The 113389-nt window shown below is 61.3% G+C and carries 104 protein-coding genes and 1 rRNA gene (1 of these 105 only partly in view); 44 read left to right on the forward strand and 61 right to left on the reverse strand.

Going from position 1 to position 113389, the window contains the following annotated elements:
• The 3 genes from CKW11_RS09470 to cysB all read left to right on the forward strand — a co-directional run.
• Positions 1–229, forward strand: the end of a protein-coding gene (locus tag CKW11_RS09470; protein WP_027613454.1) for a 5'-nucleotidase. Its footprint begins 677 nt before the window's first position; the window shows 229 of its 906 coding nt (coding positions 678–906); the start codon falls outside the window, past its left edge; it ends in the stop codon at positions 227–229.
• Between the two features lie 98 nt (positions 230–327).
• On the forward strand, positions 328–831 hold the full coding sequence (locus CKW11_RS09475) for a universal stress protein (protein WP_027613453.1): 504 nt from the start codon (positions 328–330) through the stop codon (positions 829–831).
• Positions 832–944: 113 nt separating this feature from the next.
• A complete protein-coding gene (cysB, locus tag CKW11_RS09480; protein WP_007908591.1) occupies positions 945–1919 on the forward strand; it encodes an HTH-type transcriptional regulator CysB in 975 nt (324 codons plus the stop codon).
• A gap of 9 nt (positions 1920–1928) precedes the next feature.
• Here the strand turns inward: cysB and CKW11_RS09485 are convergent, their stop codons facing one another.
• Together CKW11_RS09485 and CKW11_RS09490 are read right to left on the reverse strand one after the other, a co-directional pair.
• Positions 1929–2411 carry a GreA/GreB family elongation factor gene (locus tag CKW11_RS09485; protein ID WP_003226791.1) on the reverse strand — a complete coding sequence of 161 codons (483 nt, stop codon included), beginning with the start codon at positions 2409–2411 and terminating at the stop codon, positions 1929–1931.
• Between the two features lie 2 nt (positions 2412–2413).
• Positions 2414–2824 carry a hypothetical protein gene (locus CKW11_RS09490; RefSeq protein WP_095137298.1) on the reverse strand — a complete coding sequence of 137 codons (411 nt, stop codon included), beginning with the start codon at positions 2822–2824 and terminating at the stop codon, positions 2414–2416.
• A gap of 125 nt (positions 2825–2949) precedes the next feature.
• Between CKW11_RS09490 and earP the strand changes: the two genes are divergently transcribed.
• Together earP and CKW11_RS09500 are read left to right on the forward strand one after the other, a co-directional pair.
• Positions 2950–4092, forward strand: coding sequence for an elongation factor P maturation arginine rhamnosyltransferase EarP (gene earP, locus CKW11_RS09495; protein WP_095137299.1), 1143 nt, complete (start codon positions 2950–2952; stop codon positions 4090–4092).
• Positions 4093–4140: 48 nt separating this feature from the next.
• Positions 4141–4710, forward strand: coding sequence for an elongation factor P (locus tag CKW11_RS09500; protein ID WP_047599842.1), 570 nt, complete (start codon positions 4141–4143; stop codon positions 4708–4710).
• Positions 4711–4894: 184 nt separating this feature from the next.
• On the opposite strand, the gene CKW11_RS09505 is transcribed toward CKW11_RS09500, so the two are convergent.
• From CKW11_RS09505 to CKW11_RS09520, 4 genes are all read right to left on the reverse strand, one after another.
• The gene (locus CKW11_RS09505) at positions 4895–5905 is read right to left on the reverse strand and encodes an alpha/beta hydrolase (protein ID WP_095137300.1); all 1011 of its coding nucleotides are present in this window, start codon (positions 5903–5905) and stop codon (positions 4895–4897) included.
• A gap of 34 nt (positions 5906–5939) precedes the next feature.
• Positions 5940–6359, reverse strand: a complete 420-nt coding sequence (locus CKW11_RS09510; protein WP_027613448.1) for an organic hydroperoxide resistance protein — start codon at positions 6357–6359, stop codon at positions 5940–5942.
• 320 nt (positions 6360–6679) lie between these two features.
• Positions 6680–7135 carry a MarR family winged helix-turn-helix transcriptional regulator gene (locus tag CKW11_RS09515; protein ID WP_095137301.1) on the reverse strand — a complete coding sequence of 152 codons (456 nt, stop codon included), beginning with the start codon at positions 7133–7135 and terminating at the stop codon, positions 6680–6682.
• 73 nt (positions 7136–7208) lie between these two features.
• Complete coding sequence (locus CKW11_RS09520; RefSeq protein WP_095137302.1) at positions 7209–8165, reverse strand: LysR family transcriptional regulator; 957 nt, start codon at positions 8163–8165, stop codon at positions 7209–7211.
• A gap of 110 nt (positions 8166–8275) precedes the next feature.
• Here CKW11_RS09520 and CKW11_RS09525 point away from each other — a divergent pair, with 110 nt between their 5' ends.
• Positions 8276–9025, forward strand: a complete 750-nt coding sequence (locus tag CKW11_RS09525) for a sulfite exporter TauE/SafE family protein (protein ID WP_177439994.1) — start codon at positions 8276–8278, stop codon at positions 9023–9025.
• Here CKW11_RS09525 and CKW11_RS09530 read toward each other — a convergent pair.
• A complete protein-coding gene (locus CKW11_RS09530; RefSeq protein ID WP_025113145.1) occupies positions 9015–9869 on the reverse strand; it encodes a LysR substrate-binding domain-containing protein in 855 nt (284 codons plus the stop codon). The genes CKW11_RS09525 and CKW11_RS09530 overlap by 11 nt on opposite strands.
• Before the next feature lie 96 nt (positions 9870–9965).
• Between CKW11_RS09530 and CKW11_RS09535 the strand changes: the two genes are divergently transcribed.
• Positions 9966–10187, forward strand: coding sequence for a DUF1127 domain-containing protein (locus CKW11_RS09535; RefSeq protein ID WP_095137304.1), 222 nt, complete (start codon positions 9966–9968; stop codon positions 10185–10187).
• 64 nt (positions 10188–10251) lie between these two features.
• The gene (locus CKW11_RS09540; protein ID WP_095137305.1) at positions 10252–11478 is read left to right on the forward strand and encodes a winged helix-turn-helix domain-containing protein; all 1227 of its coding nucleotides are present in this window, start codon (positions 10252–10254) and stop codon (positions 11476–11478) included.
• Between the two features lie 98 nt (positions 11479–11576).
• On the opposite strand, the gene CKW11_RS09545 is transcribed toward CKW11_RS09540, so the two are convergent.
• Positions 11577–12923 carry a class II 3-deoxy-7-phosphoheptulonate synthase gene (locus CKW11_RS09545; RefSeq protein WP_007964815.1) on the reverse strand — a complete coding sequence of 449 codons (1347 nt, stop codon included), beginning with the start codon at positions 12921–12923 and terminating at the stop codon, positions 11577–11579.
• Positions 12924–13076: 153 nt separating this feature from the next.
• On the opposite strand from CKW11_RS09545, the gene CKW11_RS09550 reads away from it, so the two are divergent.
• Complete coding sequence (locus CKW11_RS09550) at positions 13077–13832, forward strand: spermidine synthase (RefSeq protein ID WP_095137306.1); 756 nt, start codon at positions 13077–13079, stop codon at positions 13830–13832.
• Between the two features lie 109 nt (positions 13833–13941).
• Here CKW11_RS09550 and CKW11_RS09555 read toward each other — a convergent pair whose 3' ends face one another.
• Positions 13942–14733: a crotonase/enoyl-CoA hydratase family protein gene (locus CKW11_RS09555; RefSeq protein WP_095137307.1), complete on the reverse strand. Its 792-nt coding sequence runs from the start codon at positions 14731–14733 to the stop codon at positions 13942–13944.
• A gap of 423 nt (positions 14734–15156) precedes the next feature.
• Here CKW11_RS09555 and CKW11_RS09560 point away from each other — a divergent pair, with 423 nt between their 5' ends.
• Positions 15157–16830: a DEAD/DEAH box helicase gene (locus CKW11_RS09560; protein WP_095137308.1), complete on the forward strand. Its 1674-nt coding sequence runs from the start codon at positions 15157–15159 to the stop codon at positions 16828–16830.
• A gap of 105 nt (positions 16831–16935) precedes the next feature.
• Here CKW11_RS09560 and CKW11_RS09565 read toward each other — a convergent pair whose 3' ends face one another.
• The gene (locus CKW11_RS09565) at positions 16936–17703 is read right to left on the reverse strand and encodes a class III extradiol ring-cleavage dioxygenase (RefSeq protein WP_095137309.1); all 768 of its coding nucleotides are present in this window, start codon (positions 17701–17703) and stop codon (positions 16936–16938) included.
• 104 nt (positions 17704–17807) lie between these two features.
• On the opposite strand from CKW11_RS09565, the gene CKW11_RS09570 reads away from it, so the two are divergent.
• On the forward strand, positions 17808–18455 hold the full coding sequence (locus tag CKW11_RS09570; RefSeq protein ID WP_095137310.1) for a thiopurine S-methyltransferase: 648 nt from the start codon (positions 17808–17810) through the stop codon (positions 18453–18455).
• A 200-nt stretch (positions 18456–18655) separates the two neighbouring features.
• Here CKW11_RS09570 and htpX read toward each other — a convergent pair whose 3' ends face one another.
• Complete coding sequence (gene htpX / locus CKW11_RS09575; RefSeq protein ID WP_007964827.1) at positions 18656–19543, reverse strand: protease HtpX; 888 nt, start codon at positions 19541–19543, stop codon at positions 18656–18658.
• Between the two features lie 304 nt (positions 19544–19847).
• Positions 19848–21059 carry a pyridoxal phosphate-dependent aminotransferase gene (locus CKW11_RS09580; protein ID WP_003226761.1) on the reverse strand — a complete coding sequence of 404 codons (1212 nt, stop codon included), beginning with the start codon at positions 21057–21059 and terminating at the stop codon, positions 19848–19850.
• Positions 21060–21282: 223 nt separating this feature from the next.
• Between CKW11_RS09580 and msrB the strand changes: the two genes are divergently transcribed.
• From msrB to CKW11_RS09595, 3 genes are all read left to right on the forward strand, one after another.
• Positions 21283–21678 (forward strand): peptide-methionine (R)-S-oxide reductase MsrB, encoded by a 396-nt coding sequence (gene msrB, locus CKW11_RS09585; RefSeq protein ID WP_095137396.1) that lies wholly within the window; start codon positions 21283–21285, stop codon positions 21676–21678.
• 167 nt (positions 21679–21845) lie between these two features.
• The gene (locus tag CKW11_RS09590) at positions 21846–22331 is read left to right on the forward strand and encodes a glutathione peroxidase (RefSeq protein ID WP_095137311.1); all 486 of its coding nucleotides are present in this window, start codon (positions 21846–21848) and stop codon (positions 22329–22331) included.
• Positions 22328–22789, forward strand: coding sequence for a MarR family winged helix-turn-helix transcriptional regulator (locus CKW11_RS09595; RefSeq protein WP_095137312.1), 462 nt, complete (start codon positions 22328–22330; stop codon positions 22787–22789). The genes CKW11_RS09590 and CKW11_RS09595 overlap by 4 nt, the downstream gene beginning before the upstream one ends.
• Here the strand turns inward: CKW11_RS09595 and CKW11_RS09600 are convergent.
• On the reverse strand, positions 22773–25094 hold the full coding sequence (locus tag CKW11_RS09600) for a response regulator (protein WP_095137313.1): 2322 nt from the start codon (positions 25092–25094) through the stop codon (positions 22773–22775). The two genes, CKW11_RS09595 and CKW11_RS09600, sit on opposite strands and share 17 nt — an antisense overlap.
• 165 nt (positions 25095–25259) lie before the next feature.
• Between CKW11_RS09600 and CKW11_RS09605 the strand changes: the two genes are divergently transcribed.
• Both CKW11_RS09605 and CKW11_RS09610 read left to right on the forward strand, forming a co-directional pair.
• Complete coding sequence (locus tag CKW11_RS09605; protein WP_095137314.1) at positions 25260–26150, forward strand: ATP-binding protein; 891 nt, start codon at positions 25260–25262, stop codon at positions 26148–26150.
• Positions 26147–26629 (forward strand): GAF domain-containing protein, encoded by a 483-nt coding sequence (locus tag CKW11_RS09610; protein ID WP_007969095.1) that lies wholly within the window; start codon positions 26147–26149, stop codon positions 26627–26629. Before CKW11_RS09605 ends, CKW11_RS09610 begins: the two co-directional genes overlap by 4 nt.
• Here CKW11_RS09610 and CKW11_RS09615 read toward each other — a convergent pair whose 3' ends face one another.
• The 8 genes from CKW11_RS09615 to CKW11_RS09650 form a co-directional block, all read right to left on the reverse strand.
• The gene (locus CKW11_RS09615; protein ID WP_095137315.1) at positions 26630–29575 is read right to left on the reverse strand and encodes an HD domain-containing phosphohydrolase; all 2946 of its coding nucleotides are present in this window, start codon (positions 29573–29575) and stop codon (positions 26630–26632) included.
• A 48-nt stretch (positions 29576–29623) separates the two neighbouring features.
• Positions 29624–33265 carry a transporter substrate-binding domain-containing protein gene (locus CKW11_RS09620; RefSeq protein ID WP_095137316.1) on the reverse strand — a complete coding sequence of 1214 codons (3642 nt, stop codon included), beginning with the start codon at positions 33263–33265 and terminating at the stop codon, positions 29624–29626.
• An 8-nt stretch (positions 33266–33273) separates the two neighbouring features.
• Positions 33274–33900 (reverse strand): response regulator transcription factor, encoded by a 627-nt coding sequence (locus CKW11_RS09625; RefSeq protein WP_095137317.1) that lies wholly within the window; start codon positions 33898–33900, stop codon positions 33274–33276.
• A 346-nt stretch (positions 33901–34246) separates the two neighbouring features.
• Positions 34247–35575, reverse strand: coding sequence for a deoxyguanosinetriphosphate triphosphohydrolase (locus tag CKW11_RS09630; protein WP_095137318.1), 1329 nt, complete (start codon positions 35573–35575; stop codon positions 34247–34249).
• Between the two features lie 76 nt (positions 35576–35651).
• Entirely contained in the window at positions 35652–36815 is a 1164-nt protein-coding gene (locus CKW11_RS09635) for an EAL domain-containing protein (protein WP_095137319.1), read from the reverse strand.
• Between the two features lie 124 nt (positions 36816–36939).
• Entirely contained in the window at positions 36940–37278 is a 339-nt protein-coding gene (locus tag CKW11_RS09640; protein WP_047599863.1) for a hypothetical protein, read from the reverse strand.
• Positions 37275–37661 carry a phage holin family protein gene (locus CKW11_RS09645; protein WP_041069617.1) on the reverse strand — a complete coding sequence of 129 codons (387 nt, stop codon included), beginning with the start codon at positions 37659–37661 and terminating at the stop codon, positions 37275–37277. Before CKW11_RS09645 ends, CKW11_RS09640 begins: the two co-directional genes overlap by 4 nt.
• A 2-nt stretch (positions 37662–37663) precedes the next feature.
• Complete coding sequence (locus CKW11_RS09650; RefSeq protein ID WP_025113166.1) at positions 37664–37978, reverse strand: YqjD family protein; 315 nt, start codon at positions 37976–37978, stop codon at positions 37664–37666.
• Positions 37979–38283: 305 nt separating this feature from the next.
• Between CKW11_RS09650 and CKW11_RS09655 the strand changes: the two genes are divergently transcribed.
• Complete coding sequence (locus CKW11_RS09655; RefSeq protein ID WP_095137320.1) at positions 38284–39492, forward strand: ammonium transporter; 1209 nt, start codon at positions 38284–38286, stop codon at positions 39490–39492.
• Here the strand turns inward: CKW11_RS09655 and CKW11_RS09660 are convergent.
• Complete coding sequence (locus CKW11_RS09660) at positions 39489–41201, reverse strand: monovalent cation:proton antiporter-2 (CPA2) family protein (protein ID WP_095137321.1); 1713 nt, start codon at positions 41199–41201, stop codon at positions 39489–39491. The genes CKW11_RS09655 and CKW11_RS09660 overlap by 4 nt on opposite strands.
• 201 nt (positions 41202–41402) lie before the next feature.
• On the opposite strand from CKW11_RS09660, the gene CKW11_RS09665 reads away from it, so the two are divergent.
• The 3 genes from CKW11_RS09665 (at position 41403) to CKW11_RS09675 (ending at position 43093) form a co-directional block, all read left to right on the forward strand.
• A complete protein-coding gene (locus tag CKW11_RS09665) occupies positions 41403–41639 on the forward strand; it encodes a glutaredoxin family protein (protein ID WP_095137322.1) in 237 nt (78 codons plus the stop codon).
• Positions 41640–41803: 164 nt separating this feature from the next.
• Entirely contained in the window at positions 41804–42121 is a 318-nt protein-coding gene (locus CKW11_RS09670; RefSeq protein ID WP_003226726.1) for a transcriptional regulator, read from the forward strand.
• Positions 42122–42202: 81 nt separating this feature from the next.
• A complete protein-coding gene (locus tag CKW11_RS09675) occupies positions 42203–43093 on the forward strand; it encodes a pseudouridine synthase (protein ID WP_095137323.1) in 891 nt (296 codons plus the stop codon).
• 76 nt (positions 43094–43169) lie between these two features.
• On the opposite strand, the gene CKW11_RS09680 is transcribed toward CKW11_RS09675, so the two are convergent.
• Both CKW11_RS09680 and mobA read right to left on the reverse strand, forming a co-directional pair.
• Positions 43170–43391, reverse strand: coding sequence for a YgdI/YgdR family lipoprotein (locus tag CKW11_RS09680; protein ID WP_027613420.1), 222 nt, complete (start codon positions 43389–43391; stop codon positions 43170–43172).
• Between the two features lie 78 nt (positions 43392–43469).
• Complete coding sequence (gene mobA, locus CKW11_RS09685; RefSeq protein WP_095137324.1) at positions 43470–44072, reverse strand: molybdenum cofactor guanylyltransferase MobA; 603 nt, start codon at positions 44070–44072, stop codon at positions 43470–43472.
• 82 nt (positions 44073–44154) lie between these two features.
• On the opposite strand from mobA, the gene moaB reads away from it, so the two are divergent.
• Complete coding sequence (gene moaB / locus CKW11_RS09690) at positions 44155–44694, forward strand: molybdenum cofactor biosynthesis protein B (protein ID WP_003226719.1); 540 nt, start codon at positions 44155–44157, stop codon at positions 44692–44694.
• Positions 44678–45904, forward strand: coding sequence for a gephyrin-like molybdotransferase Glp (gene glp, locus CKW11_RS09695; protein WP_095137325.1), 1227 nt, complete (start codon positions 44678–44680; stop codon positions 45902–45904). Before moaB ends, glp begins: the two co-directional genes overlap by 17 nt.
• Positions 45905–45961: 57 nt before the next feature.
• Here glp and CKW11_RS28645 read toward each other — a convergent pair whose 3' ends face one another.
• Complete coding sequence (locus tag CKW11_RS28645; protein ID WP_177439995.1) at positions 45962–46270, reverse strand: hypothetical protein; 309 nt, start codon at positions 46268–46270, stop codon at positions 45962–45964.
• A gap of 319 nt (positions 46271–46589) precedes the next feature.
• On the opposite strand from CKW11_RS28645, the gene yegS reads away from it, so the two are divergent.
• Positions 46590–47507 carry a lipid kinase YegS gene (yegS, locus tag CKW11_RS09705; RefSeq protein ID WP_095137327.1) on the forward strand — a complete coding sequence of 306 codons (918 nt, stop codon included), beginning with the start codon at positions 46590–46592 and terminating at the stop codon, positions 47505–47507.
• Here yegS and CKW11_RS09710 read toward each other — a convergent pair.
• The 3 genes from CKW11_RS09710 to CKW11_RS09720 all read right to left on the reverse strand — a co-directional run bounded on the left by CKW11_RS09710 (position 47491) and on the right by CKW11_RS09720 (position 50002).
• The gene (locus CKW11_RS09710) at positions 47491–48150 is read right to left on the reverse strand and encodes a response regulator transcription factor (RefSeq protein WP_095137328.1); all 660 of its coding nucleotides are present in this window, start codon (positions 48148–48150) and stop codon (positions 47491–47493) included. The genes yegS and CKW11_RS09710 overlap by 17 nt on opposite strands.
• The gene (locus CKW11_RS09715) at positions 48147–49040 is read right to left on the reverse strand and encodes a sensor histidine kinase (protein ID WP_095137329.1); all 894 of its coding nucleotides are present in this window, start codon (positions 49038–49040) and stop codon (positions 48147–48149) included. Before CKW11_RS09715 ends, CKW11_RS09710 begins: the two co-directional genes overlap by 4 nt.
• A gap of 491 nt (positions 49041–49531) precedes the next feature.
• Positions 49532–50002, reverse strand: a complete 471-nt coding sequence (locus CKW11_RS09720; protein WP_095137330.1) for a hypothetical protein — start codon at positions 50000–50002, stop codon at positions 49532–49534.
• Positions 50003–50458: 456 nt separating this feature from the next.
• Here CKW11_RS09720 and CKW11_RS09725 point away from each other — a divergent pair, with 456 nt between their 5' ends.
• Together CKW11_RS09725 and CKW11_RS09730 are read left to right on the forward strand one after the other, a co-directional pair.
• Positions 50459–51394 carry a chemotaxis protein CheV gene (locus CKW11_RS09725; RefSeq protein ID WP_095137331.1) on the forward strand — a complete coding sequence of 312 codons (936 nt, stop codon included), beginning with the start codon at positions 50459–50461 and terminating at the stop codon, positions 51392–51394.
• A gap of 198 nt (positions 51395–51592) precedes the next feature.
• Complete coding sequence (locus CKW11_RS09730) at positions 51593–52399, forward strand: MOSC domain-containing protein (RefSeq protein WP_095137332.1); 807 nt, start codon at positions 51593–51595, stop codon at positions 52397–52399.
• Between the two features lie 70 nt (positions 52400–52469).
• Here CKW11_RS09730 and CKW11_RS09735 read toward each other — a convergent pair whose 3' ends face one another.
• From CKW11_RS09735 to CKW11_RS09770, 8 genes are all read right to left on the reverse strand, one after another.
• The gene (locus CKW11_RS09735) at positions 52470–52754 is read right to left on the reverse strand and encodes a pyrimidine/purine nucleoside phosphorylase (RefSeq protein WP_095137333.1); all 285 of its coding nucleotides are present in this window, start codon (positions 52752–52754) and stop codon (positions 52470–52472) included.
• A gap of 114 nt (positions 52755–52868) precedes the next feature.
• Entirely contained in the window at positions 52869–53411 is a 543-nt protein-coding gene (locus tag CKW11_RS09740; RefSeq protein WP_027613412.1) for an exonuclease domain-containing protein, read from the reverse strand.
• 70 nt (positions 53412–53481) lie between these two features.
• On the reverse strand, positions 53482–55443 hold the full coding sequence (locus tag CKW11_RS09745; protein WP_095137334.1) for an acetyl/propionyl/methylcrotonyl-CoA carboxylase subunit alpha: 1962 nt from the start codon (positions 55441–55443) through the stop codon (positions 53482–53484).
• 109 nt (positions 55444–55552) lie between these two features.
• Positions 55553–56350, reverse strand: a complete 798-nt coding sequence (locus tag CKW11_RS09750) for an enoyl-CoA hydratase/isomerase family protein (RefSeq protein ID WP_095137335.1) — start codon at positions 56348–56350, stop codon at positions 55553–55555.
• Entirely contained in the window at positions 56347–57504 is a 1158-nt protein-coding gene (gene atuD, locus CKW11_RS09755; protein WP_095137336.1) for a citronellyl-CoA dehydrogenase, read from the reverse strand. Before atuD ends, CKW11_RS09750 begins: the two co-directional genes overlap by 4 nt.
• Before the next feature lie 30 nt (positions 57505–57534).
• Complete coding sequence (gene atuC / locus CKW11_RS09760) at positions 57535–59151, reverse strand: geranyl-CoA carboxylase subunit beta (RefSeq protein ID WP_095137337.1); 1617 nt, start codon at positions 59149–59151, stop codon at positions 57535–57537.
• Positions 59152–59154: 3 nt separating this feature from the next.
• On the reverse strand, positions 59155–60024 hold the full coding sequence (locus CKW11_RS09765; RefSeq protein ID WP_095137338.1) for an SDR family oxidoreductase: 870 nt from the start codon (positions 60022–60024) through the stop codon (positions 59155–59157).
• 12 nt (positions 60025–60036) lie between these two features.
• Positions 60037–61827: an acyclic terpene utilization AtuA family protein gene (locus CKW11_RS09770; protein WP_095137339.1), complete on the reverse strand. Its 1791-nt coding sequence runs from the start codon at positions 61825–61827 to the stop codon at positions 60037–60039.
• Between the two features lie 183 nt (positions 61828–62010).
• Between CKW11_RS09770 and CKW11_RS09775 the strand changes: the two genes are divergently transcribed.
• The 3 genes from CKW11_RS09775 (at position 62011) to CKW11_RS09785 (ending at position 64622) form a co-directional block, all read left to right on the forward strand.
• Entirely contained in the window at positions 62011–62634 is a 624-nt protein-coding gene (locus CKW11_RS09775) for a TetR/AcrR family transcriptional regulator (RefSeq protein WP_095137340.1), read from the forward strand.
• Between the two features lie 92 nt (positions 62635–62726).
• On the forward strand, positions 62727–63524 hold the full coding sequence (locus tag CKW11_RS09780; protein ID WP_095137341.1) for an ABC transporter substrate-binding protein: 798 nt from the start codon (positions 62727–62729) through the stop codon (positions 63522–63524).
• An 84-nt stretch (positions 63525–63608) separates the two neighbouring features.
• Positions 63609–64622: a GNAT family N-acetyltransferase gene (locus tag CKW11_RS09785; RefSeq protein ID WP_095137342.1), complete on the forward strand. Its 1014-nt coding sequence runs from the start codon at positions 63609–63611 to the stop codon at positions 64620–64622.
• A gap of 134 nt (positions 64623–64756) precedes the next feature.
• On the opposite strand, the gene CKW11_RS09790 is transcribed toward CKW11_RS09785, so the two are convergent.
• Positions 64757–65308: an RNA polymerase factor sigma-70 gene (locus tag CKW11_RS09790; protein WP_095137343.1), complete on the reverse strand. Its 552-nt coding sequence runs from the start codon at positions 65306–65308 to the stop codon at positions 64757–64759.
• Between the two features lie 369 nt (positions 65309–65677).
• Here CKW11_RS09790 and CKW11_RS09795 point away from each other — a divergent pair, with 369 nt between their 5' ends.
• Positions 65678–78676, forward strand: coding sequence for a non-ribosomal peptide synthetase (locus CKW11_RS09795; RefSeq protein WP_095137344.1), 12999 nt, complete (start codon positions 65678–65680; stop codon positions 78674–78676).
• 198 nt (positions 78677–78874) lie between these two features.
• Complete coding sequence (locus CKW11_RS09800; RefSeq protein WP_095137345.1) at positions 78875–79690, forward strand: alpha/beta fold hydrolase; 816 nt, start codon at positions 78875–78877, stop codon at positions 79688–79690.
• 113 nt (positions 79691–79803) lie between these two features.
• Here CKW11_RS09800 and dsbG read toward each other — a convergent pair whose 3' ends face one another.
• Genes dsbG through dsbD form a run of 3 tightly spaced genes read right to left on the reverse strand, consistent with a single transcriptional unit; the run spans position 79804 to position 83153 of the window.
• Complete coding sequence (gene dsbG, locus CKW11_RS09805; RefSeq protein ID WP_095137346.1) at positions 79804–80574, reverse strand: thiol:disulfide interchange protein DsbG; 771 nt, start codon at positions 80572–80574, stop codon at positions 79804–79806.
• The gene (locus CKW11_RS09810; protein WP_095137347.1) at positions 80550–81419 is read right to left on the reverse strand and encodes a TlpA disulfide reductase family protein; all 870 of its coding nucleotides are present in this window, start codon (positions 81417–81419) and stop codon (positions 80550–80552) included. The genes dsbG and CKW11_RS09810 overlap by 25 nt, the downstream gene beginning before the upstream one ends.
• Positions 81420–83153, reverse strand: coding sequence for a protein-disulfide reductase DsbD (gene dsbD, locus CKW11_RS09815; protein ID WP_095137348.1), 1734 nt, complete (start codon positions 83151–83153; stop codon positions 81420–81422). It abuts the gene before it with no gap.
• A 153-nt stretch (positions 83154–83306) separates the two neighbouring features.
• On the opposite strand from dsbD, the gene CKW11_RS09820 reads away from it, so the two are divergent.
• The 5 genes from CKW11_RS09820 (at position 83307) to CKW11_RS09840 (ending at position 87872) form a co-directional block, all read left to right on the forward strand.
• Positions 83307–83987, forward strand: coding sequence for a response regulator (locus CKW11_RS09820; protein ID WP_007969056.1), 681 nt, complete (start codon positions 83307–83309; stop codon positions 83985–83987).
• A complete protein-coding gene (locus CKW11_RS09825) occupies positions 83987–85309 on the forward strand; it encodes an ATP-binding protein (protein WP_095137349.1) in 1323 nt (440 codons plus the stop codon). The genes CKW11_RS09820 and CKW11_RS09825 overlap by 1 nt, the downstream gene beginning before the upstream one ends.
• Before the next feature lie 216 nt (positions 85310–85525).
• Positions 85526–86011: a GNAT family N-acetyltransferase gene (locus tag CKW11_RS09830; RefSeq protein ID WP_095137350.1), complete on the forward strand. Its 486-nt coding sequence runs from the start codon at positions 85526–85528 to the stop codon at positions 86009–86011.
• 143 nt (positions 86012–86154) lie between these two features.
• On the forward strand, positions 86155–87564 hold the full coding sequence (locus tag CKW11_RS09835) for an aspartate aminotransferase family protein (protein WP_095137351.1): 1410 nt from the start codon (positions 86155–86157) through the stop codon (positions 87562–87564).
• Between the two features lie 83 nt (positions 87565–87647).
• Positions 87648–87872, forward strand: a complete 225-nt coding sequence (locus CKW11_RS09840) for an MbtH family protein (protein ID WP_003226665.1) — start codon at positions 87648–87650, stop codon at positions 87870–87872.
• Between the two features lie 175 nt (positions 87873–88047).
• Here the strand turns inward: CKW11_RS09840 and CKW11_RS09845 are convergent, their stop codons facing one another.
• The 8 genes from CKW11_RS09845 to CKW11_RS09880 are packed head-to-tail and all read right to left on the reverse strand — an operon-like array spanning position 88048 to position 94302.
• Positions 88048–88953 (reverse strand): metal ABC transporter solute-binding protein, Zn/Mn family, encoded by a 906-nt coding sequence (locus CKW11_RS09845; RefSeq protein WP_095137352.1) that lies wholly within the window; start codon positions 88951–88953, stop codon positions 88048–88050.
• A complete protein-coding gene (locus CKW11_RS09850) occupies positions 88954–89853 on the reverse strand; it encodes a metal ABC transporter permease (RefSeq protein WP_003226663.1) in 900 nt (299 codons plus the stop codon). It abuts the gene before it with no gap.
• A complete protein-coding gene (locus CKW11_RS09855; protein WP_095137353.1) occupies positions 89853–90701 on the reverse strand; it encodes a metal ABC transporter ATP-binding protein in 849 nt (282 codons plus the stop codon). The genes CKW11_RS09850 and CKW11_RS09855 overlap by 1 nt, the downstream gene beginning before the upstream one ends.
• Positions 90698–91627: a metal ABC transporter substrate-binding protein gene (locus CKW11_RS09860; protein WP_095137354.1), complete on the reverse strand. Its 930-nt coding sequence runs from the start codon at positions 91625–91627 to the stop codon at positions 90698–90700. Before CKW11_RS09860 ends, CKW11_RS09855 begins: the two co-directional genes overlap by 4 nt.
• Positions 91628–91662: 35 nt before the next feature.
• On the reverse strand, positions 91663–92238 hold the full coding sequence (locus CKW11_RS09865) for a DUF6162 family protein (RefSeq protein WP_095137355.1): 576 nt from the start codon (positions 92236–92238) through the stop codon (positions 91663–91665).
• The gene (locus CKW11_RS09870; protein WP_095137356.1) at positions 92235–92576 is read right to left on the reverse strand and encodes a hypothetical protein; all 342 of its coding nucleotides are present in this window, start codon (positions 92574–92576) and stop codon (positions 92235–92237) included. The genes CKW11_RS09865 and CKW11_RS09870 overlap by 4 nt, the downstream gene beginning before the upstream one ends.
• On the reverse strand, positions 92573–93115 hold the full coding sequence (locus CKW11_RS09875; protein ID WP_095137357.1) for a thiamine pyrophosphate-binding protein: 543 nt from the start codon (positions 93113–93115) through the stop codon (positions 92573–92575). Before CKW11_RS09875 ends, CKW11_RS09870 begins: the two co-directional genes overlap by 4 nt.
• On the reverse strand, positions 93112–94302 hold the full coding sequence (locus CKW11_RS09880; RefSeq protein WP_095137358.1) for a PepSY domain-containing protein: 1191 nt from the start codon (positions 94300–94302) through the stop codon (positions 93112–93114). The genes CKW11_RS09875 and CKW11_RS09880 overlap by 4 nt, the downstream gene beginning before the upstream one ends.
• A gap of 408 nt (positions 94303–94710) precedes the next feature.
• On the opposite strand from CKW11_RS09880, the gene leuC reads away from it, so the two are divergent.
• A complete protein-coding gene (gene leuC / locus CKW11_RS09885; RefSeq protein WP_095137359.1) occupies positions 94711–96129 on the forward strand; it encodes a 3-isopropylmalate dehydratase large subunit in 1419 nt (472 codons plus the stop codon).
• Entirely contained in the window at positions 96126–96740 is a 615-nt protein-coding gene (gene leuD / locus CKW11_RS09890) for a 3-isopropylmalate dehydratase small subunit (protein ID WP_095137360.1), read from the forward strand. Before leuC ends, leuD begins: the two co-directional genes overlap by 4 nt.
• A 126-nt stretch (positions 96741–96866) precedes the next feature.
• On the opposite strand, the gene CKW11_RS09895 is transcribed toward leuD, so the two are convergent.
• From CKW11_RS09895 to soxR, 5 genes are all read right to left on the reverse strand, one after another.
• Positions 96867–97817: a LysR substrate-binding domain-containing protein gene (locus CKW11_RS09895; protein ID WP_095137361.1), complete on the reverse strand. Its 951-nt coding sequence runs from the start codon at positions 97815–97817 to the stop codon at positions 96867–96869.
• Positions 97727–98527, reverse strand: a complete 801-nt coding sequence (locus tag CKW11_RS09900; protein ID WP_371917863.1) for an alpha/beta fold hydrolase — start codon at positions 98525–98527, stop codon at positions 97727–97729. Before CKW11_RS09900 ends, CKW11_RS09895 begins: the two co-directional genes overlap by 91 nt.
• Positions 98419–98658 carry a hypothetical protein gene (locus tag CKW11_RS29105; RefSeq protein WP_371917870.1) on the reverse strand — a complete coding sequence of 80 codons (240 nt, stop codon included), beginning with the start codon at positions 98656–98658 and terminating at the stop codon, positions 98419–98421. Before CKW11_RS29105 ends, CKW11_RS09900 begins: the two co-directional genes overlap by 109 nt.
• Positions 98659–98897: 239 nt before the next feature.
• Positions 98898–99356, reverse strand: a complete 459-nt coding sequence (locus tag CKW11_RS09905) for a VOC family protein (RefSeq protein ID WP_095137362.1) — start codon at positions 99354–99356, stop codon at positions 98898–98900.
• A gap of 103 nt (positions 99357–99459) precedes the next feature.
• Entirely contained in the window at positions 99460–99909 is a 450-nt protein-coding gene (gene soxR, locus CKW11_RS09910) for a redox-sensitive transcriptional activator SoxR (protein WP_095137363.1), read from the reverse strand.
• A gap of 95 nt (positions 99910–100004) precedes the next feature.
• On the opposite strand from soxR, the gene CKW11_RS09915 reads away from it, so the two are divergent.
• Positions 100005–100370, forward strand: coding sequence for an antibiotic biosynthesis monooxygenase (locus CKW11_RS09915; protein WP_095137364.1), 366 nt, complete (start codon positions 100005–100007; stop codon positions 100368–100370).
• Here CKW11_RS09915 and CKW11_RS09920 read toward each other — a convergent pair.
• The 4 genes from CKW11_RS09920 to msuE form a co-directional block, all read right to left on the reverse strand.
• Positions 100367–101470, reverse strand: a complete 1104-nt coding sequence (locus CKW11_RS09920; RefSeq protein WP_095137365.1) for a sigma-54-dependent Fis family transcriptional regulator — start codon at positions 101468–101470, stop codon at positions 100367–100369. The two genes, CKW11_RS09915 and CKW11_RS09920, sit on opposite strands and share 4 nt — an antisense overlap.
• A 25-nt stretch (positions 101471–101495) precedes the next feature.
• Positions 101496–102683 (reverse strand): acyl-CoA dehydrogenase family protein, encoded by a 1188-nt coding sequence (locus CKW11_RS09925; RefSeq protein WP_095137366.1) that lies wholly within the window; start codon positions 102681–102683, stop codon positions 101496–101498.
• A 130-nt stretch (positions 102684–102813) separates the two neighbouring features.
• Positions 102814–103959: an FMNH2-dependent alkanesulfonate monooxygenase gene (ssuD, locus tag CKW11_RS09930; RefSeq protein WP_095137367.1), complete on the reverse strand. Its 1146-nt coding sequence runs from the start codon at positions 103957–103959 to the stop codon at positions 102814–102816.
• 10 nt (positions 103960–103969) lie between these two features.
• Entirely contained in the window at positions 103970–104533 is a 564-nt protein-coding gene (msuE, locus tag CKW11_RS09935; protein WP_095137368.1) for an FMN reductase, read from the reverse strand.
• A 392-nt stretch (positions 104534–104925) separates the two neighbouring features.
• Here msuE and CKW11_RS09940 point away from each other — a divergent pair, with 392 nt between their 5' ends.
• The 4 genes from CKW11_RS09940 to CKW11_RS09955 all read left to right on the forward strand — a co-directional run bounded on the left by CKW11_RS09940 (position 104926) and on the right by CKW11_RS09955 (position 109133).
• Complete coding sequence (locus CKW11_RS09940) at positions 104926–105183, forward strand: hypothetical protein (RefSeq protein ID WP_095137369.1); 258 nt, start codon at positions 104926–104928, stop codon at positions 105181–105183.
• 99 nt (positions 105184–105282) lie between these two features.
• Positions 105283–105897, forward strand: a complete 615-nt coding sequence (locus CKW11_RS09945) for a LysE family translocator (protein ID WP_095137370.1) — start codon at positions 105283–105285, stop codon at positions 105895–105897.
• A 205-nt stretch (positions 105898–106102) separates the two neighbouring features.
• Positions 106103–107269, forward strand: coding sequence for an aminotransferase class V-fold PLP-dependent enzyme (locus CKW11_RS09950; RefSeq protein ID WP_095137371.1), 1167 nt, complete (start codon positions 106103–106105; stop codon positions 107267–107269).
• 55 nt (positions 107270–107324) lie between these two features.
• Complete coding sequence (locus CKW11_RS09955; protein ID WP_095137372.1) at positions 107325–109133, forward strand: aminopeptidase P family protein; 1809 nt, start codon at positions 107325–107327, stop codon at positions 109131–109133.
• A gap of 50 nt (positions 109134–109183) precedes the next feature.
• Here CKW11_RS09955 and CKW11_RS09960 read toward each other — a convergent pair whose 3' ends face one another.
• On the reverse strand, positions 109184–109780 hold the full coding sequence (locus tag CKW11_RS09960; RefSeq protein ID WP_095137373.1) for a 2-hydroxychromene-2-carboxylate isomerase: 597 nt from the start codon (positions 109778–109780) through the stop codon (positions 109184–109186).
• A gap of 40 nt (positions 109781–109820) precedes the next feature.
• A complete protein-coding gene (locus CKW11_RS09965) occupies positions 109821–110549 on the reverse strand; it encodes an SDR family oxidoreductase (RefSeq protein ID WP_095137374.1) in 729 nt (242 codons plus the stop codon).
• A 92-nt stretch (positions 110550–110641) separates the two neighbouring features.
• Here CKW11_RS09965 and CKW11_RS09970 point away from each other — a divergent pair, with 92 nt between their 5' ends.
• The gene (locus CKW11_RS09970; RefSeq protein WP_095137375.1) at positions 110642–111220 is read left to right on the forward strand and encodes a TetR/AcrR family transcriptional regulator; all 579 of its coding nucleotides are present in this window, start codon (positions 110642–110644) and stop codon (positions 111218–111220) included.
• 1 nt (position 111221) lies between these two features.
• Here the strand turns inward: CKW11_RS09970 and CKW11_RS09975 are convergent, their stop codons facing one another.
• Positions 111222–111503, reverse strand: a complete 282-nt coding sequence (locus CKW11_RS09975) for a hypothetical protein (RefSeq protein WP_095137376.1) — start codon at positions 111501–111503, stop codon at positions 111222–111224.
• Between the two features lie 169 nt (positions 111504–111672).
• Entirely contained in the window at positions 111673–112560 is an 888-nt protein-coding gene (gene rhtA, locus CKW11_RS09980; RefSeq protein ID WP_095137377.1) for a threonine/homoserine exporter RhtA, read from the reverse strand.
• A 613-nt stretch (positions 112561–113173) separates the two neighbouring features.
• On the opposite strand from rhtA, the gene CKW11_RS09990 reads away from it, so the two are divergent.
• Positions 113174–113389, forward strand: a 16S ribosomal RNA gene (locus tag CKW11_RS09990); the annotation flags it as partial.

A 113389-nucleotide genomic window follows, 5' to 3' on the forward strand; every position in this document is an offset into this window, starting at 1 on the left:
CACCGCGCGTTCGGCGCCGGCCCATGAGCGGGTGATCCGTACCTTGCGTGAGTGGGATATCCGTCTCGACGAGTCGCTGTTTCTCGGCGGGCTGACCAAATCGGCGTTTCTCGAAGCCTTCGCTGCCGATGTGTTCTTCGACGATCAGACCGGCCACTGCGAGGCCGCCCGCGAAGTGGTTGCCACCGGTCACGTACCGCATGGCATCAGTAACGAACCGTCGATCTAAAGCCCCAGTGCTTCAAGACGTTGCGTCGCACGTCGTACTCGCCAAGGCACTGCTAAGCTGAATCAAATCTCCGCCATGTTGGCACGCGAGGAGGTCATATGATTCGTTCGATGCTGTATGCCACTGACCTCGGTCTGTACGCACCTTTAGTGATGCAGCATGCCCTGGCGCTGGCGCGGACATTCAATGCCGACTTGTATGTGGTGCATGCAGTGGAACCCATGGGGCTGTTTGCCGAATCGGTGTTGCAGAGTTATCTCGACGAGCAGGCATTGAACGAATTTCACAGTCAGGGTCTGAAAACAGTCATCGCCAATATCGAGCAACGGGTGCTGGACAGTTTTCGCGAAGAGCTGGGCGACGAAGGCGAGCAGGATCTGCAGCGGATTTGCGCGGTTCGGGTAGTGCAGGGCGATCCGGCGCAGGTGATTCTCGACCAGGTGCAGAAACTCTCTGTGGATTTGCTGATCGTAGGCACTCACAGCCACGGCGTAGGGGCGGAAACACCGTTGGGGCGCACGGCGACCCGGGTCCTGCAATTGGCCAAGGTGCCGGTTTATCTGGTGCCATTGGTGGAGCGTCGGCGCCGGGGGGATCGCTGAAGCGGGAATAATGGCCTTTTGATAAAAAAGTTCTAGATTTATTCATCAAACCATTAATATAGTTATATACCGTCGCTGATGCCCGTGGCGTCTACCTGCTTTGAGGGATACATATGAAGCTTCAACAACTGCGCTACATCTGGGAAGTGGCGCACCACGACCTCAACGTTTCCGCTACCGCCCAAAGCCTTTACACCTCGCAACCGGGTATCAGTAAACAGATCCGCCTGCTGGAAGACGAACTTGGCGTTGAAGTGTTTGCCCGCAGCGGCAAGCACCTGACCCGCGTCACCCCGGCCGGCGAGCGCATCATCACCACCGCAGGCGAAATCCTGCGCAAGGTCGAAAGCATCAAGCAGATTGCCCAGGAATTCTCCAACGAGAAAAAAGGCACCCTGTCGATCGCCACCACCCACACCCAGGCGCGTTATGCATTGCCGCCGGTGATCAGCAATTTCATCAAACAATACCCGGACGTGGCGCTGCACATGCACCAGGGTTCGCCGATGCAGATCGCCGAAATGGCCGCTGACGGCACCGTCGATTTCGCCATCGCCACCGAAGCGCTGGAGCTGTTCGGCGATCTGGTGATGATGCCGTGCTATCGCTGGAACCGCTGCGTGGTCGTGCCCCAGGGCCACCCGCTGACCAAGCTGCCGAAGCTGACCCTCGAAGCGCTGGCCGAATACCCGATCGTGACTTACGTGTTCGGTTTCACCGGCCGCTCGAAACTCGACGAAGCCTTCAGCCATCGTGGTCTGACGCCGAAAGTGGTGTTCACCGCGGCCGACGCCGACGTGATCAAAACCTATGTGCGTCTGGGCCTGGGTGTGGGCATCGTCGCCAAGATGGCGGTCGACACCAAACTCGATAACGACCTGGTGGTGCTGGATGCCAGCGAGCTGTTCGAGTCGAGCATCACCAAGATCGGTTTCCGTCGCGGCACTTTCCTGCGTGGTTTCATGTGCGACTTCATCGAAAAGTTCGCCCCGCACCTGACCCGCGAAGTGATGGCCAAAGCCATCCAGTGCCACAACAAGCAGGAACTGGAAGAGCTGTTCGACGGCGTCGAACTGCCGGTCCACTAAAACCCTGCCTCAAAGCACCTCGGTGACAGCAAACTGTTGCCGGGTGCCCGCCACCAGAATCTCTACCTCATCGCCTTCGAACTTGCCCAGCAGGCTTTTGCCCAGCGGCGAGCGCGGGGTGATGACGGTAATCGGCTGACCCACCACATCGACTTTCAGGCCCGCCGCATCCGGCGCCAGAAACAGCCATTGCTCGCGACCCTTTTCGTCTTCCAGACCGAGCAGGGCGCCGATCTCGATGCCGCGATTTTCGTCGTAGGCGCGCAGCGTCAGGTTCTGGCACAGCGCCAGTGACTGACGGATTTCCTCGACCCGTTTCGCCTGACCCGCTGCCAGATAAGACGCCTCAAGCCCGAGCGTGTCGTACTTGTTCTCGGCGATGTTCTCTTCGTGGGTCGCGGTTTCATAAGCGGTCTGCGCGGCGCGCTCGGCGATGTCGAGGTCGACGCGCAGTTTGTCGAGGATCAGTTGGTGGACGGTGTGCTTGTTCATGATCAATCGCAGAATTGCAAAACGTTGGCGCGGCTCTTTTCGCTCGGCGCGGTCTGGTCCTGTTGCAGCCAGAACTGGCACTTGGGATTCGACTGGTTGCGACTGCTGCCGCGAGCCTGATCCAGACGTGCCTGCTGCTCGTTCTTGCGCAGGTTTTCTTCGTACTGCTCGAACAGCGGGCTCTGTGGCGGAGTGTCCGGTTGTACCTGGACGGCCGCTGGCGGCTTGGCCAGTTGCTGCACCGCCTGAGCGACAGGCGCCAGTTGTTCGGTGAACACCAGGCGCGAGAGCAGCCAGCAGGTCAGGGCGATGGCCAGAAAGCCCAGCCACATGCCCAGGGCAATGCTGCCGGTCAGTTGCAGCGCGCTAAGCTGAACGGGCAACGGGCGACGCGGATTGGGACGATAGGGCATGGCTGCCTCCTGGCGGATGATTGCGGGCAAGTGGCGATTGTCGCACGAAGATTAATCGCCGTCGGCTCTTCTGCGCGAGGTCATTTATGCGGACAATCAGCGCTTTTGCCAACGGGAGTCTTTGCATGCCGGTATCGAAAACCCGCTGGGATATTTTTTGCACCGTGGTCGACAATTATGGCGACATCGGCGTGACCTGGCGTCTGGCCCGGCAACTGGTGGCCGAACACGGGCTGGCGGTGCGCCTGTGGGTCGATGACCTGCGCGCCTTCGAACGTATCTGCCCCGAGATCGACATCAACCTTGCGCAACAATCGCAGCAGGGTGTCGAGGTGCGGCACTGGCCGAGCGACTGGCCGCAGACGGAGGCGGCGGACGTGGTGATCGCCGCATTTGCCTGCCAACTGCCAACGGCGTACATGGATGCCATGACCGAGCGGCAACAGCCGCCGCTGTGGATGAACCTCGATTACCTCAGCGCCGAAGACTGGGTCACCGGCTGTCACGGTTTGCCGTCGGTGAAGTACAAGTCGGTACAGAAATTCTTTTTCTTTCCTGGATTTCAGCCGGGGACGGGCGGCTTGCTGCGTGAAAGCGGTCTGCTTGAGCGGCGTCGGCAATTTCAGCAGGATGCAGTTGCGCAGCGACAATTCCTGCAAGGCCTGGGCGTCGATCGCGCAGCGGACGCACAGCTGATCTCGTTGTTTGCCTACGAAAATGCCGGGCTGGCCAGTTGGCTGGATGTGTTGGCGGCCGATAGCACGCCGACTCATCTGCTGGTGCCGGAGGGACGGATTCTCGGTGATGTTGCGCGCTGGCTCGGGGTCGATGCATTGGCTGTCGGCGATCTGGACGTGCGTCAGGCGCTGACGGTGCAGGTGCTGCCGTTCGTCCGTCAGGATCAATACGATCAGTTGCTGTGGTGCTGCGATTTCAACGCGGTGCGCGGTGAAGACTCGTTCGTCCGGGCGCAGTGGGCCGGGCGACCGATGCTCTGGCACATCTATCAACAGGACGAAGACATCCACCTCGACAAGCTCGATGCCTTTCTTGCGTTGTATACGAAAGGGCTTTCATCGGCCGCTGCCGAGGCGATGAACGGTCTGTGGCGGGCCTGGAGTGCCGGGCAACCGATCGGCGAGCACTGGCTGGAGGCTCGTAAACACTGGCCAGAACTGCAGGACAACGCCGAGCAATGGTGTCTGGAACAAGGCTTGCAGGCGGATCTTGCCACGGCGCTGGTACAGTTTTACCTAAATTGGATATGATACGCGGCCTAGATTTTTGTAAATCCCATCCAAATTCGGATATTCGCAATGAAAACTGGTAAAGAACTCAAACCCGGTACCGTGATCCGTATCGACAACGATCCTTGGCTGGTTCAGAAAGCTGAATTCACCAAGTCGGGCCGTAACAGCGCGATCATGAAGACCAAGCTGAAGAACCTGCTGACCGGTTACAAGACCGAAACCGTTTACGGTGCGGACGACAAACTGGACGACGTAATCCTCGACCGCAAAGAAGCGACCCTGTCCTTCATCAGCGGCGACACCTACACGTTCATGGACACTACTGACTACACCATGTACGAGCTGAACGCCGAAGACATCGAAAGCGTTCTGCCTTTCGTTGAAGAAGGCATGACCGACGTTTGCGAAGCCGTGTTCTTCGAAGAGCGTCTGGTTTCCGTAGAGCTGCCGACCACTATCGTGCGCGTAGTTGACTACACCGAAGGTTCGGCTCGCGGCGACACTTCCGGCAAAGTAATGAAGCCAGCCAAGCTGGCTAACGGTACCGAGCTGCAAGTTGCTGACTTCATCGAAATCGGTGACAAGATCGAAATCGACACCCGCGAAGGCGGTTCCTACAAAGGCCGTGCCAAATAAGCACTGCTTTTTACGGAAAGAAAAAGCCCGACCATCGAGTCGGGCTTTTTTGTGCCTGCGTTTTGCGCTTCACGCCTGTCCCCTGTGGGAGCGAGCCTGCTCGCGAATGCGTTCTGTCAGTCAGCACATAACCGGATGACACACCGCTTTCGCGAGCAGGCTCGCTCCCACAATGGGATGGTGGTTACTTCAAGTGTTGCTTGAGTTCCTCAGACGCCTGCAACATCGCCGAACGCACCGCCGGCACCTGGCTGACTACGTTGAGCAAGCCGTAATCGTGAATCATGCCGTTGTACCGTACCGACGTTACCGCTACACCCGCCTCGTCGAGTTTGCGTGCGTACGCTTCACCTTCATCACGCAATACATCGGCGCTGGCGGTCTGCACCAGTGCTGGCGGCAGGCCCTTCAATTGCGCGGTGGTTGCTCGCAACGGCGAGGCATAGATCTCGTTACGCTGTTTGGCATCGGTGGTGTAGTTGTCCCAGAACCACTTCATCATGTTGCGTGTGAGGAAGTGCCCTTCGGCGTACTGGTTATACGAGCCCGTGTCGAAACTGGCGTCCGTCACAGGCCACAGCAGTACCTGGAATCTGATCGCCGGGGTGCCTTGGTCTTTGGCCATCAGCGCCACCACGGCCGCCATGTTACCGCCGACACTGTTGCCCGCCACGGCCAGACGCTGGCCGTCGACATTGATCTCTTTACCGTGCTCGGCGACCCACTTTGTCGCGGCGTAGGCCTGGTTGATCGCCACCGGGTAATGCGCTTCCGGAGACGGCGTGTAATTGACGAAGACTGCCGCCGCGCCCGAACCGACCACCAGATCGCGCACCAGCCGTTCGTGGGTCGGGAAATCGCCCAACACCCAGCCGCCACCATGGAAGAACATGAACACCGGCAGTTCGCCCTTGACCCCGGCCGGCCGGACGATGGTCAGCTGCAACGGTTGGCCATTGACCTGAATGGTCTTCTCGCTGACGTCTGCTTTGGGCAGCGTCAGCTTGACCCCCGACTGCGCGCCGACCAGCACGGCGCGGGCGTCTTTGGGTGTCAGCTGTTCTATCGGCTTGCCGGTGCCGGCATTCAACACATCGAGAAAGGCCTGAGTGTTGTGTTCGACATCACCGGCGAACGCACTGTGGATGGACAGGGCGAGAAGGGTACCGGTCAAGACTTTGCTGAAAGTGTTCATGTTCATTTCCTGTTCGGGCCTGGGGCGTCAGTGCTTAAACGGTGACGTGCAGACGTACGTCAACGTTGCCACGGGTGGCGTTGGAGTACGGGCAGACCTGGTGCGCCGCGTCGACCAGTGTCTGCGCGTCGGCTTGTTCCAGACCCGGGAGACTGATGTGCAGGTCAATGTCCAGACCGAAGCCGCCAGGGATCTGGCCGATACCGACATGAGCGGTGATCGAGGCGTCGTCGGGGATTTTGCGTTTGGTCTGGCTGGCGACGAATTTCAGTGCGCCGATGAAGCAGGCCGAGTAACCGGCAGCGAACAGTTGCTCAGGGTTGGTCGCTGCGCCGCCGGCACCGCCGAGTTCTTTCGGGGTGGCGAGTTTGACGTCGAGGATGTTGTCGCTGGAGATCGCACGACCGTCACGGCCGCCAGTGGAGGTTGCGATTGCGGTGTAGAGAGTTTGCATGGTGTGAGCCTCGTTGAGTGTCTGTTTTTGCGCTAATTGTTTGCGCGCTAAGTAAGTGCGAGGTGAATGTAGCTCGCTAATGTTTAGTGCGCAAGATAATTTTCTGAAAAATATGCGCTTCGACGAAGGACTGGTTCGTTTGGTTAGCCTGGAAGGCGCGGTTTAGAGAGGATGGCGGGAAGGTCAGGCGTGGAAAAATATTTTTCAGACAACGAGATTACCTGTAGGAGTGAGCCTGCTCGCGATAGCGGTGCAGCAGTCAACACGATGGCGGCGCGTTCACCGCTATCGCGAGCGGGCTCACTCCTACAGTGGCGGGCTCAGGCCAAACTGTTTTGCAGATGGTTGCGCAGGGCTTGCAACTCAGATTGAAGATTCTGCAGGCGTTCGAGGGTGAAACCACTGGCGCCGAGGATGCATTGTGGAATGGTTTGCGCCTTGTCGCGCAGTGCTCGACCTTGCTCGGTCAACTCGACAATCACCACACGCTCATCTTCACAACTGCGCGTGCGGCTGAGCAAGCCTTCACCTTCCAGCCTTTTGAGCAGCGGGGTCAGCGAGCCAGGATCGGTCAACAACCGCGTGCTGATTTCGCCGACGGTCAAACCATCCTTTTCCCACAGCACCATCATCGCCAGATACTGTGGATAGGTCAGGCCCAGCGCTTGTAACAGTGGCTTGTAGACCTTGGTCATCATCAGCGAAGTGGAATGCAGGGCGAAGCACGCCTGATTGTCGAGCAGCAGGTCGTCGCAGGTATCGCGTTCGGTAGTCATGGCAAAGCCTTGTTCGGTGATGGGCTTGAATCTAGCGCCCGAATGTTTAATGCGCCAGATAATTATCCAGAATCTAGTGCCGGCCCAGCTCGCGCTGTAGCGCCAGATCCCACGGCGGAACCGGGCTGAAGCGGGTTTTGAGGTATTCCAGGAGCAAGCGGCTGCGCGAATTGGTTTGCTGTTCCATGCGCAATGCATAAATGCCGGTGCTCTCCGGTTGTGGCAGACCGCTCTCGCAGAACAGCGGCAACAGCTCGCCGCGCAGCAGGTACTCACTGGCCAGCCAGGTCGGCAAATGCGCGATGCCCAGCCCGGCGAGTGCACCGCACACCAGCGCTTCGGCATTGTTGGCGCTCATGCGGATGCGCGCGGGGCGATGCAGTTGCATCTGCCCGTCCTGTTCGAAACGCCAGGCGAAGGGCGGGGCAAGACCTTCCCAATCCAGCCCGTCATGTTCACTCAACTGCGCAGGATGGCTCGGTGCGCCACGGCGCTTGAGATAGTCGGGGCTGGCACAGGCAATGCGCACCATGCTCGCCAGCGGCGTGGCGACCAGCCGCGTATCGGCCATTTGCCCGGCGCGCAGCACCAGATCGACTTTGCCCAGATTCGAGCCGTGCATATCGATGAAGCTGTCGATCAGGTGCAACTGCACGTCGAGGCCCGGGTACAGCACCAGAAAGTCAGCGATGACCGGCGCGAGATGGCGGCGACCAAAAGCGGCCGGGGCATCGATGCGGATCAAGCCTTCCGGCGCACTGCTCAACGACACCGCTTCGGCACGGGCCAATTGCAACTCGTTGACGATGCGCCGTGCCCGCTCGGCAAACGCCAGACCCGCCGGGGTGGCCCGCACCGCGTGGGTGCTGCGAATAAACAACTGGCTGCCGACCGCACTTTCCAGGCTGTCAATGCGCCGCGCCACGGCAGAGGGCGTCAGCGGATGACGACGGGACGCCGCAGAAAAACTGCCGCTTTCCAGCACATCGAGAAACAGCCCGAGCTGATCGGTCAATTGATTTGGATTCATAAGTGCTTCGGTGTTTGTGCGAAATTGGCATAGCCATTGTGCGTTGCTGTGCGTTTCCCCGCCAGCCTCGACTGCGTAGGATGAGTTGCCTGACGGATGAGGACATCGCTGTGATCGAGTTTTTGTTGTACCTGCTGTTTGGCGCCGCCCTTGGAACCCTGGGCGGGATCTTCGGCATTGGCGGTGGTTTGATCGCCATTCCGCTGCTGGGCGTGTGGTTCGGCCTCGATCAGCAGATCGCCCAAGGCACGGCGCTGGTGATGGTGGTGCCCAACGTGATGCTGGCGCTGTGGCGCTATCATCAGCGTAATCGCATCGAGCTGCGTCATGCGCTGCCGTTGGCTGTGATGGGTTTTTGCTTTGCGTGGATCGGTTCGATCTGGGCGGTGGGCATCGATGCGCAAACCATGCGTATCGGCTTTGTCGCCTTCCTCGTGGTGCTCTCGGCGTACAACCTGCTGAAGATGTTCGGCAAGAAAACCGCCGTGACCTCCGAGATGCGTTACTCATGGCCATGGCTCGGTGTGCTGGGCGCAGCGTCCGGAACCATGGGTGGTCTGTTCGGTGTCGGCGGGGCCGTGGTGGCAACGCCGGTGCTGACCAGCCTGTTCGGCACCAGCCAAGTGGTTGCCCAGGGCCTGTCGCTGGCGCTGGCGTTGCCCAGCACTGGCGTGACCCTGGTGACCTACGCCGTACATCACGAAGTGGACTGGATGATCGGCCTGCCGTTGGCCATTGGCGGTCTGGCCAGCATCAGTTGGGGTGTGAAAGTCGCCCACGCCATGCCGGAAAAGCTCTTGCGCGGGCTGTTTTGCGGCTTTCTGGTGCTGTGCGCGGTGATGCTCGCCTTTAAAGTTTGAAGCCTTCGACGATGTGCTCGGCCAGGCATTCGGTGATCGGCGACGGATTGTTCAGGTTGCGGATCAGCATGATGCTGGCCTCGGGCAACAGCGGCAGATCCTCGGCAGCGCCGAGAATGCGCATGTCCGGGGTGATCAGGCTCTCCAGTTGCGCGGTGATCGCCAGACCCGCGCTCACCACCGCCATCAGCGCCGACAGACTGGTGCTGTTGTAGGCGATGCGGTAGTCGCGGCCCATCGCGTCCAGCGCATTGCACGCCCACAAACGGCAGAAGCAATCACTGTTGAACATCGCCAGCGGCAACGGCGTCTGCTCGTGGGCGCTGAAGTTCTGCGCTTCGGCCCAGACGAAACGTTCCTTGCGCAGCAACTGGCCGATCTCGTTGCCCGGCTCGCGGGTGACGATCGACAAGTCCAGATCGGTGCGCTGCAACAACTGTTTGCTGGACTCGCAATGCACTTCGATCTGGATCAGCGGGTAGAACTGAGCGAACCGCGACAGGATCCCCGGCAGAAACCGCATCACGTAATCGTCCGGCGTACCGATGCGCACGGTGCCGACCATGTGCGGCTCGCGCAGGGTGTTGAACACTTCGCTGTGCAATTTCAGGATGCGCCGCGCATAACCCAGCAGCACTTGGCCCTCGGCGGTCAGGCGTACCTGGCGGCCGTCACGTTCGAACAGTTGGCGTTGCAGCACATCTTCTTCCAGCCGCTTCATCTGCATGCTTACGGCCGATTGCGTGCGATTGACCATCTCGCCGGCGCGAGTGAACCCGCCCTGATCGGCAATCGCGACGAAGGTGCGCAGGACATCGGTATCGATACTGGGGTAGGCCGACAATTGATGAATCTCCGTGATGAATGCCATCAGAAACATTCGTTGGATTGATCTTAGCGCCAGCGCGAGACTTGAGCCATCCACAAGGAGGGCAACACGATGAAAGGTCAAAGAGAGTATGTAGACGACACAAGATTTTCCGGCCACGGCCATATCGTTTCCGATCTGCTGCACAAGTTTAGCCGCTGGTATGAACTGCACCGTGAACGCGAGATGCTCGCCAGTCTGAGCGACGAAGCGTTGAAGGACATCGGGGTCAGCCGTGCCGATGTCGAACACGAGGCCATCCGGCCGTTCTGGGACGATCCGATGCATAAATGATCAGGGCCTTACTACACAAACCACTTTCAGGTGAGGTAGGTTGCGAGCAGACAAGGAGATGCTCATGCCCGCGACTCTGGCCTTTTCCCTCAAACAGGCGCGACGACTGGCGCTGGCTGCCCAAGGGTTCAACGGGCGCCAGCCGCCAACCGTCCGTGCGCCGCAGCTCAACCGTCTGATCGAACGGCTGGGCCTGTTGCAGATCGATTCTGTCAATGCCGTGGTGCGCTCGCACTACCTGCCGCTGTTTTCCCGTCTGGGTTCCTATTCTTCTGATCTGCTCGACCAGGCTGCCTGGAGTTCGGGGCGTCGGCGCACGCTGTTCGAATACTGGGGCCATGAAGCGTCGTTGCTGCCGCTGGCGATGTATCCGCTGATGGGCTGGCGGATGCAGCGCGCCAGAAATGGCAGAGACATTTATCAGCAACTGGCGAAGTTTGGTCTTGAGCAGCAGGACGTTGTACGCCGGGTTTTAAGCGCGGTTGAGGAGCGGGGCGCATTGGGTGCTGGCAGCCTGTCGACCCGCGTGGACAAGGCCGGGCAATGGTGGGATTGGAGCGCGGAAAAGCATGCGCTGGAGTGGTTGTTCGCCGCCGGTGAAGTGACCGTCGCCGGACGCCGCGGTTTTGAGCGTTTGTATGATTTGCCGGAGCGGGTGATCCCGACGTCGATTCTGCAGCAGCCGCTGCCGGATGAGGCCGAAGCGCAACGCGGTTTGCTGCTGCACGCGGCTCAGGCGCTCGGCATCGGCACGGAAAAGGATCTGCGCGATTATTTCCGCTTGAGCCCGGCCGATGCGCGACCGCGTCTGGCGGAGCTGGTCGAGGACGGGCAATTGCAGACCTGCGAAGTCGCTGGCTGGCGACAGATCGCCTACTGCCTGCCGCAGCCGAAAGTCCCACGTAAAGTCATCGCCAGTGCGCTGTTGTCACCGTTCGATTCGCTGATCTGGGAGCGCAGTCGCACCGAGCGCTTGTTCGATTTTCGCTATCGACTGGAGATCTATACGCCGCAGGACAAGCGGGTCTACGGCTATTACGTGTTGCCGTTTCTGCACAACGAGCGGATTGCCGCGCGGGTCGATCTGCGCGCCGAGCGAGCGTCGGGGCGGTTGGCGGTGCATGCAGTGCACGAGGAAGAGCCGGGGCTGGATGACGAGGGGATGCTGGCGCTGGCGTTGAATTTGCGGCAGATGGCGGATTGGCTGGGGCTTGGGCGGGTGCAACTGAATTGTCAGCGTGAGAGTGCGGGGCGGTTGCGGGTGGCATTGGCTGAAATCTGTAGTGACTGAGCGGGCCTCTTCGCGAGCAAGCCCGCTCCCACATGGGTTTTGTGTCGTTCACAAATCCAGTGTGGGAGCGAGCTTGCTCGCGAAAGCAGCGATGCGGTCTAGCGGCGAACTTGTTTCAGCGTTTCGGCTATGAGGAACGCCAGTTCCAGCGACTGATCGGCATTCATCCGCGGGTCACAGTGGGTGTGATAACGATCCGACAGCCCATCTTCAGTGATCGGCCGCGCGCCACCGATGCACTCGGTGACGTTCTGCCCGGTCATCTCGATGTGAATCCCGCCGGCATAAGTGCCTTCGGCTTCGTGCACCTGGAAAAACTGCTTCACTTCTCCAAGGATCTGCGCGAAGTCGCGAGTCTTGTAGCCGCTGCTGGCTTTTATGGTGTTGCCATGCATCGGGTCGGAGCTCCACAGCACCTGCTTGCCTTCACGCTGGACCGCGCGGATCAGCGCCGGCAGGTGATCGCCGACCTTGTTCGCGCCCATCCGCGCAATCAGGTTCAGGCGGCCCGGATCGTTGTCCGGGTTGAGCACGTCGATCAGGCGGATCAGGTCGTCCGGGTTCATGCTCGGGCCGACTTTCACCCCGATCGGGTTGTTCACCCCACGCAGGAATTCGACGTGAGCGCCGTCGAGCTGACGGGTGCGGTCGCCGATCCACAGCATGTGCGCCGAGCAATCGTAGTAATCGTTGGTCAGGCTGTCGCGGCGCACGAAGGCTTCTTCGTAGTTCAGCAGCAGCGCTTCGTGGGCGGTGAAGAAACTGGTTTCGCGCAGTTGCGGCGAACTGTCCATGCCACAGGCGCGCATGAACGCCAGGGTTTCATCGATGCGGTCGGCGAGGTGGCTGTATTTTTCGGCCAGTGCCGAGTTGGCGATGAAGTCCAGGTTCCATTTGTGCACCTGATGCAAGTCGGCAAAACCGCCCTGGGCGAAGGCGCGCAACAGGTTCAGGGTGGCGGTGGACTGGTGATAGGACTGCAGCAGGCGCTCCGGATCCGGCACGCGGCTCTTTTCGTCGAAACCGATGCCGTTGACGATGTCGCCCCGGTAGGCCGGCAGGGTCACGCCGTCGATGGTTTCATCGTTGGCCGAGCGCGGTTTGGCGAACTGGCCGGCCATGCGCCCGACCTTGACCACCGGGCAACCGGCGGCGAAAGTCATGACGATCGCCATTTGCAGCAGCACTTTAAAAGTGTCGCGAATCTTTGCGGCGGAGAATTCGGCGAAGCTTTCCGCGCAATCGCCGCCCTGCAGCAGGAACGCCCGGCCCTGAGTCACTTCGGCAAACTGCCGGCGCAGCTCGCGCGCTTCGCCGGCAAACACCAGCGGCGGATAGCTGGCCAGGGTCTGCTCGACCTGGCGCAGATGCGCCGCGTCAGGGTATTGGGGTTGTTGCTGGATCGGCAGGGCGCGCCAGCTGTCAGGGCTCCACGGTTGGCTCATCACGGTCTCTAATTGGTTCTACGCACGGGAAGCCCATGGTAGCAGCAATTAGTGCGTGACCTGCTCCCGCCCCATCACCGACAATCGCCGCTTTGCCACGGCGCCGGAGCGGTGCCATCGCGTCACCGCGCCCGGTGACCATCAGGAGACGAAATGACTGAGGAGCGCGTCGAGCTGTTGCTCGCCGAGGTACAGGATGAGTTCGGCGTGATTCGCGTGCTGGAAGTGGCCGATTACCGCTTTCTGGAATTCGGCGATGCCATCGAGCAGAGCTGTGTGTTCACCGCCGATCCGAGCTGGCTGGAATACGACTACACCCGGGCGATGCTGATTGGCGCGTTGTGCCACGAACACCCGGAAAGTGCGCTGTTTCTCGGCCTCGGTGCCGGCACACTGACCCAGGCCTGCCTCAAGTTCCTGCCGCTGGAAGACGTCGAAGCCATCGAGCTGCGCCCGGACGTGCCGCGCCTGGCGATTGAGTATCTCGGCCTGGATGACGACCCGCGCCTTTACATTCGGGTCGGCGATGCGCTGGAACTGCTACCAACGGCCGAGCCTGCGGATCTGATCTTTGTCGACCTGTACACCGATGTCGGCCCGGGTGTCGGGCACCTGGCCTGGAGTTTTCTCGGCGACTGTCAGAAGCGTCTGAACCCGGGCGGCTGGCTGGTGATCAACCAGTGGGCCACCGATGACGGCAAACCGTTGGGCGCGGCGTTGTTGCGCGGGCTCTATCACCGGCATTACTGGGAGCTGCCGGTGAAGGAGGGCAATGTGATTCTGATTGTGCCGGCGGATCTCGATCAGGAGCTGGACATGCAGGCGCTGACCGCCCGCGCCGAAGTGCTGGCTCCACGGCTGGGTTATTCGCTGCAGTCGTTGATCAAGGCGATTCGCCCGGCGACTTGAGTGGTCGGTGATGGCCCCTTCGCGAGCAAGCCAGCTCCCACACTTGAAATGCATTCCAAATGTGGGAGCGAGCTTGCTCGCGAATAGGGCCTGAAGAACACCCGTTTTCTCAGATCCCTTTGAAGACTCCAGGGCGCCGCTCCACCAGCGACCGCACCCCCTCCTTGGCATCCTCACTCCCCAGTAACTTTTTCACCAGCGCCGGCAACCCCTGAGCCGCCGCCGTCTCACCTTCATAGCGCGCCTGGCGCGCCGACATCAGTGTCGCCTGCACCCCCAACGGTGCCTGCCGGGCGATCCGTTCGGCCAACTCAATAGCCCGCGGCAGCAGGTCCTCACTGGCCATCACTTCCTGGACCAAACCCAGACGCAACGCATCGTGGGCATCAAACTCATCGCCGGTCAGCAACCAGCGCATCGCGTTGCCCCAACCGGCCACCTGGTGAAAGCGCAATGTCGCGCCACCAAACGGAAAGATGCCCCGCTGCACTTCCATTTGCGCGAAGCGGGTATTGCTCGCGCACAGGTTGATGTCTGCGGCCAGCATCAACTCGATACCGATGGTCAGGCAGTAGCCCTGCGCGGCAACAATCACCGGTTTGCTCACTCGCGGCCCGACAAAAACACCCCATGGGTCGCAACCGCCGGTCGGAACCTGCCAGCCTTCGGCGAGGGCGGCGCTGGCGTTGAGCAGATCCAGACCGGCGGTAAAGTGCTCGCCATGCCCGAACACCACCGCCACCCGCGCCTCGCTGTCGGTCTCGAACTCGCCGTAGGCCAGGCTCAAATCGTTGAGCAGATCGAGGTCGAAGGCGTTGCGTTTGGCGGCCCGGTCAAGGCCGATCAGGTGGACATGGCCACGACGTTCACGGCTGACGCGGCCGGGGCAGGGCTGATTCATGGAGGGATCCTCGGGCGGGAAGGGCAGGTGCAGCGACGGTATGCCGCACATCGGTGAATCGTTTAAGCGTCATCGCCCGCAAGGCCGGGCCTTTGAAAAATAGACCTTCACACGATTATCCGCAAAACCCCGTTGAACAGCGCTGACACACGGATTCAGGCGATAAAAAAAGCTCCCTTTTTGGGCAAAATCCGGTATAGTGCGCGCCGGCCTTTAACCGGGCCGCGTTTAGGTAGCGCAATTTCCCGAAGTCAGCTTCGGCTGCACGTCCGCATTGCGGGCTCTTCCTGGACGATTCTTTTTTTCATTCATTCGTTTTCGCAAATCCCCGCCGACAAAGCTGCCAGGGCGACTCTTGAGTCTCAACACGGCATGCGCAGCTTTGGAGCATGGGTCTTTGCGGATGCACTTAGAGGCAGACCCATGACCCAGGAAACCGGCGGATTCGCCGCTTTTAATCTTAACCCGAATATTCTTGCAGCCGTCGCAGCGACCGGCTACGAAGAGCCTTCGGCGATTCAGCAGCAATCGATCCCGATCATCATGGCCGGCCAGGATATGATTGGCCAGGCGCAAACCGGTACCGGTAAAACCGCCGCGTTCGCACTGCCTATTCTGCACCGCATCGATCCTGCCAAGCGCGAACCGCAAGCCCTGATCCTGGCGCCAACCCGAGAGTTGGCGCTGCAAGTAGCAACCGCTTTTGAAACCTACGCCAAGCAAATGCCAGGCGTCACCGTTGTTGCCGTTTACGGCGGCGCACCGATGGGCCCGCAACTCAAGGCTATCCGTAATGGCGCACAGATTGTTGTCGCTACCCCGGGCCGTCTGTGTGACCACCTGCGTCGCGACGAGAAAGTGCTGTCGACCGTGAACCATCTGGTTCTCGACGAAGCTGACGAAATGTTGAAGCTGGGCTTCATGGATGACCTGGAAGTCATCTTCAAGGCTCTGCCAGCGACCCGTCAGACCGTTCTGTTCTCGGCGACCCTGCCGCAGTCGATCCGCGCCATTGCCGAACGCCATCTGCGCGATCCGCAACACGTGAAGATCCAGACCAAGACCCAGACCGTTACCGCGATCGAACAGGCTCACCTGTTGGTTCACGCTGACCAGAAGACCTCCGCCGTCCTCAGCTTGCTGGAAGTGGAAGACTTCGACGCGCTGATCATGTTCGTGCGCACCAAACAAGCGACCCTGGATCTGGCCAGTGCCCTCGACGCCAAAGGCTACAAGGCCGCTGCGCTGAACGGTGACATCGCCCAGAACCAGCGTGAGCGCGTCATCGACTCGCTGAAAGATGGCCGCCTGGACATCGTTGTCGCAACCGACGTGGCTGCCCGTGGTCTGGACGTTCCGCGCATCACCCACGTATTCAACGTGGACATGCCGTACGACCCGGAATCCTACGTGCACCGTATCGGCCGTACTGGCCGTGCCGGTCGCGAAGGTCGTGCGCTGCTGCTGGTGACTCCACGTGAGCGCCGCATGCTGCAAGTGATCGAGCGTGTCACCGGTCAGAAGGTTGCCGAAGTGCGTCTGCCGGACGCTCAGGCTGTTCTCGATGCACGCATCAAGAAACTGACCAACAGCCTGTCGCCGCTGGTTGCTGATGCCGAGTCGACTCACGGCGATCTGCTGGATCGTCTGACTGCCGACATCGGTTGCACGCCGCGTGCTCTGGCTGCAGCTCTGCTGCGCAAGGCGACCAACGGTCAAGCGCTGAACCTGGCTGCGATCGAGAAGGAACGCCCGCTGGTGCCGAACAACGCACCGCGTGGCGACCGTCCTGAGCGTTCCGGTGATCGTCCTGAGCGTGGTGACCGCGAGCGTCGCGCGCCAATGCCTCTGGGCGAAGGTCGTGCCCGTTGCCGTACCGCGCTGGGTGCGCGTGACGGTATCGCCGCCAAGAACCTGCTGGGCGCCATCCTCAACGAAGGTGGTCTGGCCCGCGAAGCGATCGGTCGCATCCAGGTGCGTGACAGCTTCAGCCTCGTCGAGCTGCCGGAAGATGGTCTGGACAAACTCCTGACCAAGCTGAAGGACACTCGCGTCGCTGGCAAGCAGCTGAAACTGCGTCGCTATCGCGAAGATTGATCCGCCCTTGGGCTGATTGATCGAACATGAAAAATCCCCGACTGGTTCGGGGATTTTTTTTGCCTGCTTTTTGCCTTTGTGGGAGCGAGCTTGCTCGCGAAGACGTCACCCGAAACGATAGATATCCATACCCAGTGCACCCATCGTGAAGCCTTTATGCGCTACGCGAAACTCACCTCCCGCACCCCGCGCAAAATACAACGGCAACAAATGCTCATCACTCGGATGGCTGCGCACCGCATTGGGCGCCTGCTGACGATAATCATGCAGTGCCGCCTCATCGTCGGCCGCCAGCTTGTCGATCATCCAGTCGCGGAAGTCCTGTGCCCACGGCTCGACGCTTTCCGGGCCGGCACGCCAGTCCAGTTCGCGCAGGTTGTGGGTGATGCTGCCGGAGCCGATCAGCAAAATACCCTGCTCGCGCAGACTCGCCAGCGCCTGCCCGACACGAGTTTGCAGCACCGGGCCATCGCGACTTGGCAGTGACACCTGCACCACCGCAATATCCGCCTGTGGATACATCAGCGACAGCGGCACCCACACGCCGTGATCGAACGGACGCTGCGAATCAAGACGTGCCGGCAGATGCGCGGCGTCAAGCAATTCAGCCACCTCGGCTGCCAGTTGCGGATCGCCCGGTGCCGGGTACTGCACTTCGAAAAGGGCACGCGGGAAGCCGCCGAAATCGTGCCAGGTTTCCGGACGAGGATTGCTGCTGACCAGCAGCTCCTGGCTTTCCCAGTGGGCAGAGACGATCACGATGGCTTTCGGCCGCGGCAGTTCGGCCGCCAGACGCGCCAGCGCCGGGCCACTGGCACCGGGCTCCAGGGCCAGCATCGGTGAGCCGTGGGAGATAAACAGGCTGGGAAACATGGAAAGGTTCCTGAGCGGTAAGATGGCCTCATCTTCAGTCAGATCATTGATCTAAATCTAATATAAGTTTTAACGCCTTTTGATCGAATTTATTGGGGGGATGCATGCAGCCTGAGTTTTGGCACAAGAAGTGGGAATCCAATCAGATCGGCTTTCACCTAGCTGAGGTGAACCCGTATCTGCAGCGTCACTGGGCGGTACCGGCAACGGCGCGAGTGCTCGTGCCGTTGTGTGGGAAAAGTCTGGATTTGGCGTGGCTGGCCGGGCGCGGTCATCAGGTGCTCGGGATCGAACTGTCGGAAAAGGCCATCGAGGACTTTTTCAGTGAGCATCAGGTAACGCCGCACGTCAGCGCCAAGGGGCCGTTCAAGGTCTATCGCGCCGATTCCATCGAGTTGTGGTGCGGTGATTTCTTTGCGCTGACAGCCGACGATGTAGCGGATTGCGCGGCGTTGTACGACCGGGCAGCGCTGATTGCCTTGCCGGCTCAGATGCGTGAGCGCTATGCGGCGCATTTGCAGCAGATCCTGCCGCACAGTGTGCAAGGGTTGTTGATTACCCTGGATTACGATCAGGCGCAGATGTCCGGGCCACCGTTTGCGGTGAGCGATGATGAGGTGCAGCGCTTGCTGGGCGAAGTCTGGCAGGTGCAGGTGCTTGAGGAGCAGGATGTGCTGGCGGAGAGTGTCAGGTTCCTGCAGGCGGGGGTAACGCGGTTGGAGGAGCGGGTGTATCGGGTTTCTGGCCGATAGTTTTGTATCGGCATTAACGGCCTCTTCGCGAGCAAGCCCGCTCCCACAGGGAGCGTCGGTGTTATAGCAATCTCGAATACACCAGAAAACACTGTGGGAGGGGGCTTGCTCCCGAAGAGGCCAGAACAGCCGACCCATAATCCCGCACACAAAAAAAGGCCCGCATCGCTGCGGGCCTTTTCGTTACTGCGCCAAACCGATCAACCGCGACGACGCAGCGCGTCGATACGCTCTTCCAGCGGCGGGTGGCTCATGAACATGCGGGCAAAGCCCTGCTTGATGCCACCGTTGATGCCGAAGGCGTTCAGGGTGTCCGGCATGTGCACCGGCAGGCCCTGTTCCGCGCGCAGGCGTTGCAGGGCGCCGATCATCGCGTTGGTACCTGCCAGACGTGCGCCGGCTTCGTCGGCACGGAATTCGCGTTTGCGCGAGAACCACATGACGATGGCGCTGGCGAGGATGCCCAGTACCAGTTCGGCGAAGATCGTTGCCACGTAGTAGGCGATGCCCTGGCCTTCTTCGTTCTTGAAGATCACCTTGTCGACGAAGTTGCCGATGATCCGCGCGAAGAACATCACGAAGGTGTTCACCACGCCCTGGATCAGCGCCAGGGTGACCATGTCACCGTTGGCCACGTGACCGATTTCGTGGGCCAGAACGGCTTTCACTTCATCTGGCGAAAAGCGTTCGAGCAGGCCCTGACTGACCGCGACCAGCGCGTCGTTCTTGTTCCAGCCGGTGGCGAAGGCGTTTGCTTCGTAGGCCGGGAAAATACCGACTTCGGGCATCTTGATCCCGGCTTCGCGGGACAGTTGCTCGACGGTTTGCAGCAGCCATTGCTCATGCCGGGTACGTGGCTGGCTGATGATCTGGGTGCTGGTGCTCATCTTCGCCATCCACTTGGAGATGAACAGCGAGAACAGCGAACCGGCGAAACCAAAGACCGCACAGAAAACCAGCAGCTGACTGAGGTTGAGATCAACCCCGTTGGCCGCCATGAACCCGTTGAAGCCGAACAGGCTCAGGGTGATGCTGGCTATCAGCACGACCGCCAGGTTAGTGGCCAAAAACAGCAGGATGCGCATCATGGTTGTAGAAATCTCCTCAAGCTAAAGATGTAGCGTACTGCGGGGTATATAAGGTGCGGCACCGGGTGATTCAACCGAGTGACTATTTCAAACTGTGTCCTACAGCGAATTCCCGAGTCTGCAGGTCATTGCCCACGGCCTGAACCGAAAGGGATTACAGCCAGCCGCTACCCGCCGCCACTGCGCCAGAGGCGGGTGGGCCATATGAATCGCAAGTGTAGAAGGCGCAGCGAGGCGGGGAGAGCAGAAGTGTTGCTGAATCAGACAGTGCGCAACGTTCGGGCCGTTGCGCACCGTCGACCGGTTACTGGCGGTAGGACTTGAGGAAGTTGCCGATGCGTCCGATGGCCATCTCGAGATCGTCGACGCGGGGCAGGGTCACCACGCGGAAGTGATCCGGCCACGGCCAGTTGAAGGCCGTACCTTGCACCACCAGCAGCTTCTCGGAGAGCAGCAGGTCGAGAACGAATTTCTCGTCGTTGTGGATCGGGCAGACTTTCGGGTCGATCCGCGGGAACGCATACAGCGCGCCCATCGGCTTGACGCAACTGACGCCCGGAATGTCGTTGAGTAATTCCCAGGTACGGTTGCGCTGCTCCAGCAGGCGACCTTGCGGCAGCACCAGGTCATTGATGCTCTGATAGCCGCCGAGGGCGGTCTGGATCGCATGCTGACTCGGCACGTTGGCACACAGGCGCATGTTGGCCAGCATGTCGATGCCTTCGATGTAGCTCTGGGCATTGTGTTTCGGCCCGGAGATGGCGATCCAGCCGGAGCGGAAACCTGCCACGCGGTAGGACTTCGACAGACCGTTGAAGGTCAGGCACAGCAGGTCCGGGGCCAGCGAAGCGGTGCAGATGTGTACGGCGTCGTCGTAGAGGATCTTGTCGTAGATCTCGTCGGAGAACACCACCAGATTGTGCGCGCGGGCGATTTCCAGCATGCCCAGCAACACTTCTTTCGAATACACCGCGCCAGTCGGGTTGTTCGGATTGATGATCACCATGGCCTTGGTGTTCGGGGTGATCTTGGCCTTGATGTCGGCCAGATCAGGGAACCAGTCGGCGCCCTCGTCGCACAGATAATGCACGGCGTTACCGCCGGCCAGGCTCACGGCGGCGGTCCACAGCGGGTAGTCTGGGGCCGGCACCAGCACTTCGTCACCGTTGTTAAGCAGCGCCTGCAACGACATCACGATCAGCTCGGACACGCCGTTGCCCAGGTAGATGTCTTCGATGCCGACACCTTCGACATTCTTCTGCTGGTAGTACTGCATCACCGCCTTACGGGCACTGAACAGGCCTTTGGAGTCGCTGTAGCCTTGGGCGGTCGGCAGGTTGCGGATCACATCCTGAAGAATTTCGTCCGGCGCTTCGAAACCAAATGGCGCCGGGTTGCCGATGTTCAGCTTGAGGATGCGCTGGCCTTCCTCCTCCAGACGTTTGGCGTGCTTGAGCACCGGGCCGCGAATGTCGTAGCAGACGTTGGCGAGCTTGTTCGATTTGCTGAACTGCATGGCGATGTGATCCCGAAAATGAACGATCCAGACGGCGGATGGCCAACCGTACTGGGATTCCTGCGTCTTCGCACAGGCGGAGTCTTGCGCCGTGGCGCCGAGAATCCGTTTGAATGCGCCCGGTCTGGCTGCCAGACTGGCGTGTGACGAGGCGCAATCATACGTGCCACCCGATCCGTGGAAAAGGTACAGATCGGGCTTTTTCAGCCGCTGAGGTGTGATGATGGAAAAGTTGGAAAAAACCCTGGAAGAATGGCGGGCGATGCTCGACCCCGAGCAGTACAACGTGTGCCGTCTCAGTGCGACCGAACGGCCGTTTTCCGGCAAATACAACGACACCAAAACCGACGGTGTCTATCACTGCGTCTGCTGCAATGAGCCGCTGTTCGACTCCAAGACCAAATTCGATTCCGGCTGCGGCTGGCCAAGCTTCTATGCGCCGATCGGCGAAAGCGCCATGACCGAGATCCGCGATACCAGCCACGGCATGATCCGCACCGAGGTCAAATGCGCCCGCTGTGATGCGCATCTGGGCCACGTGTTCCCCGATGGCCCGGCACCGACCGGCCTGCGTTATTGCATCAACTCGGTGTGCCTGGACCTGGTGCCGCGCGAGTGATGCGAGCCTCTGTAGGAGCTGCCGAAGGCTGCGATCTTTTGATTTTTGAAGATCAACAGATCACAGCCTTCGGCAGCTCCTACACGGGTATGTGCAATTAATTAAATTGCACACAATTTAATTGCTCGCTATGTTTGGTCTTTCCCGATAACCCGCGGAGCCGACCCATGAGCGACAACCTGCTGAATATCCCTGTCACCACCATCAAGGGTGAGCAAAAGACCCTGGCCGATTTCGCCGGCAAAGCGGTGTTGGTGGTCAACACCGCCAGCAAATGTGGCTTCACCCCGCAATACAAAGGCCTGGAAGAGCTGTGGCAGACCTACAAGGATCAGGGCCTGGTGGTATTGGGATTCCCGTGCAATCAGTTCGGCAAGCAGGAGCCGGGCAACGAGGGGGCGATCAGCGAGTTCTGTGAGCTGAACTACGGCGTGAGTTTCCCGCTGTTCAAGAAGATCGACGTCAACGGCAGCGACGCGCATCCGCTGTTCGTGCAGTTGAAAAAGCGCGCTCCGGGTTTGCTCGGTTCCCAAGGCATCAAGTGGAACTTCACCAAGTTCCTGATCGGCAAGGATGGTCAGTTGGTCAAGCGTTTCGCCCCGACCACCAAACCGCAGGAGCTGAGCGGCGAGATCGAAGCCCTGCTCAAATGAACAGCCTGCCCGTCGATTCGCTGAAGCTCGACAGTCAGTTGTGCTTCAAGTTGTACGCCGCGTCCCGGGCGGTGATTCGCGCTTACAAGCCGATGCTCGATCAGCTCGGCCTGACCTACCCGCAGTACCTGGCGATGCTGGTGCTCTGGGAATGGCAGGACAGCGCGCCGGAGCAACCGACGGTCAAGGCGTTGGGCGAGCGCCTGGCGCTGGATTCCGGCACCCTGACGCCGTTGCTCAAGCGTCTTGAACAATTGCAGTTGGTGCAACGCCAGCGTTCGGCGCGCGACGAGCGTGAAGTGCATCTGAGCCTGACCGCACAGGGGCAGACGCTGCGCGAGCAGGTCGGGCCGCTCAAGGCCCGCTTGTTGTGCGACAGCGGGGTGGATCTTGATCGGCTCAACGATTTGCGTAATGGCCTCGATCACTTGCTGGGACAGATCAAAGCGCTGACGTAGCCGGCATCCACTGGTCGAGCAGGGCCGCCAGCTCTTCGCGGCGGAACGGCTTGGCCAGGTAATCGCTCATGCCGGCGGCGCGACAGCGCTCGCGTTCCTCGGACATGGCGTTGGCGGTGAGCGCGACGATTGGCAAATTCGGCCAGCGCCCGCTCTGGCGGATCTGCCGGCTCGCTTCGTAGCCGTCCATCACCGGCATGTTGCAGTCCATCAGCACCAGATCGAACTCATCGTGCTCCAGTTGATCCAGCGCCTCGGCACCGTGGGCGGCGACCACCACGTCGCAACCGAGCTTGCCGAGCATGCCTTTGGCCACCAGTTGGTTGACCGGATTGTCCTCCACCAGCAGCACCCGTCCACGGCGCTGGACGGGCAGGCTCTCGAGGCGCGCATCGTTGATTGTGGCGATGTCGGGCAGCAGGATGCGCCGCAGGATCTGATACAGCGCGTTGCGTGCCAGCGGTCGGGCTTGTTGCTGCAATGGCGCCAGCGCGGCGGCTTCTTCGCCGGGCATGAAACTGCCGTAAGCAGTTACGACGAGGATCGGTGCGCTGATGGTCGGGCGCAGACTGAACAGACATTCCGGGCAATCGGTGATCAGCAGATCGGGTGACAGGCCCAGCAACGGGTCATCCATGGTGCGCTGCTCATAGCTCACGCCCCACACCGGCAATAATGTCTTGAGCAGTTCCGCCAGCCCGCTGCTGGCGGCCGTGATCGCCAGTACCTTGCCGTGCAGAGGCGGCGGCATGACCGCCCGGGTGTGACACGGCAGTGGCAGATCGGCACAGAACTGACTGCCGAAACCGGCCTCGGAACTGATGGTCAGCCGGCCTTGCATGGCCTCGCACAGGTTGTAGGTCAACGCCAGACCGAGACCGGTGCCGCCGTACTGCCGGGTGATGCCGGCACCGGCCTGGGTGAACGGCTGGAAAATTTTCACCTGGGCATCCTGAGCGATGCCGATGCCGGTATCGCAGACTTCGATGCGCACCCCGTCCTTGTGGGCGGACAGGCGCACATCGACCCGGCCGAAGCGGGTGAACTTCAGGGCATTGGACAGCAGGTTGCTGACGATCTGCCGTACCCGGGTCGGATCCCCCAGCACCAGCGCGGGGAAGTGCGGGTCGATCAGGCAGGTCAGCTCGACGCTCGGCGCGGCGTTCTGCGACAGCAGGTTGGCGGTGTCTTCGATCAGTGAGCCGAGATCGAACGGGATGTGTTCCAGCTCCAGTTGCCCCGCATCGAATTTGGACAGGTCGAGAATGTCGTTGAGCAGCTCCACCAGCACCTTGCCCGAGTCATGGGCAATCGAGAGCTGTTGCTGCTGCTCGGCATTCAGCGGCCCGTCGAGGGACAGGGCGATCATCCCCAGCAGGCCGTTGAGCGGGGTGCGGATCTCGTGGCTCATGTTGGCGAGAAATGCCGAGCGCGCTTCGGCCATGTCCAGTGCGGTGCTGCGGGCGACTTCCAGTTCTTCGTTGGACTGGCTGAGCCGGGTATTGATGGCCTTGAGCTCGGCGGTGCGGGCCGAGACGATGTGCTCCAGTTGCCCGAGGTAATCGGTGAGGCGGTTTTCCGCGTTGCGGCGTTGCTGGATTTCCGTGGCGATATTGTCGAACTGCTGGTTGGCGACTTTGACCAGTACGCCGATCTCGTCGTTGGCGTGGCCGGCCGGACATTCCAGGGTCGTCGGCTCTGCACTGCGTGCGTCACGCGCGCTGAGTTCCCGGATCAGGCGCACCAGTGGCTTGGTCAGCATCACGTAGAACAGCGCCAACAGGATCCCGGTGAGAATCAGGCTGCGGGCAAAGCCGTTGAGCAGGGTGACTTCGGCGCGGCGCAGAAACCGGCTGCCGAACGCATAGGTATCGACCTCCAGGCTCAGCGTGCCCAGTGATTCTTCGGGCAGGTGGTCGAGGTACAGACGGTCTTCGAACTGGCGCTTGGCACCGAACAGGAAGTCGCTGATCACCCGATAACCGCTTTTCAGCTCCGGGCGCCTGACGTTGGCCAGGACGTTGCCGTTGTTGTCGGTCAATTGCGCCGAGATGATCGCCGGCGAGCGCAACAGGCCCAGGGTCAGCTCCTGCGCCAGTTCCGCATCGATGTTGTAGGCGATTCGTGACGCCGGATTGTGGCTGATTTCCAGCAAAGACAGGATTTCACGGTTGATGGAGGCGTCTTCGCTGGCATAATCGATGCCGATTTGCAGCAGGCTGAGCAGCGTGCCCAGAACGAACCCGACCAGCACCGTGAATCTGGCTTGCTTGTATGACAGCCGGTGGGTGAATTTGATATCCATGGGGTGTTGAACCACTTCCGTTTCCCTTCGCTGCTCAAGCATAGTCGATCATGTATGGATACCGAGGTTCCCGAAGCGCCTTGTAACAAGGCTTGAACGGGGATTGCGATCTGTCTGTCGTCGCTGGATCGACATCATCACTGTGAACGTGCCCGAGGAGAAGACGTGGATTCCCGATTGAATGCTTTTCTTGAACGCTCCGAGTCGGTTCTGGCGCGGATCGAACCCTTGCTGCCGGCGCCGCGTCCGCTGATTGACTGGGAAACCTGCCTGGCCGCGCGCTGGCAGCGTGACGGGCGCAGCGGCTATTTGCTGCCGCTGGAAGTCAGCCTCGACATGCGCCTGTCCGATCTGATCGGTGTCGACCGTCAGTTGGAGCAGCTGGGCCGCAACACGCAACAGTTTCTCGACGGCATGCCGGCCAACCATGCGCTGCTCTGGGGCTCGCGCGGCACCGGCAAATCCTCGCTGGTGCGCGCGTTGCTGGCCGAACACGCCAAGGCCGGCCTGCGTTTGATCGAGATCGAACGCGACCATCTGGCCGACCTGCCACGCGTGGTCGAGCAGATCGGCAAACTGCCGCAACGCTTCGTGCTGTTCTGCGATGACCTGTCGTTCGAATCCGGCGAAGGCGATTACCGCGTGCTGAAAAGTGTGCTCGACGGTTCGCTCGAACAGGCTCCGGACAACGTTTTGCTGTACGCCACGTCCAACCGCCGCCATCTGGTGCCGGAAAAGGAAAGCGACAACGAAAACTGGAAGCGCGTCGATGGCGAGCTGCATCCAAGTGAAGCGGTGGAAGACAAGATCGCCTTGTCCGACCGTTTCGGCCTGTGGCTGTCGTTTTATCCGTTTACCCAGGAACACTTCCTCAACGTCGTCGAACACTGGATCGGCCAGTTGGCGGCCAAGGCCGGCTTGAGCTGGCAACGCGATGAAGAGCTGGAGATCCTCGCCGTGCGCTGGGCAACCGGGCGCGGCAATCGCAACGGACGTTGCGCGTACCAATTCGCCCGTTACTGGGTGGGACTGAAATTGCTGGAGCACAAGGCATGATTGATTTGCAACAAAGCGGCCAGGGCCTCGAAGGCTATGGCATGTTGGCCGCACAACTGGAATCGCTGCTGGCGGACGAGCGCGATTTCATCGCCAACGCCGCGCAGTTTTCGGCGTTCCTGTTCAACCAGCTCGACGATTTGAACTGGGCCGGTTTCTACCTCAATCGCAACGAAGAACTGGTGCTTGGCCCGTTCCAGGGCCAGATCGCCTGCGTGCGCATTCCGTTCGGCCGCGGTGTGTGCGGTGCGGCAGCGGCCAGTCGGCAGACCCAGCGGGTTGAAGACGTGCATGCCTTTCCCGGGCACATCGCTTGCGACAGCGCCTCGAACAGCGAGCTGGTGGTGCCACTGGTCAAGGACGGTCGGTTGATCGGCGTGCTCGATCTCGACAGCCCGAAACTCGCGCGTTTCGGCACCGACGATCAGGCCGGCATTGAACAACTGGCGGCGATCTTCCTGCGTCTGACCGACTGCTGATCAGGCACTCAGGCCAGCCTTGCGCAACAGGCTGGCCGGATCCACCGCATCGATCTGGCGCGGATCGAGAAACCGCGCGGCGTACTGCATGTACACGCCGTCGTTGATGAATAGCGCAAACAGCTCGGGGTCGATGTGCGCCTCGCGGGACATGGTGGCCATGATTCCCAGGGCTTCGCTCAAGGATTTGGCCTTCTTGTACGGCCGATCCGCCGCTGTCAGCGCCTCGAAAATATCGGCAATCGCCATCATCCTCGCCGGCAGGCTCATGTCTTCGCGCTTCAGGCGTTTGGGATAGCCGCTGCCGTCCATTTTTTCGTGATGCCCACCGGCGATTTCCGCGACGCTGTCCAGGTGCCCGGGGAAGGGCAGGTGGCTGAGCATCAGGATCGTCTGCACCATGTGGTGATTGATGATGTAACGCTCCTCGCGGGTCAGCGTGCCCCGGGCAATGCTCAGGTTGTACAGTTCGCCGCGATTGTATTTGTAACGCGGCACATCCAGTTTGAACCCCCACGGATTGTCTTCCGGAATCAATTCGCTGTCGGCGCGTTCGATCAGATGTTCGGGCTTGTCCGCCAGCAGTGGCTCGCTGACCGGCAGATTCGCCGCCGGCGTTTGCGCCTGACGGCGGTTTTCCTCCCATGACACCCCCAGGCGATCATCGAGGGTGCGCGTCCAGCGACGCTCGGCAATGCGCTCAAGGCGCTGCAGATCGGCGGGCGCCATGGCCTCTCCGCCCAGATTGCAGCGGGCGACAAAGGCAAAGTCGTCATCCAGTTGCGTCAGTGTGGCGTCACGCAGTTCGCTCAATTGCGCCGCATTGCCGCCCAGCGCCAGTGCCTGCCAGTAACTGATCCAGGCATCGCGCTTGAGCACTTCGAAACGGGTGCGGATTTCGTGGATGCGATCATTGAGGGTTTCCAGTTTGGTTGCCTTGTCGACGACATATTCCGGCGTCGTGACCTTGCCGCAATCGTGCAGCCAGGCCGCAATGTGCAGGGCTTCCCATTCGTCTTCGCTGGGCTGGTAGCTCTGGAACGCCGGCGCCTGACTGGCGGCCGCGGCCTGCGCGAGCATCAGGGTCAGTTCCGGCACGCGCTGGCAGTGGCCACCGGTGTAGGGGCTCTTGGCGTCGATGGCGCCGGCCAGCAACTGGATGAACGCGTCGAGCAATTGCTTCTGCTTTGCTTGCAGGCGCTGACTTTCGATACTCACCGCCGCCGCACCGGACACGGCTTGCAGGAAGGCGATGCGGTCCGGGCGCAGCTTTTCCAGATCCTGAGCGCTGCCGCTGTCGTTGATCAGCAGAATCAACAGGCCGATGGTTTCGTTGTGCCGATTGCGCAAGCGGATGCCGATCAGGTGGATGCGCGGTGACTGCATGGCCAACAGGACTTTCTGCAAGTCACCGGCCTGCTCGAAGCCAAGGCTGCTGACCACATTGTCAGCGTTGATCAGTTGCTGAAACCACGCTGGCCCTTGATCGGCCAGAAGATCCCGGCCCAGCACAGCGAACTCGCCCGGCTCGTGCGAGGCGCCATCAATGACCAGTCCGTAAGGCTCCATCCGGTTGCCATCGCTTTCGCGCAGATAGATCAAGCCAGCCTGGGCCTGGGCGATCTGCACCGTTTCGAACAGCACTCGTTGCAGCAGCGGGGCGAAGCGGGTTTCGGCGCAGAGGCTGTCGGTGATGCGGAAGAAACTGGCGAGCGTGTCCTTCATGCGCGCCATCGACAGGCTCAACTGGTCAACCTCCAGCACCGGCGAGCGACGGGTGACCGGAAAGTTGAAATCGAAACTGCGGATCGCGTCGGCTTCCTTGACCAGCGCATGCAGTGGTTTGACCAGAATCCGCGAGATCAGCCAGCCCAGCGGCAGGCACAGCAACAGCGTCGCCAGGGTGATCAACGCGCCTTGCCAGCGCATGCGGTAGGCATCGGCGAGCAATTCGTCCTCCGGCACCAGCAGGGCCATCTGCAAACCTTTCGGCCCGCCTTCCTGCAGGGTGCTGCGGGCGACGATCCAGTGGCGCCCATCAACATCGAGCCGTTTGTCCTTGTGCTGCGTGGTCAGCAACGCGTGCAGATTCGGGCTGAGGTCGGCCGCTTTGGCCAGGCGCGCGCTGCTGCCGTCGACGATCAGCCGGCTGCTGTCCGGATAGGCCACCGCATTGCCATCGGCATCGAACAGCACGATTTCGGTCGAGGGGGTGACCACATGCTTGGTCAAGGTGGCCGAGAGTGCCTCCAAAGTCAGATCGGCACCGATCACGCTGGTTGCGCTGCTGCGTCGGGCCAGGGTGGTGCCCACATTGTGCGTGGAGAAAAATACATAGGGTTCGGTGGTGATCTGGTCGCCCTGTTGCAGGGCGTTGGTGTACCAGGCGCGAGTGCGCGGGTCGTAGCGGTCGTCGGGGTTGTCCTGACGCCCGATGGGGCTCAGCGCCTGGTCGAAAAACAGTGACTGCGACGAAGCAGCGCCGCTGGCATCGTGTTCGATGCTCCAGACCTGATAGGCCGCTGTTGGTGGCGCCTTGAGCAAGGTTTTCAGCGCGCTGGTGCGCAAGGGCCGAACCATGAAGAAGTCGCCGTTGCCGTAGCCCAGATACAGCGAGGCGAGATCGGTGTTGTCCTTGAGCGCTTGACTGAACGGCTTGAGCAGCGCCAGACGCTGTTGCAGGTTCGGCGCCCCGGCCGCCTGATTGTGGGCCAGCAGGCTCAGCAGATGCCGGATCGGTTCGTAAGTCGAATGCAGATCCAGGCGCACGTCCTGTTCGATGCGATTGAACAGGTTTTCGCTGCTCGACAGAATGATCCGGGTAGTCTGGCGATAGTTGAACAACCCCAGCACAACGCCCGTCAGCAACAGCAGAAAGGTGAACATGACGCTGATGTGCACGTGCAACGGGAACCGGCGTTGATCCGGGCGCAGTGGGCTGGGCATTGCTGACTCTCCATTGAAGTAAACACACTGCTCAGCGTCCAAGCATAGTTAAGGCTCGGTCATTGTGCTTTCTTCGAACGGTTCCAGTTGTTGCCGCAACGCCTGTTCCAGTTCGATCATGGCTGCGTCGGTGGCCTCGACGCAGCGCACGATGGTCGCTGCGGGCGTTGTCTGCATGCAGGCCTGTTCGAGCGCATCGCAACAGGCGATCAGGCGCGAGGCTTGGGCGATCCGGGCCGCGCCCTTGATCTTGTGGGCGACCAGCGCCACTGCCTGCCGATCATTGCAGGGGGCCAGGGCTAACAATTCCTCGCGATCGAGACGGCTGCTCTTGAGCAATTGCGTGAGCAGACGCCGGACTTGCAGCGGGTTGCCGCCAGTCAACTGACTCAACCCGTCAAGATTGAACGCCGGCTCAAGCACTGCGGGCTGCAAACCATTGATCCAGTGGCTCAGTGCGCTGAGGCTCAACGGTTTGAACAGACAGTCATTCATGCCGGCCTGTTTGCAGCGCTGTACTTCTTCAGGCTGCGCGTTGGCCGTGAAACCCAGCACGGTACACGGAGGGCGGCCAGTGCGTTGTTCCTGCTGGCGGATTGCCTCGGTCAGTTCGTAGCCGTTCATCAACGGCATGTTGCAGTCAGCGATAACCAGGTCGAATGCACCGGTCTGCCATTTCTCGAATCCACTCCGACCCTCTTCGGCGAGGGTAAAACGGTGCCCGAGGAACTCCAGTTGCTGGCACATCAGCAGGCGATTGGCCGGATGATCGTCGACCACCAGAATGTTCAGTGGTGCAGAGGTTTGCAGCACAGGCTGGGTTTTTGCCGTGGTCACCAGGCACGGCAGCGTTTGCAGCGGCAGCGACAGGCAGACCTGGGTGCCGATCCCCGGCTGGCTGCTCAACTGCAGCTGCCCACCCATCATTTCACACAGGTTGCGGCAGATCACCAGGCCCAGGCCTGCGCCGCTGCGAGCTTGCTGCCGGCCACTGTCGGTCTGGGCGAACGGCTCGAACAGGCGTTGCTGATCTTCGATGCTGATGCCGACCCCGGTGTCCTGGATCGTCAACTGAACGAGCGAGCGTTGGCCCGGCCCGTTGGGCAGCACATCCAGATTGATCCGCACCTGCCCGGACTCAGTGAATTTGATGGCATTGCTGATCAGGTTCGACAGGATCTGCTTGAAGCGCAACGGATCCAGTTCCACGTCGACCTGCAGCCCGGGCGGATTGATGATCAGCGGCAGGAGGAGGTTTTTCTGGCGGGCGAGGCCGTCGAAAATCCTGACCACCGATGCCACTGTTTCGACCAGATTGACCCGTTCGGGGCTCAGGCTCAGGTGCCCGGACTCGATCCGCGCGATATCGAGAATGTCGCCGATCAGGCCCAGCAGGTCCTTGGCCGAGCAGTACGCGGTTTCGATGGAGGAGCGATCCGGAGCCTGATCGGTCATGCGTTCGAGCGTCAGTTCGAGCATGCCGATGATGGCATTCATCGGCGTGCGGATTTCGTGGCTCATGGTGGCCAGAAAGGTACTTTTGGCGCGGTTGGCGTTGTCCGCCTGCTCCTTGGCCCTGCGCAGTTCATCGAACAACTGGCGACGTTCACTGATGTCGATCCAGCCGCCGATGATCCCTTGCACATCGCCGCTGGAGTCGCGGTACGGCAGGATCCAGTGGTAGATCGTCAAACGCCGGCCACCGATGTGCAGCGGTCGATCGAGCAGCAGAGGCGTGCCTTCGGCCACCACCCGCTGGTAATCCGCCTGGTATGCCTGGGCTTCGAAGGCGTTGCTCAGGGTGCCCTGCATGACACTTTTGCCGATCACGTCTTCGCGTTTGGCGTTGAAGGCCTCGAGGTAGCTGTCATTGCAGCTTTGCAGCAGACCCTGGCGGTCGCGCACGTAGATCGGGTGGGGGGTGCCGTTGACCAGTGAGCGCATGAATTCGAACTGATCGTTGAGTGCCCGTTCGGCGGCCTGGCGTTGCTTGATCTGGCGACGCATGTAGGCGTTCCACAACAGCGACAGCAACAGCAGCAGGCAGGCCGCGCCGATCAATTGGTAAAACAGGCGTTTGTAGTGATGCCAGTTGCTTTGTGCCGCATTGGAGAAACCGCGCCAGCGGCTGTTGATGACTCCCAGTTCCTCCGGTGTGATGCTCAGCAGCGCCTTGTCGATGATCGACCCCAACTCGGCATTGTCACGGGCGCTGGCCAGCGAAAAGGCCGCCTGACGTGTGCCCAGGGTGGTGGTGATCTGCAGCTGATGTTCGAAGATCCGCGACGAAATCAGATAATTGGCAATCACCAGCGAGGCGACGGCGCCATCGGCCTTGCCTTCGGCGAGCAAGGTTGCGGCACCGAAAGTGTCGGAGGTTTCGATCAGGTGGATGTTGGGGAATTCGCGGCGCAGGTAATCGGCCATCGGACTGCCTTGGGCAATCGCCAGGTATCGGTCCTTGAGCTGGGTGGGATGTGTCGGGCTGTCAGCGGATTTGCGCGTCAGCAGGACGAAGGAGTTTTCCAGATAGGGACGGCTGAATTGCAGGGTCTTTTCCCGTTGGGGACTGGGTAGCAACGCGGCGATCAGATCCGCCCGATGCTGATTGATCTGCTCGATCATTTCACCGTCACTGCGGCTGCGGACCAGTTCGAAGCGCAGGCCGGTGCGCAGGCGCAGCAGTTCGAGCAGGTCGGCGGTGATGCCTCGCAGGTTGCCGTCGCTGTCGAAGAATGTCAGCGGCGCGAACGCCTCGTTGACGACGACGCGCAGCACCGGGTGCTGTTTGAGCCACTGTTCTTCATGGTGGGTCAATTGCAGCTTCTGGTCGGTCAGCAGAATGTCGCTGCCGGCGCTCCAGCGCTTGGCGATGTTGTCCCGTTCGCTGGCCGGTATGGCTTGCAGCACGGTGTTGATGATCGCCAACAACTGTCGGTTGTCGGCGTGAACGGCAAAGCTGAAACCGTGGGCTTCCTGTTTGCCGAAATTGGCCATGCGAATGTTGTTCAGATAGCCCTTGTTGATCATGTAGTGGGTGGAAATGGTGTCGCCCAGAAACACGTCAGCCTGATCGAAAGCTACCGCGTTGATTGCGTTTTGATAGGAGGGATAGGACGTCAGGATGGCTTTGGGATACTGCGCCTTGACCTCATCCTGGGGCAGATAGTGATAGACCATACTCAGCCGCAGACCGGCCAGGCCTTCAGTCAGTGAGCGGGTCTCGCCTTCGCGGGTAACCAGGACCGGCTGATCGATGGCGTAAGGCGTTGAAAGCAGGATGTTCGCGTTACTGGCCTCGAAACCGTTGGCCGTCCCGAGCATGTCGACCTGACCTGCAATCAACGCGTGCAAGGCGGCTTCCCGCGAGGCAAAGCGCTTGACCCGGATTGGCAACCCGACAGCCTGTTCGAGCAGACCGGCGTAGTCGGCAGTGAACCCTTCGTAATCACGACCGCTGGCGGTCATGTCAAACGGCGGATAGTCCGGTGCGGAAGTGCCCAGTACCAGTTCGCCGCGAGCCTCAAGCCATTGCCGTTGTGCGGGTTCAAGGGACACGGACGGCGCTTCGTGGCCCGAGCGGCTGCGCAGCACATAATCTTGCTCGGTGACGGAGCTGGCATACACCTGAGTCGTCAGGCACAGGCTGACGCAACATATGGCGAGATAGATCTTTAAACGACTGGGCATTCAGGCTCTCACACTAGCGCGTTGCGTTTGGCCATCTCGATCAGTTCCACCAGAGATCTGGCCTTGAGTTTTTGCATCAGGCGTTTCTTGTAGGTACTGACTGTCTTGTTACTGAGAAACATGCCCTTGGCTATTTCCTTGTTGGTGCGTCCCTGGGCGAATAATTGCAAGACCATCAGCTCGCGGTCATTGACGGATTTGAATAACTCCAGCTCGGCAAAACGTACGTCATCGATGCGTACCGGATTCAATGCCTGGCTTGGGAAATAGTTGTAACCGGAAAGTACCGCCTTGATCGCACTGACCAGTTCACTCAAGTCTTCCTCTTTGCAGACATAACCGGATGCGCCGGACTGCATGCAGCGAATGCCGAACAGCGTCGGGCATTGCGCCGTCAATACCAGGGTCTTGAGCGGAGTACCCATGGCGTTGAAACGGGCGAGAACTTCCAGGCCGTCGAGTTTGGGTATGCTGATATCGAGGATGATCAGGTCGGGCATGCATTCGCGGACCATCTGCATGGCATCGACCCCGTTATCGGTTTCGCCGACGACCTTGTAACCTTCATGCTCGAGCAGCATTCGAACGGCAAGCCGGATGACGGGGTGATCATCGACAATAAAAACGGAGTTCATAATCAAATCCCATACGTGCGCGAATAAAGGGCGCACCTTAGCTCAGATAAATGAGCTGCCGCATGAACTCCCGTGGCTGTTGCGGCAATATAGGATTAGTCCTACGCACTAAAAGGAAACTGACTACGATCAAACTCTGTGTCGCGTAAGGAAGTGTTGAGCTGTTTTGTTTATCTGAATGTTTTAAGTTGCTTGTAGAGCCTTGAATAAACAAGCTCTTGTTTGCGCAGTTGGTTGTTAAACGGATTTACCTTTCAGTCGATCCATTCGCCTTAGACCAAAGAACCGGTTCAATCGGGCATCGCTCAACCGGGCAGTTGCCGACCCGGTTGAGCAACGTTTGCTGTCAGTGGCTGGAACGTCCGGTCATTTCCAGCGCCATGTCACTGGCGTAGCTGTCGGTCATCCCGGCGATAAAGTCGATCATGCGCAGAAACGAGGTGTGCAACGGGCCATGGGGATCCGGCGCGTTGTTGCCCAGCAGGTCGAGGATACGGCGGCTCTTGAACGATGGCGTGCGACCGCCATGTTGCTCCAGCGCTGCGCCGCAGAATGCGTTGAGGAGGATTTCCAGCGTGGTATAGGCGCCGATTTCATGCAGCGTCTTGCGCTTGTCCTGGAAGATCTTCTTGCGGGCGATGTCCTTGGCGTTCAGTACGCAGCGTTTGGCCGGGCCGTGCATGTGTTCCACCAGGTCGCCGTGCAGGGTGCCGGCCAGCAGCGCATCCTGTTGCTCGACGAATGCCCGGGCAGCGGCATTGGTCAGGTGCTCGATAGCCTTGCCGCGCAGGATCGCCAGTTTGCGTCGACGCGAATCCTGCGGGCCGAGCTGGCGATAGGTTTCCGGGAGATCGTCTCCCACCAGACCGAGCAGCAGCGATTCGACTTCCGCGTACTCCAGCAACTCCATTTCCAGGCCGTCTTCGAGGTCGATCAGCGCATAGCAGATGTCGTCGGCGGCCTCCATCAGGTACACCAATGGGTGGCGCGCCCAGCGCTGGTCTTCCAGTTGCGGCAGGCCGAGCTTGTGGGCGATCTGCTCCAGCAGCGGCAGTTCACTCTGATAGCAGCCGAACTTGTGTTTCTTGTAGCCCAGCGAGTCGGCGTGGCGCGCGGTCCACGGATACTTCAGATAGGTGCCGAGGGTCGCGTAAGTGAGGCGGGTGCCGCCGTCGAACTGGTGATACTCAAGCTGAGTCAGCACGCGGAAACCTTGCGCATTGCCCTCGAAATTGAGGAAGTCAGCGCGCTCGGCTTCGCTCATTGCGTCGAGCCAGCCACGCCCGGCTGCTTGCTGGAACCAGTGACGAATCGCGTCTTCACCGGAATGCCCGAACGGTGGGTTGCCGATGTCATGGGCCAGGCAGGCCGACTGCACGACCATGCCCAGATCGCTCGGGTCGCACCAGTCGGGCAGGGCGCTGCGCAAGGTTTCCCCGACGCGCATGCCCAGCGAGCGCCCGACGCAGCTGACTTCCAGCGAGTGGGTCAGACGGGTGTGGATGTGGTCGTTACTCGATACCGGATGCACCTGGGTCTTGCGCCCCAGACGGCGGAAGGCGCCGGAGAAGATGATGCGGTCATGGTCTTTGTGGAACGGGCTGCGGCCCAGCTCTTGCGGGCTGTGCAGCGGTTTTCCAAGGCGTTCGCGGTTGAGCAGGGTCTGCCAATCCAAGGCTGGTTCTCTCCGTCGGTGACTGGGATGACTGTTGCCCTAGCTTCCCGGTTCAGGCCCGCACCTGCAAGCGGAACTACAGGCCTGCGGCATCGATATCGATCAACAGCAGGCGCTCGCCGTTATCGAAGAACTGCCCGGCGGTCAGGCAATACTGGTTGCTGGTGGCATCGCGATAGGTGCTGGACAGGGTCAGGCGCCGCTCCTCCCAGCCTTCGGCGAGCAAATGATAGAAGTACGGACGCCATGACCAGTTGTGGCCCAGATAGCGGTTATCGGCGACCCAGCCGTTGTTGCGCCATTCGAGGTTGGGCGTGAGTTGGGTGCCGTGACGGTCGCATTGGTAGAACCGCAGCAACCACGGAAAGGCTTCGAGTTGCGGCAGCGCACTCAGCGGCGCGTGGGCCTGAGCCCAACTCTGGAGGATCGCCATCAGTTCGCCGAGTTGCTGGCGCATCTGCATCAGGCGCCCGCGTTCGGCCAGTTTCTGCCGCACGTAACGCTGGCGCAATTCGGCGAAGCGCTGCACGAAGGCGTCGGTCGGATAAAACGCCTCCTGCGCCCGGGCGAACAGGAAACCCTGAACGTAGCGCGAACCGCATTCCAGGGCGAAATTGAGCTGGGCCTCGGTTTCCACGCCTTCGGCGATGATCCAGCAGCCGGTCTTCTCGGCCATTTGCGCCAGTGCCTTGACCACGTCACTGCTCGGCCCGCCCAGTGCGGCAGCCTGAAACAGGCGCATGTCGAGTTTGAGAATGTCCGGCTGCAACGCCAGCACCCGATCGAGCTGCGAGTAACCGGCGCCGAAGTCATCGATAGCGATGCGTGCACCGGCCTCGCGATAGCGCGCGACCACTTCGGCCAGGCGCTGACCATTGCCGCCCAGTTCAGTGATCTCGAATACTATGCGTTGCGGATCGACGCCGTGGCGCAGCATCTGCTTGAGGCTGGGCAGCGGTTGATCGGCGCGCAGGCGACTGATCCAGCGCGGCGACATGTTCAGGCTGAGAAACCACTCGGCGGGTGCTTCATGCAGTCGACTCAGGGCGTTCTCTCGAATCTGTCGGTCGAGGCGGCGCAGGGCGATGGCGAGTGTGCGTGGGTCGGCGAACAACGGCCCGACCGAGGCCAGTTGGCCGTCAGGCTGGCGCAGGCGACCCAGTGCTTCGACGCCTGCAATACGCCCGGTGGCGGTATCGATGAAAGGTTGAAAGCAGGCGAGCGGTTGCCCGTCGATCACGGGGCCTCCTTAGTCGTTCTTGTTCTGGATGAACCCGCCGACCGGGTAGGCACGCGGGATTGAACCTCGTGTTGCAGAGGTTCAATCCCGCGGATGTTGCAAGAATGCAGCCAGATGCGCCGGCTTAGCGTTTGCCCGAACTCTGCATGACCAGTTTGATCAGTGGCCCGAGGCTGGTCCCCAGACGTATCAGCCGGGTCAGCCCGCCGACGCCACCGCTTTTCGCGCCTTTGCCGGTGATGAAGCCCAGCAGGGTGACGGCGGCCACGCCCCAAAGCGGCGCGTGCTTGATGCCGAAGCCGCCTTGCAGGCTTTGCGTCATGCCGCGCATGCGCTGCAAGGGTTGCAGCACTTGCCCGGCTTCGTGGCGGATTTCCTGGCGATGCATTTCCATGCGCAGGCGGATCAACGCCTTGCGCATTTCCCGGCGCGAGCTGTTGTGTGGCAGTTCAGGCAGGCTCATGGCAGCAGGCGCTCCCGATCATTGGCCAATTCTTCCAGCGTACCGTGGAAGGGCGAGGATTCATCGAAGACTGCTGCCTTGAGACGTAAACCGCAAAAAGCGGCGGCCAGGGTGTAGAACACGCAAAGGCCGATGATCGCTGCCAGACGATAGGTATCCCAGAACACGATCAGCACCAGCGTCGACAGACCAACCAGCAACAGCAGGGCAAACACCAGTGCCAGGCCTGCGAACAGCAACAGGCTGACGGTGCGTGCTTTCTGCTCCTGCAATTCGATGCCGAACAGTTCGACATGGCTGTGCAGCAAGCCGAGAACAGCGGCGCCCAGACGCCGCGTGGAAGAGGAGGTGCCCGACCCCAGGCCGGATTCGCCGATCGACATGATCAGCGCCGAGTGGCCAGCAGGCCAATCAGAAAGCCCACGCCGGCGGCGATGCCCACCGACTGCCAAGGGTTGGCCGATACGTAATCTTCGGTGGCGGTGACCGCCGCCTGGCCACGATCACGCAGCGTGTCTTCGGTCAGTTTCAGGGTTTCCCGAGCGCGCAGCAGGCTGTCATGGATCTGTTCGCGCAGCTCATCGGCCTGATCGCCCGCCAGAGTCGCGGTGTGCTCGAGCAACCGTTCGGTGTCGGCGACCAGAGTCTGGAAGTCGTTCATCAGGATTTCTTGAGCAGTCTTTGCCTTGATGCTGGCCATGGGTGGATCTCCGTAAGTGACGTCTGAAGCGTTCGAGTATGAGCCTTGCGCGAAGGTTCAGTACAAATGACTGGTACAGCTTTTGCTATGTCGTGGTGCGTCCTGCTGCCCTCGTGCGCTGTTGGCGGGCGTACATGCAGCAAAACCTTACCTCAAATAATCCTGGTTCGTGTCAGGACATCGACCTTGTGCGCCAAAGCGGTTCATCGCAGCTTCACTGCGCAGGCCGTCAGGTCGCAACTTGGTGCATGAATTGTTCGCGCGAACCGCTTTGGTGCCTTTTTAGCCTTCAGGTCTGCCTCTTTATGGAAAATCTGCAAAGCGCTGTGGACACGCTGGTTCACAGCTCCAACACGTTGTTCATTCTGATCGGTGCGGTGATGGTGCTGGCGATGCACGCCGGTTTCGCTTTCCTCGAAGTCGGCACGGTGCGCCAGAAAAACCAGGTCAACGCACTGTCGAAGATCCTCAGCGACTTTGCCGTTTCGACGCTGGCCTATTTCTTTATAGGCTATTGGATCTCCTATGGGGTGACCTTCATGCAACCGGCTGCGGTGCTGAGTGCCGATCACGGTTACGGTCTGGTGAAGTTTTTCTTCCTGCTGACGTTTGCTGCGGCGATTCCGGCGATCATCTCCGGCGGCATTGCCGAGCGCGCGCGCTTCGTTCCGCAGTTGTGTGCGACGGCGCTGATCGTGGCGTTCATCTACCCGTTTTTCGAGGGCATGATCTGGAACGGCAACTTCGGTCTGCAGGCCTGGCTGACGGCACGTTTTGGTGCGGCATTCCATGATTTCGCCGGTTCCGTGGTGGTGCACGCCATGGGCGGCTGGCTGGCACTGGCGGCGGTTTTGCTGCTCGGCCCGCGTAACGGCCGTTATCGCGAAGGGCGGCTGGTGGCGTTCGCGCCGTCGAGCATTCCGTTTCTGGCGCTGGGCTCGTGGATTCTGATTGTCGGCTGGTTCGGCTTCAACGTGATGAGCGCGCAAACCTTGCAGGGCGTCAGCGGTCTGGTGGCGGTCAACTCGCTGATGGCCATGGTCGGCGGCACGGTGGCGGCATTGATTGTCGGACGTAACGACCCGGGCTTCCTGCACAACGGCCCGCTGGCCGGGCTGGTGGCGATCTGCGCCGGTTCCGACCTGATGCACCCGGTGGGTGCTCTGGTGACTGGCGCGATTGCCGGTGCACTGTTTGTCTGGTGCTTTACCGCCGCGCAGGTCAAGTGGCGCATCGATGATGTGCTCGGTGTGTGGCCGTTGCACGGTTTGTGCGGGGTGTGGGGCGGGATCGCTTGCGGCATCTTCGGCCAGACTGCGCTCGGCGGTCTTGGGGGTGTCAGCGTGATCAGTCAGTTGATCGGCACTGCGCTGGGTGTAGTGGTCGCGCTGATCGGCGGATTCATCGTCTACGGCGTGATCAAGGCCTTGCACGGCCTGCGCCTGAGTCAGGAACAAGAGTATTACGGCGCCGATCTGTCGCTGCACAAGATCGGCGCGGTGAGTCAGGATTAGGTTTCCTCATCGTCGGCGCCGCGGTACAAACCGTGCAGCAGACGATAACGGTCACTGCGCACCTGATCGACTCGCTCTTGTACCTGACGTGCTGGCAGACCGAGCATGATCAAGGCGTGAGAGCCGAGCATCAGGCTTGATTCCAATAGCTCCGGCACCACTTCGGTGGCGCCGGCGGCCTTGAGTTCCGTCAGTTGGCTATCGTCGCGGGTGCGCACCAGAATCGGCACCTGATCATTGTGGCGGCGTGCCTCCTCAAGGATTCGCAGGGTAACCTCGCTTTGATCCACTGCGATCACCACCAGCCGCGCGCGCAGCAATCCGACGGCAATCAGCAGGTCGGCGCGAGACGAGTCGCCGTAATGCACATTGCTTTCGCTGACGGAGGCTTCCTGGATTCGCACCGGGTCGTTGTCCAGTGCGATGTAAGGTTGATTGGCATTGCGCATGAAACGGCCGATGGACTGGCCAACCCGCCCGTAGCCGCAAATCACCACATGCTGGTCGAGGTCGGCGTTGAGTGCACTGATCTCCTCGAGCTGCGCCTCCTGATTCGGCTTGCGATGCAGGCGCAGGGCAATTTTCGGTGCCCCGCGCAGCAACAGCGGGGTCAGCAACATCGAGCAGAACGTCGCCGCCAGCAGCAGACCGCCCAGCTCGTCAGGCAGCATGCGGTTTTGCTGCATCTGCGCCATCAACGCAAAGCAGAATTCCCCGCCTTGCGCCAGGGCCAGGCCGCTGCGCCAGGCAGTTTCGTGATCGCTGCCGCGCCACTTCACCAAAAGCGCGACGATTGTGCCTTTGATCAGCATCAGGCCGAGGGTCAGGCCGAGAATCAACAGGCTGTGGCTGACGAACAATTGCAGATCGATCAGCATGCCGATGCTGACGAAAAACACCCCGAGCAGGATGTCGCGAAACGGCCGGATATCGGCTTCGATCTGATGGCGATAGTGGCTCTCGCCCAGCAGCATGCCGGCCAGAAAAGCGCCGAGGGCAGGGGACAGGCCCAGCAGGTGCGTCAGCCAGGCGGTCAGCAGCACAATCACCAGCGCCAGCAGGACGAACAATTCCGCCGAGCGCGAGGCCGCCACTTCATGAAACAACCGTGGCAACAACCAGCGGCTGGCCAGCAGCAGACCGAAAAACAGCACCACGGTCTTCACCAGCGTCAGCGGCAGCGCCCAGTACCAGGCCTGTTCGCTGCTGCCGGCGAACACCGGCACCAGGGTCAGCAACAACACCGCGACCACATCCTGAAACAGCAGAACCCCGACAGCGTTCTGCCCGTGACTGCTGAACACTTCGCCCAGGCTGCTCAACTCCTTGGTGACAATCGCCGTCGATGACAATGACAGCCCTGCGCCAAGCAGCAGGGCCGGGGTCACCGGCATGCCCAGCAGGATCAGCACCAATCCCAGTAACGCCGTACTGAGCAACACCTGCTGACTGCCCAGGCGAAACACCACCTGGCGCAGCGCGATCATTTTCGACAGGGAAAACTCCAGGCCCAGCGAAAACAGCAGAAACACTACGCCCAGTTCGGCCACGTCCGGCAGGTGCTCGCTCTCGTTGATCCAGTCGAATGCAGTTGGTCCTACCAACAAGCCTACGCACAGGTAGCCCAGCACCGGCGGCAAGCGCAGACGGCGAAACAGGGCAATCATCACCAGGGATGAGGCGAGGATGATCAGCAGGTTGGCAAACACAAGACGCTCCGATATCAGGTTCAGGCCTCTCAAGCGTAGAGGCAAAAAGCGCGGGAGCATGGCCTGATTGGCTTTTCTGTGGACTGATTTGCGTCAGGGTTTTGCGTACGGGTTGTCGTGTTCGGACCTTTGGGCGACAGCGGCTCGACGGGTTTTCGAGGCAGGCCTAGAATGAACGCTCATTTTTCCGGTTGAGCGATCATGCTTCCTGAATGTCAGTTGTTCGGCACCTTGGGATGCCATTTGTGTGAGGTGGCAGAGGCCGAGTTGATGCCGTTTGTCGAGCATGGTCTGCTGGTCGAACTGGTGGATATTGCTGACGATGAATCCTGGTTCGAGGCTTACAGCCTGCGGATTCCGGTACTGCGCCGAACTGACACCGGCGCGGAGCTGAGCTGGCCTTTCAGTGCCGATCAGGTGGTGGCCTTCCTGCGCTGAGCTATTTCCCGGTGGCATGCCCCTGTCTTCCGCCGGTCGCGACCGTTATCCATCCCTTGGCACTTTGCGGATTATTCGGTTACTGTATGTGCATACAGTAATTGGGTGGGCCTGCTGCTTTTCATCACTTGAGCAGGTGAATCCGGCAGTCAGAGGGACGAACCGTGGTCAATGTCGAACAGTTGAAGAACAGCGTGAACCGGATGTCGGTTGACGTGGTGCGCGAGGCGGTCCTCGAGCTGCGCCTGGACGGGCTGGTCACGGAGGGCAAGACGCCTTTCAACAAATTGCATTTCAACACCTGTTTTGCCGAGATCGAGGCGCTGTTCCAGCGTGCCGGTTATCACAAGCAACTGGATGTGGTCGGTTATCAGGGCCTGCTCTATGCGTTGTATGACCCGGGACGCTGGGAGGCGGTCGATGTGCTGCGCTGGCTCAAGGAATTCACCGAAGCCGCCGCGCTCAAGTCGATTCCGGCCTGAGGCGGGTGGTGGAATCGGCGCTAGGTTCGTATCGCTCAGTGTTGGATAATACCGACCTGCATTGAGGGTTCGAATTTCCGTATGTCCACACCAACGTTTTGCGCTGCGCAGAATCAGGCCAGCACCCTTTACCTTCCTCCGGGGAGTTGGCCTACCGTCCTTGATTGCCTGTGTGAGCATTTCAGTGCGATCAGTCGCGAGCAATGGCTGGACCGGATCGCCCGGGGCCGGGTGCTGGATGGGCAGGGACAGCCGATTGCGCTGGATCTGCCGTACAAGGAAGGTCTGCGCATTCACTACTTCCGTGAAGTGCCGGATGAAAAGCCGATCCCGTTGCTCGAATCGATCCTGTATGCGGACGAGCATCTGGTGGTGGCGGACAAGCCGCACTTCCTGCCGGTGACGCCGGCCGGCGAGTACGTCGAGCAGACGTTGCTGCGTCGTCTGATCCGCCGCCTCGACAACCCGCATCTGGTTCCACTGCACCGCATTGACCGGCATACGGCGGGGCTGGTGATCTTCTCGGCCAATCCGCAGACCCGTTCGGCCTATCAGTCGTTGTTCCCGACCCGGCAGATCGACAAGCGCTATGAGGCGATTGCCCGTGCGCTGCCGGAGCTGGAATTTCCCCTCGTGCACAAAAGTCGCCTGATCGATGGCGAACCGTTTTTCCGCATGCAGGAAGGGCCAGGCGTCGCCAATACGGAAACTGCGGTGGAAGTCCGGGAAAAGAACGGCGATCTGTGGCGCTACGGCCTGTACCCGGTGACCGGCAAGAAGCATCAGTTGCGGGTACACATGACCGCGCTGGGAGCGAGTATCTGCAATGATCCGTTTTACCCGGATGTGCTGAAAGACGTTGAGGATGATTACGCCAATCCGCTCAAGCTGCTGGCGCAGGGGCTGCGGTTTGTCGACCCGGTGACCGGTGAGGATCGTGAATTCGAGAGCCGGATCACCCTGCAGTGGTGACGCCATCTACTTTCCAGCGCCCATGAAAAAGCCCGCATTGATGCGGGCTTTTCTGTATCCGGTATCGACGTAAAGCTTACAGCTCTTTAACGGTGCGAACCTGATCCTTGTTGATGCGGGTCTCTTTGCCGTCCAGTTGCTTGAACTCGTAGAAGCCCGAATCTTCATCGTATTTCGGGGTGTCGACGGCCTGGATTTCGCGACCGTCATTCAAGGTGAGCACTGTTGGCGAGGAGCAACCAGCGAGGGTAGCCAGGCCCAGTGCGAGCATGAAAGTGGCGAGGGTCCGTTGAGTCATGGGTGTGTCTCCGAATGGGAATACTTTTGGTTACTGAGCTTGAGACGTATACAAGGCGTGAGAGTTCCTTGAATGCTGTCAGTCTGACACAGTGTTATGCGTATTTAACAGTTCGGGGGTGTTCAGGTTGGCCAGTCGCGGGTCATTGTCCGGGCATTGCAGGGCAGTCGCGCCGAGATTGCGCATGACCCGGCCGGGGCTGCGTTCACCGGCGTTCCACGCGGTTTCGAAGGCGGGCAACAGGGTGACGGGAATCACACACAGCAGGGGTTCCCAATGGTCGTCGTGCCGCAACATTAAAGGTTTTTCAGGAAACTGGCCGGCGGTCTCACGCATGTCCTGCAAGAGCGCGGCGTCGATTCGCGGCACATCGCAGGGCAAGACCAGCAGGTGTGGGCGGCGGGCGACCCTGAGTCCGGCGAGGATGCCGGCCAGCGGACCAGGAAAATCGCCTACCTCATCGCTGACCAACTGATCGGCGTAGGCGGCATAACGCTCGTGATTGCGATTGCAGGAGATGATCAGATCGTCGGTCTGCGCTCGCACCTTGCGCTGCAGATGCGCAATCAGCGGCTCACCCTGCCATTCGACCAGCCCTTTGTCCTGGCCGCCCATGCGCTGGCCGCGTCCGCCTGCCAGGAGCAGAATGGAGCAGGGTGGCAATGGCGTATTCGAGGTCATGGCAGCTCTCCAGCGGGGCGGCGAAAAATTCAGGCGCTGTGATATAACACCGGGCTGTTTCTCCTACAACTGGACGAGCCTAATGAAAGCCAAGGCCGATGTACCTTTTGCGCCGCTGAACATTGCGGTGCTGACTGTCAGCGATACCCGAACCCTGGAAACCGACACCTCAGGCCAGGTCTTCGTCGACCGCCTGACCGCTGCCGGTCACCGCTTGGCCGAGCGGGTCTTGCTCAAAGATGACCTGTACAAGATCCGTGCGCAAGTTGCCCACTGGATTGCCGAGGACGTGGTGCAGGTGGTGTTGATTACCGGCGGCACCGGTTTCACCGGGCGCGACAGCACGCCTGAAGCCGTAGCTTGTCTGCTCGACAAGCAGGTTGACGGGTTTGGTGAGTTGTTCCGGCAGATTTCGGTGGCTGATATCGGTACCTCGACCGTGCAGTCGCGGGCATTGGCCGGTCTGGCCAATGGCACGCTGGTGTGCTGCCTGCCAGGTTCGACCAATGCGGTGCGCACCGGTTGGGACGGCATTCTCGCCGAACAGCTGGATTCGCGGCATCGCCCATGCAACTTCGTCCCTCACCTGAAGCAGGCGGCGCCTTGTGAATCCCGTGGGTAAGCCGGGCAAGACCGGCAGCCTGATGCCTGTCGAGCAAGCGTTGGCTCGCCTGCTGCAAATGGCTGAAGCCTCGCCGATTGTCGAGCGCGAGTTTCTGCCATTGGCCGAGGTCGAGGGGCAGGTGCTGGCCGAAGACCTGATTTCGACCCTGGATCTGCCGCCCTGGCCAAACAGCGCCATGGATGGTTATGCCCTGAATCTGGCGGACTGGACTGGTGCACCACTGCCGGTCAGCCAGAAAGTCTTTGCCGGGCAAGCGCCAGAGCCCTTGAAACCTGGTACCTGTGCGCGGATTTTCACTGGTGCGCCAGTACCAGCCGGGGCCGATTGCGTGGAAATGCAGGAGAACGCCGAGGTTCAGGACGACGGCAGCGTGCGCTTCATCGAAACCATCAGCGTCGGCCAGAACATTCGTCCGAAGGGGCAAGAAACCACCATTGGTGAGTTGATCCTGGCGGCAGGTACCCGACTGGGACCGATCGAACAAGGTCTGGCGGCTTCGCTGGGATGTGCCGGGCTGAATGTGGTACGCAAGGTTCGAGTGGCGGTGCTGTCCACCGGCGATGAACTGGTCGAGCCGGGTCAGCCGTTGGGAGCGGGGCAGATTTACAACAGCAATCGGGTGGTGTTGTGCAGTTGGTTGCAGCGCCTGGGTTGTGAAGTGATCGATGCCGGTATTCTTCCGGATGATCTGGCGACCACGCGGGCGCGCCTTGGCGACTTGCAGGATGTCGACCTGATTCTCTCGACTGGAGGCGTGTCGGTCGGCGAGGCGGATTTTCTTGGCATCGCATTGCGGGAAGAGGGCGAGCTGGCGCTGTGGAAACTGGCCATCAAACCGGGCAAACCGCTGACAGTTGGCCATTTTCGCAAGGTGCCGGTGATCGGCCTGCCGGGCAACCCCGCTTCGACGCTGGTGACCTTTGCTCTGCTCACGCGGCCCTACTTGTTGCGGCGTCAGGGCGTCCAAGATGTCGAACCTCTGAAGTTTACGGTTCCGGCAGGTTTTGTCTGGCCTGTGGCCGGCAATCGTCGCGAATATCTGCGCGGTCGCCTCGAGCTAGGGCGGGCGATCATCTACCGCAATCAAAGCTCCGGTGTGCTGCGCAGCGCGGCCTGGGCGGATGGTTTGGTAGAAGTGCTGGAAGGCCGCACGCTGGTGGAGGGCGATGAGGTCGGGTTCATCCCCCTGAGCGACCTGCTCGGCTGATTCGCGCCTGGTCATTGCAGGCTCGACCGATACTGCGTCGATGCCTGCATGTCCCTGTCAATGGCTCATCAGTGTGACCAACTGATCGAACCGGCTGTTGGCAACCCATCCCAGCAGTCCCAGGACCACCGCCGTTGCACCCGCCGAATAGGCGAGACGGTGCTTGATGGTCTTAACATCCGCGCGGACTTCGTCCATATCCCGACGAATGTATTTGAGGTGGGTTTCCAGCTCGGTCACGCGCGGTTCCATATCTACCTCTCCAGCGGTTCTGGCATTCTTTCTGAAATCGGATTTGTGACTGGCGCGACTTTCGTCCAGAGGGGCAACCGGGCTATTTGCAATTCTGGCTTCATGGCTTGGCATGGAAATGTCCATCGGCTGTTCCAATCGCAAGCACACTGGCCTTGCCGTCATCCAGACTGTCATCAGTTCCGAGGGTGTATCCAATCATTACCTGCACATCCTTGTGTTGTTAAATTCGAAAATTGATACCACCTGCACAAGGTGAATCAAGGAGCGTGTCCGGTCAATTGAGCCGATTCCTCACATGTTGTAAGAAAAAATACCGTCGCGTAGGACGCGACAGGTCATTCGCTTGAATTAAATGGTGCTGCCATGGCTTTTTTGCCTGCGCCAGTGGTCAAGATGTTTCACACCGATTCAATCGTGGGGAGTGACCGATATGAGTGAACGCAGGGCGCTGTTGATTCTGCATGGCAAGCAGGCACTCAATGAGGCGGTGCGCGCCGCCGTCGAAAGCAAACGCAAGCAGGGCTGGGAGTTGGCTGTACGGCTGACCTGGGAGGCCGGTGACGCTCAGCGTCTGGTGGAAGAAGCTCTGGCGGGCGGCTATCGGAAGATCATCGCCGGAGGCGGAGATGGCACGTTGCGCGATATCGCCGAAGCGCTTGCCGCGCATCCGGATGAGGCCAGTCTGGTGCTGTTGCCGCTAGGAACGGCCAACGATTTTTCCCGCGCGGCGGGGATCCCGCTGGAACCGGCCGAGGCGCTGGAAATGCTCGACGTGCCACCGCGCAAGATTGACCTGGGCGAAGTCGGGGGGCAGATTTTCCTGAACATGGCGACGGGTGGTTTCGGCAGTCAGGTCACGGCCAATACCTCTGAAGATCTGAAAAAAGTGCTCGGCGGGGCCGCTTATCTGTTCACTGGTTTGTCGCGCTTCAGTGAGCTGCACGCGGCCTACGGCGAACTGCAAGGGCCGGACTTTCACTGGAGTGGCGAGCTGCTCGCATTGGGTATCGGTAACGGTCGTCAGGCGGGCGGCGGACACGTCTTGTGCCCGCAGGCACTGGCGGACGATGGTCTATTGGACATCAGTATTCTGCCGGCGCCACAGGAGTTGGTGGGCACGCTGAAGAATCTGCTCAGCGACGGCTTCGGCCTCGACAGTATGTTTGTCCGGGCCCGTTTGCCCTGGGTTGAAATCAAGGTCGCGGAGGGGCTGAGCATCAACCTTGACGGCGAGCCGCTGGAGGGCGACAGCCTGCGTTTCGAGGCGCGCCCCGCCGCCTTGCAGGTGCATTTGCCGGAGCATTCGCCGCTGTTGGGCGGCGCGTGCTTGATCAGTCGTCCAGACTGATGATCTGTTCGCGCACCGCGAACAGCACCAGACCCGCCACGTCGTAGATCTGCAGGCGTTTCATGATCTGCGAGCGGTGGGTTTCGACGGTTTTGATGCTCAGGCCCAGGCCGTTGGCGATTTCCCGGGTGGATTTACCGCGCACGATCAACCGCAGGATTTCCAGCTGACGTGCCGTCAGGTTGTGCGAGTCGGCCACCTCGGGCTGGTTTTTCTGGGTGCGGGTCAGCGCCTGATTGATTACGGTATGGGCGATCGCCGGGCTCAGATAGCGTTCGTTGTTGCGCAGGGCTTCCAGGGCATGTTCAAGCTCGGTGGCCGTGGTGTCCTTGAGCAGATAGCCGTGCGCGCCGCATTCCAGCGCCTGCATGATCAGCGCCGGATCGGTATGCATCGACAGAATCAGCACCTTGCTATGTGGCCTTACGCGCTTGAGCCTTTGCAGGGCTTCCAGGCCACCGGTTTCCCTCATCGAGATATCCAGCAATACGATATCGGGTGCCAGTTGCTCGACCATTTCGAGCAGTTGCGAGCCATCGCTGGCTTCGCCAACGACTGCGTAACCGGGAATGTCGAGCACCAGAGCGCGCACGCCGGCCCTGATCAGCGAGTGGTCATCCACCAGAAGTAAGTTACAAGTCAACGCATAACCTTATTCGTACTGGCCCGTTCGAGTGCACGGGGCGCCCAGGGGAACAGTGCTTCGATTTGAGTGCCTTTGCCCGGTTCGCTGATGACGTTCAGCGTACCGCCCAACTGTTCGATCCTTTCGGCCATCCCGGCCATGCCGCGTTGTCCTTCCCGACCTGGATCCGCGGCAGGCGCAAAGCCTTGGCCATCGTCGCTGATCAGCAGCGTCAGCCCTTGTGGCAGGCGTTGCACGCGGATCAACAGGTTGCTGGCCTGCGCGTGACGCAGAATGTTGGTCACCGCTTCCTGAGTAATGCGGAAAGCGGCGACCGCCATTTCTTCCGGAATGCCGTTGAGCCGCTGCTGGCAATCGAGGCTCCAGTGCACCGACGTGTTGGCCAGCGTCTTGAGCAAATGCGCACGCAGGCTGGCTTCCAGGCCGAGGCTGGTCAGTTGGCGCGGGTTGAGAATGGCGGAGACATCGCGCACCTTGTTGAGCGTTTCTTCAAGGGTGTCGCAGAGTGTCGAGCATTGCTCTTGCGAGTCGGGTGGCAGGCGTCTTTTCAGCCATTCACTTTGCAGCTTGGCCGCTGTCAGTAACTGACCGATGTCGTCGTGCAGTTCACGGCTGAGACGGTGGCGTTCGTTTTCCTGGACTTCCAGCAAACGGTCGGCGAGTTCCTGAGGCTGAAACTTGATCGATTTGCGTGACAGCCGGTATTGCACCCAGACACAAGCAGTGGCGGCAATATTCAACAGCAGCAGGCCCAGTGAGAGCGGAGCAGACAATCCGTAGGTCAGCAGACTGCCAATGGCGGCGACCACACTCAAAATGAGTGTGAACCGGCGTGCATTTTCCCGGGACGGTGGCCATTTGATGATTGACTTGAGGCTGGCGTACATAACGGATGGAGCCAATGGATGTTCGCTACGGGCAGACCGGCCGGTGGCTGGCGGATCTCTGTCTGAAAATGCTGTCAATTATGTTATTGATTTTAACGAAGTACAGTGAACGATATTCGACCATCAAGTTCGATGGATGACAGTCGCTGAATCACTGTGCCATTAGTTGAAAGCAACTAACGGTCGGCATAATACCACTTAAGATACCGTTGGTCGCGTTTGCCATATATGTCCAACGAGTCAGGAAATACGCCATGTTGGACGTGAGTTCCATTATGGAAAATGTCGCTTTATTGTGCTTGATAGAGATCCGTGCGGTGCGAAGTTGATCGTTACGCAGACACAGGCAAACCCTGAGGTCGCGGCAAAATATCCGCTGGGGTCAGGTGTGATTATTTAATTCGAATTGTCGCTGGCAGGTATGAACTATTCAATTGCGACATTCAGCGATTCCGATGTTCAGCCTGGATTTACGCGTTGAATGCTGCGAATCAGGCCTGACGCTCAGAGTAAGACAAAAGCGGAAGCGGCCGGGTTGGGTGTGGTGGCTTGAACTGGCTTTGACCGACCTGAAACGCGAAGGCTTCGATCAGTGAAGTTTGTTCGCTGCCATCCAGGCTCAACTGGCCGGTGTTGTGATCGACCAGTTCGATCTGCCAGGCCATCAAGGTGAAACAGTCCTGCAGCGCATTCAGCGCCTGTGCGTGCAGATCGATGTGATCCGGCGCAGCGTCGAGCAGGCTGTGAATATGCAGGGAAAACTCGGAGATTGCTTCCAGTGCCAGCGCTTCAGCCCGGCTCGCGAGCTTGAGCAGGGTATTGCGCATGCAGTCGATGGCGTCCTTGTCGTTGCTGATCAATTGCAGGTGGCTCAGGCACTCTTCGGACTTGGCCAGGAGTGTTTCAGCTTCGACGAGAAATTCGGGAAAGCGTTGCGCCCAGTCTTTACGGTCGATTGGCATGCTTATCTCCACAGCGTCTTGTCTGATGAGGGAATGCCGTGTGTGTCGACGTTCGTGGATCGTCGGGAGATCGCGCCCCACCGTGCAAGTGCACTGGCTGAGGTTTTCCAGAGGGTGGGGTTCCACTGACCTGCGATCGCACACAATAGCCTGACTCCGTTCATGCAATGAGAATGGCGTCACATTAATGGCTATTGGATATTGCGAACATCAGGTTGGGCCTGATTGTTCCTAGGGGATTCCCTTACACACGGGAACCTGTGGCGCAAACTGTGGTCGCGCCAGAAGAGAATGCAGCAGATGAAAACACCGGGTCAGTAAACCATGATGTTAATGTGACATCAATGCCCGTGTGTGGCATTTTGATGGTGAATTTTGTGGGGATCAAGAATCGCCATAAACAGCCGATAACCCCACTTAGTAATGAATTCATCAGAACAAGCCCAGGAGTCATTGATGGCCGGCATTCTCGACACGGTAGACCAACGCACGCAACTGGTGGGTGAGAATCGCCTGGAAATTCTCATGTTTCGACTGGCCGGACGCCAATTGTTCGCGATCAACGTGTTCAAGGTTCAGGAAGTTCTGCAACTGCCGAAGCTGACCCTGATGCCACAGCGTCACCCGTTTGTCTGCGGCGTGGTCAACCTGCGCGGCCAGACGCTGCCGGTGATCGACCTGTCTCAGGCGATCGGCATGCGCCCGCTGGTGCCGGGCCCGAACAGCACCATTATCGTCACCGAGTACAACCGTTCGGTGCAGGCTTTCCTCGTCGGTGGTGTGGATCGCATCGTCAACATGAACTGGGAAGCGATTCTGCCGCCGCCGACCAGTGCTGGCCGCCAGCACTACCTGACCGCGATCAGCAAGGTTGACGATCAACTGGTGGAAATCATCGACGTCGAGAAAGTGCTCGCTGAAATCGTCCCGTACAACGCCAAGGTTTCGCGCGACAAGCTCGACGATCCGGTACTGGAGCGTGCCCGTGGTCGCGAAGTGCTGCTGGTGGACGACTCCAACGTCGCGCTCTCGCAATTGCGTGACACCCTTGGCCAGCTCGGGGTGAAGATGCACATCGCCAGTGATGGTCTGAAGGCGCTGAACATGCTCAAGGGCTGGGCCGATACCGGCGTGAACATGACCGACAAGCTGCTGATGGTGTTCACCGACGCGGAAATGCCGGAAATGGACGGCTATCGTCTGACCACCGAGATCCGCAACGATCCGCGTCTGCGCGGTCTTTACGTGGTGTTGCACACCTCGCTGTCCGGCAGCTTCAACGACTCGATGGTGAAGAAGGTCGGTTGCGACAACTTCCTCTCCAAGTTCCAGCCGGACAAACTGGTCGACGTGGTGCGTCAGCGTCTGATGCTCGATGAAGTGCCAGCCTGACGAAAACCTGTAGCGAGGGGATTTATCCCCGATGGACTGTGCAGCAGTCCCGCTTTCTTGATTCAAGTGGGGCCGCTTCGCGCCCCATCGGGGATAAATCCCCTCGCCACAAACTATCTTTGCGGGTGCGTGCATCAGGCTTTGATTCGCCGATAAAGCTCGTATAGGGTGGCATTTTTGCCCACCAGGGAGCTGGCCATGCTGCGTCTGAGCGCGCTTTATCGTTACCCGTTGAAATCCGGCAAACCCGAGATTCTGCAATCGATTGGCCTGGACAAACTGGGCCTTGCAGGGGACCGACGCTGGATGCTCGTGGACGAGGCCAGCGGGCGCTTTCTGACCCAGCGGGCCGAAGCGAAAATGAGTCAGCTGTCGGCGTTGTGGAACGCGCAGGGCGGTCTGACCCTCAGCGCGCCCGGGCTTGCCGCGCTGGACGTGCCATTGCCCGAGGCCGATTCCGACCTGCGCGGTGTGACCATCTGGCGTGACACCCTGCGGGTTCCGGATGCGGGTGATGATGCCGCCCGTTGGGTCAGCGATTTCATCGGCAAGCCGACGCGTCTGGTGCAGGTGCCCCTTGATCGCGCGCGCATGACGCAGGCCGGTTATGGCCGCGAGGACGATCAGGTCGCGTTCGCCGACGGTTTCCCGCTATTGCTGATTGGCGAAGCGTCACTTGAGGATCTGGTGCAAAAGGTCGGACGGCCGCTGGAGATGCTGCGCTTTCGGCCGAATCTGGTGATCGAAGGCAGCGCGGCGTTCGCCGAGGATGGCTGGAAGCGCATTCGCATCGGTGATGTCGAGTTCCGCGTGGTGAAACCTTGCTCGCGCTGCATTCTGACCACCATCGATCCGCAGACCGGCGAACGCAGTGCTGATCGCGAACCACTGGCAACCCTGCAGAAATACCGTGCGCAGGCCGATGGGGCGATGTTCGGGCAGAACCTGGTCAATGACAGCAATGGTCAGTTGGAAGTCGGAATGCCGGTGGAAATCCTCGAGTAACCGATGCCGGAAATGAAAAATGCCCGTGTCCATGGACACGGGCATTTTTTTACCGGGAAAAACCGTGGACTTAGCCGCGGTATTCGCACAGGTAAGCGCTATCAACGGCGACTTTCAGCTGGAACTTGCTGTTGGCCGGAACGTTGAACTGGCTTCCGGCGGCGAAGGTTTCCCACTCGCTGCTGTCCGGCAGTTTGACGGTCAGCGCGCCGGAGACCACGTGCATGATTTCACGCTGAGCGGTGCCGAATTCGTATTCGCCCGGGGCCATGACGCCGATGGTCGCCGGACCTTCAGCGGTGCCAAAAGCGATCGACTTGACGGTGCCGTCGAAGTACTCGTTGACTTTGAACATGGGCGATTCCTCTCGAAAAGGGCAAACAGGGGTTAAAAAGGGCCGGTCAGTATGCACAAGGCTCCTGGCGCCGTCACCTGCCCGGGGCGTGTCCGGCGAGTTCTCGCCATGACTTCAGAGTGGCAAGACCAACGGCAACAACCGCGCGGTATTGCGCGCATCTTCCAGCGCCCGGTGCTGTTGCCCGCTGAACTGCATGCCGGCCAGTTGCAGCGCGCCGTTCAACCCCAATGGTCGCTCCAGGCGCCGGGCCTTGGCGAAGCGCTGCTTGAGGTTCATGTGCGGCACCCGGCTCAGCAGGCTGTCGAGTTGCAGGCGCTGCCATTCCTGGAGCAACTGTTTGCGGTCGTAATCGCCCCAACTGGCCCAGCCTTCGAGGCGCGTCTGGTGTTGGCCGAGCCAGCGTTCGAAGGCCGGCCAGACCTCGTTCAACGGCTGCGCGGCGTCGATGTTGGCCTGGGTGATGTGCGTGAGCTCACGGCAGAACGGCGTCAGCAACGGCCGCCGGGTTGGTTTGACGAAGCGCTGAAAGTGATCCTGCTCGCGACCGGCACGGTCGACCAGCGTCGCGCCGATTTCGATGATTTCCATTTCCGTAACCGGCCAGCCACCTTCATCTGTGGTGGCTTCCAGATCAATGACCAGCCAATGGGGCATCGCAGGTTTCCTGATTTACGCGTCCTGATAGATCAGAGCGTAGTCAAACCTTGCGTTTGCGCCTGGCGACTCACTCGACCTGCAACAGAACCTGACGATTTTTTACCTGATCGCCGACCTTGACCTGCACCCGCTTGAGCACGCCGTCGATGCCGGCCTTGAGCGGATGCTCCATTTTCATTGCCTCCAGCACCACCAGCAACTGACCCTTGCTGACCGGGCTGCCTTCGCTGACCAGCACGTCGACGATGGCACCGTCCATCGGCGCTTTCAGTGTGCCGGAGCTGACGCTGCTCTGACTGCTGATCAGCGCATGAGTTCGATCCTCCAGGCGCAGGTTGCCGGGGTGGGTGAACAGCCAGAGTTCTTCGCCATCGATCCGGTAGGCGTGACGTTGGCGCAGGCCGTCGACTTCCAGTGTCACCGCGCGCTCGTCGCAATCGATGACGGTCAGCGCCAGTGCGCGCTGCATCACGTTCACGGTGAAGCGATCATCGCTGCCAGCGAGCATTTGCACGGTCCAGTCCTGCTGTTCAAGCCCGAGGCGGTAATCGAGCGGTGCGCCGACATTGTTGCGCCAGCCCTTGAGCGGCGCTCGATGCGCCTGCGCGCCAGCCTGATAAAACAGCACGGCGGCGATGGCCAGTTCCTCGGCGGTGGGGGCGTAAGCATGCAGAGACGGGTGGTCAGTGAAGTGCTGAGCAATGAACGCGGTGCTGAACTCGCCGCTGATGAACTGCGGATGTTGCAGCAGGCTGACCAGCAAACGCTGATTACTCTGGACGCCGAGCAGCACACTGTCCTGCACCGCGCGCAGCAGCTTGCGGCGTGCCTCCTCGCGGGTGGCGCCGTGGGCAATAAGTTTGCCGAGCATCGGGTCGTAGAACGGGCTTATCGACTGACCTTCGCGCAAGCCGTGATCGATCCGCGCGCCCGGACTCACTGCCGGTTCCCAGGCCTGCACACGACCGGTCTGCGGCAGGAAATTCTGTGTCGGATCCTCGGCATACAAACGCACTTCCATGGCGTGGCCGTTCAGCGTGATCTGTTCCTGAGTCAGCGGCAGCGGCTGGCCTTCGGCGACGGCCAATTGCCAGGCGACCAGATCCTGCCCGGTGATCAACTCGGTCACCGGATGCTCGACTTGCAGACGGGTGTTCATTTCCAGAAAGTAGAACTGCCCACCGGCATCGAGCAGAAACTCGACCGTGCCGGCACCGACGTAATTCACCGCGCGACCAGCCTTCAATGCCGCTTCGCCCATGGCCTGACGCAACTCGCGGGTCATCACCGGGCAGGGTGCTTCCTCGATGACTTTCTGATGGCGGCGCTGCACCGAGCAATCGCGCTCGCCGAGGTAGATCAGGTTGCCATGGCGGTCGCCGAACAGTTGCACCTCGACGTGTCGTGGTTCGATCAGCGCCTGTTCGAGGATCAGTTCATCACTGCCGAAACCGTTCAGCGCCTCCGAGCGGGCGGTGCGCAGTTGCGCTGGCAACTCTTCACTGTTGTGCACCAGACGCATGCCGCGCCCACCACCGCCAGCGCTGGCCTTGATCATCAGCGGGTAGCCGATGCGCTCGGCTTCGCGCAGCAAGGTGGCGTCGTCTTGCGCTGCGCCTTGATAGCCGGCGATGCAGGGAACGCCGGCGTCGAGCATGGCGATTTTCGACAGGCGCTTGCTGCCCATCAGCTCGATGGCCTCGGCGCTGGGGCCGATAAAGGTCAGACCTGCCTCTGCGCAGGCGCGGGCGAAGCCGGCGTTTTCCGAGAGAAAACCGTAGCCGGGATGGATCGCATCGGCACCGCTGCGGCGTGCGGCGTCGAGGATCGCCGGGATGTTCAGGTAGGACTGTTGCACCGCTGCCGGGCCGATGTTTACCGCTTGGTCGGCCATCTGCACGTGCAGGGCATCGGCGTCGGCATCGCTGAATACGGCGACGGTGCGATAGCCGAGGGCCTGGGCGGTGCGCTGGATGCGGCAGGCGATTTCACCGCGGTTGGCGATCAGGATTTTGTGGATGGTGGGCATGGCTGTTCCCTCGGAATTTGCGGTGTCGGTGCTGGCCTCTTCGCGAGCAAGCCCGCTCCCACATTTGGAATGCGTTTCGTCTGTGGGAGCGGGCTTGCTCGCGAAGCTTTTAAGGGGCCCACCCAGGTTTACGTTTTTGCACGAAAGCCATGGTGCCCTCGATCCCTTCGGCCCCGGTCACCGCTTCGCTGAACCACCGCGCTGCTTCATCCAGCAATTCACTCGACGGTTGTCCGGCACTGGCCAGCAGCAGTTTTTTCGTCGCCGCATTCGCCTCGGGCGCGCAGCACAAAACATGATCGAGCACTTCGTCGAGTCGTTCTGCCAGCGCCTGCGGATCCTGCTCGACGAAATGCACCAGCCCTAACCGCCGGGCCTGATGGCCATCGAAGCGCGCAGCGGTCAGTGCCAGGCGGCGGGTTTCGGTCAGGCCGATGCGCTGCACCACGAACGGCGCAATCTGCGCCGGCAGCAGACCGAGGCTGGTTTCCGGCAGACCGAACTGCGCTTGATGGTCGGCCATAGCGATATCGCTGACACATGCCAGCCCGAATCCGCCACCCAGCACCGCGCCTTGCAGCACGGTAATCAGCACTTGCGGTGCGTGCTGCGCTTCTTGCAGCAGGGCACCGAAGGCGCGGTTCAACTCGCGGTAAGCGTCGGCCCCTTGGGCACGGGCATTGGCCATGTCCTTGATATCGCCACCCGCACAGAAATGCCCACCGGCACCGCTGAGGACCAGAGCGCGAACACTGCGGTCATCACGCACTGCCGCCAGCACCGCGCGCAGTTCGCTGACCATCTGCAGGCTCATCGCATTGCGGCTGTCCGGGCGATTAAGGGTGATGTGCAGCACGCCGCCGTGCTGTTCCAGCAGCAGAGTCTGGCAGTCGGGCAGGGGGCTCATTTCTTTTTCCCCGGCAGGATGCCCATCAGTTTGCAGATGATCCCCAGCATGATTTCATCGGCGCCACCGCCAATCGACACCAGGCGCACATCGCGATAGGCGCGAGCCACCGGGTTGTCCCACATGAAGCCCATGCCGCCCCAATATTGCAGGCAACTGTCGCTAACTTCTCGACCGAGGCGCCCGGCCTTGAGTTTGGCCATCGACGCCAGGCGCGTGACGTCCTGACCTTTCACATATTGCTCGGTGGCCTGATAGACCAGCGCTCGCAGGCATTCGATTTCGGTCTGCAGTTCGGCGAGGCGGAAATGGATCACCTGATTGTCGATCAGCGCATTACCGAAGGTCTTGCGCTCCTTGCAGTACTCGATGGTGCTGTCGACGCAATATTCCAGACCCTTGATCATGTTTGCCGCGCCGAACAGGCGTTCTTCCTGGAACTGCAGCATCTGCATCATGAACCCGGCGCCTTCGTGGCCGATGCGGTTGCGCTGCGGCACACGCACGTTGTCGAAAAACACCTGGGCGGTTTCCGAGCTGCGCATGCCGAGCTTGTCCAGGTGCGAGCTGAGGCTGATCCGTGGGGTGTTCATCGGCACCATGATCAGCGACTTGTTGATGTGCGGCTTGTCGTCCGAGGTGTTGGCCAGCAGGCAGATGAAGTCGGCGCTGGGCGAGTTGGTGATCCACATCTTGCTGCCGTTGATCACGTAGTCGTCGCCGTCCTTGCGCGCGGTGGTCTTGAGCCCGGCGACGTCGGAGCCGGCACCGACTTCGGAGACGCCGATGCAACCGACCTGCTCGCCGGTGATCGCCGGGCGCAGGAATTCGTCGCGCAATTCATCGGAGCCGAAGCGGGCCAGCGCCGGGGTGCACATGTCGGTCTGCACGCCAATCGACATCGGAATGCCGCCGCAATGGATGGTGCCGAACTCTTCGGCGGCGACGATCGAGTAGCTGTAGTCGAGGCCCATGCCGCCGAATTTTTCCGGTTTGGAAATCCCCAGCAGACCGAGGTCGCCGGCCTTGCGAAAAATCTCGTGGATCGGAAAGCGCCCGGCCTTTTCCCATTCATCGACGTGCGGATTGATCTCGTGTTCGACGAATTGGCGGACGGTGCGGCGCAGTGCTTCGTGTTCCGGGGTGAAGATCATTTTTATTGTTCTCCTTGTGATCCGAGGCAGTCAGAAGCGGCTGACGCCGAAGCTGTTGGGTTGCAGCGTGCGGATGTCGGCTTCGTGGCAGATATCCAGCAGGTAACCGAGCAGGGTGCGCGTATCGCGCGGGTCGATCAGGCCGTCGTCCCACAGGTTGGCGCTGCCGTAGAGCGCGGTGGACTGGCTGTCGAGTTTCTGCGCGGTGACCTGTTCGAGCATGTCGAGCATTTTCGGATCCGGCACCAGTCCCTCCTTGAGCTGTTTGGCCTCTGTGACGATGCGCAGCACCTTGCCGGCCTGCGCGCCGCCCATCACCGCGGTGCGGCTGTTGGGCCAGGCGAAGATGAAACGTGGATCGAGACCGCGTCCGCACATCGCATAGTTGCCGGCACCGTAGGAGCCACCGACGACAATCGTCAGTTTAGGCACTCGGGCATTGGCCACCGCTTGAATCAGTTTCGAGCCGTGTTTGATCACGCCTTGCTGCTCGGACTCGGTGCCGACCATGAACCCGGTGGTGTTGTGGAAAAACAGCAGTGGCGTCTGGCTCTGATCGCACAGTTGAATGAACTGCGCGGCCTTGCTCGCCCCGGCCGGCGTGATCGGGCCGTTGTTGCCGATCAAGCCGCAGGCGCGGCCCTGGATTTTCAACTGGCCGCAGATGGTTTGCTGATCAAACTCGCCCTTGAATTCGAGAAACTCCGATTCATCGGCAATCCGCGCAATGATTTCGCGCACGTCGTAGGGCTTCTTCGGGTCGTCGGGAATCAGCCCGAGCAACTCGTCGATCGGGTACAGCGGTGCCTTGTATTGCGGCTCCGGCAGCCACGGCAGTTGCTCGTTCCACGGCAGCATGCGCAGGATTTCGCGCACCAGCCGCACGCCATCCGCATCGTTCTCGGCCAGATACTCGGCGGTGCCGGCGACCTGTGCGTGCATCTCGGCGCCACCCAGTTGTTCATCGGTGGCGACTTCGCCGGTTGCGGCTTTGAGTAGCGGCGGCCCGGCAAGAAACAACTTGGCCTTGCCGCGCACCACCACCACGTAATCCGACAGCCCCGGCTGATAGGCACCACCGGCCGTGGCCGAGCCGTGCACCACGGTGATCTGCGGCAGGCCCATTGCCGACATCCGCGCCTGATTGGCAAAACTGCGTGCGCCTTCGACGAATATCTCCGCCGCATAATTCAGGTTGGCGCCGCCGCTTTCGGCCAGAGTGATCACCGGCAGTTTGTTTTCCAGGGCGATCTGTTGCAGGCGCAGGGATTTTTTCAGGCCGGTGGGGGAGATCGTGCCGCCCTTGATCGCGCTGTTGTTGGCCACCACCATCGCCCGTATGCCGGACACGTAACCGATGCCGGCGATCAGACCGCCACCGGCAGCGCTGCCGTCCTTGTCGTCGTGCAGCTTGTAGCCGGCCAGGCTGGCCAGTTCGAGGAACGGCGCACCGGGGTCGAGTAGCAGATTCAGGCGTTCGCGGGGCAGCAGTTGCCCGCGTTTGTCGAATTTGCCCTTGGCTTCGGCAGCCTTGTTCAGCAGGTTCTGTTCCAGTTGCTGGACTTGCTCGATGGCCGTGAGCATCGCCGCGCAGTTGCGCGCGAAAGCTTCACTGTGCGGATCGAGTTGGGACTGGATCTGCGGCATGGCTTACTCCTTGTCCTTGAGCACGTCGGGCAGGTACGCCCGATGGAAACCGTTGAACGACTCGCTGTGGCTTGCCTTGTGCAACGGCCATGCGCGGCTGCCGAGACTGGCCGCGCCATCGATTTTCAAGGTGCTGCCGCTGATGAACGCCGCCGCCGGACTGAGCAGGAAAACGATCGCTGCACTGACCTCCGATTCGGTACCGATGCGTTTGAGTGGCACGTGTTCGCGCAGCGTCGGAATCACCGCTTTGAACGCGCCTTCATAAGTGTCCATGCCGCTGGACGCAATCCAGCCCGGCGCCACCGCGTTGACCCGCACCCCGGCGTAGCCCCACTCGAACGCGGCGGTCTTGGTGAAGTTGTCCATCCCCGAACGTGCCGCGCCCGAGTGGCCCATGCCGGGCATGCCGCCCCACATGTCGGCAAGCATGTTGACTATATTGCCGCCGTGCTTGCTCATCGACTGGTTGAACACTTCCCGGGCCATCAGGAAGCCGCCGACCAGATTGGTGCGCAGTACGGTTTCGAAACCTTTCTGATTGATCGAGGCCAGTGGCGACGGGTACTGGCCGCCGGCATTGTTGACCAGACCGTGGATCGGCCCGTGTTCGGCGATCAGCCCGGCGATCAGTTGCTTCACCGCGTCTTCGTCACGGATGTCGCAGGCCTGCCAATGGGCGCGGCCGCCGTCTTCGGCGATTTCGGCGGCGACCTTTTGCAGTTTTTCCGGCTTGCGTCCGACCAGCAGCACATTGGCCCCGAGCGCCGCCAGTTCATGCGCGGTGCAGCGCCCGATGCCACTACCGCCACCGGTGACGATGATGGTCTGGCCGCTGAACAGATCGGCTTTGAAAATCGATGCGTAAGCCATGAAGCCCAACCTCTAGTCGAGTTGTTCGGCGATGCTCTGCGGCACCGGGATCTGGATTTCCAGCAACTGCTGGGCGAAGGCCTTGCCCTGTGGGTCGATGCGCAGACTCGCCACGCCACCGCCGCCAAGCGCGTTCTCCAGCAGAAAATTCAGGCTGTGGGTGCCGGGCAGGTACCAGCGTTCGACCCGGCCGTGAATCGGGTCGAGCACGTGGCGCATCCAGTCGACGATCACCGCCGGCGTCAGCGCTTCGGCGATCCATGGCAGGTATTCCGGCCGGCGCGGCAGGACGCCGATGTTGCTGTGATTGCCTTTGTCGCCGGAGCGCGCCACCGCCAGTTTCACCAACGGCACACTGGCGTCGGCGCGGCCCTGGGGTTTGGGTGGCTGGTCGGGAATTGGCAGATCGTGGCTGTCGAGCGGTGTCTGCGCGGGGAGGGCGCAGGGATGCTGTTCACCGGCCATGTCGATGTGCAGGGTGCAGGCGGTTTTATCGATCAGGAACGAGAACAGACGGATCAGCGGGTATACCGTCGGCCGTCCGCCGACGATTCCCGTCAGTCCCGGTGCCATGCCGGTGGCGGCCTGGGCGATTTCCCGTGAGAACAGCACCAGCGCCTGTTTGAGCGGATGGCGCACGGCGAGTTTGATCACCACCTCGCGGCTGTCCCGACGCTGGCCGTGCGGGCCGTAGGTGGCTTCGTTGCCGAGCAGTTCGATGTCGACTTCGCTGTAGGGTGGCCAGCCGCGTTGGCTGAACATTTCCGCGGTCTTGTCGATGATTGCCTGACTGACGCGGCGCGCCTTGTCCACGGCATCGATGCCGGCGATCAGGCAACTGGCGGTGCAGCGGAAACCGTCCAGGTAAGTTGCGCTGACCTTGTATTTGTCACTCGCAGGCAAGCCTCTGGCACCGTGGACATGTACGGCGTTTTTGCCCTGTTGCTGCAGTTTGACCTGAGTGAAATCGCACACCACATCCGGCAACAGATAGGCCTGTGGATCACCGATTTCATAAAGCATCTGCTCGCCAACCGTCAGCGGTGTCACCAGGCCGCCGGAACCTTCGGGTTTGCTGACGATGAACTGGCCGTCGGCGCTGACTTCAACGATGGGAAAACCGATGTGTTCGTAGTCCGGCACGTCGCGCCAGTCGGTGAAATTGCCCCCGGTGCATTGCGCGCCGCATTCGATGATATGCCCGGCCAGCGCGGCCTGGGCCAGTTTGTCGTAGTCGTGCCAGGCCCAGCCGAACTCATGCACCAGCGCCGCGCTGACCACCGCGCTGTCGACCACGCGTCCGGTGATGACGATGTCGGCGCCCAGACGCAGAGCCTCGACGATGCCTGGCGCACCGAGGTAGGCGTTGGTGGAGACGCACATTGGCGGCAGCGGCGCGCCGTTGAACATTTCGTGGATGCCTTGGGCGGCGAGTTGCTTGAATTGCGGTTGCAGATCGTCGCCGAGCAGCACGGCGATTTTCAGGCTGACCCCGGCCTTGTCGCAGGCGGTTTGCAGGGCCGCGGCACAGGCCTGTGGATTGACTCCGCCGGCATTACTGATGACACGGATCTTCTGTTCGGCCAGTTGCGGCAACAGTGGGGCGAGCACCTCGACGAAGTCCCCGGCGAACCCGGCCTGCGGGTCCTTCATGCGCGCGCCGGCCATGATCGACATGGTGATTTCGGCGAGGTAATCGAACACCAGATAATCCAGCTGTCCGCCGGCCACAAGTTGTGCGGCGGCGGTACTGGTGTCACCCCAGAATGCGCTGGCGCATCCGATCCGAACGGTAGTTGGCATTATTATCTCCGACTCAGGAACCTGCGACAGAAGTGTCTGGAGGCTACCAAGCAAGCGCTTGGTTTGTAAACCACTCAAATATCTTCTGCCCAAGCGCTTGCTTGGTTGCCGCCTGCGGCTTAAATTGCGCGCAACCCTGCATGTTCAGGGGGCAACAGACTGATCGACTGTAGGAGAGAACGGGTGGACGAGCAAAAAGCCCTGAGGGTCATGCGCGAACTGGTCGACCAGGGCCAGTTGACTGACCCCGACAGCGCCCGCGGCAAACTGCTGCAAGTGGCCGCTCACCTGTTCCGCAACAAGGGTTATGAACGTACCACCGTGCGCGATCTGGCCGGGGCGGTGGGGATCCAGTCCGGGAGCATTTTTCATCACTTCAAAAGCAAGGATGAAATCCTCCGGGCGGTGATGGAAGAAACCATCCGTTACAACACCGCGTTGATGCGCGCCGCTCTGGCCGAAGCCAGTAACGTGCGCGAGCGGGTGCTGGCGCTGATCCGCTGCGAGTTGCAGTCGATCATGGGCGGCAGCGGCGAAGCCATGGCGGTGCTGGTCTATGAGTGGCGCTCGCTGTCCGAGGATGGTCAGGCCAGAGTGCTGGCCTTGCGCGATGTCTATGAAGACATCTGGTTGCAGGTGCTGGGCGAAGCCAAGGAGGCGGGGTTTATCCGTGGCGATGTGTTTGTTACCCGACGTTTTCTCACTGGCGCGCTGTCCTGGACCACCACCTGGTTTCGTGCCGGCGGCAGCCTGAGTCTCGATCAGTTGGCTGATGAAGCGCTGATTCTGGTGCTCGAAGAGCGCTAGTCCACTTTCTGACAGGTCGGGAAACTGGCTAACTGGGCGAAACCGCCTAGCTTGAATGCATTGATCGTTATTTTTTCGGGGAGTGGGGTGTTTTGAAGTCTTCGCCAATTCGGACGACCGCAGGGCTTTTGCTCGTAGCGCTGGCGGTATCTTGGGTGTTGCCCGCGCAGGCAGCGCAACTGGTTCGGGTCGGCGCGGCGCATTTTCCGCCTTACACCGTGCGTCCGGAAAGTGGTGCCGACACTGGCCTGCTGCCGCAATTGGTCGAGGCGCTCAATACGCTGCAAAAGGACTATCAGTTCGTGCTGGTGCCCACCTCGATTCCCCGGCGCTTCGGCGACTTGAAGGAAGGGCGCACCGACATGGCGATTTTCGAGAACCCGGAGTGGGGCTGGAAGGACACTCCCCACACCACGGTCGATATGGGCCTGGAAGATGCGGAAATTTTCGTCGCGCAACGCAAAGACGGTCGCCAGGAGAGTTATTTCACCGACCTCAAGGGCAAGCGCCTGGCGTTGTACAGCGGTTATCACTATGAGTTCGCCAACTTCAACGCCGATCCCAAATTCCTTGCGGATACGTTCAATGCCTCGCTGACCTATTCCCATGACAGCAACCTGTTGATGGTCCTGCGCGGACGAGCCGACATCGCGCTGGTGACCCGTTCCTACCTGTCCGATTACCTGCTGCGCAACGAGAAAGTGGGTGACGATTTGCTGGTGTCGCAGCGCATCGATCAGATCTACCACCACTACGCCATTTTGCGTGCGGCTGCACCGATCACCGGCGAGGCGTTCGGCAAGTTGCTGCAGGGTTTGCGCGACAACGGCCAGATGCAGAAGATCTTCGATCCGTACAAAATAGCCGTGGTGCCAGTGCCGCCTGACTGAGCGATTTTCACCCGGGCGGCTAAATTTCTCCTCTCGGCTCACGTCCCATCGTTGAACTGTCGACGATTATCGTGAGCCCGACCCATGTCCAATCTGAATGACCTGACTGCCCTGGCCTTGCCTTCGGGCAGTCAATTGGTAGCCGATGCCACCGAAAGCCGTCTGTGCCTGAGCCTGGATGGGCAACCGCTGATTCGCCTGCGCCTGGATCGCCAGGCGAAAGGCCCGATCCAGCTCGACGAGCGTTATGCGCTGCCTGTGGGCCAGGCGCTGTGGGCGGCCTGTTACTGGCTGTTCGCCCGTGATCCGGACTGCCAGCAATTGATCTGGCAACTCGATCAGCCACCCACCGAAGCGTTGCTCAGCGGCCTGCTGGTCAACACCGAGGTGGCTGGCGAGTACCGCTGCGAACGCACCCTGTTCTGGCAGTTGCCACAACCCTGGCTGGGCACCTCGCTGACGGGCAGCTACCCGCAACAAATGGTGATCAGCCAGGGCAAGCGCCATCCGCTGCGTCCGGTCAAGCCGCGCGGTGAAGTCTATCGACGCTTCGATGCGCGTCTCGGTGCGTGGATTTCTCTGCGCACGGTGGAGATCGAGCAGGATCTGGCACGTTTCAATCGCTGGCAGAACAGTCCGCGAGTCGCCAGTTTCTGGCAGGAGGAGGGCAGTCTTGAACAGCATCGCGAATACCTGAGCAAGCTCGATGCCGATCCGCACACCCTGACGCTGATCGGCTGTTTCGACGATCAGCCGTTCGCTTATTTCGAAGCCTACTGGGCCAAGGAAGATCGCATCGCGCCGTTCTACGACGCCGACAATTACGACCGTGGCATTCACATGCTGGTGGGGGAAGAGAATCACCGTGGCCCGCACAAGGTCGCGAGCTGGTTGTCGGCGTTGGTGCACTACCTGTTTCTGGATGATCCGCGGACCCAGCGTGTGGTCGCCGAACCGCGTGCCGACAACGCGAAGATGATCGGCCACATGCAGAATCAGTGCTTCCACTGCGAGAAGGAGTTCGACTTTCCGCACAAGCGTGCGGCGTTGATGATTCTGGGGCGTGAGCGGTTTTTTGATCGGTGCAAGTTGGCGTGAGGTGACAAGGCCTGGGATCTATTGCGGTCTCAAGTCTGCCTTTGCGAGCAAGCCCGCTCCCACATCGACCGATGTACGCCGGTCAAATGTGGGAGCGGGCTTGCTCGCGAATGGCTTGACGCCGAATTCAGGGCTTAGCGGCGACCCAAAGCCGCGTCTCCACGACTGCCCGACACCTTGCGGCAGTGCACCAGCGCATCGCGAATCATGAAGTTGACCAGGGTCGGCGAGACGCCGAGTTCCTTGGCGATGTCCTTTTGTGGCACGCCGTGCAGACGATACATCTCGAAGGCGTAGCGGGTGCGGCTGGGCAGTTCGGTCAGCGCGTCGGCGATGTGTTCTAGCGTCGAGAAGTTGATATGCGAGGTTTCCGGCGAAGCGCCTTGAATGACCACATTCAACCCTTCCTCTTCGGGACCCGAGTACTTCTGTTCCAGCGCCTGTTTACGGTAGTGATCGATGGCGAGGTTGCGCACGATCTGGAACAGGTAACTCAATTGCGCCTTGATCGACGACGTGATCGGCGGGGCCGACTGCAAGCGGAAGAACGCATCCTGCACCACGTCTTCGGCGCGTGAACGGCAGCCGGTAATGCGTGCTGCAATCTTCACCAGAATCAGTCGATTGTCGACGAAGGCCTGAAGTAGCGGTGAATCGCACCTGCTTGTGGATACTTGTTCCGTCATGGAAATCACCTTGCTGCCAATAGGTTAGTGGGACGCCTGGGGGACGGGGCCGTCCTACACATCGAGCGACAAATTATGTTGAATGATAATGATTGTCAATTGAGAAAGAGAACTAATGCTCCGTAAAGGTGCGAATCGAGAACTGCGACACACCGCCACACCCCAGCCCCATTGGCGATCCAGCCTGCCGACTAATTATTTCAAGACGTCATCCGTTCTCATTGGTGAATGGTTCCGGGTACCGAGCCCCGGCCAGACAGCATTCCGATGCCTTGCGCGGTCGGCACAGACCGCGCCCTGCACGCCCTCGACCGGCGTGACGCAGCAACCCGATTCCACTTAGCAAGCCGAATTCAGGCAGGAAACCTCATGACCGACGCGTTCGAACTCCCCAGCACTCTGGTCCAAGCCCTCCAGCGCCGTGCGGCACAGACGCCGGATCGCCTGGCCCTGCGCTTTCTCGCCGAAACCGAGGAGCAGGGCGTGGTGCTCAGTTACCGCGAACTGGATCAACGTGCGCGCACCATTGCCGCCGCGTTGCAGAGTCAGACTGAATTCGGCGATCGTGCGGTGCTGCTGTTTCCCAGCGGCGCGGATTACGTCGCGGCGTTTTTCGGCTGCCTGTACGCTGGGGTGATCGCGGTGCCGGCCTATCCGCCGGAGTCCGCCCGTCGGCATCACCAGGAACGCCTGCTGTCGATCATCGCCGACGCCGAACCGCGTCTGCTGCTGACCAGCGCCGACCTGCGCGATGCCTTGCAGCAAATCGACGGCGCGCCGCCGTTGCTGTGCGTCGATACCCTCGACAACACTCTGGCCGAGCGTTGGGTCGAACCGGCTCTGCCGCAAGACCACATCGCCTTCCTGCAATACACCTCCGGTTCTACTGCGCTGCCCAAAGGCGTGCAGGTCAGCCACGGCAATCTGGTGGCCAACGAGCTGCTGATTCGCCACGGTTTCGGCATCGACGTGAACCCCGACGACGTGATCGTCAGCTGGCTGCCGCTGTACCACGACATGGGCCTGATCGGCGGATTGTTGCAGCCGATTTTCAGCGGCGTGCCGTGCATCCTGATGTCGCCCGCGTACTTCCTCGGTCGCCCGTTGCGCTGGCTTGAAGCGATCAGCCAATACGGCGGCACCATCAGCGGCGGGCCGGATTTCGCCTACCGTCTGTGCAGCGAGCGGGTCAGCGAATCAGCACTGGAACGCCTCGACCTGAGCCGCTGGCGCGTGGCCTATTCCGGCTCCGAACCGATCCGTCTTGACACCCTTGAGCGCTTCGTCGAGAAGTTCACCCCGTGCGGCTTCAGCGAAGACAGCTTCATGGCGTCCTATGGTCTGGCCGAGGCGACCTTGTTCGTCGCCGGCACACCGCGTGGCACCGGTATTCCTGCTCTGCGTGTCGATGATCAGGCGCTGGCGCAAAACCGTGCCGAGCCGGGCAACGGCAGCCCGATCATGAGTTGCGGCATCAGCCAGCCGGAACATGCGGTGCTGATCGTCGAGCCGGTCACGCTGAACGAACTGGCTGACAATCTCGTCGGCGAAGTCTGGGCCGCCGGCCCGAGCATCGCCCACGGCTACTGGCGCAACCCCGAGGCCAGCGCCAAGACTTTCGTTCAGCACGCCGGTCGCACCTGGCTGCGTACCGGTGATCTGGGCTTCATTCGCGACGGTGAACTGTTCATCACCGGTCGCTTGAAAGACATGCTGATCGTGCGTGGCCACAACCTCTATCCGCAGGACATCGAGAAGACCGTCGAGAACGAAGTGGAGGTGGTGCGCAAAGGTCGCGTCGCGGCATTCGCGGTTTCTCAGGACGGCGAAGAGGGCATCGGCATCGCCGCAGAAATCAGCCGCAGCGTGCAAAAAATCCTGCCGCCAGAAGCACTGATCAAAGCCATTCGCCAGGCAGTGGCCGAGGCCTATCAGGAAGCACCGAGCGTGGTGGTGCTGCTCAACCCGGGCGCGCTGCCGAAGACGTCCAGCGGCAAGTTGCAACGCTCGGCGTGCCGCAATCGTCTGGTCGACGGCAGCCTCGACAGCTACGCGGTGTTCCCGTCCACCGAGCTGCAAGGTACCGAATCGACCCTGGCGGCTTCCGAGCTGGAAGCCCTGATCGGCAAGATTTGGGCCGAGCAACTCAATGTCAAACAGGTCAACGCCGACGACCACTTCTTCCTGCTCGGCGGCAACTCGATTGCCGCCACGCAAGTGATCGCCCGGGTCCGCGAAGAACTGGCGCTGGAGTTGAACCTGCGCCTGCTGTTCGAAGCGCCGACCCTGTCCGCGTTCGCCGCTGCCGTGGCGCAGCAGCAACAGGACGGCGGCAACGCCCAAGGCGCAATCAACGCCTTGTCGCGCAGCGAAGCACTACCGCAATCGCTGGCGCAGAACCGACTGTGGATCACCTGGCAACTCGACCCGCACAGCAGCGCCTACAACATCCCCGGCGCCCTGCGTCTGCGTGGCGAGCTGGACGAAGAGGCGTTGCGCGCCAGCTTCCAGCAACTGATCGAACGCCACGAATCGCTGCGCACACGCTTCTTCGAACGCGACGGCGTAGCGCTGCAACAAGTCGACGCCGCACCTGAATTCAACCTGCAACTGATCGACATCAGCGACCTGCCGGCGCACGAGCGTGAAGCCCGCGCGCAACAGATCCGCGAGGACGAGGCGCGCACTCAGTTCGATCTGGAAAAAGGCCCGCTGCTGTGGGTGACGCTGGTACGCCTCGATGACGAAGATCATCAGCTTCTGGTTACCCTGCATCACATCATCGCCGACGGCTGGTCGCTGAACGTGCTGATCGACGAATTCTCGCGCCTGTACGCTGCGGCATCCCAAGGCCAGCGCGCCGAACTCGCGCCGCTGCCCACTCAATATGCCGACTACGGCAGCTGGCAGCGTCAATGGCTGGCGCAAGGCGAGGGGGAGCGGCAACTGGCGTACTGGAAAGCGCAACTGGGCGCTGAACATCCGGTGCTGGAACTGGCCACCGACCATCCGCGTTCGGCCAGACAATTGCACAGCGCCGCGCGCCACAGCGTGCGCCTCGGTGTCAGCCTGAGCGACGCGATCAAGCAGACCGCGCAAGCGCATCAATCGACGCCGTTCATGCTGTTGCTCTCGGCGTTCCAGAGCCTGCTGCACCGCTACAGCGGTCAGCGCGATATCCGCATCGGCATTCCCAACGCCAACCGTCCGCGTCTGGAAACCCAGGGCTTGATCGGCTTCTTCATCAACACCCAGGTGCTGCGTGCCGAGGTTGATTCGCGGCTGTCGTTTATCGAGTTGCTGGCGCAGACCCGCGAGGCTGCACTGGGTGCGCAGGCACATCAGGATCTGCCGTTCGAACAACTGCTCGAAGCGTTCCCGCAGGCTCGCGAACAAGGTCTGTTCCAGGTCATGTTCAACCACCAGCAACGTGACTCGAGTGCGCTCAAGCGCCTGCCGGGGCTGCTCGCCGAAGAGCTGCCGTGGCACAGCCGCGAAGCCAAGTTCGATCTGCAACTGCACAGCGAAGAAGATCGCAACGGGCGCCTGACCCTGTCCTTCGACTACGCCGATGAACTGTTCGAAGCAGCGACCATCGAACGTCTGGCCGAACATTTCAGCAACCTGCTGCGCGCGGTCTGCGAGCAGCCGCAACAGGCAATCGGCGACCTGCCATTGCTGACTCCGTGCGAGCAGGAACAGCAACAAGCGTGGAGCGTCGCCCCGTGCACCCCGGCGCAGCAATGGCTGCCAGAACTGCTTAACGAACAGGCGCGGCAAACTCCGGATTGCACCGCACTGGTGTGGGACGGCGGCAGTCTCGATTTCGCCGAGTTGCACGCCCAGGCCAACCGCCTCGCGCACTATCTGCGCGACAAAGGCGTCGGCCCGGATGTGTGCGTGGCAATTGCAGCCGAGCGTTCGCCACAACTGCTGATCGGCCTGCTGGCGATCATCAAGGCCGGTGGCGCCTATGTGCCGCTGGATCCGGATTATCCGGCCGAACGTCTGGCCTACATGCTCAGCGACAGCGGTGTCGAATTGCTGCTGACTCAGACTGCATTGCTCGACCGTCTGCCGGCCAGTGACGGCGTCAGCGTGATCGCCATGGACGCGTTGCACCTGGAAAACTGGCCAAGTCAGGCACCGGGTCTGCACCTGCACGGTGACAACCTTGCCTATGTGATTTACACCTCCGGCTCCACCGGCCAACCGAAAGGCGTCGGCAACACCCACGCTGCGTTGGCCGAACGTCTGCAATGGATGCAGAACAGCTATCGCCTGAACGACAGCGACGTGCTGATGCAAAAGGCGCCGATCAGTTTCGACGTGTCGGTGTGGGAGTGCTTCTGGCCGCTGATCACTGGCGCGCGTCTGTTGATCGCCGGCCCCGGTGAACACCGCGATCCGCATCGCATCGCGCAACTGGTGCAGGAATACGGCGTGACCACGCTGCACTTTGTGCCGCCGCTGCTCGCGCTGTTCATCGACGAGCCGCTGAGCGCCGAATGCACCAGTTTGCGCCGGGTGTTCTCCGGCGGTGAAGCGTTGCCGGCGGAACTGCGCAACCGCGTGCTGGCGCAGCTGCCGGCGGTGCAACTGCACAACCGTTACGGCCCGACCGAAACCGCGATCAACGTCACCCATTGGCACTGCACCACGGCCGATGGCGAGCGCTCGCCGATTGGCCGGCCGCTGGGCAACGTGATCTGCCGCATTCTCGATGCTGATCTCAACCCCGTGCCGGTCGGCGTGCCGGGTGAACTGTGCATCAGCGGCATCGGTCTGGCCCGGGGTTACCTTGGTCGTCCGGCACTGACTGCCGAACGTTTCGTGGTCGATCCACTGGGCGAGCAGGGCGCACGGCTGTATCGCACCGGTGACCGTGCACGCTGGACCGCCGACGGTGTGATCGAATACCTCGGGCGCCTCGATCAGCAGGTCAAGCTGCGGGGTTTCCGCGTTGAGCCGGAAGAAATCGAAGCGCGGCTGCTGGCCCAAGACGGCGTCGCCCAGGCCGTGGTGCTGGTGCGTGAAACCGCAGCCGGCGCGCAACTGATCGGCTACTTCACCGCTGTCGATGCCAGCGAAGATCAGCACGCGCAGATCGCCCATCTGAAAACTGCGCTGGCCGCCGAGCTGCCGGAATACATGGTCCCGGCGCAACTGATGCGCCTGGACGTAATGCCCCTGAGCCCGAGCGGCAAACTCGACCGTCGCGCCTTGCCCGAGCCGCAGTGGCAAGTGCGTGAGCACGTCGAACCGGCCACCGAGCTGGAACAACAAATCGCCGCGATCTGGCGTGAAGTGCTGGGTCTGCCACGGATCGGTCTGCGTGACGACTTCTTCGCCCTCGGCGGGCACTCGTTGCTGGCCACGCAAATCATCTCCCGCAGCCGTCAGGCCTGTGACGTCGAGTTGCCGTTGCGTGCCTTGTTCGAGCACAGCGAACTCGGCGATTTCGCCGAACAGATCCGCCTGATCCAGGCCAGCGGCCAGACCAACCAACAGCCGCCGATTGCCAAAGTCGATCGCCGCCAAGCCGTACCGTTGTCGTACTCGCAACAGCGCATGTGGTTCCTCTGGCAGATGGAACCGGACAGCCCGGCGTACAACGTCGGCGGCATGGCGCGCCTGCGCGGCGTGTTGCACGTCGAGCATTTCGAGGCAGCCTTGCAGGCGTTGATCCTGCGCCACGAAACCTTGCGCACCACGTTCCCGAGCGTCGATGGCGTGGCCCGTCAGCAGGTGCATGCCGAGACCGGCGTGCGCATGGGCTGGAAAGATTTCTCGAAACTGCCGGCTGACCAGCGTGAACAGCAGGTCCAGCAACTGGCCGATGACGAAGCGCATCTGCCGTTCGATCTGGAAAGCGGCCCGCTGCTGCGTGCCTGTCTGGTGAAGACCGCCGAGCACGAGCATTACTTCGTGCTGACATTGCACCACATCGTCACTGAAGGCTGGGCGATGGATATTTTTGCCCGCGAACTCAGCGCGCTGTATGAGGCGTTCGTCGATGAGCGCGATTCGCCGCTGGAACCGCTGCCGGTGCAGTACCTCGATTACAGCGTCTGGCAACGACAGTGGCTGGAGTCCGGTGAGCGTCAGCGCCAGCTCGACTACTGGACTGCGCAACTGGGTCGCGAACATCCGTTGCTGGAACTGCCCGGCGACCGTCCGCGTCCGCCGGTGCAAAGCCACCAGGGTGAGCTGTTCCGTTTCGACCTCAGTGATGATCTCGCCGCCCGCGTCCGGGCGTTCAATGCGCAGAACGGTCTGACCCTGTTCATGACCATGACCGCTGCGCTCGCCACCTTGCTCTACCGCTACAGCGGCCAGACCGACCTGCGCATCGGCGCGCCGGTGGCCAACCGGATCCGCCCGGAAAGCGAAGGGTTGATCGGTGCATTCCTCAATACTCAGGTACTGCGTTGCCAGCTCGACGGGCAGATGTCGGTGGGTGAGTTGTTCGAGCAAGTGCGCCACACGGTGATCGAGGGCCAGTCGCATCAGGATCTGCCGTTCGATCATTTGGTCGAAGCGCTGCAACCGCCACGCAGTGCGGCGTACAACCCGCTGTTCCAGGTGATGTGCAACGTGCAGCGCTGGGAATTCCAGCAGAGCCGCATGCTCGCCGGGATGACCGTCGAGTACCTGGCCAACGATGCGCGAGCGACCAAGTTCGACCTCAATCTGGAAGTCACCGACCTCGATCATCGCCTCGGTTGCTGCCTGACCTACAGCACCGATCTGTTCGATGAACCGACCATTGCGCGCATGGCCAAACATTGGCGCAACTTGCTGGAAGCGTTGATCGCCGATCCGCAGCAGCGTCTGAGCCAATTGCCGCTGCTCGATCCGACTGAACAACAGCAGTTGCTCGACAGCCTCGGCGTTGAACCGGGCGAGCGTCGTCTCGATCAGTGCATTCATCATCTGTTCGCCGAGCAGGCGCTGGCGCGCAAAGACGCGCCGGCTCTGACCTTCGCCGGACAGACCCTGAGCTACGCCGAACTCGACGCTCGCGCCAATCGCCTGGCCTGGGCCTTGCGCGAGCGTGGGGTCGGTCCGCAAGTGCGGGTCGGTCTGGCGCTGGAGCGTTCGCTGGAAATGGTCGTCGGTCTGCTGGCGATCCTTAAGGCGGGTGGCGCTTATGTGCCGCTGGATCCGGAATATCCGCTCGACCGTCTGCACTACATGATTGAAGACAGCCGCATCGGTCTGCTGCTCAGCGACCGGGCGATGTTCAACGCCCTCGGCGAATTGCCGTCGAGCGTGGCGCGCTGGTGCCTGGAAGATGACAGCGCGGCGCTGGCGGATTACCCGGTCAGCGAATTGCCATTTATCAGCCTGCCGCAGCATCAGGCCTATCTGATTTACACCTCGGGCTCGACCGGCAAGCCGAAAGGCGTGGTGGTGTCCCACGGTGAAATCGCCATGCATTGCCAGGCGGTGATCGAACGCTTCGGCATGCGTCCGGACGACTGCGAACTGCACTTCTATTCAATCAACTTCGACGCCGCCACCGAGCGTCTGCTGGTGCCGCTGCTCAGCGGCGCGCAAGTGGTGCTGCGGGCGCAAGGGCAGTGGGACGCGGAAGAAATCTGCGCGTTGATCCGTACGCATAAAATCAACGTGCTCGGTTTCACCCCGAGCTACGGCAGTCAGTTGGCGCAGTTCCTGGCCACGCAAAACCAGGTTCTGCCGGTGCGGATGATCATCACCGGCGGCGAAGCGCTGACCGGCGAACACCTGCAACGGATTCGCGCCGCGTTCAAACCGAGTCTGTTCTTCAACGCCTATGGCCCGACTGAAACCGTGGTCATGCCGCTCGCCAGTCTTGCGCCGGAGGTTTTGGAAGAGGGCGCCGGCAGCGTGCCGATCGGCAGCGTGATCGGTGACCGTGTGGCGTACATTCTTGATGCCGAGCTGGCGTTGGTACCGCAAGGCGCGACCGGTGAATTGTTCGTCGGCGGCGCCGGTCTGGCCCAGGGTTATCACGACCGTCCGGGCATCAGCGCCGAGCGTTTCGTGGCCGACCCTTTTGCCGCCGATGGCGGACGCATGTACCGCACCGGCGATCTGGTGCGCCAGCGTGCCGATGGGCTGGTGGAGTACCTGGGGCGGATCGACCATCAGGTGAAAATCCGTGGTTTCCGCATCGAGCTGGGTGAGATCGAAACCCGTCTGCTCGATCACGCTTCGATCCGCGAAGCGGTGGTGCTGGCGCTGGATGCGCCGAGCGGCAAGCAACTGGTGGGCTACCTGGTCAGCGACGTTGCCGAGCTGGGCGAAGCGCAACAGGCCGAACTGCGTGAAGCACTGAAGTCGCACCTCAAGGCGCAATTGCCGGACTACATGGTGCCGACGCATCTGATCCTGCTGGCGAGCATGCCGCTGACCGCCAACGGCAAACTCGACCGTCGCGCCTTGCCGGCGCCGGATCCTGAGTTGAATCGTCAGGACTACGTCGCCCCGAGCAATGAGCTGGAGCAGATCCTGGCGCAGATCTGGTGCGAAGTGCTTAACGTCGAGCAGGTCGGTCTCAACGACAACTTCTTTGAACTGGGCGGCGACTCGATTCTGTCGATTCAAGTGGTCAGCCGGGCGCGGCAGCAGGGCATTCATTTCAGTCCACGGGATCTGTTCCAGCATCAGACGGTGCAGACCCTGGCCGCTGTCGCCAGCCGCAGCGAGCAAGTCACTGCCGAGCAGGGACTGGTGCTCGGTGCGTCGGCCATGACGCCGATCCAGCACTGGTTCTTCGACACGGAAATCCCGGAGCGTCAGCACTGGAACCAGGCGCTGCTGCTGGAGCCGAGCGTGGCGCTGGAACCGCATCGTCTGGAGCAGGCGCTGCTGGCAGTGATCGAACAGCACGACGCCTTGCGTCTGCGCTTCACCCAGGCCGGCGATCAATGGCAGGCCACGCATCAATCCGTGTCCGATGGCGAGGTGTTGTGGCAAGTGCGTGTAACGTCGATGGACAAGTGCGCAGCGCTGTTCGCCGATGCTCAGCGCAGTCTCGACCTGCAAAACGGCCCGCTGCTGCGCGCCTTGCTGGTGGATGGTCCCGAAGGGCAGCAACGGCTGTTCATTGCGATCCATCACCTGGTGGTCGACGGTGTGTCGTGGCGCGTTTTGCTCGACGATCTGCAAACCGTGTATCGCCAGCTCGAGGCCGAGCAGTCGGTGAAACTGCCGGCGAAAACCAGCGCCTTCAAGGATTGGGCGGCACGTTTGCAGGCCTATGCCGGCAGCGAATCGTTGCGTGAAGAACTGAACTGGTGGCAGACGCAACTGGCCGGGCAGAACGCCGAACTGCCGTGCGAAAACCCGCAGGGCGGACAGCAGAATCGTCACGCGCAAACCGTCAGCGTGCGCCTGGATTCCGAGCGTACCCAACAACTGCTGCAACAGGCACCGCGCGCCTACCGCACGCAGGTCAACGATCTGCTGCTGACTGCGCTGGCACGCGTGCTGTGCCGCTGGAGCGGGCAGCCGTCGGCGCTGATTCAACTGGAAGGCCACGGCCGCGAAACCCTGTTCGACGAGATCGACCTGACTCGCACCGTCGGCTGGTTCACCAGCGCCTATCCATTACGCCTGACCCCGCACAACATCGAAGAAGCCGCCGGGCAGGGCGCTTCGATCAAGGCGATCAAGGAGCAACTGCGCGCGGTACCGCACAAAGGCCTCGGCTATGGCGTGCTGCGTTATCTGGCCGATGACCTCAGCCAGCGCAGCATGGCGGCGTTGCCGAACGCCCCGGTGACCTTCAACTACCTCGGCCAGTTCGACCAGAGTTTCGCCAGCGATGCGCTGTTCCGTCCGCTGGATGAATCGGTCGGTGCGGCCCACGATCCGCAGGCGCCGTTGCCCAACGAGTTGAGCATCGACAGTCAGGTGTACGGCGGCGAATTGCTGCTGCGCTGGACCTTCAGTGCCGAGCGCTACGAGGCGCAAACCATCAACGATCTGGCCGACGCCTACCTCGGCGAGCTGCAAAGCCTGATCGAACATTGCCTGCAAGACACAGCCGGAGGCCTCACACCGTCGGACTTCCCGCTGGCGAAACTGACCCAGGCGCAACTTGATGCACTGCCGGTGCCGGCGGCGCAGATCGAAGACGTCTATCCGCTGACGCCGATGCAGGAAGGCATGTTGCTGCACACCTTGCTCGAACCGGGCACCGGTCTGTACTACATGCAGGATCGCTACCGCATCAACAGCGAGCTGGATCCCGAGCGTTTCGCCCAGGCTTGGCAAGCGGTGGTCGCCCGTCATGAAGCGTTGCGTGCATCGTTCTGCTGGAACGTCGGCGAAGACATGCTGCAAGTGATTCACGCCCCGGGGCGCACGCCGATCGAGTATCTGGATTGGAGCGCCATCGCCGAGGACGAGCAAGAACCGAAGCTGCAGGCGCTGCTGAAGAGCGAGCGCGAGGCCGGGTTCGATCTGCTCAATCAGGCACCGTTCCACCTGCGCCTGATCAAGGTCGGCGCGGCGCGCTACTGGTTCATGATGAGCAACCACCACATCCTGATCGATGCCTGGTGCCGTTCGCTGCTGATGAACGATTTCTTCGAGATCTACACTGCTCTTGGTGAAGGTCGCGAAGCACAGTTGTCGCTGCCGCCGCGTTACCGCGACTACATCGGCTGGCTGCAACGCCAGAGCCTGGCCGAGGCGCGCCAGTGGTGGCAGCAGAACCTGCAAGGGTTCGAACGCACCACACCAATCCCGAGCGACCGACCGTTCCTGCGCGAACACGCCGGCGAAAGCGGTGGCATGATCGTCGGTGACCGCTACACCCGTCTCAACGTTGAAGATGGCGTCCGGTTGCGCGAGCTGGCCCAGGCTCATCAACTGACCATCAACACCTTCGCTCAAGCGGCATGGGCCTTGGTGCTGCGCCGCCTGAGCGGTGATCGCGACGTGCTGTTCGGCGTCACCGTGGCCGGGCGCCCGGTGGAAATGCCGGAGATGCAACGCACCGTCGGCCTGTTCATCAACAGCATTGCGCTGCGGGTGCAGATCCCGGCGGACGATCAGCGTGCCAGTGTGCGCCAGTGGTTGAGCGCTCTACTCGACAGCAACATGCAGTTGCGCGAGTACGAATACCTGCCGCTGGTGAACATCCAGGAGCAGAGCGAACTGCCGAAAGGCCAACCGCTGTTCGACAGTCTGTTCGTGTTCGAGAACGCGCCAGTGGAAGTCTCGGTGCTGGACCGAGCGCAGAGTCTCAACGCGACTTCGGACTCCGGCCGTACCCACACCAACTTCCCGCTGACGGCGGTGTGCTACCCGGGCGATGACCTCGGCCTGCATCTGTCCTATGACCAGCGCTACTTCGACGAATCGACGATCGAGCGCATGCTCGGTGAGTTCAAGCGCCTGCTGCTGGCACTGGTCGATGGCTTCCATGGCGACATGGCTGATCTGCCGCTGCTGGGCTTTGATGAGCAGGACTTCCTGCTGCACGGCTGCAACCAGAGCGCCCACGATTATCCGCTGGAGCAGAGTTACGTGGCGCTGTTCGAAGCGCAGGTCGCGGCGCATCCGCAGCGCATCGCCGCCACTTGCCTTGATCAGCAACTGAGCTATGCCGCGCTCAACCACAACGCGAACCGTCTCGGCCATGCACTGATTGCGGCCGGGGTGCAGATGGATCAACCGGTGGCGCTGCTGGGCGAGCGTAATCTCGATCTGCTGGGGATGATCATCGGCAGCTTCAAGGCCGGTGCCGGTTACCTGCCGCTGGATCCGGGCCTGCCGAGCCAGCGTCTGCAACGGATCATCGAGCTGAGCCGCACGCCAGTGCTGGTGTGCAGCGAAGCCTGCCGCGACCAGGCGCAGACCTTGCTCGATGAGTTCAGCTGCGCCAACCGCCCACGGCTGTTGGTCTGGGAAGAAGTGCAGGCGCTGGCGACATCGCTGCAGAACCCGGGAATCTACAGTGCCCCGGACAACCTGGCCTACGTGATCTACACCTCGGGTTCGACCGGTCTGCCGAAAGGCGTAATGGTCGAGCAGCGCGGCATGCTCAACAACCAGTTGAGCAAGGTGCCGTACCTGCAACTGACGGACGCCGACGTGATCGCGCAGACCGCTTCGCAAAGCTTCGATATTTCGGTATGGCAGTTCCTCGCCGCGCCGCTGTTCGGGGCGCGGGTGGACATTGTGCCGAACACTATCGCTCACGATCCGCAGGGGTTGCTGGTACATGTGCAGGCGCAGGGCATCACCGTGCTGGAGAGCGTGCCGTCGCTGATTCAGGGCATGCTCGCCTCGGAGCGCCTGAGCCTCGACGGCCTGCGCTGGATGCTGCCGACCGGTGAAGCAATGCCGCCGGAACTGGCGCACCAGTGGCTGCTGCGTTATCCGCAGATCGGTCTGGTCAACGCTTACGGCCCGGCGGAATGCTCCGATGACGTGGCGTTCTTCCGTGTGGATATGGCTTCGACTCGCGGCAGCTATTTGCCGATCGGTACGCCGACCGACAACAACTTGCTGTATCTGGTCGATGGCGCGCTGGAACTGGTGCCGTTGGGCGCGGTGGGTGAGTTGTGCGTGGCCGGGACCGGTGTCGGTCGCGGTTACGTCAGCGATCCGCTGCGCACTGCGCCAGTGTTTGTGCCGAACCCGTTCGGCGCGCCGGGCGAGCGTCTGTATCGCACCGGTGACCTCGCGCGGCGGCGCAGCGACGGGGTGCTGGAGTACGTCGGCCGGGTCGACCATCAGGTGAAGATTCGCGGTTACCGGATCGAACTGGGTGAAATCGAGGCGCGTCTGCATGAACAGCCGGAAGTCCGCGATGCGGCGGTCGGCGTGCAGGAAGGCGTGAATGGCAAACATCTGGTCGGCTATCTGGTCGCGGCGGATTCGGCACTCAACCCGAGCGAACGTCTGGAGCGGATCAAGCAGCGCCTGCGCAGCGAGTTGCCGGAATACATGGTGCCGCTGCACTGGTTGTGGCTCGATCATCTGCCGCACAACGCCAACGGCAAACTCGACCGCAAGGCCTTGCCGGCGCTGGAGATCGGCCAGTTGCAGAGCGAGGATTACCTGGCCCCGCGCAACGAGCTGGAGCAGACCCTGGCCGATATCTGGGCCGAGGTGCTCAAGGTCGACAAGGTCGGGGTGCGCGACAACTTCTTCGAGCTGGGCGGACATTCATTGCTGGCCACGCAGATCGCCTCGCGGGTGCAGAAAACCCTGCAACGCGATGTGCCGCTGCGGGCGATGTTCGAGTGCAGCACGGTGCAGGAACTGGCCGAGTACATCGAAGGCCTGGCGGCCGGTGACATGACCGAGGACAAGGTGGATCGCTTGAATGATCTGATGGCGGAGCTGGAGGGGCTTTGATTCTCTAGTGCCTGCACTGGCCCTTTCGCGAGCAAGCTCGCTCCCACATTTAGTACTGTGTACGCAGAACCAATGTGGGAGCGGGCTTGCTCGCGAAGGCGTCAGTAGCATCAACACACACCGCATCATTTCCTAGGTTGACGATCATGAACCGGCAGCTCAGTCTGCCGGTTCTCTTTTTTCTCTCGGGGGTGGTCGATGCCTTTCTTCACGGTTGACGGACAAGCGCTGCACTACATTGATCAAGGCACCGGTCCGGCCGTGTTGCTGGCGGGCAGTTATCTGTGGGACACGGCCATGTGGGCGCCGCAGATCGCTGCGCTGTCGCCGCACTATCGGGTGATTGCGCTGGACCTGTGGGGCCATGGCGAATCCGGGCGCTTGCCGCCAGGCACCACCTCGCTGGATGACATCGCACGACAGGTCGCGGCCTTGCTCGATCACCTGCAGATCGAGCAGATAACGCTGGCGGGGCTGTCGGTTGGCGGCATGTGGGGCGTGCGTCTGGCGTTGTCGGCACCGCAGCGGATCAACGGGCTGGTGCTGCTCGACACCTACGTCGGCGTGGAGCCTGAGCCAACCCGTCAGTACTACTTCTCGCTGTTCAAGCAGATCGAGGAAAGCGGCGAGATCTCCGAACAATTGCTCGACATCGTGGTACCGATCTTCTTCCGCCCGGGCATCGATCCGCAGTCGGCGCTGTATCAGGACTTCCGCGCAAAACTCGCGGCGTACACCGCGGATCGCCTGCGCGAAAGCATCGTGCCGATGGGGCGGATTACGTTCAGCCGTGATGACCTGTTGCCGCGTCTGGGCGAATTGAATGCGGCGACCACGCTGGTGCTGTGCGGCGATCAGGACAAACCGCGACCGCCGTCGGAGGCACAGGAAATGGCTGAATTGATCGGGTGTCCGTGGGTGCTGGTGCCGGAGGCGGGGCATATCTCCAGTCTGGAGAACCCGGCGTTTGTCACCGGGGCGTTGCTGACTTTCCTGAACGAGCGCAATCGTTAAAGCGTGTCATCGTTCTTTTCGCGAGCAAGCCCGCTCCCACAGTGACCGCGGTGATCCCTGTGGGAGCGGGCTTGCCCGCGAAGAGGCCAGATCAGGCAATAACGAATCCGGACTTATTTCGGCCCGAGAATTTTCGCCAACTTGTCCGGCGAAGGCGCCCCTTGCTGCTGTTGCAGCTCACCCTTGTCATCCATGTAGAAAATCGCCGGCGTCGCCTGCAGCTCCAGGTCTTCCATCAACTGCATGTTGGCGGCCAGTTTGGTCTGCACCGCTTTTGGAATGTCTTTTAATGGCTTGAGGGTGCTGGCCTTGCCGGCCTTCTCGTGATCTTCCAGGGCCTTGGTCGGATCTTTTGCCGCCAGTAGCGCGGCGGATTTCGCCGGGCTGTCTTCGCGGATGATCCCGACCATGATGTGCCGCAGTTGCACTTTGCCGGCCTTGACCCATGGTCGCGCCTGTTCCCAGAACATGTTGCAGTACGGGCAGTTCGGATCGCTGAACAGGTACACGGTGCGCGGCGCATCCTTGTTGCCGTCCTGAATCCAGTTGCTGGCTTCGAACTTGCCCCAGATTTCCTTGGCCATCGGCGCATAGACCAGTTTCTGCAACGGCTCGCTGCTCAGATCCTTGCCGTCGGCGTCGTACAGATTGCCGAGCAACACGTGTTTCCCGTCCGGCGTCAGGTACAGCGCCATGCCACGGTTCTGGTACTGCGCCGCATAACCGCGCAAGCCGTCCGGGGCGTCGAACTGGCCGACGATTTTTGCGCCCTTGGCCTCGATCTGCTTGATCGCGGCGGGCAATTCTTCGGCGGCCTGCACCGACGGCAGGTGCAGCAGGGCAGTGCCCAGAGTCAGCGTCAGCAGGTGGCGGAGGCGGGGCATGGCAGTTTCCTTGCAGAGGTCGCCGGGGCGGCGGTTGGATTCGGGATATCGAAGTTTTCCAGGGCGCGGGCCAGACTGGCGTTCGACAGTTCGCCCAGGTGGCTGCTCAGCAAGCGACCGTCAGGGCTATAGAACAGCGTAGTCGGCAGCGCCATGGAACCCACGGCCTGACCGAGTCGGCCGCTGCGGTCGAACAGCACGTTGTTCAGGCTCAGGCCCTGGGTTTCCAGGAAGGTGGCAACGCTTTGCATGCTTTCGGCCTGATTGACGAACAGAAAGGTCAGGTCCGGGCGTTGTTGTTGAGCATTTTCCAGCACCGGCATCTCACGCCGGCACGGCGGGCACCAGGTTGCCCACAGGTTGATCACCAGTGGACCGCCCTGATAATCGCTGAGCTGGATGGTCTCGCCTGCGGCGTTGCGCAGGGTGATTTCCGGCAGGCGCGTGCCTTGTTCGTAGATGTTCAGTGACAGGGTCGCCAACAACCAGAACAGCACACCGCTGGCCACGCCAAAGCCCAGTGGCCGACGCAGACCCGGGCGGCGCCAGCCGCGATAGAGAGCGGCGAGCAACAGCACGACCACTCCCGGCCAGGCGAGGAAGCCGCCGTCGCGCAGGTCGATGATCTGCCACGGATCGTTGCGATAGTGGCCCCAGTACAGGGCGACAAACGCCACGCGTGCCGCGAGCATGCCCAGCAGGAACAGGCTGAACAGCGCCGACTCGGGGTTATCGCCGCCGCGCTTGGCCACCCGCCAGCCGACAAAGGTCGCCAGCGCCAGGGCACTGATCAGCAGCAGGTGGTTAAGCGCGATGGCAAAGGTGCCGAGGGTGAACGTCAGCATTTAATTGGCGTCTCGGGTAGTGGCCCAGCGTTGCAGGAACGTCTCGGCATCCACCTCACCGGTGATGCGCTGGCTACGTCGTTCTTCGCCGTCGGTGCCGATCCAGACAAAACTCGGTGGCCCCGGGACTTTGTAGCGGCCGAGCAGCTCGCGGCTGGCGGCATTGTCGGCGGTGACGTCGAGGCGCAGCAGGCGCACATCGCTGAGTGCCTGCATCACCTTGTCCTTGCCGAACACTTGTTTCTCCATGACTTTGCACGACACGCACCAGTCGGCGTAGTAATCGAGCAGCACCCACTGGCCCTGAGCCTTGGCGCTATCCAGTTCGCGCTGCAGGGCGGCCGGATCCTTGATCGTGGTGAACGCGTCATGCCCGCTCGGCGTGGTGCTGGCGACCCGCCCGGCGCTGTACACCTGCAAGGGCTGATACGGGTCGTCACTGCCACCGGCAGCACCGATCAGAAGCAGGCTGCCCCACAGCCCGAGCAGCAACGAACTGGCGCCGAACACCTGGGCAACCCGACCGAAACCTTCCGATTGCTTCCAGGCGCAGAACGCCGCGATCAGCAGCAGCGCGCCACACAGGCCCAGCCACAGCGACGAGTCCAGCACCGGGCGCAACATCAGCAGTGCGGTCGCGAGGAACAGGAAACCGAAGATGCCCTTGAGCAGGTTCATCCACGCGCCAGGCTTTGGCAGGAAGCGATTGCCGACGGTCACCAGCAGCAACAGCGGCACCCCGATACCGATGCCCAACGCGAACAGAATCAAGCCACCGTGCAGCGCATTGCCGCTCTGCGCGATGTACAGCAAAGCGCCGGCCAGTGGCGCGGTCATGCACGGGCCGACCAACAGACCGGACAACGCGCCGAGCACCCCGGCACCGATCAGGCTGCCGCCGCTGCGACTGCGCGAAGCGTGTTCGAGGCGGTCACGCAGGGCCACCGGCAATTGCAATTCAAAGAAACCGAACATCGGCAGCGCCAGCACCACGAACACTGCTGCAAATGCACCGAGCAGCCATGGATTTTGCAGCCACGCCTGCAGGTTGGCGCCGAGCAGCGCGGCGATCACCCCCATCGCCGCATACACCAGCGCCATGCAGATCACATAGCTGCTGGCCAGGGCGAAACCACGACGCGGTGTCGCACCGCTGCCGACAATCATGCCCGCCAGAATCGGCAGCATCGGCAACGAACACGGGGTAAACGCCAGCAACAGGCCGAGGCCGAAGAACACCAGCAGGCTCCAGCCCAGCGCCCGTTGTTGCAGGCTGCTGGCCAGGGCCTGATCCGGTGCTTCAGCGCTGGTTGTTGGCGTGGCTTTGCCGCCCAGATCGATGACCCGGGTCTGCGGCGGATAACACAGGCCGGCATCGGCGCAGCCCTGGTAACTGACCTTGATCTGACCGCTGGCCGAGGCCGGAATTTTTACCTCCAAGCCCTGGCGATACACCGGTTGTTCACCGAAGAACTCGTCGCTGTGTGACTCACCCTCGGGCAACGCCGGCTGTTGGTCGGCCGTCAAACCGTCGAATTTCAGGCGTTTCTGGTACAGGTAATAGCCGTCGGTGATTTGCCAGAACAGCTGGGTTTCCCCCGATTCAAGGCGTTCGGAAGTCAGCACGAAGGCTTTGTCGACCGGCAGAAACTCCGGTTTGGTCTCGAATGGATTGTTTCCCGCCTGGGCCAGGCCGGAGATCAGCAGTGCAAACAAAAGAAAAAAATGACGCATGGAGGAGCCTTGTCCCTGTGCAAGTGTGGGCACAATGGTGGATGGCGATTAACCGATGATTAACCGTCACGCCCTTGTCGCTGTGGCGTTGGGCGCCATAATGTCAGCTTAATCGGCCAACGGCCTAATCGGCTTTTTTCTACGGGACTGATCATGCACGTACTGGTTTGCGAAGACGATGAACTGATCGCCAGCGGTATCGTTGCCGGTCTCACGGCGCAGGGCCTGACGGTCGAGCACGTCAACACCGCCTCGAAAGCACGGGCGATGCTCAAGGTCGCCGAATTCGACGTGATGGTGCTCGATCTCGGCCTGCCCGACGAAGATGGCCTCAAGTTGCTGCAACAACTGCGTCAGCAGGGCCTGGAAATTCCGGTGTTGATCCTGACCGCACGCGACTCGGTCACTGACCGGGTCGATGGCTTGCAGGCCGGGGCTGACGATTACCTGCTCAAACCCTTCGATCTGCGTGAACTGTTCGCGCGTCTGCAAACCTTGCTGCGCCGGGTCGCCGGGCGCAGCGTCAACCTGATCGAACACGGTGCACTGACCTACGATCCAAGCAGCCGCGAAACCACGTTGGCCGGGCAACCGGTGGACTTGTCGCGCCGCGAGCAATCGCTGTTGCAGGCGCTGTTGCACAACCGTGGCCGGGTGCTGTCCACCGAGCAGTTGAAGGACAGCGTCTACGGTTTCAATGACGAGTTGGAGAGCAACGCGCTGAACGTGCATATCCATCACCTGCGCAGCAAACTCGGCAAGGGCATCGTCGAAACCGTGCGCGGTCTGGGTTATCGCCTCGGGCCGGCCGATGGTGGAGAGCAACAGAAGTGATGAGTCTGCGTCTGCGCCTGAGTCTGACCCTCGGCGCCGCGTTCGCCCTGATCTGGGCGCTGGCCGCGGCCTGGATGCTCAGCGACTTGCGCAATCAGATGATGTTTTCCCTTGACCAGCGGCTGGTGGCCTCGGCGCGCATGGTCGCCGGGCTGCTGGAACAACTGCCGGCGCTGCCGAGCAAGGGCGAGGGCACCCATTTCAGTGCCGAACAATTGAACATTCCCGGTGGCATGGCCTGTCAGGTCAGTTCGTTGCGCGGGGAAATTCTGGCCCGCAGCCACAGCAGCCCCGAGCAAACCCTCGAAGCGGAAAAAATGGGCTTCCACGATCAGATGATCGATGGCGCGCCGTGGCGCAGTTTCACTCTCGCGCGGGGCGACGTGCGGATCACCACGGCCGATCGGCAGATCGAACGCGAAGCGCTGAACATGTCGATCCTGCTGGCGGCCTCGGTGCCGGTCGGCGTAGCGTTGCTCGGTTGTCTGTGCCTGTTGTGGTTGGGCATCGGTCAGGGCCTGGCGCCGCTCAATCGACTGCGCGAGGCGCTGATGCGACGCAATGCCGACTCGCTGGAACCGTTGCAATTGCAATCTTTTCCCAGCGAACTGAAACCGTTGCTCGATACGCAGAACCAGCTGTTCCAGCGCATCGGCAAGACCATCGAACGCGAACGCCGCCTGACCGGCGACGCCGCCCACGAACTGCGCAGCCCGTTGACGGCGATCAAGACCCACCTGCAAGTGGCACGCATGACCGAAGGCAGTGCCCGCGATCAGTCGCTGGCACGGGCCGAAGAGGGCGCCGACCGCATGCATCGCACGCTGGAGCAACTGCTGTTGCTGGCGCGGGTCGAGGGCAGTCTGTCGTTCGATGACGGCGTGCAATGCAGCGCCGAACAGGTGGCGAAACTGGCGATGCAGGATGCGGCCGGCGGCGAGCGTCAGCGCATCAAACTGCAATTGCCCAAGCAGCTCTCCAGCGCACCGGTGCAAATGCCGGCGGTGCTGTCGATTGCCGCGTTGCGCAATCTGCTCGACAACGCCCTTCGCCATACCCCGGCGGACGCTGAGGTGGAGCTGAGTCTGGAAACCGTCGGTCAGCGCGCCCGTTTTGTGGTGCGCGACCACGGGCCGGGGATTGCGGCGGAAGATCTGCAGCACCTGACCCAACGCTTCTGGCGCAACGGCCAGAGTACCGGCTGCGGTCTCGGCCTGGCCATTGTGCAAGCCATCGTCCAGCGCTGCGCCTGCACCCTGCATTTCGACAGCCGTCCGGATGGCTTGCGCGTCGAGCTGACCATGCCGCTGCAACCTGCCTGAACCGGCAAAAATCCTCTGTGGGAGCGGGCTTGCTCGCGAAGACGGCGTGCCAGTCAGCGACGTATCGACTGACCGGACGCCTTCGCGAGCAAGCCCGCTCCCACAATTGGGATTTGTGGTGTGGCACATCAAATGTAACGTCTGTGCGTTGGTGATTTGGCAATGGCGGCGTTAAGGTCTGGGCTGCTCTGACTCAATGGATTGAGGGAACGCGCCATGGAAGCAACGATCTGCATTCGTCCGGCGAAACCTGCCGACGCCGGCCTCATCAGTCGCATCATCGAGCGTTCGATTCGCGTCGGTTGTGTGCTTGATCACCGCAACGATCCGCAACTGGTCAGCCACTGGATTGACCGGCAATCCGCCGACATCATCAGCGCGCGCCTTGCCGACCCGCATTGCTACCTGAACATCGCCTTGTTGCAGGACAAACCGGTGGGTGTCGGCATGGTGACCAGTAGCGGCGACATCGGCTTTTGTCATGTGCAGCCGGAATGGTTTCGCCGTGGTGCAGGCCGCGCCCTGATGAGCGAACTGGAAGGCTGGCTGCGGATTCGCGGTGTGGCGCGGGCGTGCATCGCCAGCACACGCACCGGCGCAGCTTTTTATCGACATCTGGGCTACTGCGACTCGGCGCTACCCGCCAGCGATCAGGGCCTGCACCGCGTTACGCTGCACAAGTTGTTGCCATTGCCTGGCTGACATCTCGATCAAGGGTCTAAATCCTCGCCCCGCTTAAGCGTTTCCAGAACAGGAAAACCTGCATGTGCGCCCCGCGACCGGAACGCGCACCTGTGCGGTGTGCTGTTTTGGTCACTATCCATAGCGTATTGAGGGGTCGAGAGATGTCAGTCGCCACCAGCCTTATCGAAGAGTCGTCGGCCCGGATCACTGCCGCGCCGGCCGAAGTTCTGTATCAGTTCAACGAGTCACCGCTGCTGGCCCGGCAGAGTCAGCAGGAGTCCAACGCCCGCAGCTACCCGCGACGCATTCCGCTGGCACTCAAGCGTGCCAAAGGCCTGTATGTCGAAGACGTTGAAGGTCGTACGTTTATCGACTGCCTGGCTGGCGCCGGCACTCTTGCGCTGGGACACAATCACCCGGTGGTAATCGAGGCGATCCAGCAAGTGCTGGCCGATGAGCTGCCGCTGCACACCCTCGACCTGACCACGCCAGTGAAGGATCAGTTCGTCCAGGACCTGTTCGGTTTACTCCCGCCAGCACTGGCGGCCGAGGCGAAAATCCAGTTCTGCGGCCCGACCGGTACCGATGCGGTGGAAGCCGCGCTGAAACTGGTGCGCACCGCCACCGGGCGCAGCACCGTGCTGTCGTTCTCCGGCGGTTATCACGGCATGAGCCAGGGCGCCTTGAGCCTGATGGGCAGCCTGGGGCCGAAAAAGCCGCTGGGCGCCTTGCTCAGCAACGGTGTGCAATTCATGCCGTTCCCTTACGACTACCGTTGCCCGTTCGGTCTCGGCGGCGCGGCCGGGGTCAAAGCCAACCTGAGTTACCTGGAAAACCTGCTCAACGATCCTGAGGCCGGCGTGCAGTTACCGGCGGCGGTGATCGTCGAAGCGGTGCAGGGCGAGGGCGGGGTGATCCCGGCCGATATCGAGTGGCTGCGCGGCTTGCGTCGGATCACCGAGAAGGCCGGTGTGGCGCTGATCGTCGACGAGATCCAGAGCGGTTTCGCCCGCACCGGCAAAATGTTTGCCTTCGAACACGCCGGCATTGTCCCTGACGTGGTGGTGTTGTCCAAAGCCATCGGCGGCAGCCTGCCATTGGCGGTGGTGGTTTATCGCGACTGGCTCGACACCTGGCAACCGGGCGCCCATGCGGGCACGTTCCGTGGCAATCAGATGGCGATGGCCGCCGGTTCCGCGGTGATGCGTTATCTGCTTGAGCACAAGGTCTGCGAACACGCCGCCGCCATGGGCGAACGCCTGAGCGAACACCTGCGCATCCTGCAACGCGACTTCCCGCAACTGGGCGACATCCGCGGTCGTGGTTTGATGCTCGGTGTCGAACTGGTTGACCCGAACGGCGCGCCGGACGCCCTCGGTCATCCACCCGCGTTCGCGCGTCTGGCACCGCTGGTGCAGCGTGAATGCCTCAAGCGCGGGCTGATTCTCGAGCTGGGCGGCCGGCATGGCGCGGTGGTGCGCTTCCTGCCGCCGCTGGTGATCACCGCCGCCGAAATCGACCGCGTCGCCGAGATCTTCGGCCGGGCCTTGGCCGCCGCCACCGCCGAGTAAATTTTTCGCAGCGCCGAACGTTCTTTCTACATACCCGGCTGCACCCCAGGTGCAGCCCACCCTTACAACGATGGAGAACCAGCATGACGTCAGTATTCGACCGCGAGGACATCCTCTTTCAGGTCGTGGTCAACCACGAAGAGCAATACTCGATCTGGCCGGATTACAAAGCCGTGCCGGAGGGCTGGCGCACCGTGGGCAAGAGCGGCCTGAAAAAGGAATGCCTGGCCTACATCGAAGAAGTCTGGACCGACATGCGTCCGCTGAGCCTGCGCCAGAAGATGGAAGGGCAGGCGGCTGCTCAGTAATCCGACAGACAAAACAAACCCGCTGGACTGGTGACAGGCAGCGGGTTTTTTCATGGCTGGCATTTGTGTTGCATGGCAGTGCCTCATCGCGAGCAGGCTCACTCCTACATTTGAAATGCATTCACCTGTAGGAGTGAGCCTGCTCGCGAAGAACGATAACGCGGTGTAACTGAAACTACGCCCCACTCAAGCCCTTGAGCAGCAAATCGACATTCCCCTCCAGCTCCGCCACCGGATCTTCGGCATCGGTGCTCAATACCAGCAAATGACTCCCCGACTCGGCAATCGCCGCTTTCACCGCTTCCGACGGCTGACGATGATGCAGCACCAGCGCCACGTCGTTGTCCTTGAGCGTCGCCGTGAGTTGCTTCAGCTCTTGCACCGTCCACTCGCTATCAGGCCGTGGATCCTGACCGATCAGCTCCAGATTCAGGCTGCCGATCAGATAACCGAAGTGATCGCTGAGGCTCAGCACACTGAGGTTGTCGGCCTCGGCCAGACGCGCTTCGCTGTCGGCGCTGAGCTTGAGCAGGCGCTGTTTCAGCGCCGCCAGATTGGCCTCGATCTTCGGTTTGGCCGACGGCGCCAGGCGCACCAGATCCGCGGCGATCACATCAGCCATGCGCCCCATGTTGTTGCTCGCCAGCCATGGATGACTGTTCAAGCCATCGACCTTCAGCCCCGGTTGTACGGCGATCCCTGGCAGGGCGCCGTCCACCGGGCGCGCCGCGTCGACCTCGACAATGCGAATGTTGCTGCGCCGTGCGATCGGGTACAGCGGATCATCCGCCCACAGCGAACGTATGCCGATCACCGCGTCGGCATCGGTTGCCAGTTTGCCCAGCGCCGGCGCACCGCGACCGGTGAAATACGCGGTCTGACGGCTGCCCGGCAGATTCGCCGGGGCCGCGCGTTCGAGGCTGACGTCGGTGCCTTTGAGCAGTACTTCGCCCAGGCCATAGGTGATGGGCAACGAGGCCAGTACGCGCAGCGGTTGAGGGTTTTCAGCCGCCAGCAACGGGCTGCCGACCACGCCGCACAGGGCCATGGCCAAGGTCAGTTTTCGCAGTGAGAAAGTCATTTATCCAAGATTCCCTTTCAGACTCGGGACAACCCCGCGCGCAATGGCGGCGAGGGCGAAGGCAATGCCGGCGACCAGGATGATCGCGGCGCCGGACGGAATCGGCAGATCGAAGACGATCGGCGCGAGAATCCCGCACAGCGTGCTGACGGTAGCAATCAGCACCGAGCACCAGAAGAAGCCCTTGAGCGACTGGCTGAGCAAACGCGCGGCCGCCGCCGGAATCACCAGCAACGCGCCGACCAGAATCGCGCCGATGACCTTTACCGCCGCGACGGTGATCAGCGTCACCAGAATCACGAACAGGTAATCCAGGGTCTTCACCGCCACGCCGCGCACCGCCGCCAGTTGCGGGTTGAAACTGGCCAGCATGATCCGGTTGTACAGCGGCAACGCCAGGGCCATGACCAGCGAACCGACGATAGCCAGCACCAGCAGGTCATTGCCATTGACGGTGAGCACCGAACCGAACAGCACGTTCTCCAGAATGTGCACGTTGATCTTGCCGGCCAGAATCAACAGCAGGCTCGCGCCGAGCGCCAGCGACACCGAGAGAAACACGCCGATCAGGGTATCCGGCGCCAGGCCGGTACGGTTGCGCAGGTAATTGAGCAGGATGCCGAACAGCAGGCAGTAACCGAACAGGCTGCCGTACGGCCCGGTGTAGGGCTCGCCGAGCAGAATGCCGATGGCCACGCCGGTCAGTGCTGCGTGCCCGACCGCTTCGGAGAAAAACGCAAAACGCTTGACCACCACCAGCGTGCCGAGGCCGCCGAGCACCGGGCCGATCAACAGGCCGGCGAGCAGCGCGTTGACCACAAAGCCGTAGGCCAGCGCTTCCGGCAGGTAACCGGACGACGCCCAGCCCTGAACCATCAGACGAAAGGCTTCGTAACTCATCAGACCGCGCTCCGTGGATGGGTGGAAAACAGACTCAGCAGCCGTTCCGGAGTCAGTGCCTGTTGCGGCGTGGCGTAGAACAGCACGCGGCGGTTGAGACCGGTGACCCGGTCGGCCAGACGCTTAACCGCTTCCAGATCGTGTTCGATCCACAGCACGGTGATGCCAGCGGCGCGCCAATCGCCGAGCAGGCGTTCGAACACCTGGATCCCGGCTTCGTCGAGGGCTGACATCGGCTCATCCAGCACCAGCAATTGCGGGGCCGGGATCAGGCCTTGAGCGAGCAATACGCGCTGCCGTTCGCCACCGGATAACGCGCCCATGCGCCGCTTGCGTTTGTCCTGCATACCGACCCGTTCCAGCGCCTCGCCGATGGCCTTGGCGTAGTGCTTGCTCAGGCCGAGAAACGCCGGGCGGCGCTGGCACATGGCGGCCATGAAATCGTCGACGGTCATCGGCAGGCCGCGATCGAACTCCAGCGCCTGCGGCACGTAGCCGATGGTGCCGGGCTCGGCGGGCCAGTGCAGGCTCAACTGGCCTTGATGCGGCATCTGCCCGAGCAGGGTCTTGATCAGCGAACTCTTGCCGCCGCCGTTGGGGCCGACCAGGGCGTGCACGTGGCCGGGTTGCACCTGGAAGGTGACGTTGTCGAGAATCGTGGTGCGCCCGAGCGTCAGGCTGACCTCCGCAAAATCCAGAGTCGGCCCATTTCCCCCTTGTGGGAGCGGGCTTGCTCGCGAATGCGGTGGTTCATTCAATAATGATGCTGACTGACCGGACGCCTTCGCGAGCAAGCCCGCTCCCACAGGGGATGGCGGGTTGTCAGAGAGGGTTTCTTTTGCTGTCATGCCCCGGACTCCTGAATCGCCCGCACCACGGTGTCGAGGTTGCCGGTCATTTCCTTCTCATATTTGTCGGCGCTGTATTCGCCATAGGAAATGTGCGACAGCGGGTACAGCTTCACGCCCGACTCACGCTGGATGGTTTCGACGTAGGTCGAGGGGAAATCCATCTCCGAGAAAATCACCTTCACGTCGAGTTCGCGCAGTTGGTCGATGGTCTTTTTCAACTGGCTCGGGCTCGGTTCGATGCCGTGGGCCGGCTCGACCACGGCCGTCACTTCCAGACCGAATTCGCGCAGCAGATAGTCATAAGCCGCATGCACCGTGGCCACGCGCAGTTCGGCGTTCGGTGCCTGGGTCAGTTTGGCCAGCGCATCGGCGCGCATCTGCCGCAGGCGTTTGCCGTAGGCGCGGGCGTTCTGGGTATAGGTCTTGGCGTTGTCCGGGTCGAGTTTGCCCAGCTCGCGGGCGATGTTGTTGACCTGGGCAATTGAAGCGCTGATCGACAGGAAGGTGTGCGGGTTGACCACTTTGCCGGCGCCGCGCGCGGCGGTGCCGGTGGCGGCCAGCAGCGGCACGTTTTCGTTGGCTTCGATGGTCTTGATGTTCGGCGTTTCGCTAGCGGCGATCATCCGGTCGGCGAAGTCGTCATGACCGACCCCGTTGAGCACGATCACATCCAGCCCGCTGATGCGCTTGATGTCTTCGGCGCGTGGCTCGTAGGCGTGCGGGTTGAAACCGGCGGGAATCAGCGGCACTACCTCGGCCTTGTCGCCGACGATGTTCGCCACATAGCTGTAATACGGGTGCAGGGTGATGCCGATGCGCAGGCGTTTGCCCGGTTCGGCGCTGGCCAGCGGGCTCAGCAGGCACGCGCACAAACCAAACAGCAGGGTGCGCAGGAGGGGACGGCGAGTCAGTGAAATAAGCATGGGCAAGCGGTCTTCTCTCGGGTGAAGGCGAAGGTTCAGTGGCGATGCTCGCGGGTCACGCCGGCATCGAACTGCGCGACGATCTGTTTCCAGCCAGCGGCGGAAAGCGCGGCGTCGGTCAGTTCGGCGGGCGTCCGCAGATCGGCGGCGCGGTTGAGCCAGATATCCGGTGCGGCAGTGGCGTCGGCGCTCAGCCGCATCACGAACGAACCGGCAACGGCGGGCGCCTGGCTGTGACCGAAATAGGCCGTGTCCGCCAGCAATTGCCAGGCATGCCCGCCACGGCTGACCGAACTGGCGTCCTGCGCGAACGGGGCGAAACCTTCTTCAGCCAGGGTCTGTGGTGTCGGCAGGCTTTGCTGTTCCTCACGCAGCAAGCGGATTTCATCGAGGGTCACCCGCAGGTCGGCATAGATGCCTTGCTCGGCAGCGCTGAGATCGCGCCGCGCATCGAGCTGATGACTGGCGATCGGCTCCGGTTCATGGGACACCCCGCGCCATGCCACCACCGAGCCGGCGACCGCGAGGATCAGCAAGCACAACAGCAGAACGTTAAGGGTTTCATGCCCGGCACCGGCCGGGCGGACAACTTGGGTGGTGGGCGTGCTCATGGTGCCTCGATGTCGGCTTGGTCGATTTCCACGACGTGGCCGGGGCCGGCGTCGAACAGCACATAAAACTCGGCCGCCGGTTTCTTGAAGGTCAGGCTTGAGTCGGCGCCGAGCTTACCCGGCAGCAGGATGGTTTCGTCGTAACCGATCACATCGAGGGTCACCCCCGGTGCGCCGCTGCCGTCGGAGAAGCCGCCGGTGCATTTGATCTGCTCGGCATCGACGGCCTGGCATTCGCACATCGGGTTATGGGCCAGGGCGCCGGCGCTGAAACCTGCGCAGAGCATCAGCAACGCGGCGCGCAACCGCAGGCGGGAAGGGCGTTGAACGCGGTTCATGGTTTGGCTCCTTGTTGGTTCAGCCAGGCGAGGGTCGCGGGGGAGGCCTGGCTCAGGGGAATCGACGCCTGGTGCATGCTGCCGTCCCAGCCTTCCATGGTGATCCACAGTTCGGCATCGGCTTTGGTCTTTTCCGCCACCGGCAATTGCGCGCCCATGCGATACGGGGTGCCGAAGAAAATCACCCCGGCGGCGCGCAGGCTGCGCGGTTTACCGATGCGCAGGTAGGTGGCTTTGACCTGTTCGACACAGGCGTCGCACAGGGCGGCATTGAAGTCCTTCATGTAGCCGGCGGGGCCACTCAGGCGCGGCGCTTCGTTGCGCAGTTCGGCCAGGCGCAGGCTCCACGGGCCGACCTGGATTTCGCCGACCTCATGCTCACCGAGGCCGACGTCACCGCGAAACAGCGCGGCGTCGGCGAAGTACTTGGGCATGAAGCCCAACGGAATCAGCAGCAACAGGGCGTTCAGATGAAAGCGCCATTTGTGCCAGAAGCGGCGCAGGGCGGACGGTTGGGCGGTGCGATTGGACTGGCTCACAGGCTGACCTCCGCCGGTTCCCGGCTGACGCGGGGGCTGCGGGCCTTTTTATTCTCGCGCTTGAGGGCGTTGGCGGTGGCCAGCGCGGTGCGCTTGGTCCAGATCAACAGGCCGCTGAGCACCATCATGCTCAGCAGCAGGCCGAAGAAGAACCAGATCAGTTTGATCCACAGACCACCGAAATCACCGGTGTGCAGTGGGCGCATCGACTCGGTGACAAACTCCAGCGAGGAACGGTCGGTCAGCAGTCGCGTGGCGGCCATGTCGCCGTTATACGGGTTGAGCGTGGCGGTCTGGAACATCAGTGGATACCAGCCGCGCCCGCCAACGCTCAAGTGGCTGTAGGCATTGCCCGGCAGGCTGACGAAACTGACTTCGAGCCCGGGGATGTGCTGTTCGGCGATCTGCACCGCGCGATCGAGGCTGATCCGTGGGGGAGGGCTCGCGTCGCTCGACATCGGTACGCTTTCCCGGGACATGGCAGGAATGATCGGTTCGCTGCTGATCGAGACCTGGTTGTCGGCCAGAATAGCCTGGATCAGAAACCAGGTGCCAGTGATCGAGATCACCGCAATGAACCAGATCGACCAGATGCCGCTCAGTCGATGGAAGTCGCCCCAGAAGATCCGCGCGCCGTGGCGAAAACGCAGGGTGGGCTTGAAGAAGCCTTTCCAGAAGCGCTTGTACACCACCAGCCCGGTCACCAGCGAAGCGAGCATTGGCAGACCGAGGAACGACACCAGGTACCAGCCCCAGCTGAAACCGTTGGTGAACGGCACCAGCCACCAGCCGTGCAGGGCGCGGGTGAACGCCTTGAAGTTGAAGTCCGGCGCCGGGCCCTGGATCACCCCGGTGTACGGGTTGACGTAGACCGTCTGCGAGCGGCCGTCGGGGTAGCTGACTTCGACATCGAGGGCGAAGTGCGACTCGTCGGGACGGCTGATGCTTTCCACCAGCGTCTGCGGTTCGGCCTGTTTGATCGCGGCCAGCACCTGATCGTAGCTGAGCCGTGGTGCGTCATCCGATGGCTGGCTGGCGCGCATCTGCGGGTTGGCCAGCCAGACGATTTCCTGGCTGACCACCGCCAGCGTGCCGGTGACACACACGATCAGGACAAAAAACCAGATCGGCAGCGCGAGCCAGCTATGCACCAGGAACCACAGTTTGGAACGGGATTTCTTCGACATGATTGCGCGTCTTGATTTCGATGAAAGGACACGTGGCTACGGGCTTCGCAGCGCGGGTGTCCGTGAAAGGCGCGGTCGTGGCTGTTGCCTGTGCGAACGGCCTGCATCTATATAGGACGGATGAGCCGGGCAAATCCCGAAAGACGATATGAAAGCAAATGTTTCGCAATTCCCCCCAGTCGCCACCCCCCCCCTGTGGGAGCGGGCTTGCTCGCGAATGCGGTAGATCATTCAACATTGATGTCGACTAACACGACGCCTTCGCGAGCAAGCCCGCTCCCACCGGGGCAATCATTGATCAGCCGATCAAACACGATTCATGAACGCCGCTCTCACTGCCTGCCAATTGATGCCATCAAAGCGCTCCCTATGATGGAAAGCACCGCATTCCCTTGAGCGAGCGCCCTGATGAGCCCCAGAACCCTCTACGACAAACACATCGATTCGCACACCGTGTGCCGCCTCGACGATCAGGGCCATGTGCTGTTGTATATCGATCGCCAGGTGATCAACGAATACACCAGCCCGCAGGCGTTCAGCGGTCTGCGTGCTGCCGGGCGCAAGGTCTGGCGGCCGGGTACGGCGTTGGCGGTGGTCGATCACGTCAACTCGACCACCCCCAAACGGGTGGCGGCGATGCCTGATGCCGGCGGTGCGCGGCAGGTGTCGTATCTGGCGGAGAACTGCCGGGACTTCGGCATCGAACTGCTGGACATTCTCGATAAACGTCAGGGCATCGAGCATGTGATCGCCCCGGAGCAGGGCTTCATTCTGCCGGGCATGGTCATCGCTGCCGGTGACAGCCACACCACCACGTACGGTGCGCTGGGGGCGTTCGGATTTGGCATTGGCACCTCGGAAATCGAGCACTTGCTGGCCTCGCAGACGCTGGTCTACAAACGCCTGAAAAGCCTGCGCGTGACGGTGGATGGCGAGTTGGCGCCGGGGCTGACGTCGAAGGACGTGATCATGGCGCTGATCGGCCGCATCGGTGCATCGGGCGCCACTGGCTATGCGATCGAGTTCTGCGGTTCGACCATTGATGCGCTGAGCGTCGAGGCGCGGATGACCATTTGCAACATGGCGGTAGAAGCCGGTGCACGCGGTGCGTTCATGGCGCCGGACGAAAAAGTCTTTGCTTATCTCAACGGCAAACCCCGCGCACCACAAGGCGTACTGTGGGCGCGGGGCGTGGGAAAGTGGCGTGAACTGCGCAGCGATCCCGGCGCGGTGTTTGACCGCGAAATCCACCTCGACGCCAGCAAGCTGGAACCGATGGTTACCTGGGGCACCAGCCCGGATCAGGCGGCGCCGATCGGTGCGCAAGTGCCGGATCCGCAAAGTATCGACGATCCGATCCTGCGTCAGGACATGCGCCGCGCTCTTCAATACATGGGCCTGGAGGCGGGAATGGCGCTGCGCGATATCGTCATCAGTCACGCTTTTATCGGCTCCTGCACTAACGCGCGGATCGAGGATTTGCGTGACGCTGCCGGCGTCGTGCGTGGGCGGCGGGTGGCCGGGCATGTGCGGGCGATGATCGTGCCCGGCTCCAGCGAGGTCCGCGCGCAGGCCGAGGCTGAAGGGCTGGCGCAGATCTTCATCGACGCCGGTTTCGAATGGCGCCAGTCCGGCTGCTCGATGTGCCTGGCGATGAACGATGACGTGCTCGCGCCCGGCGACCGTTGCGCCTCCAGCACCAACCGTAATTTCGAAGGCCGCCAGGGCGCCGGGGCGCGCACCCACCTGATGAGCCCGGCGATGGTTGCCGCCGCCGCGATCAGCGGCCACCTCACCGACATCCGCCACTTTGGAGAACGCCCATGAGTCTGCAACCGTTCACGCAAGTCAGCGGCCAGGCCGCGCCGCTGCTTGCGGCCAACGTCGACACCGACGTAATCATGCCCAAGCAGTTTCTCAAGGGTATCGACCGTCAGGGGCTGGATCGTGGACTGTTTTTCGATCTGCGCTTTCTTGCCGACGGTACGCCCAACCCTGAATTCGTGCTGAACCAGCCAGCCTGGCAGGGCGCGAGTTTTCTGGTGGTCGGGGCGAATTTCGGTTGCGGTTCCAGCCGCGAACACGCGGTGTGGGGGTTGCAGCAAATGGGCATTCGCGCGCTGATTGGCAGCAGTTTCGCCGGGATCTTCTACGACAACTGCCAGCGCAACGGGGTGTTGCTGATCGCGCTGGATGAAGCGCAGGTGCAGCGCATTGGCCGGTTGGTGAGTCAGCCTGAAACGGCCCGGATCCATGTGGATCTAGAGACGCAGCAGATCCATCTGGCGGACGGTGAAATAGTGGATTTCCAGATTGATGACTTGCGCAAGACCGCGCTGTTGCTGGGGCTGGATGCGATTGGCAGTACCTTGCAGCGGCGTGAGCAGATCAAGGCGTTCGAGCGCGAACACCTGGTCGCCAATCCGTGGCTGACCTGACACCTCCACTAACCCTTGTAGGAGTGAGCCTGCTCGCGATAGCTGTCATTCAGCCGATGATGATGTCGACTGACACGACGCCATCGCGAGCAGGCTCACTCCTACAAGGGTTTTGTGTTGAACCCGCTAAAGTGAAAGATCCTTGAAATGCCCCTGCAAAAACTCCACACACGCCCGCAGCTTGCCGGAATTGGCCAGCCGCGTCGGGTACACCGCCCAGACATTGGCGCTCTGGCTGTAATCGGCCAGCACCGGCAGCAGTCGGCCCTGTTCCAGCAACGGTTTCACATCCCACAATGAACGCAGCAACACGCCACGTCCGTCGAGCGCCCATTGCAGGACGATCTCGCCGTTGTTGGAAGACAGCGGCCCACTGACCCGCACGCTTTCCTGCGTGCCGTCGCGATCCAGATGCCAGATGCCGAAAGCGTTGTCGCGCTCCTTGATCACCAGGCAGTCATGTTGTTGCAGATCGTCCAGAGTCTGCGGTGTACCTCGGCGTTCAAGGTATCCGGGCGCAGCGCAGAGCACTCGGCGGTTGCTCACCAGTTGCCGGCCGATGTGCTGACCGGGCAGGTCGTCGCCGACGCGGATTTCCAGATCGAAACCCTCGTTGACGATGTCCACCGCGCGGTCGAACAGGTCCAGGCGAATCTGCAATTGCGGGTGCCGTTCGGCCAGCAGTGAAACCGCAGGCGCCACATGGTTGCGGCCGAAACCGGAGCTGCTGCAGATGTGCAAGCGCCCGCGTGGGCTGTCGTGAGCGTCGGCGAGATCGTCGTGCAGTTGCTGGAAATCATCGAGGATGCGCAAGGCCCAGCGCTGCACCCGCTCGCCGTCCTCGGTCAACGACACGCGGCGACTGGTGCGGTGCAGCAGGCGGGTGCCGAGGGTCGATTCGAGAATCTGGATGCGTTTGCTGACGTAGGCCGGGGACAGGCCCAGTTCATCCGCGGCGGCGGCAAAACCGTTCTTGCGGATCACGGTCAGCAGCACGCGCAGGTCTTCGGGCAGGGGCACGGGGTCTTGGTTCTGGGGCATGTGGGAACGAGCACTGGCGGCACAAGCCGCCAGCATAGCATCGGCGGTACAGGGCTCGATTCAGCGCAGGAAATCCAGTGCTTCGGCGAGCAACAGTTCGGGCACTTCTTCGGCCAGATAATGCCCGGCCGGCAGCGCATTGCCACTGACGTTGGTCGCCACTTGCTGCCACTCCTTGAGTGGGTCGAAGCAGCGCCCGACCGTGCCTTGCGCGCCCCACAACACCCGCACCGGCAGATCAAGATGATGGCCGGCAGCGATGTCGGCCCGGTCATGTTCCAGATCGATGCTGGCGCTGGCGCGGTAGTCCTCGCAAATGCCCCGAGCGCTGCCGGGACGTTGCAGGCAACGCAGGTATTCGCTGAATGCTGGCTCGGTGAACGGTGTAAGTCCGGCGCTGCGGGATCGGCTTCGATCAGGGTTTCCGGCAACGGCGCCGGGCGGATCAGGAAGAACCAGTGCCAATAGGCGCGGGCAAAGGCTTCGTTGGTCTGTGTGTACATCGCCAGGGTCGGGGCGATGTCCAGCAGCATCATCCGTTGCACCGCAGCGCGGTGGTCGAGGGCCAGGCGATGGCCGACCCGGGCGCCACGGTCGTGGGCCAGAATCGAAAACTGTGCGAAGCCCAGCGCCTGCATCAACTCGAGGTTGTCCCTGGCCATTTCGCGTTTTGAATAATGACGGTGTTGTTCATCGGCAGCCGGTCGGGCGCTGTCGCCGTAGCCGCGCAGGTCGGCGGCGACCACGGTGAAATGCTCCGCCAACTGTTCGGCAATCTTGTGCGCAACAGCAACAACCCCGGGCCGCTGCCGCCGAGACGGTAGGCGATGTCGACACCGTTGACGTGGCGCTGGTCTTTGACGAATCCGGCAAACATCGGGCTGATCCTTGTTCAGGTGCGGGTGGGATGCATCCTGAAAGTGTTCGGCATTCAGGGCAAGGGTTGGAGCGTGGTGTGGTGGTTCATGAAGTGTGATGTGTGTCGTCAGGGCTGGCCCCTTCGCGAGCAAGCCCGCTCCCACAGGGATCTCTGGTGTTTATACGATTTGTGTCACACAGAAAAACACTGTGGGAGCGGGCTTGCCCGCGAAGAGGCCAGCCCGGCCCCTGAAAATCTCAACCCTGACTGAACATCTCCATCGCCCGCTGCTTGATCTGCTCTTCCGTCAGATCCTCCTTGCGCGTCGCCAGAAACCACAGGTGTCCATAGGGATCCTTCAGCGTCCCGCTGCGATCGCCATAAAACTGATCCTTGACCTCCGACACCGCACTCGCCCCGGCATCCAGCGCCCGCTGAAAAGACTTGTCGACATCGGTGACATACAGATGCAGACCGACCGACACTGCGTTGTCCGGATCGCTCAACGGCCCTTGATCGCACGGTGTGCCGAGCATGATCGCGCTGTCGCCAATGCGCAGTTCGGCGTGGCCGACGCGCCCGTCGGGCATGTCCAGGCGCATGACCTGGGTCGCGCCGAAGGCTTTCTTGTAGAACTCGATGGCTTCGGCAGCCTTTAGGATGCCGAGGTACGGGGTAATGCTGTGATACCCCTCAGGAATGGGTTTGACGCTCATGACGTTCTCCCTGTTCTTTGTTTTCGGGGTGTGGCTCCACCGGATTTGTGGAAGATTCACTATAGAACTGTCTGCGCGGCCAGCATTTTTCCCCGACGAGCAGTCAGCCGAGGAAATGCGCCCCCGGTCCCTGATCACCGAGCACATCACCTTGGTTGCGCAACGGGCAGGCCTCCATCGACAGACACCCGCAACCGATGCAACCGGTGAGCCGGTCGCGCAACACGGTCAATTGATTGATTCGCTCGTCCAGTTCGCGGCGCCATTGTTCGGACAGGACTTTCCAGTCCGCCGCTGTCGGAGCGCGATCGTCCGGGAGCATTTTCAGCGCCTCACCGATTTCCGCCAGCGGAATGCCCAGGCGTTGCGCGACCTTGATCAACGCCACCCGGCGCAAGACCGCTCGCGGGTAACGGCGCTGATTGCCGGCATTGCGCTGGCTGCTGATCAGGCCTTTCGATTCATAGAAGTGCAGGGCAGTCACCGCCACACCGCTGCGCGCGGCGACTTCGCCGACGGTGAGCTGTTTGTGCAGATTTTCCTGGGTGATCATTTTGCAAAAGGGCTCTTGACCTTGACTTAACTAGAGGTTTTACCCTGCAGGCCTTCGAGTCGCAAGACTCGGCTTACGATGAGTGGGGACTTCTCATGCAAACCTCAGCGAAAAATCGCAGTTTTACCCAATTGATCGAATTCGAGATCGAGCCGCGCCAGCAACCGGCATTGGTCTGTGCGCTGGCGCAGCAGAGCGAACATCTGGCGCAGCGCTACGCAGGCTTTGTCAGCGCCAGCGTTCAGGTCAGCGACGACGGCCGGCGGGTGCTGAGCCTGCTGCAGTGGCAGAGCCGCGAGGCCGGGGAGGCGGCGTTCTGTAGCTTTGAAAGCGGCGAGCAGGATTTCTGGCAGCTGATCCGCGCCCATCAGGCGAAGACCGTGACCTTCAATTCATTTCAGGTGTTGAGCAGCATCGCCCGCAGTCATGACGATGCGCTGCATTGCAACCTGGTCGGCTAGATCGATAACTGGATCAGGCGCTCGCCGCGCAGGTTTTCCGTGAGTCGCCGCTTGTTCACCGCCAGTTCGCCGATCTTGATCAGCCGCGTGCGCGTGACGTTGCGGCTCAGACCGAGCAGCGCGGCGGTGTGCACCTGGTTGTAATGGCAGAAGCGATAGGCGGCGCGCAGCAGGGCGTCTTCGACCTTTTCGTGGAGGGCGCCGGCCTGTTGTTCGAAGAGTTTTTGAAAGGCCCGCTCCAGCAACGCTTCCGGTGAATCGTCGGCGCTCGACTGCTGATCGTCCGGGCGCTCGATGCGCAGGTTCGACAGGCGCAGATCGTCGCGCTCGATCACGCCGTTGCGGCAGATCAACAGGGTGTGATGGATGACGTTTTCCAGTTCGCGGATGTTCCCCGGCCAACTGTAGCTGCGCAGTTTCTGTTCGGCCCCGGGGCTGATGCTGACCCGTCCGTAACCGAGGCGCTGGCTGTAGGCCTCGATGAAATGCCGGGTCAGCGGAAGGATGTCGCCGGGCCGTTCGCGCAGGGGGCTGAGTTCCAGATTGACCACGTTCAACCGGTAGAACAGGTCTTCGCGGAAGTTGCCGGCATTGATCGCTTTCTCCAGTTGCACGTTGGTTGCGGCCAGCACGCGCACATCGATCGGAATGCTCTTGCGCGAGCCGAGGCGCACCACTTCGCGTTCCTGCAACACGCGCAGCAACTTGACCTGAATCGCCATTGGCAAATCGCCGATTTCGTCAAGGAACAAGGTGCCGCCATCCGCCTCTTCGAACCAGCCGGCCTTGGCGCTGAGCGCGCCGGTGAAGGCGCCTTTTTCATGGCCGAACAGCTCGGCTTCCACCAGCGATTCGGAGAACGCACCGCAGTTGACCGCAACAAACGGCCGATGCCGGCGGTGGCTCAGATTGTGGATGTGCCGCGCCACCAGTTCCTTGCCGGTGCCGGTCTCGCCGATGATCAGCACGCTGGCTTCGCTCGGCGCGACCTGCTGCAGATGCGCCAGCAGGGCCTGGGACTTGGGATCTTCGAAGACCTGCGCGGTGGCGCGGATCGACGTCGCCAGAGCGGGTGAGTGCGGTAGGGTCAGCAGTTGCATGGGGCTCGCTCCATTAAAGGCAAGATCAGGAATAGAACGTCGGCACCGGCAGCGCCTGGTTCAGCGCCCAGTCGCCCAGCTCGTGGAGTTTGTAATCGAGCGGGTCGTGCAGGGTCTGCGTGCGCAGGTTGCGCCAGTGCCGGTCGAGGCGCAGCGAGGCGTGGGTCGAGCGCGCGCCGGTGACTTCGAACAAACGGCTGCAAATTTCCAGTCCCTGACGACTGGCGGCGACCTTGGCGGTGGCAATCGCCGCGGCCAGATGTCCACGTTCTTCTGCCGTCAGATTCGGGCCTTGGGCCCAGGCGTCGTCGAGCAGCGCGGCAGCCCGTTCGACCAGCAGACGGATGCCTTCCAGCGCCACCCAGAACTCGCCGTAATGCGCTAGCACGTACGGGTCTTCACGCACATTGCGGGCGGCGGATTTGTGCCAGAGCCGGGTTTCGCTCAGCGTGTACTGGCGCGCTTCCTCAAACGCACCTTCGGTGATCCCGAGGAACATGTGAGTGAAGGTCAGTTGCGCGATCAGCGGGCGCAGGCAGGCGAACGGTGTGCTCAACGGACCGGGGTCAATCAGCAGCTCGGATTCTTCGACTCGCACCCGTTCGAACGTGGCGCTGCCGCTGTCAGTCTGGCGCTGGCCGATGTTGTTCCAGTCGTCGTGCAGGGTGATGCCGCTGCGACCGCTGGGGATCGCCGCGATCAGCAACTTGCCGCCGGCACTTTCGTCGACGGCCGAGGCGATCAGCATCTGTGAATCGCTGGCGCCGGAGCAGAAGCTTTTCTTCCCGGAAAACTCGCGCCAACCGCCGAAGTCCTTGACCACTGTGCGGGTGTCGAGCGGGTTGAGGGCGTTGCCCCAGAACCAGTTCTGCCGCGCGGTCTGTTCGAACCACGGCTGCCATTGTTCGGGACGCGAGAACAGGCGCACGGTGGCGAGCATCAGGTGATGAAAACCGAAAACGTGGGCGATGGAACTGTCGACCTTGGCGAACTCGCGCACGATCTGCAGGGTTTCGCTCCATGTAGCGCCGAGGCCGCCGTAACGGGTGGGAATGCTCAGGGCCAGCAGGCCGCTGTCGCGCAGGGCATCGCGCTCGGCCTTCGGCGTACCGCCGCGCTCGTCACGCTCGACGGCGGTGAGAGCGAATTCGGCGGCCAGTTGGCGCGCGGTCTGCAGCGGGGAGAGCAGGGTGCTTTGTGGTTTGGCGGTCACGCGGTGTTCCTCATCAAATCGACGCGATTCTCTGTAGGAGTGAGCCTGCTCGCGATGTGGTCAGCACAGTCGACATCACCGTCGCAGACACACCGCTTTCGCGAGCAGGCTCACTCCTACAGGGGGCGTTTTAGGCCTTGGCTTGGGTGGGCAACACATCGTTGGCAATCATTTCGCCAAACGGCCCGGTCAAGTTGGTCACGCCGCGTCCGGCCAAGCTCGCGTACGGCTCGGGCAGCAGCGGGAACACCAGTTCGGCAAAGCGATAAGCCTCTTCCAGATGCGGATAACCGGAAAAAATGAAGCTCTCGATGCCGAGGTCGGCGTACTCCTTGATCCGCGCGGCCACTTGCTGCGGATCGCCCACCAGCGCGGTACCGGCACCGCCGCGTACCAGGCCGACGCCGGCCCACAGGTTGGGGGCGATTTCCAGGTTGTCGCGACGCCCGTCGTGCAGCGCCGCCATGCGCCGCTGGCCTTCGGAATCGAAGCGCGAGAAGGATTTCTGCGCGGCTTCGATGGTCTCGTCGCTGATGTGCTCGATCAGTTTGTCCGCAGCCTTCCACGCCTCTTCGGCGGTCTCGCGAACGATGACGTGCAGGCGAATACCGAACTTCACCTTGCGCCCATGCCGAGCGGCACGTTCACGCACATCGGCGAGTTTTTCGGCGACGGCGGCGGGTGGTTCGCCCCAAGTCAGGTACACGTCGACTTGCTCGGCAGCGAGGTCATGCGCGGCATCGGACGAGCCACCGAAATACAGCGGCGGATACGGTTTCTGCACTGGCGGATAAAGGGCCTTGGCGTTCTGTACTTTCAGGTGTTTGCCTTCGAAATCCACCGATTCGCCTTGCAACACCCGGCGCCAGATCTTGAGGAATTCGTCGGTCACTTCGTAGCGTTCACTGTGGCTGAGAAAGCTGCCGTCGCCACGGTTTTCGTCAGGGTCGCCGCCGGTCACCACGTTGATCAGCAGACGGCCGTTGGACAGTCGATCAAGCGTCGCCGCCATGCGCGCCGAAACGGTTGGCGAAATGATCCCCGGACGGATCGCTACCAGATAACGCAGGCGTTCGGTCAGCGGCACCAGCGCCGAAGCGATCACCCACGAGTCTTCGCAGGAGCGCCCGGTGGGAATCAGCACGCCGTGGTAGCCGAGGCTGTCGGCGGCTTGCGCCACTTGTTTCAGATAATTCAGGGTGACCGGGCGCGCGCCTTGGGTGGTGCCCAGGTAATGGCCGTCACCGTGGGTCGGCAGGAACCAGAAAACATCCATGCACAGCTCCTTAAGCGATTTTCAGCAACGGTTTGATTTGTGTGCCGAACAGTGGCGCGGCGCGTTCGGCGGCCAGACGGATCCGCGCTTTTAACGGTTCGCTGGTGATCTGGTAGTCGGCGAAATCGGCTTCGGTGGCGTACACCCCGATCGGCAGGGTCACGGCCTGGAAGAAACTGAACAGCGGCCGCAACTGGTGATCGAGCACCAGCGCATGGCGCTCGCTGCCACCGGTGGCGGCGAGCAGCACCGGGGTGTCGATCAGCGCGTTGAGGTCGATCAGGTCGAACAGATGCTTGAGCAGTCCCGGGTAGGAACCGCGATACACCGGCGCGGCGACGATCAGCAGATCGGCCTGTTCGATGGCTTGCAGTTCGGCTTCGACCTCGGCGCTCAGCTCCTGACGCGACAGGGCAGCACCCAACGGCCGGGCGATATCACCGAGTTCGATCAGATGACTCTCGACCGGCAAGTGTCCGGCCAGTTCGGCCAACAGCGCTTGGGTCAGCACCAGCGTGCGCGATGGACGCCAGGTGCCACCGGAGAGGGCGACGACTTTCAGGGGACGCGACATGATGAGTTCCTTTTTATCAACAGTTGCTCAGCGAGCAGTGAGTAAGTGCCAAGGCTTGAGCAAGTGCTGTACCAATTCCTGAGAGGCCCGGTTTACCTGGGCTTGAGCGTTCTGGCGTGAGTCGGTTGTGCGGATATCAGGCGGGTTTGTTGATCTGCTGTTGCCTGGGCAACAGTTGCTGGAGCAACAGTTGTTCGCCGCGTGCAGGGATTTATAGCGGCTGCTGGTTATTCCGTAAAAGAACGTTCATCGATATTTATAGATCGTTAGGAGATATAGCGCCGATCAAGCTGAATTCCTGATAGCCACTATTGAGAGCGTTGATTTTTGCCCGGGCGGGCGCGGGCGTAGCCTTTGTCCATCGACTACTACCGCTCGCCAGGACGCTCCCCATGAATCGTTTACTGACTGTTTCGCTGCTGCTCGCTGTCTCCGTACTCGCCGGTTGCGCGACCCACGTTTCCCCGGAACAACGGCCGTACACCGCCGAAGAATCACGCGAACTGGCGATGGAAGCGCTGAACCGCAGCGGTTTGTCTTTCGACGAATATCACGCGAAGAAAGCCGCACTGCTGGGCGAGTCGCCATTCGACAAGAAAGCTGAAATGAGCGCCGGTCGAGCCATACAGCTGCACGGTCGTCCAAGTTAATCGAAAACTGTACTGCTTGAATTTTCGCGTAACTGTCCGTGGGTTTGCGCGCTGCCGTGCGATAGGGTCAACACCTGAATGACCCTGACGGATTGCCCCATGACACTCTCGCTTGATCTGCTGTTGGGCTTTGCCCTGTTTGCCCTTGTCACCTCGATTACACCGGGGCCGAACAACACCATGTTGCTGGCGTCGGGCGTGAACTTCGGCTTCAACCGCACCATTCCTCACATGCTCGGCATCACCTGCGGCTTCTTCGTTTTGGTGGTCGCGGTGGGCTTTGGCCTGGGCGCTGTGTTCCAGACTTACCCGATTCTCTACACGGTGCTGCGCTATGTCGGCGCCGCGTATCTGTTGTATCTGGCGTGGAAAATTGCTCATTCGGGCCCGGTGGGCGATGGCGTGGATGGCGAGGCCAAACCGATCAGCTATCTGGGTGCCGCCGCGTTTCAGTGGGTCAATCCCAAGGCCTGGATCATGGCCATCGGCGCCATCAGCACCTACACGCCGATGCAAGGCTATTTCACCAACGTGGTGGTGATCGCCGCGGTGTTCGCCATCATCAACCTGCCCAGCGTCGGTGTCTGGGCTGCGTGCGGCACGTTGTTGCGCAACGTGCTGAAGGATCCGCGCTGGTTGCGCGTGTTCAACTGGGGCATGGCGGCGCTGTTGGTGATTTCGCTGTACCCGTTACTTCTCGAAAGCTTTCACTGACGCATTGCTTCAACCGCCGGCCCGATGCCTGTTAAGCTCGGCTTCAGGAGCGTTCCTACGCACTTTTAAATGAAGTTGTTCTTCTTTAACGGCATCCGATCAGGTATTGATGACGGTCTCGAACCCAGGCGCAGCTCACAAGGCTGCGCTGTGCCGTTTGCAGACACGAGCCTCCTGATCCCGGAACACGCTCTGCGAGTCTTTTATGAATAAACGTCCGTTGTATTTCGATTACGCCGCCACCACCCCGGTGGACGAGCGGGTCATCCAGGTGATGATCGATTGTCTGGGTTTTCACGCTAACTTCGGCAACCCGGCGTCCAGCTCCCATGCCTTCGGCCAGCAGGCCCGGCACACGGTCGAGCAGGCCCGTCGGCAAGTCGCCGAACTGGTCGGCGCCGAGGCCGCGCAGATCGTCTGGACCTCCGGCGCCACCGAGTCCAACAACCTCGCCCTCAAGGGCGTGGCCCAGGCCCGCGGCGTTGCCGGCGGCCACATCATTACCAGTCAGATCGAACACAAAGCCATTCTCGATACCGCCCGGCAATTGCAGGATGCCGGCGTCGCGGTGACCTATCTGGTACCGGACGCCGAAGGCCTGATCACCCCGCAGGCGGTCAGCGAAGCAATGCGCGACGACACCTTTCTGGTATCGCTGATGCTGGTCAACAACGAACTCGGCACCCTCAATGACATCCCGGCCATCGGTGAAGTCGTGCGTGGCCGCGGCGCGTTGTTCCATGTTGATGCCGCGCAGGGCGCCGGCAAAGTGGCGATCGATCTGCAGCAGTGGCCGGTGGACCTGATGTCGTTTTCGGCGCACAAGCTCTACGGCCCCAAGGGGATCGGCGCGTTGTATGTTGGCCCACGGGCGCAGCAGCGTTTGCAGGCGCAGATTCATGGCGGTGGCCACGAAGGCGGGCTGCGCTCCGGGACCCTGGCGACGCATCAGATCGCCGGCATGGGCGCGGCATTCGCTTTGGCGGCAGCGGAATTCGATGCCGAGAAAAAGTCCATCGTGGCGCTGCGTGAACGGCTGCTCGAACAGTTGCTGAGTCTGCCGGGCGTACGCCTCAACGGCAGCGCCAGCCAGCGCATCGCGCACACGTTGAGCCTGACCTTCAGCGAAGGTGAATTCAACAGTGCGGCCTTGAGCCAGTCGATCGCCTTTTCCGCGACCTCGGCCTGTAACTCGGCGAGCAACACGCCTTCTCACGTGCTGCTGGCGCTGGGGCACGACGCTCGGCTGGCCGGGCGCACCATTCGCCTGAGCCTCGGCCGTTTCACCACCGCCGCCGATGTCGATCAGGCGGCAGAACTGATCAAAGGCGCCTGCGCCAGTGCCCCGGCATTCTGGGCGACAGGGCTTTAACCAGCCGGTTTCACGGCTACGAACAATAACGATGAAGTGATTGGCAGGAGACATGATGAGTACCCAGACTTTGACCGAAGGAACGGTTCCCCAGCGCCTGGCGCACACCCGTGAACTGATGCGCCGCGAAGGCATTCATGCGTTGCTGGTGCCATCGGCCGACCCGCATCTGTCGGAATACCTGCCGGGCTACTGGCAAGGGCGGCAATGGCTGTCGGGCTTTCATGGGTCGGTCGGCACTTTGATCGTGACTGCTGATTTCGCCGGAGTCTGGGCCGACAGTCGTTACTGGGAACAGGCGACCAAGGAACTCAAGGGCAGCGGCATCGAGCTGGTCAAGCTGCAACCGGGTCAGCCGAGTCCGCTGGACTGGCTGGCAGAGCAGACACCCGAAGGGGGCGTGGTGGCGGTCGACGGTGCGGTGATGGCCGTCGCTTCGGCGCGTACCCTGAGCAGCAAGCTTGAAGCGCGTGGCGCGCGTCTGCGCACCGACATCGACCTGTTGAATGAAGTCTGGGCGGATCGCCCGAGCCTGCCGAATGCGCCGATTTATCAGCATCTGCCACCGCAAGCGACGGTCAGTCGTGGCGAGAAACTCGCCAAACTACGTGAGACCCTGCAGGAGCGAGGCGCCGATTGGCACTTCATCGCCACCCTTGATGACATCGCCTGGCTGTTCAACCTGCGCGGCGGCGACGTGTCGTTCAACCCGGTGTTTGTTTCTTTTGCGTTGATCAATCAACAGCAGGCCACGCTGTTTGTGGCTTTGAGCAAAGTTGATGCCGAGTTGCGTGCGGTGCTGGAGCAGGACGGCGTGACCCTGCGCGATTACCGCGAAGTCGCTGACGCCCTGCGCGCCGTGCCAGGCGGCGCCAGCCTGTTGGTGGATCCGGCGCGGGTGACCAGCGGTTTGCTGGATAACCTCAACAGCGCGGTGAAACTGGTCGAAGGCCTGAACCCGACTACTCTCGCCAAATCGCAAAAGAGCGAAGCTGATGCGCAACATATCCGCAAGGCCATGGAGCAGGATGGCGCGGCGTTGTGCGAGTTCTTCGCCTGGCTGGAATCGGCCTGGGGCCGTGAACGCATCACCGAACTGACCATCGACGAAAAACTCACCGCTGCCCGTGAGCGCCGTCCGGATTACGTGTCGCTGAGCTTCAACACGATTGCCGCGTTTAACGCCAATGGCGCGATGCCGCACTATCACGCCACCGAAGAAGAACACGCGGTGATCGAGGGTGACGGCTTGCTGCTGATCGACTCGGGCGGCCAGTATCTGGGTGGCACCACCGACATCACTCGAATGGTCCCGGTCGGAACCCCGACGGACGAGCAGAAGCGTGATTGCACGCGTGTGCTCAAAGGCGTAATCGCGCTGTCGCGGGCGCAGTTCCCGAAAGGCATTCTGTCGCCGTTGCTCGATGCCATCGCCCGCGCACCGATCTGGGCGGAAAGCGTGGATTACGGTCACGGCACCGGTCATGGCGTCGGCTATTTCCTCAACGTGCATGAAGGCCCACAGGTGATCGCCTATCAGGCAGCACCGGCACCGCAAACGGCGATGCAAGCGGGGATGATCACCTCGATCGAACCGGGCACCTATCGTCCGGGTCGTTGGGGCGTGCGCATCGAGAACCTGGCGATGAACCGCGAGGCGGGAAGCAGCGAGTTCGGTGAGTTCCTCAAGTTTGAAACCTTGACCCTGTGCCCGATCGACACGCGCTGCCTGGAGCCATCCTTGCTCACGCAGGAAGAGAAGGAGTGGTTCAACGCCTACCACGCTGAAGTGCGTGAGCGTCTGAGTCCGTTGCTGGAGGGGGCCGCGCTGGAGTGGCTGAACACGCGCACAGCAGCGATCTGAGTGGCTGAAACCCGGGCGCTGCTGGCAGCGCCCGGGTTCTGTGGCTTTTTCTAAGCCTGACGCAGGGCTTCTTCGACGAAGTCGAGGCGATCCTGGCCGAAGAACAACTGATTGCCGATAAACATGCTCGGCGCGCCAAATACACCGCGTTTAATGGCTGTCTCGGTGTTGTCCTTCAGGGCTGCCTTGACTGCCTCGTCGTTGGTCAGGGCCAGGACTTCATTGGGATCGAAGCCCTGTTCGCTCAAAACCGCAGCGACAGTCGCCGGCTCATCGAGCGGGCGTCCCTCCACCCACAATGCCTTGAACAGACAGTCGATAAACGCCTGGAAACGTTCTGGTTGGCGCAGTTGAATTCCAGTGACGGCACGCATCAGCATCAGTGTGTTGATCGGAAAGTGCGGATTGAATTTCAACGGTACGCCATAACGTTTGGCGTAGCGATCCAGATCCTGAAACATGTAGCGGCCCTTCGCCGGAATCATCGCCGGCGATGCGTTGCCGGTCGCTTTGAACACGCCGCCCAGCAGCATCGGGATGTAGATCAGCTGGCTGCCGGTGTCGGCACAGATTTTCGGCAACTGGGTATAGGCCAGATAGGTGGCAGGGCTGCCGAGATCGAAATAGAACTCTACGGTTTTCGTCATCTTCGCTGCTCTCTATTTATTGTTATGGAGGAGGCGGGGCTTACCAGCGTTCGTTCCACGGGCGCAGATCCAGCTCGAACGTCCAGGCGTCCCGTGGCTGACTGTGCAGATACCAGTAGTTTTCGGCGATGTGTTCGGGATTGAGAATACCGTCCTGATCCTTGGTCGCGTACTTCTCGGGGAAACTGTTGCGGATGAAGTCGGTATCGATGGCGCCATCAACCACCACGTGCGCGACGTGGATGTTCATCGGCCCCAGCTCGCGCGCCATGCTTTGTGCCAGTGCGCGGATACCGTGTTTGGCCCCGGCAAACGCGGCGAATCCGGAAGCACCGCGCAGTCCGGCGGTGGCGCCAGTGAACAGAATGGTGCCGCGGTTGCGGGTGACCATGCGCTTGGCCACTTCGCGGGCATTGAGGAAGCCGGAGAAACAGGCCATCTCCCAGATCTTGAAATACTTGCGCGCAGTTTCTTCAAGAATGCTGCAAGGCACATTGGCGCCGATGTTGAAAACGAACGCTTCGATCGGACCAAGGCGAGTTTCGATCTCTTCAATCAACGCAATGACGTCTTCTTCCTTGCGCGCATCGCAGGTAAAGCCATGTGCTTCTCCACCCTCGGCCTGAATCGCCTCGACCAGCGGCTGCAATTTGTCGGCACTGCGCCGGGTGACGCAAGCGATAAAACCTTCCTTGGCAAAGCGCTTGGCAATCGCTCCGCCGGTGGCATCGCCAGCACCCACCACCAACACGACCTTCTTGTTATTCATGGGTAGATCCCTTTAGTAAACGATCGTTAAGTGAACGAACGTTATGCTAGGATCCGGACAACGTCAAGGCGGTCGATCAAGAGGGCAAGCACATGCGGTACTCCGCCGGTCACAAGCTGGAAACCCGAGAAAAACTGCTCAACAGCAGCGCTCTATCAGCCAAGCGTTCAGGCTTTTCCACGGTCGGTGTCGATGGATTGATGAAGGCAATCGGCCTGAGTGGCGCGGCGTTCTATAGCCACTTTTCGTCAAAAAACGAGCTGTTCACGGCCATCGTCGAGCGCGAACTGTGTCAGAGCCTGGAGCGACTCGGTGGTGGAGGAGGGCAGGATCGCGAGCGGCTGGAACGCTGTCTTAAACAGTACCTGAGCATGGCTCACGTGGAGCAGCCAGAATCGGGCTGTGCCTTGCCGACACTGGGCGCGGAAATTGCCCGTTCAGAAGACCAGGTTCGCGAGCAGGCAGAACTGTGGATTTGTCGGCTGCAAGCCAGTTGGGCGCAGACTCTGCAGAGCGACAGCCTGGCATGGTCGATTCTGTCGCAATGTGTCGGGGCGCTGGTAGTGGCGCGGATGCTGGTGACGCCGGACATTCAACGGACGGTATTGAAATCCAGTCATGCGGAAATCGGGCGTCAACTGGCTGCTCGACAAGGTGAGCAGCCAGAATGATTCATTTGCAGATGACGATCATGCTGCGGCTGGTATAACCGGCCGGATTGAGACCGAACGGGTAGTCGCCGGGCTCTTCCACGGTGTCCCCTGACTTGGCGATGACCTTGTAGCCCTTTGGAGCGCAAGCATTGGCGGCGCTGGTGTAGCACTTGTCCCAAGAGGACGACAGCCCGGAACAGTTGATGTGCAGCCCTTTTTTACCGTGCTTCACTTGGGTCTTGGAGGTGGCTGCGCACCCCGCTACTGCCAATACAGCGATCAGTATCAAAATTCGTTTCATTACCGTCCTTATGGTAGCCACGAGTCTGGCGCTCGGGTCTGCCTGTATTCGCTTGCGCTTTAAGCGGTTTGATATCCCTGTCCGAAAAAATCCATGTCTGGCACTGAGTTAAGGGGCTTAAACATGGCCTAAATGAACGTCAATTGCCAGACCTTCGTCAAATACTGTTTCAATCTGCCGCAACAACGGGTTTGGCGTTACTGCCCATGGTCATGGTTGCGCCGACGGAGGCCAGAATAATGCACAGAATCGCCATCCATTGTGACAGCGTGAGGTACTCCTGCAGGAATAGCAGTCCGGACAACGCGCCAAAGGCCGGTTCGATGCTCATCAAAGTCCCGAAGGTGCGGGCCGGTATGCGGGTGAGGGCGACCATCTCCAGCGTGTAGGGCAAAGCGGTTGAGAGGATAGCGACGCCGATGGCCACCGGGATCAGCGACGGGGTGAGTAATGCCGCGCCGGCATGCACGATGCCGATCGGGGCGACAAACAGTGCGGCAATCATCACGCCCAGGGCCGCAGTCGTCACGCCGTTGTCGGCACCGGCCTTTTGGCCGAACAGAATGTACAGCGCCCAGCACACGCCGGCCCCCAAGGCATAACCGGCACCGACCAGATCAATCCCCGTGGATGTCGCTCCGGTCGGGATCAACAGCAGCAGGCCAACTGCCGCCAGAGCAATCCAGAGGAAATCGATCGCGCGGCGAGAGGCGTAGATGGCGACGGCCAGCGGACCCGTGAATTCAAGCGCGACTGCAATGCCAAGGGGTACGGTGCGCAGTGACATATAGAAGAGGAAATTCATCCCGCCCAGCGCCATTCCGTAAACGATCACCGTGCGCAGGGATTGAGCCGTCAGCCTTGCGCGCCACGGGCGCAATAGCAGCAGCATGATTACGCTGGCGAAGACCAGGCGCAGGGTGGTCGTCCCTTGAGCGCCAACCACCGGAAACATGCTCTTGGCCAGAGAGGCGCCAGACTGGATGGATGCCATGGCTATTAACAAGAGGCCAACCGGGAACAGCGTTGAGGCCAGCGAGCGAGGTTGGTCAGTCATTGCGAGGCATCATCCGAAGGTGAGAGCAGAGTGTTGTTTTAAGTGTTGGGCAATATACTGCGCATTCGCTTACGTTGCGTCTATATATAAGCAGGCTTTTTCGGTGCATTGATAGAAAACTGAAATTAACGGTTGACGGCAGATTTCAGATGTCTATAATTCGCCCCACTTCCGGCGCAGTCGAAACGGAAAACTCCTTGAGATTCAATGAGTTATGCAGTTTTCGACAGCAAGTTGCTTCAGTTCATCGAAGCCAAAAGGAAGTTGAAAAAGAGGTGTTGACAGCAGCGTGTAACGCTGTAGAATTCGCCTCCCGCTGACGAGAGATCGGAAGCGCAAGTGGTTGAAGTTGTTGAAGAATTCTTCGAAAACTTCTGAAAATAATCACTTGACAGCAAATGAGGCTGCTGTAGAATGCGCGCCTCGGTTGAGACGAAAGATCTTAACCAACCGCTCTTTAACAACTGAATCAAGCAATTCGTGTGGGTGCTTGTGGAGTCAGACTGATAGTCAACAAGATTATCAGCATCACAAGTTACTCCGCGAGAAATCAAAGATGTAACCAACGATTGCTGAGCCAAGTTTAGGGTTTCTTAAAAACCCAAAGATGTTTGAACTGAAGAGTTTGATCATGGCTCAGATTGAACGCTGGCGGCAGGCCTAACACATGCAAGTCGAGCGGATGAAAGGAGCTTGCTCCTGGATTCAGCGGCGGACGGGTGAGTAATGCCTAGGAATCTGCCTGGTAGTGGGGGACAACGTTTCGAAAGGAACGCTAATACCGCATACGTCCTACGGGAGAAAGCAGGGGACCTTCGGGCCTTGCGCT

The organism is Pseudomonas sp. Irchel s3a10 (assembly GCF_900187525.1).
Taxonomy (GTDB): Bacteria; Pseudomonadota; Gammaproteobacteria; order Pseudomonadales; family Pseudomonadaceae; genus Aquipseudomonas; species Aquipseudomonas koreensis_G.

Coding starts and splice junctions, on each gene's coding strand:
- atuC (WP_095137337.1), bottom strand. CDS start 59,151: ATGCCGCAGATCCAGTCCCAACTCGATCCGCACAGTGAAGCTTTCGCG.
- CKW11_RS09745 (WP_095137334.1), bottom strand. CDS start 55,443: ATGCCCACCATCCACAAAATCCTGATCGCCAACCGCGGTGAAATCGCC.
- CKW11_RS09750 (WP_095137335.1), bottom strand. CDS start 56,350: ATGAGCCCCCTGCCCGACTGCCAGACTCTGCTGCTGGAACAGCACGGC.
- CKW11_RS09795 (WP_095137344.1), top strand. CDS start 65,678: ATGACCGACGCGTTCGAACTCCCCAGCACTCTGGTCCAAGCCCTCCAG.
- CKW11_RS09785 (WP_095137342.1), top strand. CDS start 63,609: ATGTCCAATCTGAATGACCTGACTGCCCTGGCCTTGCCTTCGGGCAGT.
- CKW11_RS09975 (WP_095137376.1), bottom strand. CDS start 111,503: ATGAAACGAATTTTGATACTGATCGCTGTATTGGCAGTAGCGGGGTGC.
- CKW11_RS09940 (WP_095137369.1), top strand. CDS start 104,926: ATGAATCGTTTACTGACTGTTTCGCTGCTGCTCGCTGTCTCCGTACTC.
- CKW11_RS09645 (WP_041069617.1), bottom strand. CDS start 37,661: ATGTCGATCGGCGAATCCGGCCTGGGGTCGGGCACCTCCTCTTCCACG.
- CKW11_RS09545 (WP_007964815.1), bottom strand. CDS start 12,923: ATGAGCCAACCGTGGAGCCCTGACAGCTGGCGCGCCCTGCCGATCCAG.
- CKW11_RS09515 (WP_095137301.1), bottom strand. CDS start 7,135: ATGACTACCGAACGCGATACCTGCGACGACCTGCTGCTCGACAATCAG.
- dsbD (WP_095137348.1), bottom strand. CDS start 83,153: ATGCGTCATTTTTTTCTTTTGTTTGCACTGCTGATCTCCGGCCTGGCC.
- CKW11_RS09830 (WP_095137350.1), top strand. CDS start 85,526: ATGGAAGCAACGATCTGCATTCGTCCGGCGAAACCTGCCGACGCCGGC.
- CKW11_RS09720 (WP_095137330.1), bottom strand. CDS start 50,002: ATGCCAATCGACCGTAAAGACTGGGCGCAACGCTTTCCCGAATTTCTC.
- msrB (WP_095137396.1), top strand. CDS start 21,283: ATGGAAAAGTTGGAAAAAACCCTGGAAGAATGGCGGGCGATGCTCGAC.
- CKW11_RS09570 (WP_095137310.1), top strand. CDS start 17,808: ATGCAGCCTGAGTTTTGGCACAAGAAGTGGGAATCCAATCAGATCGGC.
- CKW11_RS09565 (WP_095137309.1), bottom strand. CDS start 17,703: ATGTTTCCCAGCCTGTTTATCTCCCACGGCTCACCGATGCTGGCCCTG.
- CKW11_RS09650 (WP_025113166.1), bottom strand. CDS start 37,978: ATGGCCAGCATCAAGGCAAAGACTGCTCAAGAAATCCTGATGAACGAC.
- CKW11_RS09950 (WP_095137371.1), top strand. CDS start 106,103: ATGAATAAACGTCCGTTGTATTTCGATTACGCCGCCACCACCCCGGTG.
- CKW11_RS09955 (WP_095137372.1), top strand. CDS start 107,325: ATGAGTACCCAGACTTTGACCGAAGGAACGGTTCCCCAGCGCCTGGCG.
- CKW11_RS09810 (WP_095137347.1), bottom strand. CDS start 81,419: ATGCTGACGTTCACCCTCGGCACCTTTGCCATCGCGCTTAACCACCTG.
- CKW11_RS09790 (WP_095137343.1), bottom strand. CDS start 65,308: ATGACGGAACAAGTATCCACAAGCAGGTGCGATTCACCGCTACTTCAG.
- CKW11_RS09735 (WP_095137333.1), bottom strand. CDS start 52,754: ATGTTCAAAGTCAACGAGTACTTCGACGGCACCGTCAAGTCGATCGCT.
- CKW11_RS09850 (WP_003226663.1), bottom strand. CDS start 89,853: ATGAGTTACGAAGCCTTTCGTCTGATGGTTCAGGGCTGGGCGTCGTCC.
- CKW11_RS09915 (WP_095137364.1), top strand. CDS start 100,005: ATGCAAACCTCAGCGAAAAATCGCAGTTTTACCCAATTGATCGAATTC.
- CKW11_RS09725 (WP_095137331.1), top strand. CDS start 50,459: ATGGCCGGCATTCTCGACACGGTAGACCAACGCACGCAACTGGTGGGT.
- cysB (WP_007908591.1), top strand. CDS start 945: ATGAAGCTTCAACAACTGCGCTACATCTGGGAAGTGGCGCACCACGAC.
- mobA (WP_095137324.1), bottom strand. CDS start 44,072: ATGACCTCGAATACGCCATTGCCACCCTGCTCCATTCTGCTCCTGGCA.
- dsbG (WP_095137346.1), bottom strand. CDS start 80,574: ATGCCCCGCCTCCGCCACCTGCTGACGCTGACTCTGGGCACTGCCCTG.
- CKW11_RS09475 (WP_027613453.1), top strand. CDS start 328: ATGATTCGTTCGATGCTGTATGCCACTGACCTCGGTCTGTACGCACCT.
- CKW11_RS09595 (WP_095137312.1), top strand. CDS start 22,328: ATGAACAGCCTGCCCGTCGATTCGCTGAAGCTCGACAGTCAGTTGTGC.
- CKW11_RS09740 (WP_027613412.1), bottom strand. CDS start 53,411: ATGCCCCATTGGCTGGTCATTGATCTGGAAGCCACCACAGATGAAGGT.
- msuE (WP_095137368.1), bottom strand. CDS start 104,533: ATGTCGCGTCCCCTGAAAGTCGTCGCCCTCTCCGGTGGCACCTGGCGT.
- CKW11_RS09960 (WP_095137373.1), bottom strand. CDS start 109,780: ATGACGAAAACCGTAGAGTTCTATTTCGATCTCGGCAGCCCTGCCACC.
- CKW11_RS09615 (WP_095137315.1), bottom strand. CDS start 29,575: ATGCCCAGCCCACTGCGCCCGGATCAACGCCGGTTCCCGTTGCACGTG.
- CKW11_RS09505 (WP_095137300.1), bottom strand. CDS start 5,905: ATGAACACTTTCAGCAAAGTCTTGACCGGTACCCTTCTCGCCCTGTCC.
- CKW11_RS09520 (WP_095137302.1), bottom strand. CDS start 8,165: ATGAATCCAAATCAATTGACCGATCAGCTCGGGCTGTTTCTCGATGTG.
- CKW11_RS09770 (WP_095137339.1), bottom strand. CDS start 61,827: ATGCCAACTACCGTTCGGATCGGATGCGCCAGCGCATTCTGGGGTGAC.
- CKW11_RS09855 (WP_095137353.1), bottom strand. CDS start 90,701: ATGACAGCAAAAGAAACCCTCTCTGACAACCCGCCATCCCCTGTGGGA.
- leuD (WP_095137360.1), top strand. CDS start 96,126: ATGAGTCTGCAACCGTTCACGCAAGTCAGCGGCCAGGCCGCGCCGCTG.
- rhtA (WP_095137377.1), bottom strand. CDS start 112,560: ATGACTGACCAACCTCGCTCGCTGGCCTCAACGCTGTTCCCGGTTGGC.
- ssuD (WP_095137367.1), bottom strand. CDS start 103,959: ATGGATGTTTTCTGGTTCCTGCCGACCCACGGTGACGGCCATTACCTG.
- CKW11_RS09730 (WP_095137332.1), top strand. CDS start 51,593: ATGCTGCGTCTGAGCGCGCTTTATCGTTACCCGTTGAAATCCGGCAAA.
- CKW11_RS09540 (WP_095137305.1), top strand. CDS start 10,252: ATGCCCGCGACTCTGGCCTTTTCCCTCAAACAGGCGCGACGACTGGCG.
- CKW11_RS09560 (WP_095137308.1), top strand. CDS start 15,157: ATGACCCAGGAAACCGGCGGATTCGCCGCTTTTAATCTTAACCCGAAT.
- CKW11_RS09485 (WP_003226791.1), bottom strand. CDS start 2,411: ATGAACAAGCACACCGTCCACCAACTGATCCTCGACAAACTGCGCGTC.
- CKW11_RS09895 (WP_095137361.1), bottom strand. CDS start 97,817: ATGCTGGCGGCTTGTGCCGCCAGTGCTCGTTCCCACATGCCCCAGAAC.
- atuD (WP_095137336.1), bottom strand. CDS start 57,504: ATGATCTTCACCCCGGAACACGAAGCACTGCGCCGCACCGTCCGCCAA.
- CKW11_RS09865 (WP_095137355.1), bottom strand. CDS start 92,238: ATGAGCACGCCCACCACCCAAGTTGTCCGCCCGGCCGGTGCCGGGCAT.
- CKW11_RS09870 (WP_095137356.1), bottom strand. CDS start 92,576: ATGAACCGCGTTCAACGCCCTTCCCGCCTGCGGTTGCGCGCCGCGTTG.
- CKW11_RS09860 (WP_095137354.1), bottom strand. CDS start 91,627: ATGCTTATTTCACTGACTCGCCGTCCCCTCCTGCGCACCCTGCTGTTT.
- CKW11_RS09675 (WP_095137323.1), top strand. CDS start 42,203: ATGTCCACACCAACGTTTTGCGCTGCGCAGAATCAGGCCAGCACCCTT.
- earP (WP_095137299.1), top strand. CDS start 2,950: ATGCCGGTATCGAAAACCCGCTGGGATATTTTTTGCACCGTGGTCGAC.
- CKW11_RS09965 (WP_095137374.1), bottom strand. CDS start 110,549: ATGAATAACAAGAAGGTCGTGTTGGTGGTGGGTGCTGGCGATGCCACC.
- CKW11_RS28645 (WP_177439995.1), bottom strand. CDS start 46,270: ATGCCAAGCCATGAAGCCAGAATTGCAAATAGCCCGGTTGCCCCTCTG.
- CKW11_RS09555 (WP_095137307.1), bottom strand. CDS start 14,733: ATGAATCAGCCCTGCCCCGGCCGCGTCAGCCGTGAACGTCGTGGCCAT.
- htpX (WP_007964827.1), bottom strand. CDS start 19,543: ATGATGCGCATCCTGCTGTTTTTGGCCACTAACCTGGCGGTCGTGCTG.
- CKW11_RS09800 (WP_095137345.1), top strand. CDS start 78,875: ATGCCTTTCTTCACGGTTGACGGACAAGCGCTGCACTACATTGATCAA.
- CKW11_RS09920 (WP_095137365.1), bottom strand. CDS start 101,470: ATGCAACTGCTGACCCTACCGCACTCACCCGCTCTGGCGACGTCGATC.
- CKW11_RS09600 (WP_095137313.1), bottom strand. CDS start 25,094: ATGGATATCAAATTCACCCACCGGCTGTCATACAAGCAAGCCAGATTC.
- CKW11_RS09820 (WP_007969056.1), top strand. CDS start 83,307: ATGCACGTACTGGTTTGCGAAGACGATGAACTGATCGCCAGCGGTATC.
- CKW11_RS09500 (WP_047599842.1), top strand. CDS start 4,141: ATGAAAACTGGTAAAGAACTCAAACCCGGTACCGTGATCCGTATCGAC.
- CKW11_RS09665 (WP_095137322.1), top strand. CDS start 41,403: ATGCTTCCTGAATGTCAGTTGTTCGGCACCTTGGGATGCCATTTGTGT.
- CKW11_RS09620 (WP_095137316.1), bottom strand. CDS start 33,265: ATGCCCAGTCGTTTAAAGATCTATCTCGCCATATGTTGCGTCAGCCTG.
- CKW11_RS09880 (WP_095137358.1), bottom strand. CDS start 94,302: ATGTCGAAGAAATCCCGTTCCAAACTGTGGTTCCTGGTGCATAGCTGG.
- CKW11_RS09970 (WP_095137375.1), top strand. CDS start 110,642: ATGCGGTACTCCGCCGGTCACAAGCTGGAAACCCGAGAAAAACTGCTC.
- yegS (WP_095137327.1), top strand. CDS start 46,590: ATGAGTGAACGCAGGGCGCTGTTGATTCTGCATGGCAAGCAGGCACTC.
- CKW11_RS09835 (WP_095137351.1), top strand. CDS start 86,155: ATGTCAGTCGCCACCAGCCTTATCGAAGAGTCGTCGGCCCGGATCACT.
- CKW11_RS09590 (WP_095137311.1), top strand. CDS start 21,846: ATGAGCGACAACCTGCTGAATATCCCTGTCACCACCATCAAGGGTGAG.
- CKW11_RS09840 (WP_003226665.1), top strand. CDS start 87,648: ATGACGTCAGTATTCGACCGCGAGGACATCCTCTTTCAGGTCGTGGTC.
- CKW11_RS29105 (WP_371917870.1), bottom strand. CDS start 98,658: ATGTTTGCCGGATTCGTCAAAGACCAGCGCCACGTCAACGGTGTCGAC.
- leuC (WP_095137359.1), top strand. CDS start 94,711: ATGAGCCCCAGAACCCTCTACGACAAACACATCGATTCGCACACCGTG.
- CKW11_RS09680 (WP_027613420.1), bottom strand. CDS start 43,391: ATGACTCAACGGACCCTCGCCACTTTCATGCTCGCACTGGGCCTGGCT.
- CKW11_RS09580 (WP_003226761.1), bottom strand. CDS start 21,059: ATGCAGTTCAGCAAATCGAACAAGCTCGCCAACGTCTGCTACGACATT.
- CKW11_RS09625 (WP_095137317.1), bottom strand. CDS start 33,900: ATGAACTCCGTTTTTATTGTCGATGATCACCCCGTCATCCGGCTTGCC.
- CKW11_RS09715 (WP_095137329.1), bottom strand. CDS start 49,040: ATGTACGCCAGCCTCAAGTCAATCATCAAATGGCCACCGTCCCGGGAA.
- CKW11_RS09825 (WP_095137349.1), top strand. CDS start 83,987: ATGAGTCTGCGTCTGCGCCTGAGTCTGACCCTCGGCGCCGCGTTCGCC.
- CKW11_RS09655 (WP_095137320.1), top strand. CDS start 38,284: ATGGAAAATCTGCAAAGCGCTGTGGACACGCTGGTTCACAGCTCCAAC.
- CKW11_RS09550 (WP_095137306.1), top strand. CDS start 13,077: ATGACTGAGGAGCGCGTCGAGCTGTTGCTCGCCGAGGTACAGGATGAG.
- CKW11_RS09610 (WP_007969095.1), top strand. CDS start 26,147: ATGATTGATTTGCAACAAAGCGGCCAGGGCCTCGAAGGCTATGGCATG.
- CKW11_RS09535 (WP_095137304.1), top strand. CDS start 9,966: ATGAAAGGTCAAAGAGAGTATGTAGACGACACAAGATTTTCCGGCCAC.
- CKW11_RS09945 (WP_095137370.1), top strand. CDS start 105,283: ATGACACTCTCGCTTGATCTGCTGTTGGGCTTTGCCCTGTTTGCCCTT.
- soxR (WP_095137363.1), bottom strand. CDS start 99,909: ATGATCACCCAGGAAAATCTGCACAAACAGCTCACCGTCGGCGAAGTC.
- moaB (WP_003226719.1), top strand. CDS start 44,155: ATGAAAGCCAAGGCCGATGTACCTTTTGCGCCGCTGAACATTGCGGTG.
- CKW11_RS09510 (WP_027613448.1), bottom strand. CDS start 6,359: ATGCAAACTCTCTACACCGCAATCGCAACCTCCACTGGCGGCCGTGAC.
- CKW11_RS09490 (WP_095137298.1), bottom strand. CDS start 2,824: ATGCCCTATCGTCCCAATCCGCGTCGCCCGTTGCCCGTTCAGCTTAGC.
- CKW11_RS09640 (WP_047599863.1), bottom strand. CDS start 37,278: ATGAGCCTGCCTGAACTGCCACACAACAGCTCGCGCCGGGAAATGCGC.
- CKW11_RS09765 (WP_095137338.1), bottom strand. CDS start 60,024: ATGGCTTACGCATCGATTTTCAAAGCCGATCTGTTCAGCGGCCAGACC.
- CKW11_RS09905 (WP_095137362.1), bottom strand. CDS start 99,356: ATGAGCGTCAAACCCATTCCTGAGGGGTATCACAGCATTACCCCGTAC.
- CKW11_RS09845 (WP_095137352.1), bottom strand. CDS start 88,953: ATGACTTTCTCACTGCGAAAACTGACCTTGGCCATGGCCCTGTGCGGC.